Annotated in this window: 108 protein-coding genes and 1 riboswitch (2 of these 109 only partly in view); of the genes, 56 read left to right on the top strand and 52 right to left on the bottom strand. The window is 58.6% G+C overall.

Going from position 1 to position 113515, the window contains the following annotated elements; genetic code table 11:
- Together ACQQ2Q_RS10655 and ACQQ2Q_RS10650 are read left to right on the top strand one after the other, a co-directional pair.
- Positions 1-662: the final stretch of a class II 3-deoxy-7-phosphoheptulonate synthase gene (locus ACQQ2Q_RS10655; RefSeq protein ID WP_428187043.1), read on the top strand. 715 nt of this gene lie to the left of the window's left edge; only the last 662 of its 1377 coding nucleotides appear in the window; its start codon lies off the left edge, out of view; the stop codon is at positions 660-662.
- Positions 663-767: 105 nt separating this feature from the next.
- Positions 768-1169 carry a GFA family protein gene (locus tag ACQQ2Q_RS10650; RefSeq protein ID WP_428187042.1) on the top strand — a complete coding sequence of 134 codons (402 nt, stop codon included), beginning with the start codon at positions 768-770 and terminating at the stop codon, positions 1167-1169.
- Here the strand turns inward: ACQQ2Q_RS10650 and ACQQ2Q_RS10645 are convergent.
- Both ACQQ2Q_RS10645 and ACQQ2Q_RS10640 read right to left on the bottom strand, forming a co-directional pair.
- Positions 1166-1702: a DUF1003 domain-containing protein gene (locus tag ACQQ2Q_RS10645; protein WP_428187041.1), complete on the bottom strand. Its 537-nt coding sequence runs from the start codon at positions 1700-1702 to the stop codon at positions 1166-1168. The genes ACQQ2Q_RS10650 and ACQQ2Q_RS10645 overlap by 4 nt on opposite strands.
- Before the next feature lie 90 nt (positions 1703-1792).
- Positions 1793-3724 (bottom strand): LTA synthase family protein, encoded by a 1932-nt coding sequence (locus tag ACQQ2Q_RS10640; protein ID WP_428187040.1) that lies wholly within the window; start codon positions 3722-3724, stop codon positions 1793-1795.
- A 196-nt stretch (positions 3725-3920) separates the two neighbouring features.
- Between ACQQ2Q_RS10640 and ACQQ2Q_RS10635 the strand changes: the two genes are divergently transcribed.
- From ACQQ2Q_RS10635 to bluB, 4 genes are all read left to right on the top strand, one after another.
- Positions 3921-5603 (top strand): NAD+ synthase, encoded by a 1683-nt coding sequence (locus ACQQ2Q_RS10635; protein ID WP_428187039.1) that lies wholly within the window; start codon positions 3921-3923, stop codon positions 5601-5603.
- On the top strand, positions 5600-5938 hold the full coding sequence (locus tag ACQQ2Q_RS10630; RefSeq protein ID WP_428187038.1) for a hypothetical protein: 339 nt from the start codon (positions 5600-5602) through the stop codon (positions 5936-5938). The genes ACQQ2Q_RS10635 and ACQQ2Q_RS10630 overlap by 4 nt, the downstream gene beginning before the upstream one ends.
- A 25-nt stretch (positions 5939-5963) precedes the next feature.
- Positions 5964-6794 carry a TolB family protein gene (locus ACQQ2Q_RS10625; RefSeq protein ID WP_428187037.1) on the top strand — a complete coding sequence of 277 codons (831 nt, stop codon included), beginning with the start codon at positions 5964-5966 and terminating at the stop codon, positions 6792-6794.
- A gap of 45 nt (positions 6795-6839) precedes the next feature.
- Positions 6840-7036: riboswitch (cobalamin riboswitch) on the top strand.
- Between the two features lie 45 nt (positions 7037-7081).
- The gene (bluB, locus tag ACQQ2Q_RS10620) at positions 7082-7771 is read left to right on the top strand and encodes a 5,6-dimethylbenzimidazole synthase (RefSeq protein ID WP_428187036.1); all 690 of its coding nucleotides are present in this window, start codon (positions 7082-7084) and stop codon (positions 7769-7771) included.
- An 11-nt stretch (positions 7772-7782) separates the two neighbouring features.
- Here the strand turns inward: bluB and ACQQ2Q_RS10615 are convergent, their stop codons facing one another.
- Both ACQQ2Q_RS10615 and ACQQ2Q_RS10610 read right to left on the bottom strand, forming a co-directional pair.
- The gene (locus tag ACQQ2Q_RS10615) at positions 7783-8868 is read right to left on the bottom strand and encodes a DUF2865 domain-containing protein (RefSeq protein WP_428187035.1); all 1086 of its coding nucleotides are present in this window, start codon (positions 8866-8868) and stop codon (positions 7783-7785) included.
- 127 nt (positions 8869-8995) lie between these two features.
- Entirely contained in the window at positions 8996-11308 is a 2313-nt protein-coding gene (locus ACQQ2Q_RS10610) for an NADP-dependent malic enzyme (protein WP_428187034.1), read from the bottom strand.
- Positions 11309-11557: 249 nt separating this feature from the next.
- Here ACQQ2Q_RS10610 and ACQQ2Q_RS10605 point away from each other — a divergent pair, with 249 nt between their 5' ends.
- From ACQQ2Q_RS10605 to ACQQ2Q_RS10585, 5 genes are all read left to right on the top strand, one after another.
- Entirely contained in the window at positions 11558-12406 is an 849-nt protein-coding gene (locus tag ACQQ2Q_RS10605; protein ID WP_428187033.1) for a UDP-2,3-diacylglucosamine diphosphatase, read from the top strand.
- A 213-nt stretch (positions 12407-12619) separates the two neighbouring features.
- Positions 12620-13771, top strand: a complete 1152-nt coding sequence (locus ACQQ2Q_RS10600; RefSeq protein ID WP_428187032.1) for an MlaE family ABC transporter permease — start codon at positions 12620-12622, stop codon at positions 13769-13771.
- 8 nt (positions 13772-13779) lie between these two features.
- The gene (locus tag ACQQ2Q_RS10595; RefSeq protein ID WP_428187031.1) at positions 13780-14619 is read left to right on the top strand and encodes an ABC transporter ATP-binding protein; all 840 of its coding nucleotides are present in this window, start codon (positions 13780-13782) and stop codon (positions 14617-14619) included.
- Positions 14603-15973 (top strand): MlaD family protein, encoded by a 1371-nt coding sequence (locus ACQQ2Q_RS10590; protein ID WP_428187030.1) that lies wholly within the window; start codon positions 14603-14605, stop codon positions 15971-15973. The genes ACQQ2Q_RS10595 and ACQQ2Q_RS10590 overlap by 17 nt, the downstream gene beginning before the upstream one ends.
- Positions 15974-16057: 84 nt before the next feature.
- Entirely contained in the window at positions 16058-16621 is a 564-nt protein-coding gene (locus ACQQ2Q_RS10585) for an ABC-type transport auxiliary lipoprotein family protein (protein ID WP_428187494.1), read from the top strand.
- Positions 16622-16964: 343 nt separating this feature from the next.
- Here the strand turns inward: ACQQ2Q_RS10585 and ACQQ2Q_RS10580 are convergent, their stop codons facing one another.
- Positions 16965-23183 (bottom strand): hypothetical protein, encoded by a 6219-nt coding sequence (locus ACQQ2Q_RS10580; protein WP_428187029.1) that lies wholly within the window; start codon positions 23181-23183, stop codon positions 16965-16967.
- Positions 23184-23664: 481 nt separating this feature from the next.
- Here ACQQ2Q_RS10580 and ACQQ2Q_RS10575 point away from each other — a divergent pair, with 481 nt between their 5' ends.
- Positions 23665-24033, top strand: coding sequence for an Hpt domain-containing protein (locus ACQQ2Q_RS10575; RefSeq protein WP_428187028.1), 369 nt, complete (start codon positions 23665-23667; stop codon positions 24031-24033).
- Positions 24034-24210: 177 nt separating this feature from the next.
- Entirely contained in the window at positions 24211-24531 is a 321-nt protein-coding gene (locus tag ACQQ2Q_RS10570; protein ID WP_428187027.1) for a 2Fe-2S iron-sulfur cluster-binding protein, read from the top strand.
- Between the two features lie 286 nt (positions 24532-24817).
- Here the strand turns inward: ACQQ2Q_RS10570 and ACQQ2Q_RS10565 are convergent, their stop codons facing one another.
- The gene (locus ACQQ2Q_RS10565) at positions 24818-25438 is read right to left on the bottom strand and encodes a DUF922 domain-containing Zn-dependent protease (protein ID WP_428187026.1); all 621 of its coding nucleotides are present in this window, start codon (positions 25436-25438) and stop codon (positions 24818-24820) included.
- Between the two features lie 104 nt (positions 25439-25542).
- On the opposite strand from ACQQ2Q_RS10565, the gene folP reads away from it, so the two are divergent.
- Genes folP through folK form a run of 3 tightly spaced genes read left to right on the top strand, consistent with a single transcriptional unit; the run spans position 25543 to position 27291 of the window.
- The gene (gene folP / locus ACQQ2Q_RS10560; protein ID WP_428187025.1) at positions 25543-26394 is read left to right on the top strand and encodes a dihydropteroate synthase; all 852 of its coding nucleotides are present in this window, start codon (positions 25543-25545) and stop codon (positions 26392-26394) included.
- Positions 26395-26432: 38 nt separating this feature from the next.
- Entirely contained in the window at positions 26433-26777 is a 345-nt protein-coding gene (gene folB / locus ACQQ2Q_RS10555; RefSeq protein WP_428187493.1) for a dihydroneopterin aldolase, read from the top strand.
- Positions 26761-27291, top strand: a complete 531-nt coding sequence (gene folK / locus ACQQ2Q_RS10550) for a 2-amino-4-hydroxy-6-hydroxymethyldihydropteridine diphosphokinase (RefSeq protein ID WP_428187024.1) — start codon at positions 26761-26763, stop codon at positions 27289-27291. Before folB ends, folK begins: the two co-directional genes overlap by 17 nt.
- A 10-nt stretch (positions 27292-27301) precedes the next feature.
- On the opposite strand, the gene ACQQ2Q_RS10545 is transcribed toward folK, so the two are convergent.
- From ACQQ2Q_RS10545 to ACQQ2Q_RS10530, 4 genes are all read right to left on the bottom strand, one after another.
- Complete coding sequence (locus ACQQ2Q_RS10545) at positions 27302-27862, bottom strand: hypothetical protein (protein WP_428187023.1); 561 nt, start codon at positions 27860-27862, stop codon at positions 27302-27304.
- 105 nt (positions 27863-27967) lie between these two features.
- The gene (locus ACQQ2Q_RS10540; RefSeq protein WP_428187022.1) at positions 27968-29062 is read right to left on the bottom strand and encodes a YcjF family protein; all 1095 of its coding nucleotides are present in this window, start codon (positions 29060-29062) and stop codon (positions 27968-27970) included.
- Positions 29059-30534, bottom strand: a complete 1476-nt coding sequence (locus ACQQ2Q_RS10535; protein ID WP_428187021.1) for a YcjX family protein — start codon at positions 30532-30534, stop codon at positions 29059-29061. The genes ACQQ2Q_RS10540 and ACQQ2Q_RS10535 overlap by 4 nt, the downstream gene beginning before the upstream one ends.
- A gap of 112 nt (positions 30535-30646) precedes the next feature.
- The gene (locus tag ACQQ2Q_RS10530) at positions 30647-31156 is read right to left on the bottom strand and encodes a SixA phosphatase family protein (protein ID WP_428187020.1); all 510 of its coding nucleotides are present in this window, start codon (positions 31154-31156) and stop codon (positions 30647-30649) included.
- A gap of 407 nt (positions 31157-31563) precedes the next feature.
- Here ACQQ2Q_RS10530 and dksA point away from each other — a divergent pair, with 407 nt between their 5' ends.
- Positions 31564-31983 (top strand): RNA polymerase-binding protein DksA, encoded by a 420-nt coding sequence (gene dksA / locus ACQQ2Q_RS10525; RefSeq protein WP_428187019.1) that lies wholly within the window; start codon positions 31564-31566, stop codon positions 31981-31983.
- 122 nt (positions 31984-32105) lie between these two features.
- Here dksA and ACQQ2Q_RS10520 read toward each other — a convergent pair whose 3' ends face one another.
- Positions 32106-33359 carry a flagellar biosynthetic protein FliO gene (locus ACQQ2Q_RS10520; RefSeq protein ID WP_428187018.1) on the bottom strand — a complete coding sequence of 418 codons (1254 nt, stop codon included), beginning with the start codon at positions 33357-33359 and terminating at the stop codon, positions 32106-32108.
- Between the two features lie 282 nt (positions 33360-33641).
- Here ACQQ2Q_RS10520 and cckA point away from each other — a divergent pair, with 282 nt between their 5' ends.
- Both cckA and ACQQ2Q_RS10510 read left to right on the top strand, forming a co-directional pair.
- Complete coding sequence (cckA, locus tag ACQQ2Q_RS10515) at positions 33642-36251, top strand: cell cycle histidine kinase CckA (protein WP_428187017.1); 2610 nt, start codon at positions 33642-33644, stop codon at positions 36249-36251.
- Positions 36252-36460: 209 nt separating this feature from the next.
- On the top strand, positions 36461-37189 hold the full coding sequence (locus ACQQ2Q_RS10510) for an autoinducer binding domain-containing protein (RefSeq protein WP_428187016.1): 729 nt from the start codon (positions 36461-36463) through the stop codon (positions 37187-37189).
- Positions 37190-37225: 36 nt separating this feature from the next.
- Here the strand turns inward: ACQQ2Q_RS10510 and ACQQ2Q_RS10505 are convergent, their stop codons facing one another.
- Positions 37226-38152 (bottom strand): pseudouridine-5'-phosphate glycosidase, encoded by a 927-nt coding sequence (locus tag ACQQ2Q_RS10505; RefSeq protein ID WP_428187015.1) that lies wholly within the window; start codon positions 38150-38152, stop codon positions 37226-37228.
- A gap of 49 nt (positions 38153-38201) precedes the next feature.
- Positions 38202-39146, bottom strand: coding sequence for a carbohydrate kinase family protein (locus ACQQ2Q_RS10500; protein WP_428187014.1), 945 nt, complete (start codon positions 39144-39146; stop codon positions 38202-38204).
- 243 nt (positions 39147-39389) lie between these two features.
- Between ACQQ2Q_RS10500 and recA the strand changes: the two genes are divergently transcribed.
- From recA to ACQQ2Q_RS10485, 3 genes are all read left to right on the top strand, one after another.
- A complete protein-coding gene (gene recA / locus ACQQ2Q_RS10495) occupies positions 39390-40481 on the top strand; it encodes a recombinase RecA (RefSeq protein ID WP_428187013.1) in 1092 nt (363 codons plus the stop codon).
- 149 nt (positions 40482-40630) lie between these two features.
- Positions 40631-43291, top strand: coding sequence for an alanine--tRNA ligase (alaS, locus tag ACQQ2Q_RS10490; protein ID WP_428187012.1), 2661 nt, complete (start codon positions 40631-40633; stop codon positions 43289-43291).
- 149 nt (positions 43292-43440) lie between these two features.
- Positions 43441-44679, top strand: a complete 1239-nt coding sequence (locus ACQQ2Q_RS10485) for a GGDEF domain-containing protein (RefSeq protein WP_428187011.1) — start codon at positions 43441-43443, stop codon at positions 44677-44679.
- Here the strand turns inward: ACQQ2Q_RS10485 and ACQQ2Q_RS10480 are convergent.
- Both ACQQ2Q_RS10480 and ACQQ2Q_RS10475 read right to left on the bottom strand, forming a co-directional pair.
- Positions 44674-46314, bottom strand: coding sequence for a SulP family inorganic anion transporter (locus ACQQ2Q_RS10480; protein WP_428187010.1), 1641 nt, complete (start codon positions 46312-46314; stop codon positions 44674-44676). The genes ACQQ2Q_RS10485 and ACQQ2Q_RS10480 overlap by 6 nt on opposite strands.
- A 174-nt stretch (positions 46315-46488) precedes the next feature.
- The gene (locus ACQQ2Q_RS10475; protein WP_428187009.1) at positions 46489-47700 is read right to left on the bottom strand and encodes an NADP-dependent isocitrate dehydrogenase; all 1212 of its coding nucleotides are present in this window, start codon (positions 47698-47700) and stop codon (positions 46489-46491) included.
- 232 nt (positions 47701-47932) lie between these two features.
- Between ACQQ2Q_RS10475 and ACQQ2Q_RS10470 the strand changes: the two genes are divergently transcribed.
- From ACQQ2Q_RS10470 to ACQQ2Q_RS10450, 5 genes are all read left to right on the top strand, one after another.
- Positions 47933-48451 (top strand): hypothetical protein, encoded by a 519-nt coding sequence (locus ACQQ2Q_RS10470; protein ID WP_428187008.1) that lies wholly within the window; start codon positions 47933-47935, stop codon positions 48449-48451.
- Between the two features lie 128 nt (positions 48452-48579).
- Positions 48580-49404 carry an RNA methyltransferase gene (locus ACQQ2Q_RS10465; protein ID WP_428187007.1) on the top strand — a complete coding sequence of 275 codons (825 nt, stop codon included), beginning with the start codon at positions 48580-48582 and terminating at the stop codon, positions 49402-49404.
- A gap of 80 nt (positions 49405-49484) precedes the next feature.
- Positions 49485-51488, top strand: a complete 2004-nt coding sequence (locus ACQQ2Q_RS10460) for an FUSC family protein (protein ID WP_428187006.1) — start codon at positions 49485-49487, stop codon at positions 51486-51488.
- 31 nt (positions 51489-51519) lie between these two features.
- Positions 51520-52329, top strand: coding sequence for a glutamate racemase (gene murI, locus ACQQ2Q_RS10455; protein WP_428187005.1), 810 nt, complete (start codon positions 51520-51522; stop codon positions 52327-52329).
- Positions 52330-52723: 394 nt separating this feature from the next.
- Positions 52724-52957, top strand: a complete 234-nt coding sequence (locus ACQQ2Q_RS10450) for a hypothetical protein (protein ID WP_428187004.1) — start codon at positions 52724-52726, stop codon at positions 52955-52957.
- Positions 52958-52998: 41 nt separating this feature from the next.
- Here ACQQ2Q_RS10450 and ACQQ2Q_RS10445 read toward each other — a convergent pair whose 3' ends face one another.
- Entirely contained in the window at positions 52999-53712 is a 714-nt protein-coding gene (locus ACQQ2Q_RS10445; RefSeq protein WP_428187492.1) for an ArsR/SmtB family transcription factor, read from the bottom strand.
- A 131-nt stretch (positions 53713-53843) separates the two neighbouring features.
- Between ACQQ2Q_RS10445 and ACQQ2Q_RS10440 the strand changes: the two genes are divergently transcribed.
- Both ACQQ2Q_RS10440 and ACQQ2Q_RS10435 read left to right on the top strand, forming a co-directional pair.
- Positions 53844-54065 (top strand): DUF1127 domain-containing protein, encoded by a 222-nt coding sequence (locus ACQQ2Q_RS10440; protein ID WP_428187003.1) that lies wholly within the window; start codon positions 53844-53846, stop codon positions 54063-54065.
- Positions 54066-54208: 143 nt separating this feature from the next.
- Complete coding sequence (locus ACQQ2Q_RS10435) at positions 54209-55735, top strand: helicase HerA domain-containing protein (protein WP_428187491.1); 1527 nt, start codon at positions 54209-54211, stop codon at positions 55733-55735.
- A 4-nt stretch (positions 55736-55739) separates the two neighbouring features.
- On the opposite strand, the gene ACQQ2Q_RS10430 is transcribed toward ACQQ2Q_RS10435, so the two are convergent.
- The 4 genes from ACQQ2Q_RS10430 to ACQQ2Q_RS10415 all read right to left on the bottom strand — a co-directional run bounded on the left by ACQQ2Q_RS10430 (position 55740) and on the right by ACQQ2Q_RS10415 (position 59501).
- Positions 55740-56159, bottom strand: coding sequence for a DUF1810 domain-containing protein (locus tag ACQQ2Q_RS10430; RefSeq protein WP_428187002.1), 420 nt, complete (start codon positions 56157-56159; stop codon positions 55740-55742).
- 62 nt (positions 56160-56221) lie between these two features.
- Positions 56222-57457, bottom strand: a complete 1236-nt coding sequence (pepT, locus tag ACQQ2Q_RS10425; protein ID WP_428187001.1) for a peptidase T — start codon at positions 57455-57457, stop codon at positions 56222-56224.
- A gap of 37 nt (positions 57458-57494) precedes the next feature.
- A complete protein-coding gene (locus tag ACQQ2Q_RS10420; RefSeq protein ID WP_428187000.1) occupies positions 57495-58325 on the bottom strand; it encodes a D-alanyl-D-alanine carboxypeptidase family protein in 831 nt (276 codons plus the stop codon).
- Between the two features lie 135 nt (positions 58326-58460).
- On the bottom strand, positions 58461-59501 hold the full coding sequence (locus ACQQ2Q_RS10415; protein ID WP_428186999.1) for an endonuclease/exonuclease/phosphatase family protein: 1041 nt from the start codon (positions 59499-59501) through the stop codon (positions 58461-58463).
- A gap of 368 nt (positions 59502-59869) precedes the next feature.
- On the opposite strand from ACQQ2Q_RS10415, the gene rpsD reads away from it, so the two are divergent.
- From rpsD to ACQQ2Q_RS10390, 5 genes are all read left to right on the top strand, one after another.
- On the top strand, positions 59870-60487 hold the full coding sequence (gene rpsD / locus ACQQ2Q_RS10410) for a 30S ribosomal protein S4 (protein ID WP_428186998.1): 618 nt from the start codon (positions 59870-59872) through the stop codon (positions 60485-60487).
- Between the two features lie 111 nt (positions 60488-60598).
- Positions 60599-61525: a glutaminase gene (locus ACQQ2Q_RS10405; protein WP_428186997.1), complete on the top strand. Its 927-nt coding sequence runs from the start codon at positions 60599-60601 to the stop codon at positions 61523-61525.
- Positions 61526-61592: 67 nt separating this feature from the next.
- Positions 61593-62465 (top strand): tRNA 2-thiocytidine(32) synthetase TtcA, encoded by an 873-nt coding sequence (gene ttcA / locus ACQQ2Q_RS10400; protein WP_428186996.1) that lies wholly within the window; start codon positions 61593-61595, stop codon positions 62463-62465.
- Between the two features lie 45 nt (positions 62466-62510).
- Positions 62511-63338: an inositol monophosphatase family protein gene (locus ACQQ2Q_RS10395; RefSeq protein ID WP_428186995.1), complete on the top strand. Its 828-nt coding sequence runs from the start codon at positions 62511-62513 to the stop codon at positions 63336-63338.
- A 31-nt stretch (positions 63339-63369) separates the two neighbouring features.
- A complete protein-coding gene (locus tag ACQQ2Q_RS10390; RefSeq protein ID WP_428186994.1) occupies positions 63370-64191 on the top strand; it encodes an inositol monophosphatase family protein in 822 nt (273 codons plus the stop codon).
- An 84-nt stretch (positions 64192-64275) separates the two neighbouring features.
- On the opposite strand, the gene ACQQ2Q_RS10385 is transcribed toward ACQQ2Q_RS10390, so the two are convergent.
- From ACQQ2Q_RS10385 to ACQQ2Q_RS10350, 8 genes are all read right to left on the bottom strand, one after another.
- Positions 64276-65481 (bottom strand): multidrug effflux MFS transporter, encoded by a 1206-nt coding sequence (locus ACQQ2Q_RS10385; RefSeq protein ID WP_428187490.1) that lies wholly within the window; start codon positions 65479-65481, stop codon positions 64276-64278.
- A gap of 116 nt (positions 65482-65597) precedes the next feature.
- On the bottom strand, positions 65598-65930 hold the full coding sequence (grxD, locus tag ACQQ2Q_RS10380; RefSeq protein WP_428186993.1) for a Grx4 family monothiol glutaredoxin: 333 nt from the start codon (positions 65928-65930) through the stop codon (positions 65598-65600).
- A 140-nt stretch (positions 65931-66070) separates the two neighbouring features.
- Positions 66071-66301: a hypothetical protein gene (locus tag ACQQ2Q_RS10375; RefSeq protein WP_428186992.1), complete on the bottom strand. Its 231-nt coding sequence runs from the start codon at positions 66299-66301 to the stop codon at positions 66071-66073.
- Between the two features lie 12 nt (positions 66302-66313).
- Entirely contained in the window at positions 66314-66547 is a 234-nt protein-coding gene (locus ACQQ2Q_RS10370; protein WP_428186991.1) for a BolA/IbaG family iron-sulfur metabolism protein, read from the bottom strand.
- A 15-nt stretch (positions 66548-66562) separates the two neighbouring features.
- On the bottom strand, positions 66563-68794 hold the full coding sequence (gene purL, locus ACQQ2Q_RS10365; protein ID WP_428187489.1) for a phosphoribosylformylglycinamidine synthase subunit PurL: 2232 nt from the start codon (positions 68792-68794) through the stop codon (positions 66563-66565).
- 190 nt (positions 68795-68984) lie between these two features.
- On the bottom strand, positions 68985-69371 hold the full coding sequence (locus ACQQ2Q_RS10360; protein WP_428187488.1) for a DUF6636 domain-containing protein: 387 nt from the start codon (positions 69369-69371) through the stop codon (positions 68985-68987).
- A gap of 119 nt (positions 69372-69490) precedes the next feature.
- On the bottom strand, positions 69491-70090 hold the full coding sequence (locus ACQQ2Q_RS10355) for a GNAT family N-acetyltransferase (protein ID WP_428186990.1): 600 nt from the start codon (positions 70088-70090) through the stop codon (positions 69491-69493).
- A gap of 30 nt (positions 70091-70120) precedes the next feature.
- Complete coding sequence (locus ACQQ2Q_RS10350; protein WP_428186989.1) at positions 70121-71539, bottom strand: PLP-dependent aminotransferase family protein; 1419 nt, start codon at positions 71537-71539, stop codon at positions 70121-70123.
- A gap of 83 nt (positions 71540-71622) precedes the next feature.
- Here ACQQ2Q_RS10350 and ACQQ2Q_RS10345 point away from each other — a divergent pair, with 83 nt between their 5' ends.
- Positions 71623-71901 (top strand): DUF1127 domain-containing protein, encoded by a 279-nt coding sequence (locus ACQQ2Q_RS10345; RefSeq protein WP_428186988.1) that lies wholly within the window; start codon positions 71623-71625, stop codon positions 71899-71901.
- A 119-nt stretch (positions 71902-72020) separates the two neighbouring features.
- On the opposite strand, the gene ACQQ2Q_RS10340 is transcribed toward ACQQ2Q_RS10345, so the two are convergent.
- From ACQQ2Q_RS10340 to purC, 5 genes are all read right to left on the bottom strand, one after another.
- Positions 72021-72401: a hypothetical protein gene (locus ACQQ2Q_RS10340; RefSeq protein WP_428186987.1), complete on the bottom strand. Its 381-nt coding sequence runs from the start codon at positions 72399-72401 to the stop codon at positions 72021-72023.
- An 11-nt stretch (positions 72402-72412) separates the two neighbouring features.
- Positions 72413-73090 carry a phosphoribosylformylglycinamidine synthase subunit PurQ gene (gene purQ, locus ACQQ2Q_RS10335; protein WP_428186986.1) on the bottom strand — a complete coding sequence of 226 codons (678 nt, stop codon included), beginning with the start codon at positions 73088-73090 and terminating at the stop codon, positions 72413-72415.
- A 246-nt stretch (positions 73091-73336) separates the two neighbouring features.
- Positions 73337-73543 carry a hypothetical protein gene (locus ACQQ2Q_RS10330; RefSeq protein ID WP_428186985.1) on the bottom strand — a complete coding sequence of 69 codons (207 nt, stop codon included), beginning with the start codon at positions 73541-73543 and terminating at the stop codon, positions 73337-73339.
- Positions 73544-73562: 19 nt separating this feature from the next.
- Entirely contained in the window at positions 73563-73805 is a 243-nt protein-coding gene (gene purS, locus ACQQ2Q_RS10325) for a phosphoribosylformylglycinamidine synthase subunit PurS (RefSeq protein ID WP_428186984.1), read from the bottom strand.
- 16 nt (positions 73806-73821) lie between these two features.
- On the bottom strand, positions 73822-74586 hold the full coding sequence (gene purC, locus ACQQ2Q_RS10320) for a phosphoribosylaminoimidazolesuccinocarboxamide synthase (RefSeq protein ID WP_428186983.1): 765 nt from the start codon (positions 74584-74586) through the stop codon (positions 73822-73824).
- Positions 74587-74844: 258 nt separating this feature from the next.
- Between purC and ACQQ2Q_RS10315 the strand changes: the two genes are divergently transcribed.
- A complete protein-coding gene (locus ACQQ2Q_RS10315; protein ID WP_428186982.1) occupies positions 74845-75165 on the top strand; it encodes a DUF1476 domain-containing protein in 321 nt (106 codons plus the stop codon).
- Between the two features lie 26 nt (positions 75166-75191).
- Here the strand turns inward: ACQQ2Q_RS10315 and ACQQ2Q_RS10310 are convergent, their stop codons facing one another.
- Both ACQQ2Q_RS10310 and ACQQ2Q_RS10305 read right to left on the bottom strand, forming a co-directional pair.
- Positions 75192-77756 carry a sensor domain-containing protein gene (locus tag ACQQ2Q_RS10310; RefSeq protein WP_428186981.1) on the bottom strand — a complete coding sequence of 855 codons (2565 nt, stop codon included), beginning with the start codon at positions 77754-77756 and terminating at the stop codon, positions 75192-75194.
- An 84-nt stretch (positions 77757-77840) separates the two neighbouring features.
- A complete protein-coding gene (locus ACQQ2Q_RS10305; protein ID WP_428186980.1) occupies positions 77841-78389 on the bottom strand; it encodes an RBBP9/YdeN family alpha/beta hydrolase in 549 nt (182 codons plus the stop codon).
- A gap of 358 nt (positions 78390-78747) precedes the next feature.
- On the opposite strand from ACQQ2Q_RS10305, the gene ACQQ2Q_RS10300 reads away from it, so the two are divergent.
- Positions 78748-79629, top strand: coding sequence for a DUF2189 domain-containing protein (locus tag ACQQ2Q_RS10300; protein WP_428186979.1), 882 nt, complete (start codon positions 78748-78750; stop codon positions 79627-79629).
- A gap of 100 nt (positions 79630-79729) precedes the next feature.
- On the opposite strand, the gene purB is transcribed toward ACQQ2Q_RS10300, so the two are convergent.
- The 4 genes from purB to rpe all read right to left on the bottom strand — a co-directional run bounded on the left by purB (position 79730) and on the right by rpe (position 83046).
- Positions 79730-81031: an adenylosuccinate lyase gene (purB, locus tag ACQQ2Q_RS10295; protein WP_428186978.1), complete on the bottom strand. Its 1302-nt coding sequence runs from the start codon at positions 81029-81031 to the stop codon at positions 79730-79732.
- A gap of 86 nt (positions 81032-81117) precedes the next feature.
- Positions 81118-81639: a hypothetical protein gene (locus ACQQ2Q_RS10290; RefSeq protein ID WP_428186977.1), complete on the bottom strand. Its 522-nt coding sequence runs from the start codon at positions 81637-81639 to the stop codon at positions 81118-81120.
- A gap of 1 nt (position 81640) precedes the next feature.
- Positions 81641-82372: a DUF2259 domain-containing protein gene (locus tag ACQQ2Q_RS10285; protein ID WP_428186976.1), complete on the bottom strand. Its 732-nt coding sequence runs from the start codon at positions 82370-82372 to the stop codon at positions 81641-81643.
- Positions 82369-83046, bottom strand: a complete 678-nt coding sequence (gene rpe, locus ACQQ2Q_RS10280; protein WP_428186975.1) for a ribulose-phosphate 3-epimerase — start codon at positions 83044-83046, stop codon at positions 82369-82371. The genes ACQQ2Q_RS10285 and rpe overlap by 4 nt, the downstream gene beginning before the upstream one ends.
- Positions 83047-83244: 198 nt before the next feature.
- On the opposite strand from rpe, the gene ACQQ2Q_RS10275 reads away from it, so the two are divergent.
- Positions 83245-84009, top strand: coding sequence for an SDR family NAD(P)-dependent oxidoreductase (locus tag ACQQ2Q_RS10275; protein WP_428186974.1), 765 nt, complete (start codon positions 83245-83247; stop codon positions 84007-84009).
- Between the two features lie 90 nt (positions 84010-84099).
- Here ACQQ2Q_RS10275 and ACQQ2Q_RS10270 read toward each other — a convergent pair whose 3' ends face one another.
- Positions 84100-84738: a LysE family translocator gene (locus ACQQ2Q_RS10270; protein WP_428186973.1), complete on the bottom strand. Its 639-nt coding sequence runs from the start codon at positions 84736-84738 to the stop codon at positions 84100-84102.
- 28 nt (positions 84739-84766) lie between these two features.
- Positions 84767-85849 carry an ABC transporter substrate-binding protein gene (locus tag ACQQ2Q_RS10265; RefSeq protein WP_428186972.1) on the bottom strand — a complete coding sequence of 361 codons (1083 nt, stop codon included), beginning with the start codon at positions 85847-85849 and terminating at the stop codon, positions 84767-84769.
- Between the two features lie 234 nt (positions 85850-86083).
- On the opposite strand from ACQQ2Q_RS10265, the gene ACQQ2Q_RS10260 reads away from it, so the two are divergent.
- Genes ACQQ2Q_RS10260 through ACQQ2Q_RS10230 form a run of 7 tightly spaced genes read left to right on the top strand, consistent with a single transcriptional unit; the run spans position 86084 to position 91793 of the window.
- Positions 86084-86533: a flavin reductase gene (locus ACQQ2Q_RS10260; protein ID WP_428187487.1), complete on the top strand. Its 450-nt coding sequence runs from the start codon at positions 86084-86086 to the stop codon at positions 86531-86533.
- A gap of 28 nt (positions 86534-86561) precedes the next feature.
- Positions 86562-87491, top strand: coding sequence for an AAA family ATPase (locus ACQQ2Q_RS10255; RefSeq protein WP_428186971.1), 930 nt, complete (start codon positions 86562-86564; stop codon positions 87489-87491).
- 4 nt (positions 87492-87495) lie between these two features.
- Positions 87496-88743: a vWA domain-containing protein gene (locus ACQQ2Q_RS10250; RefSeq protein ID WP_428187486.1), complete on the top strand. Its 1248-nt coding sequence runs from the start codon at positions 87496-87498 to the stop codon at positions 88741-88743.
- 10 nt (positions 88744-88753) lie between these two features.
- Positions 88754-89080, top strand: coding sequence for an XdhC family protein (locus tag ACQQ2Q_RS10245; RefSeq protein WP_428186970.1), 327 nt, complete (start codon positions 88754-88756; stop codon positions 89078-89080).
- Positions 89080-89784, top strand: a complete 705-nt coding sequence (locus ACQQ2Q_RS10240) for an XdhC family protein (protein ID WP_428186969.1) — start codon at positions 89080-89082, stop codon at positions 89782-89784. Before ACQQ2Q_RS10245 ends, ACQQ2Q_RS10240 begins: the two co-directional genes overlap by 1 nt.
- The gene (locus ACQQ2Q_RS10235) at positions 89781-91409 is read left to right on the top strand and encodes an NTP transferase domain-containing protein (protein ID WP_428186968.1); all 1629 of its coding nucleotides are present in this window, start codon (positions 89781-89783) and stop codon (positions 91407-91409) included. The genes ACQQ2Q_RS10240 and ACQQ2Q_RS10235 overlap by 4 nt, the downstream gene beginning before the upstream one ends.
- A gap of 3 nt (positions 91410-91412) precedes the next feature.
- Complete coding sequence (locus ACQQ2Q_RS10230; RefSeq protein WP_428186967.1) at positions 91413-91793, top strand: TfoX/Sxy family protein; 381 nt, start codon at positions 91413-91415, stop codon at positions 91791-91793.
- Here ACQQ2Q_RS10230 and ACQQ2Q_RS10225 read toward each other — a convergent pair.
- The 6 genes from ACQQ2Q_RS10225 to bcp all read right to left on the bottom strand — a co-directional run bounded on the left by ACQQ2Q_RS10225 (position 91752) and on the right by bcp (position 97308).
- Positions 91752-92159 carry an NUDIX domain-containing protein gene (locus tag ACQQ2Q_RS10225; protein ID WP_428186966.1) on the bottom strand — a complete coding sequence of 136 codons (408 nt, stop codon included), beginning with the start codon at positions 92157-92159 and terminating at the stop codon, positions 91752-91754. The two genes, ACQQ2Q_RS10230 and ACQQ2Q_RS10225, sit on opposite strands and share 42 nt — an antisense overlap.
- The gene (locus tag ACQQ2Q_RS10220) at positions 92159-93640 is read right to left on the bottom strand and encodes a DEAD/DEAH box helicase (RefSeq protein WP_428186965.1); all 1482 of its coding nucleotides are present in this window, start codon (positions 93638-93640) and stop codon (positions 92159-92161) included. Before ACQQ2Q_RS10220 ends, ACQQ2Q_RS10225 begins: the two co-directional genes overlap by 1 nt.
- A gap of 144 nt (positions 93641-93784) precedes the next feature.
- On the bottom strand, positions 93785-94408 hold the full coding sequence (locus tag ACQQ2Q_RS10215; protein WP_428186964.1) for a LysE family translocator: 624 nt from the start codon (positions 94406-94408) through the stop codon (positions 93785-93787).
- 51 nt (positions 94409-94459) lie between these two features.
- A complete protein-coding gene (locus tag ACQQ2Q_RS10210; RefSeq protein ID WP_428186963.1) occupies positions 94460-95788 on the bottom strand; it encodes a M23 family metallopeptidase in 1329 nt (442 codons plus the stop codon).
- A 219-nt stretch (positions 95789-96007) separates the two neighbouring features.
- Positions 96008-96835, bottom strand: a complete 828-nt coding sequence (locus ACQQ2Q_RS10205) for a ferritin-like domain-containing protein (protein WP_428187485.1) — start codon at positions 96833-96835, stop codon at positions 96008-96010.
- Between the two features lie 5 nt (positions 96836-96840).
- Entirely contained in the window at positions 96841-97308 is a 468-nt protein-coding gene (gene bcp, locus ACQQ2Q_RS10200) for a thioredoxin-dependent thiol peroxidase (protein WP_428186962.1), read from the bottom strand.
- Positions 97309-97422: 114 nt separating this feature from the next.
- Here bcp and ACQQ2Q_RS10195 point away from each other — a divergent pair, with 114 nt between their 5' ends.
- Positions 97423-100833: a DUF3971 domain-containing protein gene (locus ACQQ2Q_RS10195; RefSeq protein WP_428186961.1), complete on the top strand. Its 3411-nt coding sequence runs from the start codon at positions 97423-97425 to the stop codon at positions 100831-100833.
- A gap of 55 nt (positions 100834-100888) precedes the next feature.
- Here the strand turns inward: ACQQ2Q_RS10195 and tyrS are convergent, their stop codons facing one another.
- Complete coding sequence (gene tyrS / locus ACQQ2Q_RS10190; RefSeq protein ID WP_428186960.1) at positions 100889-102145, bottom strand: tyrosine--tRNA ligase; 1257 nt, start codon at positions 102143-102145, stop codon at positions 100889-100891.
- Between the two features lie 159 nt (positions 102146-102304).
- Here tyrS and ACQQ2Q_RS10185 point away from each other — a divergent pair, with 159 nt between their 5' ends.
- Positions 102305-103432 (top strand): anhydro-N-acetylmuramic acid kinase, encoded by a 1128-nt coding sequence (locus ACQQ2Q_RS10185; RefSeq protein WP_428186959.1) that lies wholly within the window; start codon positions 102305-102307, stop codon positions 103430-103432.
- 2 nt (positions 103433-103434) lie between these two features.
- Here ACQQ2Q_RS10185 and ACQQ2Q_RS10180 read toward each other — a convergent pair whose 3' ends face one another.
- From ACQQ2Q_RS10180 to ACQQ2Q_RS10165, 4 genes are all read right to left on the bottom strand, one after another.
- Positions 103435-104364: a patatin-like phospholipase family protein gene (locus tag ACQQ2Q_RS10180; protein WP_428186958.1), complete on the bottom strand. Its 930-nt coding sequence runs from the start codon at positions 104362-104364 to the stop codon at positions 103435-103437.
- A complete protein-coding gene (locus tag ACQQ2Q_RS10175; RefSeq protein ID WP_428186957.1) occupies positions 104361-104567 on the bottom strand; it encodes a hypothetical protein in 207 nt (68 codons plus the stop codon). The genes ACQQ2Q_RS10180 and ACQQ2Q_RS10175 overlap by 4 nt, the downstream gene beginning before the upstream one ends.
- Positions 104564-104830, bottom strand: a complete 267-nt coding sequence (locus ACQQ2Q_RS10170; protein WP_428187484.1) for a PIN domain-containing protein — start codon at positions 104828-104830, stop codon at positions 104564-104566. Before ACQQ2Q_RS10170 ends, ACQQ2Q_RS10175 begins: the two co-directional genes overlap by 4 nt.
- 166 nt (positions 104831-104996) lie before the next feature.
- The gene (locus tag ACQQ2Q_RS10165) at positions 104997-105674 is read right to left on the bottom strand and encodes an alpha/beta hydrolase (protein ID WP_428186956.1); all 678 of its coding nucleotides are present in this window, start codon (positions 105672-105674) and stop codon (positions 104997-104999) included.
- Between the two features lie 209 nt (positions 105675-105883).
- On the opposite strand from ACQQ2Q_RS10165, the gene ACQQ2Q_RS10160 reads away from it, so the two are divergent.
- From ACQQ2Q_RS10160 to ACQQ2Q_RS10120, 9 genes are all read left to right on the top strand, one after another.
- Positions 105884-107050 carry a cysteine desulfurase family protein gene (locus tag ACQQ2Q_RS10160; RefSeq protein ID WP_428186955.1) on the top strand — a complete coding sequence of 389 codons (1167 nt, stop codon included), beginning with the start codon at positions 105884-105886 and terminating at the stop codon, positions 107048-107050.
- A gap of 143 nt (positions 107051-107193) precedes the next feature.
- Positions 107194-108663 carry a Fe-S cluster assembly protein SufB gene (sufB, locus tag ACQQ2Q_RS10155; protein WP_428186954.1) on the top strand — a complete coding sequence of 490 codons (1470 nt, stop codon included), beginning with the start codon at positions 107194-107196 and terminating at the stop codon, positions 108661-108663.
- Positions 108663-108818 (top strand): hypothetical protein, encoded by a 156-nt coding sequence (locus tag ACQQ2Q_RS10150; protein WP_428186953.1) that lies wholly within the window; start codon positions 108663-108665, stop codon positions 108816-108818. Before sufB ends, ACQQ2Q_RS10150 begins: the two co-directional genes overlap by 1 nt.
- A 53-nt stretch (positions 108819-108871) precedes the next feature.
- Positions 108872-109627, top strand: coding sequence for a Fe-S cluster assembly ATPase SufC (gene sufC, locus ACQQ2Q_RS10145; RefSeq protein WP_428186952.1), 756 nt, complete (start codon positions 108872-108874; stop codon positions 109625-109627).
- 22 nt (positions 109628-109649) lie between these two features.
- Entirely contained in the window at positions 109650-110927 is a 1278-nt protein-coding gene (gene sufD / locus ACQQ2Q_RS10140; RefSeq protein WP_428186951.1) for a Fe-S cluster assembly protein SufD, read from the top strand.
- A complete protein-coding gene (locus ACQQ2Q_RS10135) occupies positions 110920-112167 on the top strand; it encodes a cysteine desulfurase (protein ID WP_428186950.1) in 1248 nt (415 codons plus the stop codon). The genes sufD and ACQQ2Q_RS10135 overlap by 8 nt, the downstream gene beginning before the upstream one ends.
- Positions 112168-112179: 12 nt before the next feature.
- Positions 112180-112560, top strand: coding sequence for an SUF system Fe-S cluster assembly protein (locus tag ACQQ2Q_RS10130; protein ID WP_428186949.1), 381 nt, complete (start codon positions 112180-112182; stop codon positions 112558-112560).
- A 75-nt stretch (positions 112561-112635) separates the two neighbouring features.
- On the top strand, positions 112636-113022 hold the full coding sequence (sufA, locus tag ACQQ2Q_RS10125) for a Fe-S cluster assembly scaffold SufA (RefSeq protein WP_428186948.1): 387 nt from the start codon (positions 112636-112638) through the stop codon (positions 113020-113022).
- Between the two features lie 381 nt (positions 113023-113403).
- On the top strand, positions 113404-113515 hold the beginning of the coding sequence (locus tag ACQQ2Q_RS10120; protein WP_428186947.1) for a LysE family translocator. Its footprint extends 512 nt past the window's final position; the window shows 112 of its 624 coding nt (coding positions 1-112); its start codon is at positions 113404-113406; its stop codon lies off the right edge, out of view.

Raw genomic sequence — 113515 nt, 5'->3', positions numbered from 1 at the left:
TACTGGGCTATGAAGAGGCGATGACGCGTGTGGATTCCACGTCCGGCGACTGGTACGCCACATCTGGTCACATGATCTGGATCGGCGACCGGACTCGTCAGGTCGATCATGCCCATGTCGAGTTCTGCCGTGGCATCAAGAACCCGATCGGTCTGAAATGCGGTCCTTCTCTCGAAGCCGACGATCTCATCAATCTGATCGATGTGCTGAACCCGGCCAATGAGGCGGGACGTTTGACGCTGATCTGCCGCTTCGGTCACGACAAGGTTGCTGACCATCTGCCACGGCTCATCCGTGCGGTTGAGAAGGAAGGCCGCAAGGTTGTCTGGTCCTGCGATCCGATGCACGGCAATACGATCACGCTCAACAACTACAAGACACGCCCGTTCGAGCGCGTCCTGTCTGAGGTCGAGAGCTTCTTCCAGATTCACCGGGCTGAAGGTACCCATCCAGGTGGCGTTCACATCGAGATGACCGGCATGGATGTGACCGAATGCACCGGCGGTGCCCGTGCGCTTTCGGCGGAAGATCTGCAGGATCGTTACCACACCCATTGCGACCCGCGCCTCAATGCCGATCAGGCATTGGAGCTGGCCTTCCTTCTGGCGGAACGCATGAAGGATGGTCGCGACGAAAAGCGGGTCATGGCCGCCAACGGCTGACACTGGGCCGGTTCAACCCTGCTTAAGTGATGTTGCAGCTCTTTGAATTTGACCAACCGGGCCGGCTTCCCCAAGCTGGCCCGGTTTCATTTTGAAGGGGTGCGCATGCAAGACAATCATCACGGTTCGTGCCTTTGCGGCGCCGTTCGTTTTCAAACGTCAGGGCCGCTGCGGGAGGTGATCGCCTGCCATTGTTCGCAATGCCGAAAGCAGACGGGGCTATATTATGCGGCCACCGATGTGGATACAGATCGCCTGACCATCGAGGGTGAGGACTGTATCGGATGGTATCGTGCGAGCCCGGATGCGCGGCGCGGTTTTTGCAAGACCTGCGGTTCAGCGTTGTTCTGGGTCGCAGATGGAGCGCGGCGGATTTCGATCCTGGCGGGAGCCTTTGAACAACCCAGCGGCCTCACCTTCGGCTACCACATCTATTGCGCCGACAAGGGGGATTTTTACACGATTGACGACGCACAGGCCCAGTATCCGGCTGGGCGCCCGTCCTAGCCTTTGGCTTGGTCGAGCTTTTCGGTCAATCGGCCAACCTCTTCGCGAAGCGCTGCCAGTTCGGTCAGTACCTGCATGTCGATCTTCTGGTGAAGCGCCAGGACGCCGAGCTCTGCCTTGAGGTTGACTTCGTAGTCCTTGGTTGCCTCGAAACGGTCGCGCTCGGCCTGGCGGTTCTGGGACATCATGATGATGGGCGCCTGGATGGCGGCAAGCATGGAGAGGATCAGGTTCAGGAATACAAAGGGGTAGGGATCGAATGCGTCACGGGTGAGGATGACGACATTGATAATCGCCCAGCCGCTTAGGAACAGAAAGAAGAAGATGATGAAGCCCCAGGAACCGCCGATCTTGGCGATCTGGTCGGCCAGCCTGTCGCCGAAGCTGGAGCGCGCCGTCAACTCGGCATTGACGTCGGTCGCAACGACCAACCGGTTCTTCGTCCGCTCGACCACCAGTCGTTCTGCGGCACTGAGCTGCTCGGCGGCTTTGCCCAAGTGTTTCTGGAAGAATTCCGGTCCAAGCATGTTCATTGTCCATTAGCAGTTGAAGCGCCTGTTGACGGCATACGCCATGAATGAGCGTGCTGACAATCCGGTTTCACCTTGGCAGGCGATCTCTGCTCAGCTGGCTGGCAAAAGCTGTCCCTTTGGGAAAAATTTCCCCGTGCTGAAGCCCTCGCCGAAGATGGTGTCATATTGCACAAGGCGATAATCATTCAAAGCGGGATCAGCCACAGGAGCCATCAGCCAGTCGGGATGGCCTTCGCCTGTCTTGTCGACCAGCATATAGCGATCGACCACGTCGTAGCGTTCATGAACCCTGCCAAGCAAGCCCGTATAGAAGGGATGTTCGAAGCCTGCGAGCGCCAACAAATGCATAGGCAGCTGCGAGGGGCTGACAGCGCCGAGATCTTTCTTGGTGCCGGTTTTCGAAGACCAGATCACAAGCGGCGTTTCATGTTCGCGGGCCATCTGTTCGACATCGGCACGTCGGTCGGCGACCTGATCTTTCATGTAACCGCTTTCGGGGTAAACCGTTCTGAGCGGAGGAAGGTGGTCGCCGAAGATCATAATGATGGTTTCGCGGTCACGCTTTTTTGCCCATTGCATCAGGTGTTTCAGGCTATCGTCGGCCTCTCGCACGCCTTGCGAATAGGTTGCAAGGATTGCCTTGCTGCCGTCAGACAGATCCGGTCCGTTGATGGCGATGGTATTGTTCTTGTAGCGGCCTGCCTCATAGGGGCCGTGGCCCTGAAGCGTGACGGCGAAGAAGAAGAACGGCTTGTCGGTGCTGTCGGCGTTCTTGATCAATTCGGCAGTCAGTGCCTCGTCGGAGGCGAAGATGCCGCGCTTTTCCATCGGCGGCATGTTTTCTTCCGACAGGAAGTTGTCGAAGCCCAGCGCATCATAGACATTGCCACGGTTCCAGAACCAGCTCTGGAAAGGATGGAAGGCCTTGGCGGCATAGCCTTGCGACTTGAAGAAAGTGGCAAGCGACGGCAGCGGGCGACGGATATATTGCTGATAGGGAATGCTGCCGGTGGGCAGGAAGGCATTGGAAAAGCCGGTGAGTGCCTCGAATTCGACATTGGCGGTCATCCCGCCGAATTCCGGCGAGAACATTGTCCCGGACTGGTTGGCGCGGATGACCGGCATTGGATCAGGCGTCAGCCGCACCGAGGTAAGCCGCGTCGGATCCCAAAGCGACTCGCTCATGATCATGATGACGTCGGGCTTCTCCGAGGACGTCGAAACTGCCGCAGGAGAGGCTGGCGTGGAGGGGATCTGGTCGATTGCCGTGGCATCATAGCCTTGGGGCGGCGCGACATTGGCCATCGGGATATTGAAGGCAAAGGCGAACAGGAAGCCGTTCTGCCTGTAGTTGGCCTTCTGATCCCACATCATGGGAATGATGTTGAGTTGGTCCCGCAGCGGCGAATATTTGGCATAGTCGAGCAGTGGCACAAAGCCGGCGATCAGGGGAATGGCCAGGGCCAGGCGGGCCAGTTTTCCCTTGGTGGAAATCGGATTGAAGTTGCGTCGTGCGAAAACCCACAGATAGACGATCGAGGTCACAGCGAGCACGGTTGCCACGCCATAGCCGAACGCGGCCAGTGGACGATCCGCCACCATGGCCGGCATCAGTTCGAAAATCTGGCGGCCGAACAGCATGTCGCTCGGATAGAGCGGATCTGACAGAAACATTTGTTTCTGGCTCGATATGAAGGCTGGCAGGATGGCCAGCGGCATCAGGATAAGCGCGGCCTGATGGGCGCGGCCGAGCAGGGCATCAAGAGCAATATAGAAGACGAACAAGAGGCCGATTGCAGCAAGGCCCGGTCTGTCTGGTGAAAACAGATAGGTTCCCACGTCATCGAGCGTGCCGCGCGCGATCCATTCCATCAGGAAGACGGTGGTGAAGGACAATGCCAGCGAATTCAACAGACATAGGCTGCTGGCGAAAAAACCGGCGTGACTGTGCGTTGGTATCGCTGATTTCAGCGCTGGCTGTTTTACGAGTACGGGGGCGTTATCGGTGGCAAACTCGGCCAACGCAGTCTCCAGGTTCAGTCGGAATGAAAAATATGAGCGGTGTCATACAAGTGTCATATAACTGTCATGAACGCTAGATGAACGGAGGCTATGGGACGCCCGTTGGAGTAAATTATTTTGCGCTGCGTTAAAGGCTTTGCGGTCCGGGCAGTCCTTCGTCGTTGCGAAGCGACAGGACACGCGCTAGAGGATTGTCATGGCTGAGCAAAAGACTGTTACCGACACACTTCGTATCGCAATCGCGCAGGGCAATCCGACCGTTGGCGATGTCGCCGGAAACCTTGCCAAGGCGCGGGCTGCGCGGGTCGAGGCCAAGGCCAATGGCGCTGACCTCGTGGTATTGCCCGAGCTTTTCATCTCGGGCTATCCGCCAGAGGATCTGGTGCTGAAGCCGTCATTCCTGGCGGCCTGTCAGTCAGCCGTCGATGAACTGGCTGCCGATACAGCCGATGGCGGTCCGGGCGTGATCATCGGCTTTCCCCGTCAGGGTGAGACAGGCCGACACAATTCCGTGGCGCTGATCGATGGCGGCAAGATCCTGGCATTGCGCGACAAGGTCGATCTGCCCAATTATGGCGAATTCGACGAGAAGCGGGTTTTCGAGGAAGGCTCGATTTCGGGTCCCTTCAATTTCCGCGGTGTTCGGCTCGGTATCCCGATCTGTGAGGAAATCTGGAACGATCTGGGTATCTGCGAGACGCTGGCTGAAGCCGGCGCCGAGATCCTGATCGTGCCGAATGGCTCGCCTTATTATCGCGGCAAGCTCGATGTGCGTCATCAGGTGGTGTTGCGACAGGTCATCGAGAGCGGACTGCCGCTTCTGTTCGTCAATCAGCTTTGCGGCCAGGACGAACTGGTCTTCGATGGCGCAAGCTTTGCCTTCAACTCAGACAAGACGCTGGCATTCCAGATGAGCCAGTTCGAGGAGACCTTCTATGTCTCCACATGGCGTCGCGAGGAGGACGGCTGGTGCTGTGACAAAGGCCCGATGTCACAGATTCCAGAAGCGGAGGAAGCGGACTACCGCGCCTGCATGCTGGGTTTTCGTGACTATGTGAACAAGAATGGTTTCCGCAGCGTCGTGCTGGGACTGTCCGGTGGCATCGACTCGGCCATTTGCGCGGCCATTGCGGTCGATGCACTGGGTGAGGAGCGCGTGCGCACGGTCATGCTGCCCTATCATTATACCTCCGAGGATTCGCTTAAAGATGCGGCCGATTGCGCCAAGGCTCTTGGTTGCCATTACGACATCGTGCCGATTGCGGAACCTGTAGAAGGCTTCCTGACCGCACTTGGCGAAATGTTCGAGGGCACGGAAAGTGGCGTGACGGAGGAAAACCTGCAAAGCCGCACGCGTGGCACGATCCTGATGGCGATCTCCAACAAGTTCGGTTCGATGGTCGTGACCACCGGCAACAAGTCGGAAATGTCGGTCGGTTATGCGACGCTTTACGGCGACATGAATGGTGGCTTCAATCCCATCAAGGACCTCTACAAGATGCAGGTCTATGCCATTTCTGCCTGGCGCAACGCGCATGTGCCGCCGGGAGCGCTTGGGCCGTCTGGGGAGGTTATCCCAGCCAATATCCTGACCAAGGCACCTTCTGCGGAACTGCGTCCCGATCAGACGGACCAGGATTCCCTGCCACCTTATCCGGTTCTGGATGACATTCTGGAATGCCTGGTGGAAAAGGAGATGTCGGTTGAAGACATCATTGCGCGGGGGCACGACGTCGCGACGGTCCACCGCATCGAGCACCTGCTTTATCTGGCGGAATACAAGCGTCGTCAGTCGGCGCCGGGCGTGAAGATCACCAAGAAGAATTTCGGCCGTGATCGGCGCTATCCGATTACGAACCGGTTCCGGGATCGTGCATGAGCGATCGTACCGAGGATCCGGGCGTTCGGACCGCGATGCCTGAATTCTCGCAGGCTGAGCGAGACTATATCTTTTCCGTCTCGGCGAGCGAAGAGCGGCGCAGCTCGCTCTTCGGTGTGGTGTCGGCCTTTGCCTATTATGCGCCGGCAATCGCCATCGGCGCCTATGGCTTATGGGACGGCGACTTCAAGGTGCTTGGCATCGGTTTCCTGACATTGGTCGCCAGTCTCGTATGGGGCTTTGCGGGCGAGTGGGGTCGCCGCAACGCGTTGCAGACGGGCGTGGCGATTGTCGTCAAGCTGCGGCGTGCGCTGGAACAGCCAACCAGTTTGTAGGCGAATTTGTTATTGGGGAGGGATTATGCGCAGTTCGGTTGAGATCTACGACATGGAGACGCGCGAGTGCGAGGTGGTCTGGCAGACAGACGATCTTGTCGAAGCGCCGAACTGGTCCCGCGACGGCGAATTCCTGATCGTCAATGGAAATGGGCTGCTCTACGCGCTGCCGCTCGGCGATGATGACGCCGAGCCCGAGCTGATCGATACCGGTCTCGCGGTCCGGCTCAATAACGACCATGGACTGTCACCCGACGGCGCATCCATTGCCTTTTCGGATGAGACGCTGTTTGGCAAGTCCTGCATCTATATTCTTGGTGATGGAGATGAGGAGCCGCGTCAGATCACTGCCAATATGCCATCCTATTGGCATGGCTGGTCACCGGACGGACGGGAACTCGCCTATTGCGGTGCGCGCGATGGTGCCTTCGACATCTATACGATTTCGGTCCGTGGTGGCACCGAACGGCGACTGACTTTCGGTGAAGGCCATAATGACGGCCCGGACTATTCGCCGGATGGCGGCTGGATCTATTTCAATTCCAGCCGTACCGGTCTGATGCAGATCTGGCGTATGCGATGCGATGGATCCGGACTGGAACAGCTGACATCGGACGGACAAGGCGATTGGTTCCCGCATCCTTCGCCCAATGGCGAGAAGGTTCTCTTTCTATCCTACGATCCGGATGTCTCCGGCCATCCTCGCGACAAGACTGTACGGCTTCGATTGATGGATGCAGATGGCGGCAATGTCGAGACGCTGTTCGAATTCTTTGGCGGGCAGGGCAGCATCAACGTGCCCAACTGGTCTCCCGACGGAACAGCATTCGCCTTTGTCCGCTATTTCCCCGAATAGACAGGCCGGTGTCGTTGCCGGCGCTTTGCGTTTGCCGTGCTTCGCGCTAAACCAACGTTGTCTGGTGCCCGCGCGAGCGGGAGAATCGGGAAGCCGGTGGAAATCCGGCGCGTGCCCAACGCTGTGAGGCTGATGCACGATCGGGAGTTTCCTGGAAACTCAGGCCACTGGTCTTGCGACCGGGAAGGCGATCGGAGCAGATGATGCCGAGCCAGAAGACCGGCCGGACACGATAGGCTTTGCCTGTGCGGACAGCAGGCGGTCGCAGCATTGTTGGGGATTTGACGATGCACGACGAACCACACGATCATTTCGTGCGGGCAGGGGCTTTTTGCGTTGAAGAACGCAACGCCGTCTACCGCGCCATCCATACCCGCCGTGATGTGCGGGATCAGTTTCTATCCGATCCATTGCCCGATGCATTGATCACTCGACTGCTGGAGGCGGCCCATGCCGCACCGTCCGTCGGGTTCATGCAGCCGTGGAATTTCCTGGTCGTGCGCGATGCTCGGATGCGGGAGGCGGTCTGGCATGCCTTCAGCCGTGCCAATGATGAAGCGGCAGAGATGTTCTCTGGAAGCCAGCGTGACAGCTATATGCAGTTGAAGCTCGAAGGCATCCGCAAGGCGCCGGTGGGAATCTGCATTACTTGCGATCCGACGCGCGGCGGTCCAGTTGTGCTCGGTCGCACGCATAATCCACGCATGGACAGCTATTCCACCGTTTGCGCCGTGCAGAACCTGTGGCTTGCGGCGCGTGCGGAAGGAGTGGGGGTCGGTTGGGTCAGTATCTTTCGCGATGCGGATTTGCGCGCGATCTTCGGCATTCCGGAACATGTCGAGATCATCGGCTGGTTCTGCCTTGGCTATGTCGACAAGCTCTATGATCAGCCGGAACTGGCGCTCAAGGGCTGGCGGCAGCGCTTGCCGCTTGAGGACCTGGTGTTCGAAGAGCGATGGCCCGATGGAGACGGCTGAGCGAATTCGCCTTATTGTACGGGTTGCGCGCCTGACAGTGCCGGGTGCTTCAGGTCGATGCTGCTTGTTTCCTTGGGAAGGAAAACCGGGCCGACCTGCCTTACGGTGCTGGTGCTCGGATCATAGGGGCGCTCCATCGGATCGATGGTGATTTTCTCAGGCGCGATTTTGTCAGGCATGGTCTTGATCGGGGTAATGGCGGAATAAGCCGCAGCGGTGCTCTGCTGACGGTTGGCGTAGCTCAGCGCCTTTTGATGGAAGGCTGTCAGGTTGCAGCCGCAGGCCTTGTCGTCACCGGTCTTGCGGTGGAGATAGGCAAAGGCGCTCGGAAGGTCGCGATAGGGCCGCCCGGTGGACGCTGAGACCATATCCGCGCTCTCCTGGCTCAGCAGGGAGTGATAGTAGAGCTCAGTCTGGGTGCCGGGGCACATATTATCGCAAAGTCCGGCATCGCGTCCGAACATGGCCGGCGTCGCGTTGGACGATATCGGAAAAAAGGCACCGTCGCAGGTGCGCACGCACATGGTTCTAAGTGTTCCGCCCTGACCCTGCAGGCTGGCACGCCACCCGTCGATTGCGTAAGAGTTGCGCATGGCGTCGTCCGGTATCCGCAACGTTCCTGCCGGCGACGAGGCCTGCTCGTCCGCCAAAGGCTGTTCTATCTCATGTCCGGGGAGCGCGTTGCAGCCGTTCTCATCCAAGGCCTTCAGCAGGCGGGCACGCAGGGAGTTGGGAATGGCGCGTCCCTCCTTCAGGCTGTCGCGCTTTTCCTCCAGAATCTGTCGGTTCTGCTGCATGCGTTCCAGTGAGGACGTCAACGTATCGCAAGAGGAATTGCCGTTTGGGCCGAAGGTGACAATGCTGGAGTTGTCGCAATGCAGGCGGCGAATATCCTGCTTTGTCTTGCGGATTTCGAATTTCTGCCGGGCAATTGCGCTGGAATAGCTTCGGATCTCGGCATTGTCGGCGCTTACTGTCTGTGGTGCCGATACCAGTCGATCCCGCAGCCTGTCACAGACCACTGTCGCGTTGGCGGCAGCAGGCAGCGCCACCAATGTGGCAATCATCAACAGCAGGGTGTCACGACCTACAATCACGTGGCTTTCCCGTTTGGCCCTATGCGTCATGCATTGTTGCAGACATCATAAGACTTTGCCGTGTTCTCGCCAACCGCCCAGCGCATTTTACGTTAACGACGGTTGGTCAGAGCGTGAAGGACGATCCTCAGTCGGGCTGAGAGGCTTCGACCACGGCAAGTGCTGCCATATTGACCACGCCGCGCGATGTGACTGATGGCGACAGGATGTGGGCCGGCATTGCAGCACCCAGCAGGATTGGGCCGACATGCAGGCCTTCCATCATGGTCTTCATCAGGCCGAGCGCGATATTGGCGGCATCCAGGTTCGGGAAAACCAGCAGATTGGCCTCGTCGGTCAGTGAACTGTTTGGCATGACGCGGCTGCGCAGAAGCTCGGAGATCGCCGAGTCGCCATGCATTTCACCGTCTGCTTCCAGTTCGGGTGCGACGTTGCGGATAATGCCCAGGGCTGCGCGCATCTTGCGGGCGCTTTCGGAATCGCGCGAGCCGAAGTTGGAATGCGAGAGAAGCGCGGCGCGCGGCGTGATGCCGAAGCGACGGATTTCGTTGGCGGCCATCACCGTCATCTCCGCCACTTCCTCCGCACTCGGATTGTATGTGACATAGGTGTCCGTGAAGAAGGTCGCGCCGCGTGAGGAGATCAGCAGGCTGAGGCCGGAGAAATCTATAATGCCGGGCTTCTTGCCGATGATCTGACGCACATCGCGCAGATGGCGATCGTAGCGACCTTCTACGCCGCAGATCATCGCATCTGCTTCGCCACGCTTGACCGACAATGCGCCAATGACCGTCGAATTGGTACGCACGATTGTGCGGGCTGCCTCAGGCGTTACACCCTGACGGCCGACCAGTGCGAAATAATCGTCGACATATTCGCGGAAACGCGGATCGCCTTCCGGGTTGACGACCGGGAAATCGACATCCGGGCGGATGCGCAGGCCGAAACGCTTGAGGCGCGTTTCGATGATCTGCGGACGCCCGATCAGGATCGGTTGAGCTGTGTTTTCTTCCAGCAGAACCTGCGCGGCGCGCAGCACGCGCTCGTCTTCACCTTCGGCAAAGATCACGCGCTTGCGGGTGGCAACCTTGGCGCTGGCAAAGATCGGCTTCATGATGAAGCCGGAGCGGAAGACAAAGCGGTTCAGCTGATCGAGATAGCTGTCGTAATCTTCGATCGGCCGCAGTGCCACGCCGGAATCGGCTGCGGCCTTGGCGACAGCCGGCGAAATGCGCAGGATCAGGCGCGGGTCAAAGGGCGAGGGGATCAGGTAGTTGGGACCAAACACCGGTGTCTCGCCGGTATAGGCGCGGGCGGCAACTTCGGAGACTTCCTCGCGGGCAAGGGCTGCGATGGCACGTACGGCGGCCATCTTCATCTCTTCGTTGATCGTGGTCGCGCCGCAATCGAGTGCACCCCTGAAAATATAGGGGAAGCACAGAACGTTGTTGACCTGATTGGGGAAGTCGGAACGCCCTGTGCAGATCATGGCATCGGGTCGTGCCTCGCGCGCCAGATCCGGCATGATTTCCGGGTTAGGGTTGGCAAGCGCCATGATCAGCGGTTTGTCTGCCATGCGGGCCAGCAGTTCGGGCTTCAAGACACCGGCTGCAGACAGGCCAAGAAAGACGTCGGCGCCGTCGATGGTCTCGGAGAGCTGGCGCTTGTCGCTTTCCTGCGCATAGACAGACTTCCATGGATCCATCAGCACTTCGCGGCCAACATAGACAAGGCCTTCGATATCATGGACCCAGATATTTTCGCGCCTGACGCCCAGCAGCACCAGCAGGTTGAGGCAGGCAAGGGCCGCGGCGCCGGCGCCAGAGGCGACGATCTTGGCGTCCTCGATATTCTTGCCGGCCAGTTCCAGCGCATTCAACACGCCGGCAGCGACGATGATTGCGGTGCCGTGCTGGTCGTCGTGGAAGACCGGGATATTCATCTTGGCGCGCAATTGCTGCTCGACCTCGAAACATTCAGGTGCCTTGATGTCCTCAAGGTTGATGCCGCCGAAAGTGGGCTCGAGCGCGGCCACGGTGTTGACCATTTCGTCGACCTGGACGGCGTCGATCTCGATATCGAAAACGTCGATGCCGGCAAATTTCTTGAACAGGACGGCCTTGCCTTCCATCACCGGCTTTGATGCCAGCGGGCCGATATTGCCAAGGCCCAGAACGGCCGAGCCGTTCGAAATGACGGCGACGAGATTGCCGCGCGCGGTGTAGTCGGCCGCGGTTTCAGGGTTGTCGCGGATTGCAAGGCACGGGGCCGCGACACCGGGTGAATAGGCAAGAGCCAGATCGCGCTGGTTTCCGAGCGGCTTTGACGCCTGGATCTCAAGCTTACCAGGGCGCGGATAGCGGTGATAGAAGAGTGCCTGCGCGTCCAGATCACCCGTTTCGGGACCGGATTGCTGCTTGGATGTGTCTTTCGAGGTCATTCTGTCACCGAGATCTTGTCTATTGCCTTGTCACTGTCACTCCATACACCAATTGGGCGGAATGGCGAGTATTGGATTACAGCCAAGTGTGTTGCCGAAACGTGTATTCGTTCGGTTTCAGGGCTGTTTTCCACCGGAATCGGCTCACTGGAGCCTGCAACCGCCCTTCAACTGCCGCTTGTCATCTTCCTGATACACGAGTCTGGTTTTCAAAACGCGACATGGACCATCGTTGAGAGGATGACGCCCGTGAGCGCAAACATCGAAACCCGGCACTTCAGAACATTGTTCATATCGGACGTTCATCTTGGCTCCAAAGCCGCCAAAGCCGATTTCCTGTTGGACTTTCTGAGAACCCATGAAGCTGACACGATCATCCTGGTTGGGGACATCATCGATGGCTGGCGCCTGAAGCGCAGCTGGTACTGGCCGCAGAGCTGCAATGATGTGGTGCAGAAGCTGCTGCGCAAGGCCCGAAAAGGTACGCGCATCGTCTATATTCCGGGCAATCACGACGAATTTTTGCGGGCCTTTCCGGGCACCCATTTTGGCGGCATCGAAGTGGCGCACCGGATGATTCACGAGACGGCAGACGGAAAGAAGTATCTGGTCCTGCATGGCGACGAGTTCGACATGGTGGTTCGCAATGCCCGACTGCTCGCTTATCTTGGTGACTGGGCCTACGATATGGCAATTGCGATCAATGTGGTGGTCGCGGCCGTTCGTCGTTATCTGGGCATGCCTTACTGGTCCTTTTCGGCCTGGGCCAAGCAGCAGGTGAAACAGGCGGTGAATTTCATCGGTGAGTTTCAGCGCGTTGTCGCGGAAGAAGCGCGAAAAAATGACGTGGATGGCGTGATCTGCGGCCATATTCACCACGCGGTGATGGAGGATATTGACGGTATCCACTACATCAATACCGGGGATTGGGTTGAAAGTTGCACTGCCGTTGCCGAAAACCAGGACGGCACATTCGAGATGATCAATTGGGGCCATCTGATCGGCGCGGCAAAGCCGATCGCGGCTTTGCCGGCACCGCAATCACAGATGCCGGTCCAGGTCGAGGCCGCCAAAGTGTCCGATATACAGGCCGCCTGATTCCCGTCACCGTCTCGCGGGCACGCGTTACCGGGGCTCTGCGTCAGGTGGCGAGGCGCTATCTGTTGCCGCAGGGTGACTATGGCCTGTGTAAAGACGTTATGCGGATGGAAATGCCGGCGCGGCGAGCTATATTAACGTTTCTGAACTGTATTTCCGATGGCCGATATGTGATGTGTGCGGCCACCATTCATACCGAAGAGACATGTAAGCTTGAAGCCGGTCAATCAGGATAGCGCGAAGATCGAGTGGGCCGGCTCTTCCGAAGGCTCGGCGCGCACGCTCATGTTCAGCGGACCGTGGACCAATGCGTCCCTCGGGCCTGTGATATCCCAGCTAGACAGTGTCACCGGGGAGAATGCCCAAGGTGATGTCGCGCTCGACATTTCCGGTATTTCGACGATGGATATGGCGGGTGCCTGGTTGGTGCGGCGCATCTCCATCGGCTTTGCTCAGCGCGGCCAAAAGGCATCTTTGGCAGGCGGTTCGGACACCATGATCGAGCTGATCGAGGAGTTGCCCGACGAGGTCCCCAAACCCGCGCCAGCGGCTCCGAAGCTGCCGATTTTCGAACGCCTCTTCAGTCCACTCGGCAGGATGACTGTTGATCTCTGGGATGACGTTCTGGCGATGCTCTATGTCATAGGCTCGGCGGTACGTGGAGCCCAGACGAAGATCAATCGCGGCAGCGGCATATCTCCGGCAGCCGTGGTCAACCAGCTTGACCATATGGGCGTCCGCGCTGTTCCCATCATCACGCTGATGTCGTTTCTGATCGGAGCCATCATTGCCCAGCAGGGCGCGTTCCAGCTTCGCTATTTCGGTGCCGAGATCTTCGTGGTCGATCTCGTCGGCATTTTGCAATTGCGCGAAATCGGCGTGTTGCTGACTGCGATCATGATTGCCGGACGGTCCGGTAGCGCCATCACGGCGGAAATCGGCTCGATGAAGATGCGCGAGGAAATCGATGCGCTGAAGGTGATCGGGCTCAATCCGATCGGCGTTCTGGTCTTTCCCCGTCTCGTTGCGCTGACCATTGCGCTGCCGCTGCTGACGATCATTGCCAACTTTGCCGCGCTTTGCGGTGCAGCGGTGGTCTCGAATATCTATTCCGGCATCACCTATTCCGTCTTCCTGTCCCGGCTGCACGAGGCGATCGATTATTCGACGCTGGCATCCGGTATGATCAAGGCGCCCTTCATGGCCCTGATTATCGGCGTGGTTGCAGCAGTTGAGGGAATGAAAGTCGGTGGTAGTGCGGAATCGCTCGGTTTCCACGTCACGTCGTCGGTGGTGAAGTCGATCTTCGTCGTCATTCTTGTGGATGCGCTGTTTGCCATCTTCTATTCGGCTATCGATTTTTGAGGGGCCAGATGGAAGAGCGTGAAAACAGGGCTGAAAAGCGTGACGTGATCTTGTCGGTCAAGGATCTGACAGTCGGTTTCGGCTCCAAGATTGTGCTCGACAATCTCAATCTCGATATCTATCGCGGTGAAATCCTTGGCTTTGTGGGGGCGTCCGGTGCCGGCAAATCTGTTCTGATGCGCACTGTGCTCAGACTGTTGCCGCGGCGATCCGGAACCATCAATATTCTGGGTGCGGATTTCGACACGGTGGACGAGGCGGAGCGTATCCTGCTCGATACGCGTCTCGGTGTGCTCTTCCAGCAGGGCGCATTGTTCTCGTCACTGACCGTGAAGGAAAACATCCAGGTTCCCATGCGCGAATATCGCGATATGCCGAAGTGGTTGATGGATGAGCTGGCCTATCTGAAGCTGGAAATGGTCGGCCTTCATCCCGATGCTGCCGATAAATATCCATCCGAGCTTTCCGGTGGCATGATCAAACGTGCCGCGCTGGCCCGGGCGCTTGCCCTCGATCCCGACCTCGTCTTTCTCGACGAGCCCACCTCTGGCCTCGACCCTATCGGGGCCGCCGAATTTGATGAACTGATCGCGCATTTGCGCGACACGCTGGGACTGACTGTCTATATGGTGACCCACGATCTCGATAGCCTCTTTTCCGTCTGTGACCGCATTGCGGTTCTGGGGGAAAAGCGGGTCTTGGTCGAGGGGACCCTGGACGATATGCTTGCCTGTAAAGATCCGTGGGTCCAATCCTACTTCCGTGGGAAACGGGCACGCACCATCGACAGGAATGAGACCCCGGCGGAAACCGATAAAGTGATGGATGCCCATGGAAACCAAGGCTAACTACGCAATTGTCGGATTTTTCGCGGTCCTTGTGATCGCGGCCGCCTTTGGCTTCGTCTACTGGATGTCCGAATTCGGACGCGGTGGCCCGACGGCGCAGCTTGTCATTCGCATTCCGGGTTCGGCCAACGGCTTGAGCGTTGGCTCGCCGGTGCGTTTTAACGGCATTGCCGTCGGCTCGGTCAAAAGCCTTTACATCGACAAGGACGATCCGAAGTTCACGATTGCCTTCAGTGAGGTTCGTGCCGATGCGCCGGTGACGAAGTCGACCACTGCAGTTCTGGAAATTCAGGGTTTGACCGGCGCTGCCTATGTCGAGTTGTCCGGTGGCAGCGCATCAGAGCCGTCCATCCTTGAAGAGGCAATCCGCAAAGAACAGCCCGCCCAGATTCTTGCCGATCAATCGAGCGTGACCAATCTTCTGGCCACAGCGGACAAGATCCTGAAGCGTGCGGATGATGCGATTGGCAATCTTCAGGGCTTCATCGAGGATTCACGCGGGCCCCTGACAAATACGGTGAAGAATGCCGAGACCTTTTCCAAGGCGCTGGCAGACAATGCCGATGGCATCGACACCTTCCTGAAAAGTGTGAGTGCACTCTCTGATACGGTGACGGGGCTTTCGGGCCGTCTCGATTCAACGCTGACTGCCGTCGAAAATCTCGTTCGCGCGGTCGATGCGGACAAGATCAACAAGGTGATTGCCAATGCGGAGACCGTCAGCCAGCAGGTTGCTGATGCGTCCAAAAAGGTCGGTCCGACGCTGGATGACCTGAAGGACACCATCAATACCTACAAGACCTTCGGCGCCGATGCGACCAAGACGCTCGACAAGTTCGACAAGCTGATGGCCGCAGTCGACAGCCAGAAGATCGGCACGGCCATCGACAATATCACCGTCGCAACCGGCGATGCGCGCGAAGCGCTGTCATCATTCCGCAAGATCGGCGATGACGTCGGTGCGCGCAAGGACGATATCGATCAGGCGATCACCGATTTCACGCAACTGGCCAACAAGCTGAACAACTCGTCGGACAAGGTCGACAGTATCTTGCGCAAGGTGGACGAGTTGCTGGGAACGGATGACACCAAGTCGCTGTCTGCCGAGGCACGCAAGACGCTGGAATCGATCCGCGCGGTGGCCGAGAACATCAATTCCAAGGTCGGGCCGATTGCCGATAATCTCAGCCGCTTCTCCAGCGGCGGGCTTCGCGATATCGAAACTCTGGTCAATGACACGCGCAACACAGTGCGCAACCTCAATGATGCGATCAGCAACTTCGACAATGATCCGCAACGGTTGCTTTTTGGCGGTGATACAGTCAAGCAATATGACGGGCGTACGCGCCGGTAAGGAATGGACATGCGGGACAGCGGACGGATGAACACCATGCGATGCACGGCGCACTTCAAATCGACAGCGAAGACCTTTGCTGCGATGTCTCTGGTGGCTGTGGCGCTTGCCGGCTGCCTGGGCGGCGGGGCGAAGAATGATACTTTCGATCTGTCGGCTGTTTCGAAAGTCGATGTCGCCCGGACTGCGCGCAATCGTCAGCTGCTGATCGCCGATCCGGCAGCACTGAAGGCGCTCGACAGTGAGAATGTTCTGGTGCGGGTCTCGTCTTCCGAAATCCGCTATCTGTCCAATTCGCAATGGAGTGACAAGCTGCCGCGCATGGTTCAGGCAAAGCTCGCCGAAGCCTTTGAGGACACCGGTCGTCTGGGGGGCGTTGGCCGTCCGGGCCAGGGACTTGCCATCGACTATCAACTTGTGACCGAGATCCGCTCGTTCGAGATCGATACCAGTGGCGCCGACCGGGCCAATGTGGAGATCTCCGTGAAACTCCTCAACGACCGCAATGGTTCGGTGAAGGCGCAGGATACCTTCATTGCGACGGTCAATGCCAGGGGCACGCAGAACAGTGCCTATATCCAGGCGCTCGATCAGGCATTCGGCGCTGTAACCGCCGATATCGTTCGCTGGACCCTGACCAAGATCTGACCTCCACTGGCAGCGCTTGGTGCGCCCGCCTGCATGACGCTCGTTCATAGTCGGTGACGATTGTTGGACGTGACCCACCATGTATTTGGTGGAGGTGCGCTATGGCGCGCAATAGTTCCGTCTTCTCGCTATGAAACCGTATCTCAATCCCGATCGCATCGGCTCGGTCTTTTCAAGCACTGCCCACATCACATCCGGATCGAGAAGCATGCGCGGATGGCGGCATCAGGCCATTTTGTCCGGCGATGCGAGCATTCGCAGTCTCAAGTCGTATGTCCGCTGAAACGAAAAAATCCGCCGGAATGACCGGCGGATTTTTTGTTTTCGGTTTGTTGCGTCCGCTTTAGCTGAACCGGCCTGCCGCATGGGCCAGCATGGTGTAGACCTTGCCGGTGTCTGTGGTCAGATAGGCCTGCGTCGCAGTCTTGTCGCGGTCTGTGCGCGCGACGTCGGCGAGCAGCTTTTCGAAGTCGGCGATATAGCGGTCGACAGCGGTGCGGAATTCCGGCTCGCGGTCATACTTGCGCTTGATCTCGTCAAAGGTCTGCTGGCCCTTGAGCGTGTAGAGGCGACGGGTAAAGACGTCGCGCTCACCGCGCTGATAACGGCGCCACAGATCGACCGAGGCATCGTGATCGATGGCGCGGGCGATATCGACGGACAGCGAGTTCAGCGATTCCACAACATGGCGAGGGTTGCGGGTGTCCTGCGGGCGCTGAGCGGCTGGCGCTGCTGCCGGGCGACTTGCGCTGCGGGCAGGGGCTGCCTGCGAGGCACCGTTGTCTTCTTCACGCGAGGCGCCACGCAGCAGGTCGCTGATCCAGCCGCCGCCTTCCTGCCCACCAGATGACGGGGCAGACTGACGTGCGGACTGCTGATCGGCGCCGATGCTGCCACGCATGGCGAAGGGATCGGCTGGCTGGGCCGCACGCTGCGGTGTGGGCTGGGCCTGGGACACCTGAGCCTGCGGTGCCTGACGCGGTGCGGGAGCCGTCGGTTGTGGTGCGGCCGGTGCGGCTGCAGCACGCGGTGCCGACACTTCCATGGGCTGGACCGACCGGCCAACGAGCTGGGAAATGTCCTGCAGGGCGCGGATCTGTTCAGATACGGCGCGACGCATTGCGGCAGCGCTTTCCTTGGCTTCTTCCGGAAGATCGAAGGCACCGCGCTTCAACTCGTCGCGGGTCATGTCGAGTTCCTTGCGGATATCGGCAGCCGAGCGGCGGATTTCTTCCGTGGCACCGCCAAAGCGGCCAAGGGCGTCTTCGACCGCCGAGCGCAGAACTTCGCGCAAGTGAGCGGCAGCGCTGTCGGATTTGCGACCGGCTTCGCCCAGAATGCCATCCACCTCACTGAGAGAGGAGGAGAGGCCGGAGCGTAGACGATCTGCAAGCTCGCCAGAGCGACGTTCTGCTTCGCTGAGTGTCTGCTCGATGGACTTGTTGGCCTCTTGCCCAGCGGACAGAAGCGCATTGCGCATCCCGTCTGCTGTTGCGTTGGCCTTGGTTTCCGTGTCGCTGAGGATACGACCGATATCGGCAAACGACGTCTGCACGCTCTGGCGCAGATTGCCGGCAACCTGACCCGAACGCTGTTCGGCGCGGTCAAAGGCAGCCTCGACCATGTTGCCGAGCATGCGCATGGTGGTTTCGATTTCCTCCGAGCGTGTCACCAGACCAACCGACAGGTCGCGAAGGGTCTGCTGACGCTCGTCGAGGGTGCCTGCAAGGTTCGATTGGGCCGCGCCCAGAAGATCCGATGCCTGGCTCAGCATCTTGGTATGATCGCCAAAGCGGGTGACGATGCCGCCAACCTGCGACAGCGTCTCGTTGGAGATTGCAATCAGCTTGCCGACCTTGTCGTCGACCAGGCGGCTCGACGTCGACAGAACTTCCGACGCACGGGCTGTCGATTCCTCAAACCGGTCTGTGGTGGCGATCAGCTTGCTGTCGACCTGTTCGAGGTTTTCGGCAGCCTTGGCGACAACATCGGAAATCGCGCTGTTGCTGTTGGCCAGGCGCTCGATCAACTGACCGGCGGTGGCAGCAAGGCTGCTTTCGCTGGCGCTGAGCGTGCGCGTTGCAAGCTCGGTGCGCTCCGCGATGGCATCGACGATAGCCGTGCTGTCGGAACGGATACGCTCGGCACCTTCCTGCACGGAGGCAGCGACCCGACCGGCGAAGGTCTCGCTGGCCTTCGTGTAATTCTCCAGAGCAGGCAGAGCCTTCTCGTCGAGAACGCGGTTGAACTCTGCAGAACGGCTCGACAGCATGGAATTGAGTTCGCGGGTGCGCTCGTCGAGCACCGCGCGAATGGACTCGCCACGCGCGGCTAGCGCCTTGTCGATCCCGTCCATCGACGTGCTCATCTCGGCAGCTGTGTTGCTGATGGCCGAGCGGATGGCATTGCCCCGTTCTTCCATCGTCGCACCGGCCTTGGCGAGACTTGCGTCGAGAGCGGCCAGACGCTGGCCGAGCAGGGTGTCGGCTTCCGCGACCTTGGCAATGATCGACTCGCTGGTCTCGGAGAAGCTCTGCGAGACGGCAGCAGCGCGCACGGTAAGGCGTTCCTGGGTCTCGGAAATACGGCTTTCCAGTTCCTGCGAACGTTCGTCGACGGCGCGCGTAAACTCGGCGCTGCGCTCACCGAGCCGGGAGGCAAACTGGTCCCCGGTTTCAGCCAGGTGGCTTGCAGAGCGCGCCGCTTCGTTGTCGATCTGCTGGGCGGCGTCCGATACAGCGGAACGCAGGGCAGCGGCAAGACCCGTGGCCTTTGTTTCGATCGTCTTGTTGACGTTTTCGAGGCCGACATTGAGGGCCCGGTCCATCGTCGACAGACGCTCGTCGATCTGTGCCGTGCGGCCATCGAAGGTCTCGACAACGCGGCCAGCACCGTCATCGATGACCTGGGCCACGCGCGCCGATGCCTCGCCGGTGACGCGCTCAAGATGCGACACCTTCTCGCCAAGCTTGGAGGCAAACTGCTCGCCTGCATCGCCCACCAGACCGGATACACCATCCAGGCCATTCTTGATGCGGTCTTCCAGAGTGTCGAGGCTGGTTTCGATGCGGCTGCCCGTTTCATCGAGGCGCTGCGTCATGCCGCCGATGGACTGTTCGATACGCAGTGAGAAGTCTTCTGCCGAACGGGTCACATTGTCGGCAGCGCCGCTGAGTTCGCCGGAGATCGCACCTGCGGTGCCGCGAAGGCGCTCGTCGAGATTGCGTCCGCTTTCTTCGATTGCCTTGCGCAGTTCTTCTTCGTGACCTTCGAAGGTCAGTTCCAGCATGCCGGCGCTTGCCGCAAGGGTCGCACCCATGGAGGTGCTCTGCTCGTGGAGCGTTGTTTCCAGCTGTTCTGCGGCCTGACGCAGGGATGCGGCAATCGCATCGCCATTGTCCGTCAGGGTGTTGCGAAGGCGATCATGGTTCTCACCGAGCGTTTCGGCAATGCGCGTGTGACCTTCGCCGAGCGTTTCAGTGATGCGCGCGTGACCGTCGCCAAGTGTGCCGGCGATCCGGTCATGCTTTTCATTCAGGGTCTCGGCAATGCGAGAATGGGTGTCGCCAAAGGTCTCTTCCATGCGCGAAAGGCTGGAGGAAAGGGTGGAATCAATCCGCTGTGAACCCTCGCCAAACACGGATTCAACCCGCTCGGCGTTGCTGTTCAAGGTATTGCCCAGGCTGTCGGTGTGTCGCGTCAGACTATCGTCGAGACGCCGCTGATTGTCTTCGAATGCCGCCTGCATCATTTCGGCGCGCAGGTTGAAGGCCGTTTCGATTTGAAGATCGGCATCGGACACAGCGTCCAGCAAAGCAGATGATTTCTTGTCGATGGCTTCCGAGAGATAAAGCTCGGAGGCGGCAATGGAGTCGGTGATCGTCGATGTCCGGGTCGCCAGGCTGTCGTCGATCTTCTGATGACCATCCTCGAAGGCACGGGTGATGGCTTCAGCGCGGCCGTTCAGCGTTTCTGCAATGCGGTTTTCTGCATTTTCAAAGCTGCCCTCGAATGCCGCGACATGGCCGCCAAGGCTGCCGTCGATCTTCTCATGACCTTCTTCGAAGACGCGGTTTATGGCCTGCGTGCGGCTATCGAGCGTTTCGGCAATGCGCTGCTGGGCATTGTCGAATGTGCCAGAGAATTCTGCGGCACGTGAGGCGAGCGTCTCTCCGAGCTTCAGGTGGCCTTCCTCGATTGCCTTGGTGATCGCGTCCGAGCTGGATTCAAGCGTGGAGGAAATCAACATCTCGGCGCCTGCAAGCGAGCCGGCAAGATCGGCTGCACGGGAATCCAGGCTTTCGTCGAGGTTGATCTGACCCTTTTCGAGGGCCTCGGTAATCGCCTGCGTCTTGTTTTCCAGTGTTTCGGTAATCAGGAGTTCGGCGCCTGCAAGCGAACCGGCAAGATCGGCTGCGCGGGAATCGAGGCTTTCGCTCAGGTTGTTTTGACCGAGTTCGAGCGCCTGAGTGATAGCCTTGGTGTTGTTTTCGAGTGTCTCCGAAATCAACATCTCGGCACCGGCAAGCGAACCGGCAAGATCGGCCGCGCGGGAATCGAGGCTTTCGTTGAGGTTGTTATGCCCCTGTTCGAACGCCTGAGTAATCGCCTTGGTCTTGTTTTCGAGTGTTTCGGAAATCAGAAGCTCGGCTCCTGCAATCGAGCCTGCAAGGTCTGCGGCATGATTGTCGAGGCTTTCGTCGAAATGCGTCTGGCTTGCCGCCAGCGCCTCGGTAATTTCGCGGGTGCGGCTGGCAACCGTTTCACCCAGCTGTGAGCCGCGCTCATCGAGCGTGCCGTCGAGGCGCGCGCGCGCTGCTTCCAGCGTTTCGTCGATCTGCTGGACCTTGGCGGCCATGGCGTCAGCGATTTCACGTGCCCGATCGGCCAATGCGCTGTCCACCAGGTCGTGGCTGGTCGCCAAGGTGGTGGCCAGAGCAAACGACTGGTCGTTCAAGGTCGAGCCCAGACGTTCGATGCTGGATGTCAGAATGCCGTCGATTGCATCGGTGCCGCCACCGAGGGATTCGTTGATACGGCTGAGGCTTTCGCTGAGTTTGGCATCGAGTGAACCGGACCGCTGGTCGAAGGCGGAGGCAAATTCGGAGACCCGCTCGTCGAAGACCGTGTTGATCTGGCCGACGGTCGTTTGCATGCGATCTTCGAACAGACCTGTGCGCAGGTCCAGATCGACGATGGCGTCATCCGCGGTCGTCTTCAGGGCATGACGGAAGCTTGCGCCCTTTTCATCGAGGGCGGAGTTCAGGCGGGCCAGAACGTTATCGAGCGAGCCGGTGATCTCTTCTTCACCGGAGGTCAGGCTGTCGGCGATGGCGCGGGTGCGTTCGACCAGCGTATCGTTGAGCTGCTTGGCACGCTCGCTGAGCGCCTCATTCAGTTTTTCAGTATTGGCTTCCAGTGTCGATGCGCGTGTCTCGAATTCGCCAAGCAGTTCCTGGCCACGCTCGGACAGCGTTGAGGACAGGGTCTGAAGCCGGGTGTCGAATTCGCTGGCAAGGGATATGCCCGATGCCGTCAGAGCCTGCACGAGGTTTTCCGTCTTGGACGACAGAAGGCTGCCAAGCGCTGCTGTTGCACTGTTGGACTTGTCCGTGAGGATGGCCGCGCGCGTGTCGATCATCGACGCAAAGGCTTCACCCGATGTTGCAAGCCGCACGGCAACTTCTTCTGTGGCCAGCGACAGGTCTTCCTTGAGTTGTTCGTGCACGCCCACGATGGAAGACCGGATGCGTTCAGCGTGATTGACGATGGCGTCGCGCTCGGAGCCCAGTTCCTGGACCAGGCTGCGCACGCGCAATTCATTGTCGGTATAGCTGCGTTCCAGTGCCGTCACTTCGGAATGGACCAGAGTCTCAAGCTCGGTTGCGCGTGCAATCGTGCGCTCGATGCCTTCGTTCATGGCAGAGACTTCGCGGCGAACCGCCTGACCCACCGTCATGATGCGTTCGGAGGCAACGGTTTCGGGTTCGGCAAGACGAAGCGCGACTTCCGCCATCGAACGCGCAGCACTGCGCAGCTCGTGAGCGCGCGCCATCATGATGGAGAAAGCAAAGAACAGCATGACCGGAATGATCGTGCCGACCAGAATGGCCACGAGACCAGGCATGTCGGCAATATCGGCCACGGAGGAAGCATTCCAGATCGCATTGCCGTAAAGAAGCTGTGCCAGGCCGAAAGCGCCCAAGACCCAGACGAGCGATACGATACCGGCAGTGCGAAGCGCCGAACGCATCGAGCCGTTCTCAAGGGATTTCATGATGGCGGAACTGCTGCGGCGGGAGCGATCATTCGCCGGCTGGAAAGCAGGGGATTTGGGGGCAGGTTCCGACGCGCCGTCTGCGCTGCGACCGGACTTGGTTTGTCGCGCGGCGTTCTGCCTCTGATTATTCGTATCGGACACATTGGCCTCCAGTGCGTCGACTCCGTTACCATTCGAACGCAGTGCAGGCTCTTCGCTTTCCGCGAAGTTACTCCGCAAGGCTTCCTCAAGGGCCTGATAGGCGTTGTCGTCTATCGTTTCGCCTGATTTCTTACTCGCCATCGGATTACGCCTCGATACTGCCTGGACCGCTGGATCCGCACTAGAGCTCAACCGCCGGTGAAAAATATGCCTGCGGGCAAGCCGTCATTGGTATTTCAATTCCGCCGCCGCGCGGAAAAATCTATCCCGTTTTCATACAGCGGCGACATGGCTCCTTTACAGCGTCCGATGCCACTCTCATAACATCTTGGCGCCTCTGGCTCCAAAGTCGTGCGCCAATTTGCCCACGAAACCGTCTCGTAGTGACACATTCAGCCTGTTGTGACAATTAAATGCAATTGGCGCGCATGGTCTAAGTCGGTGCTTGTTAACAGTTTTTAGGCTTTCTTAATGGCGGAAAGCCCTGCTTTGTTAGATGTTTAGTGAATATTAACCATATCTGAAGCTTTTTGGCACACCAGGTCTCGCTATTAACGTGAAAACCATTGCTCGGCCCGCATCGTCGTCATGCCAAATAAGAACGACAGGGGAAACTTGCATCATGGCAGCACTGAATATCGCATTTGAAGCGCCGGACAATTCGGTCGGCTACCGTCACGGGCAACCGCGCCCGATCAATCTCGTCCAGTTGGCAATTTACGCCAAGGGCGACAAGCAGCGCGAGCTTGAAGTCTTGCAGGCCTTTGCCCGGCAGGCTCGGCATTGTCTCACGCATTTCATCAGCGACGATCACGAGCAGGTGCTGGCTGCTGCCGAAAAACTCAAGAAAGCGGCCTTGTCCGTCGGGGCGGATCGTGTGGCCGATGCCGCACAGGCGCTCGAGAGCCAAGGCATCGACCCGGCATCGATTGCGGTTGCTGGTGCAGCGATCGTCGAGGCGGAGAACTTCATTCAAAAACTGAACCGCTGAATGCATCGGTGCAATCGCATCGTGGGGAGTGGGGACAGGACCGGTCGTAATGGCCGGTTTTCCCGTTTTTGACCGGGTAACGGGCAAATTGCTTTTTGCCGTGCGAATATTGACTGCCCCTATGATTTGCTGGAATAAAGCGCGACCTGTTCTCGGTAAAATCTGGATCCCAATTTCATGACAAAGCTCACAATCGTCGCCTTCGACGGAACCCGCCATGACCTCGATGTGCAGGATGGCTCGACCGTTATGGAAAATGCGGTGCGCAATTCCATTCCCGGCATCGAGGCAGAGTGCGGTGGCGCCTGTGCCTGTGCGACCTGTCATGTCTATGTCGACGAGGCCTGGACGGAGGCTGTCGGCGCGCCTGAGCCCATGGAAGAGGACATGCTGGATTTCGCCGCCGATGTGCAGCCGAATTCGCGTCTTTCCTGTCAGATCAAGATGGGGCCCGATTTTGACGGCCTCGTCGTGCGCGTGCCTGAACGGCAGGGCTGAGCCTGCAAAAAAGCCCCGCTACACCGGCTTGCGGTGAGCGAGGCAATGGGGCGCATCACCGGGGGAAGAGGGAGGAGCTACCCGCGGTAGTTGAGGACGCGCCAGGAGAACCTGGGAAACTCTGTAACTGTACGCTTGCTGTTGATGACAGTTATATTTGTGTTTGTTAGCAAGTGCTACACTGACAAATGCCCAGTTATTCACAGGGGCGTGCACAAGGTTCGCGCAAGTTCAGTGCTCAAAAAGCACAGAAAGCGACGTATCCAGTAGAAAAGCTGGGGTTTTCTTAGCGTCCGGCCTGCTCGGCGCGGTAATCGATAATCCGAGTGATTCGTTTTTCGAAGTTGATCGACTCGACTCGGTCGAAGCGTCGTTGATCCTTGTCGTGGCGCGACAGTTCCTTATCGCTCAGTTCCGCGACCTTGGCCTCAAGCAAATCGCAGTCGCGCATCGGGCGCAGGCGCTTCAGGCTTTTTTCAAGCCGACGGGCGTGCTGACGGGCAATTTCCGCGTGGCGTTCTTCGTGGCGCTTGATGTCGCTCGACAAAGCGTCCCAGACCAGCGCGATATCCGGTCCGGCCTTCCGGCGGTTTTTCCAGCGGGGCAGGATGATGCGGGTGGTCAGGGTGACCTTTACATCGCCAATTTCGCAGCGCTTCGGTTTTTCGACATAGGTCAGTTCGCCCCCGAATTTGATTTCGGTTGCGCCGGGATGACGCGATCCGGTGCCTTCGGTATAGGGGCCACGACGGGAAAGCTCGCGGTCGAGATCGTCCGCCGTCTTTCCGCCGATCTGGTAGTAGCTGATAGAATTGTGAAAAACGGTCTCGGCTGCCACGCCCTGGCTGGCAAATGCGGTGATAGCCGCTGCGCAGACAAGTCTGGTGAGGGCGCGGGAAATTATCATGGAGCGAGTCCGTCGTGTTGTGTTCGGAGTGAGCTTGGGGCATAGCCTTGGCGAGCGCAATATCGGCGTCAGTAAAATTTAATAACGTCGGGAGTAGGGCAGTTATGGAAGCCGCGCCGCAAAAGTTGTGGAGACTTGCGCACGGACGCAGCCTTGCCCTTGGAGGCAGGGCTGTGGTGATGGCGATCGTCAATGTCACCCCGGATTCCTTCTCCGATGGCGGTCGCCACAATGGTGTAGATGACGCCGTTCGCCATTCCCTGGCATGCGTCGCAGAGGGTGCCGAGATCGTCGACATCGGCGGTGAATCGACACGCCCGGGGGCCGCGCCCGTTTCTCCGGCGGAAGAGCAGGACCGGGTCTTGCCGGTGATCGAAAAGCTGACGCGCGAAAGCGAATGTCTGATCTCGATCGACACTTACCGTGCGGAGACAGCACGTCTGGCACATATGGCAGGTGCTCATATTATCAACGACGTTCACGGGCTACAGCGCGAGCCGGAGATTGCAACAGTTGCCGCCAAGGGACAGGCGGGGCTGTGCATCATGCATTCAGGCCGCGGACGTGACAGGTTGGCAGATGTTGTCGACGACCAGTTCGACTACCTTGAACGCTCGCTGGAAATCGCCGAGCGGGCAGGGGTTGCGCGATCATCGATCGTGCTCGATCCCGGCTTCGGCTTTGCCAAGGAGAGCGAACGCGAGAATGTTGAACTGATGGCGCGCTTTGAGGAGTTGCACCGTTTCGACCTGCCATTTCTGATCGGAACGTCGCGCAAGCGGTTTCTCGGTTCCATCACCGGGCGCGAGGCTGCTGATCGCGATGCGGCGACGGCTGCGACCAGCGTGATCCTTCGGCTGAAAGGTGCGCAGATCTTCAGGGTTCACAACGTGGCCCTCAACCTCGACGCGCTAAAGGTAGCTGACGCTGTGTTGGCGCTGCAAAGACAGAATTGACGAGGACAGAGATTTTGAACGGGCTTTATACGATCGAGATGCGAAATTGTGCCTTCTTCGCCAGGCATGGCCTTTATGAAGAGGAGGCCAATCTGGGGCAGAGGTTCTTCGTGGATGTGGAACTGGATGTCGAGGCTGGCAATGCTCTCGAGGACGACACGATCGACAACACCGTCGATTACGGCGTCGCGTTCAAGGTGGTCGAGGAGATTGTCACGAAGACGCGCCGTCACTTGATCGAGGCGCTTGCCAATGACATCGTCAAAGCGCTTTTGGCGCGCTTTGAAACCATCACCCGCGCGCGGATTACCGTTCGCAAACCCAGCGCTCCGATCCAGGGTGTTCTCGATTATGTGCAGGTGAGTGTTGAACAGGTCCGCTGATCTTCGTCCGCACCGCGCCACCCTCGGCCTTGGTGGAAATATCGGCGATCCGGTGGATGCCATGGCCAAAGCGTTGCGCGAACTCGATGCGCGTTCGGACTGTCGCGTCAAGGCTGTGTCGGCTGTTTACCGCACCCCGCCGTGGGGCATGACGGATCAGGCCGATTTCTTCAACTGTTGCGCATTGGTGGAGACCAGTCTGGAGCCGCAGCCGCTGCTCGAGCTTTGTCTGGATATCGAGCGCACCATGAAGCGGGTGCGAAAGCAACGTTGGGGACCCCGGACCATCGATATCGATATTCTGACTTATGATGAGCAGGACGTCTCGACGGAGACGCTGGCGATCCCGCATCCGCGCATCACGGAGCGCGCGTTCGTTCTGGTGCCTCTGGCCGATATCGCGCCGGACCTTGCCATTGCTGGTCGCTCTGTCAGCTCTTGGCTGGCGGATATCGATACAGATGGCATCGAAACAGCGGACGCAAGCCGTGACTGGTGGCAGCGAACAAGCTGACGGTTGCGACTTACTTGCCGACAGACCCAACGGCGAGGGCATCAACCTGACGGTTGAGCTTGAGGCCGATCACCGGGACCATCTGTTCTGCAACCTTCACCGAGATGGTGATGTGCATCGCGGTGTCTTTGTCCATGCGCGCAACGATTGCGCCGTCGAGCTTGGCCCGGTTGATGTTGACGACCACCTTGTCACCGGCAACCACGCCGGACACGATGTCGAGACCCTTGCCCTTGGCACCGTCCAGGAACTTGCCCTGATAGCGATTGTTGTCCCAGGCGATGACGGCCGACATCGGCTGCGAGAACACGCCGACGCGGCAGGTGCCGTCGAGCTTCATGCCTGTCGCGCCATTGGGCGACGATTCACCGGTCAGGTTGCAGGTAAACTTGGTGCCCTTGTATTTGCCGGCGACGATTTCGCCGGGACCCTTCCAATAACCGGCGACGGTATCGAAAAAGCGCTTGTCGCGGTTGGAGCCCGCGTCAGCGGACGACAGGGGTGCAAACGCCATGAAGACAGAGAGCGCGGCCACAAGGCCGGAATGGATAACGGTATGGCGAGACATCATGCACCCATGGGTACGAGCAACGAAAAACTTGCCCGACAATAGCGTTCAAATGGTTAATGCTTTATTTCCGTTAACTTTAATTCAACGCCGCGGCAATGGGAAACTTCAGTCGTCGCGACTGGTTTTTGCCGTCGAATTGCCTGTCATACTGGGTGTCAGGTCGGATATGAAGTCGCCGATGCCCGGGCGCTTCAGGGCCGCAAAGGGTAGCGGCCTGCACAGATCCATGGCGGCAATGCCGATGCGGGCGGTCATTAGTCCGTTGATCACGCCTTCGCCGAGTCGGGCCGATAGCCGCGATGCGAGGCCATGGCCCAGCACCTGCTGCACCAGACTGTCGCCGACCGCAATCGATCCCGTGACGGCAAGATGGGCAACGACGTCGCGCAGCAGCCTTAGCATGCCGAAGGTGCCGGGATGTCCGCCATAGAGTTCGGCCATTGCCCGGACAAGACGCACGACTTCATAAAGAACATAAGCGAGATCGACGATGGCGCGGGGGCTGACGGCGGTGACGACTGAGACGCGCTTGGCCGAATTGAGGATCAGCGCGCGGGCCTTGCGGTCGAGCGGAGACAGCAGTTCGCGCTCTGCAAGGGCTAGAAGTTCGGGGGGATCGATAATGTCGTCGCGCACGTCTTCCATGGCTGCGCGGCCCTTTGCCGTTTCGGGTCGCTCGGCCAGAAGGCCGGTGAGCCGTGATACAACCGAGCGCGCCTCGGATGATCGGTTGAGAGCAAGTGCTTCTGCAGCAGACGTCTTCAGCTTTTGCGCGGCCTCAAGCCGCATGATCCCCCTGATCTCGCGCAGGATCGCGATCAAAAGGGCAAGCAGGCCGATCGTCACCAGCCCGATCGCTGTATAGCCAAGCCAGTCGGCGCGGGTGAACAGGTCGCGGATGAGGGCGTCTGTCCAAAGGCCCAAGGCCAGGGAAAACAGAATGCCGAAGGCGCTTGCGGCGAGCTTCAGGAACGAGAAGCGGCGCTTGCGCGGCACGGCGAGGGGCGGGACATCGGCATCGACGGCCTGTTCGGCCAGAAATGCATCCTCTTCATCGGGAATGACGTCGACTTGATAGTCAAAGCTGCGTGGCTGCCGTTTTGCTCTGTCGGGTTGCCTTGGTGTGTCTTGCGGCGGATCGACGGAAAACGCTGCGGGACGTCGTGTTTTATTGCCGGGGGTGACGGGTGGCTTGCTCATGCCAGTCGGTCTCCGATCAGAAACTGCAATGCGCGATCCAGCCGGATATGCGGTACCGACAAGGTCAGGCCGTCGCCGGTCTCTTCCAGCTTCGGGGGGCGAAAGCGCAGGATGTTGAGGTGCGGGAGATGGGCATGGAGCGACGGATCGTCCAGTTCACGGAAGAACCCGCTCGGGTCCTCCGGCAAGTCTCCGGGAAAGACGGCAGTGCTGCGATTGCCATCGAAGCGCTCACCGCCGATGGTTTCGCCTGCCATGGGTGTGCCGACGATGACGGGCAGATCCTCACCGTTCTCCTTGACGTTGGCCTCCCGGGTTGCCCGAACGGAGGCCAGTGCCATTACTTCAATACCGGCGCCCGAACGGCCGATCGTTTCAATGGCCCGATCCACGAGGCGGCGTGTGACCGCCTGAAGGCGGTCATGGCTTTCGTGATGCAAATGGTCGGCCTTGGTGGCTGCCACCAGGACCTTGTCGATACGGCGACGAAGGAGGGCGCTTAGAAAATTATTGGTGCCAGGGCGGAAACAGCCGAGCACGTCGGCCAGTGCCCGTTCCAGATCCTGGACGGCTTCGGGGCCGCGATTGATGGCCTGCAAAGCATCGACTAGCACGATCTGGCGGTCGAGGCGGGCGAAATGCTCGCGGAAGAAGGGTTTGACGACCACGGATTTATAGGCCTCGAAGCGACGCTCCATCATGGCGCGCAGCGAGCCCGAGGGCGGGCGCTCATCGGGCATATCGGGCAGGGGTGCGAAGGTGAGTGCCGGTGACCCTTCCAGATCGCCGGGCATCAGGAAGCGACCTGGCGGAAGCGTTGACAACGAGCGTTCATCAGCCTTGCAGGCGCGCAGATATTCGGAAAAGAGCGTTGACAGCTTTCGGGCCGTCATCTCGTCAGCCGGCGCATCCATATCGATTTTTGCGCTTTCCTCCAGCCAGGCTGTGGACAGTTCAGAGCGGATCCCCGTTCGGGCCAGTTCCACCGTATTGGCGCTGAAGGTTCGATAATCCTGTTGGAGCAGAGGCAGGTCGAGCAGCCATTCGCCGGGATAATCGACAATATCGATGGAGAGCTTTCCGGACGAAAACATGCGGCTCCAGCCGCTTGCGCTTTCATACTGGATCGTCAGACGCAGCTCGGAAATCGCTCTCGTCGAATCGGGCCATATCCGATCGCGCACCAGCGCGCGGATATGATCTTCATACTGAAAGCGCGGAACGGCATCGTCGGGCTGCTCCTCCAGCGTCACGCCGCTTACCCGACCTGATCGCATGGCCTCAAAAAGCGGCAGGCGACCGCCATGCAGCAAATTGTGAACCAGTGACGAGATGAAAACAGTCTTTCCGGCGCGCGATAGTCCCGTGACACCCAGACGCAATGTCGGATGAACGAGATTGGATGCCCTGTCGGATAAGTTGTCGAAGGCAATCGCCGCTTCATCGGCAATGGACGTGATCAGTGGCGGCAAAGCTGGCTCCCGGTTGCTGTCTCCCGGTCAATATAGGTCCCCGGTAGCGGCTAAAAAAGGCAAGGAGACGTGGCATTTGCAGTTCGGTGCCGCACTTGTCCCCGCAGGCTACCTATTCCTGAAGGAAATCCACCAGAACCCAGGCATAGGGTGCCTTGGCCTTCGGCTCTGTGCGGTCCAGGACTGCGAGGCCGGCAGTTGGATATCCAAAGGGTATGGCGCGATGGAAGACGTCTTCACCGACCAGCTCGACAAGTGCCTCTTCCATGGCGGGATTATGTCCAACGATCATCAGGGACGTGGAGCTGGTCTGCGCCGCAATGATTTCCAGAAGGGTATCGGCGGGTGCATTGTAGAGCGTGTCAATGAAATTGCAGTCGAGCTCCTCATCCATGCTTCGGCGAATGGCCTCTGATGTCTGACGGCAGCGTTTTGCGGTGGAACTGAGCAACCGGGCCGGAACGTAGTTTTTCCCGGCAGCCTTGTCGGCCACAATTTCGGCTTCGGCGTAGCCGTCGTCTGTCAGTTCGCGGTCGAAGTCGCTTGTGCCGGGCTGTGCCCATGCCGCATTGGCGTGGCGCATAAGATAAAGACGGCTAAGGGGCGATTTGGTAAACGTCATCCGGTCCGTCATCGTGATGGGTGGAGCCAGCCAGCGGCATGGCTCTAGCCTTACCTTTTGTCGTCCTTAAATGGAATTCATCCCTGGTGGATAATTCGCCTGCTGCCCCATTAAAGTTTGAAACTGTCGGTTTCGTGCCGTTCAAGAAAATTCAATTTTGAGGAGAGTTGGTCGGTCGAGAACTTTTCATGCCTAGATATTGACATGTATTAAATCGGGAATCCTGCGTGTTGCGCTGCACATGCTGTAGAATTAGGCGTGTTTTGGCAATTTCCGATTAAAAATGAGGCGTTTATGAGGGGTTTATGACGTGTTGAGAATTAACCGAAACCTTTCATTCAGGCTTGAATCAGTCGTTTCGAAAAGGTATACAGCCGCCCATTGAGATGTTCTTCAGGAGAATCGCGTTGAGTGAGAAGATCAATCTTGGCAATCATGTACTCTCTGAGAACGAGGAGTTCATGAGTGCAAACCAGAAGGCATACTTTCGCGCCAAATTGATTGCGTGGAAGAATGATATCCTTCGGGAGGCGCGCGAAACGCTTGGCCATCTGGCCGAGGAAAGCGCAAATCATCCTGACCTGGCTGACAGGGCATCATCCGAAACAGACAGGGCCATTGAGCTTCGCGCACGCGATCGCCAGCGCAAGCTTATTTCCAAGATCGACGCTGCCTTGCAGCGTATCGATGAGGGAACATATGGCTACTGCGAGGAAACAGGTGAGCCTATCGGTTTGAAGCGGCTGGACGCACGTCCGATCGCCACACTGTCGATCGAGGCGCAAGAGCGGCACGAGCGGCGGGAAAAGGTCTACCGCGACGAATAATTGCGTCGCCGCAGTCGTGACAGGTGCGGGGCGTTCGTTTCGCACCCGGATGGCGATGGCTCGCAGATACGGACATTTTTCTTACGGCGCCTTCGGGCGCCGTTTTTCATGTCGAGGGGCTTTCAGTCGCTGCGTTTGACTGACATCTCACCGAAAATACGGGCAATTTCGGTCTGCAAGCTTGGTTCCTGCTGATTGGCGGCTTGCGGGGTTGTCGTCTTCGTTGCGGGTTGGGATGCGGCCGAGCCAGCGGAGGAGGCGACCGGACGCAATGGCGGATCGACCATGACCATAGGCGCAGCTGTGGGCCTGGGGGGCATGACAGTGGGGGCCAGCGGGCGCTGCGGCGCAGCGGGCATGTTGTCTGCGAGGCGCAGATTCATCTCATCCTCCAGGATGCGCTCAAAGTCGCTTGACGGTTTGCCCGGTGCCTTGGGCTGCGGGACCGGTTGGCCGGCAGGTGGCATTGATGCCGCAGGCGAGGGTATTGCCGCTGGCATCCTCGCCGGGTCTGTTTGCGGTGTCAGAACACGGCCGCGCGCCGCCTCGAGGATATCGTCGACACTGTTTTCGTCAGTTATCTGCGGCGGTTCAGGTTTCTGCCGGCTTGCGGGTGGATTATCGGGCGGCGTGGGCGCCGAGACCGATATGGCTTGGGCAGGCGAAGCGGAAGGTTCGACAGCCGTGTTCTGCTGCTCGCCTTCTTCGGTGGCGGTCAGCGAAGTCGGCGTCACCGGTTGCACTTTGGCGGAATAAGTATCGTCGTCTGCTTCCGGTTCGAAAGGGTTGTCGACGATCGGTGTCTGCCTGCTGCGCGGTGGCTCGGGCTCTGCTGCCATTGTCGGTGCTGATGTTACAGTCGCCGGATCTGGTGCAGCAGCAGGAGGTGGCGTTGGGACCGCTTTTGGGGCGGCGGCAACAGGTGCTGCCTCGGCGCGTCGCTCCCCGACCGGTGGCTGAGGCATGGGACGCCGAGTGTCTACGGCCAGAGGGCGGGCCGGAGGCTCCGATTCTGTGATGGCCTGCGGTTTCTCCGGCTGGGCGGGGATCGGAGTGGCTGCTGCCTCTGGAACGGAAATATAAGTTCGTTCGTCGCCGATGCCGCTCTCGATGACGATATCGGTCGGTCCACCGATCATGACAAGGTGTTCGACATTGTCGCGCCGGATCAGGACAATGCGTCTGCGCGCGTCCACTGCCGCCGCATCCAGCACCTGCAGCCTTGGCTGGCGGTTGCGGCCGCCCCTGACAAAGGGGGACGGCGCCTTATGGCGCAGAAGCCAAAGAACTGCAAAAAGGCAGAGTATCGCGAGACTTACGCCGACGGCGGCGACAAGGAAGCGGTTTCCATAGGCCGTAATCAGATCATCAAGCATAGCAATACCTCTCTCTGGCACATTTGACAGAAGACGTCTTTTTTCGCAGCGAAGCAAGGCATGGGCAAGGCCTGCATCGTAGCAAGTTTCAACATCTCCGACAGTTGGCGCTGTTTCCCGCGCGCAACATGCGTTAAGAGGCTTTGAATTCCCTGTGAATTGGCGGGATGAAACTGACCCGGCGGTCCTTTTTGTAGCAGCCGCAAATTGCTAAGAGAGAATCGCCGGTAGAATTGTGGGGTCTGTCAGGGATCGTCGCAGAACATCAATCATGAGGAATGGATGAACAGTTTGCAGCAGGCCGGTCAGACGGAAGCGCCGCTGGTGGACCGTGCAAAACGATCCGGCACAGCCTTGCGCGTCATTTTACTGGCCTTCGTCCTCATTGCCGCGGCCGTCGCCTTCGTGGTGTTCAAGGACAAGCTCGACAACGAGATCGTGCTTGGCATGCTTGGCGTGCTGGCCATGGTCGGCATCTTCTTCCTGGTGTCCGCTGTGATCGGCTTCGTCGAGGTCACGCCCAATGCTGCGCATGATTCGTTGGGCCGTGATTTTCTGGCGAGCCAGCCCGAAGGTACGCTGATTACGGATCTGAAAGGTCGCATCGTCTATGCCAATGCTGCCTATGGCCGCATGACAGGGGCAACCAAGGCGACAGACGTGCAGACGCTCGAAATGTTGTTGTCGAAACAGCGGGAATCGAGCGAGGCGCTTTACCGGCTGACCAATGGTCTGCGCGAAGGCAATGAGGGTTACGAGGATTTTCGCCTCATCAAGCCGCTTGGCACGCAGCAGCCGAACGGGACTGGCGCACATTGGTACCGGCTGACTGCCCGTCTTCTCGAGCAGGAAGACAGGGGTGAGAAACTTCATGTCTGGCGGATTGCCGATATCAGCGCCGAGCGCGACGAGCAGGAGCGGTTCTTCCGCGAATTGCAGAATGCCATCGATTATCTCGACCATGCGCCGGCCGGTTTCTTTTCTGCCGGACGCAAGGGCGAAATCTACTATCTGAACGCCACGCTTGCCGAATGGCTGGGGATCGATCTCACGCAGTTTTCGCCGGGCTCGATCTATCTGTCCGATCTGGTGGCGGGTGAGGGCATGGCGCTGGTGCAGTCGGTGCATGCCGAGCCGGGTCTGTCCAAAACCGAGGCGCTTGATCTGGACCTCAGACGCAGCAACGGCCAGAGCCTGCCGGTGCGGCTCGTGCACCGTGTTCGCACCGCGCGCGACGGTGCGCCGGGCGAAAGCCGCACCATTGTGCTGACGCGCCAGGATTCGGGCAGCGATACGTCCGATTCCAGCGCCTCGATGCGGTTCACGCGCTTCTTCAATAATACGCCGATGGCAATTGCCTCGGTGGACGGCAATGGTCGAATTCTCAGGACCAATGCGCCCTTCCTTCGCCTGTTCTCCGATATCGTGCCTCGCGATGAAGTGGGCAATCAGGCTCTCATGGAAGCGGTGATCCATGAGAGTGATCGGGCGGTCTTTGCCGAGGCGCTGGCTGCCGCCAAGGACAGGCAGGTCGATATTGCGCCGATCGATTCGCGTCATCCGCTCAACGATACGCGCTACTTCCGCTTTTACGTGAATGCCGTGATCGACCAGAGCGACGAGGCGCCGGAAGAGGCGGCGATTGTCTATGCGGTCGATGTGACCGATCAAAAGGCGCTGGAAGCGCAGATGGCGCAGACGCAGAAGATGAATGCGGTGGGAACGCTTGCCGGTGGTATTGCGCATGACTTCAACAATGTCCTGACGGCAATCCTTCTCTCCTCCGATCACCTGCTTTTGCAGGCAAGGCCGGCGGATGCGAGCTTTGCCGATCTGATGGAAATCAAGCGCAATGCCAACCGCGCTGCCGTGCTGGTGCGTCAGTTGCTGGCGTTCTCACGCAAGCAGACCATGCGTCCGACCGTACTCAACCTGACCGATGTCATCGGCGACCTGCGCATGCTGGTGGACCGGTTGATTTCCGGCACGAATGTCAAGCTCAAGGTGGAATTCGGCCGCGACCTCTGGCCGGTCAAGACCGATCTGTCCCAGTTCGAGCAGGTGCTGATCAACCTTTGCGTCAATGCGCGCGACGCCATGCCGGATGGCGGCGCGATTACCGTCAAGACCAGCAATGTCACGGCCGCTCAGGCCGCAGCCTTCGATTATCGCGGGCTGGCTGCTGAAGATTTCGTCATGGTCGAGGTCTCGGATAACGGCACAGGTATCGCACCTGAGATCATGGACAAGATCTTCGAGCCGTTCTTTACCACCAAGGATGTTGGCAAGGGCACCGGACTCGGGCTTGCCATGGTGTATGGCATCGTCAAGCAGTCGGGCGGTTATATCTATCCGGAATCGGAAGTGGGCAAGGGTACGACTTTCCGCATTCTGCTGCCACGCTACGAGCAGGAAGCGGTGCTTGCCGAGCAGGCCGATGTCGAAAAGGCGGAAGGTGCCGCTGCCTCTTCGCAGGCAAAGCTGTCAAATGGCGAAGGCACCGACCAGCAGGATCTCACCGGACAGTCGGCTGTCGTGCTTCTGGTCGAGGATGAAGAGGCCGTCCGTCGCGGCGGCAAACGCATGCTGGAGACGCGCGGCTATACCGTTCACGAGGCGGGCTCCGGGATCGAGGCGCTCGACATCATCGAGGAGCTCAATGGCGCAATCGACATTGTGGTATCCGATGTGGTGATGCCGGAGATGGACGGACCGAGCCTGTTGAAGGAAATCCGCAAGGTTTATCCGGACCTCAAGTTCATTTTCGTGTCCGGTTATGCCGAGGATGCCTTTGCCCGTAACCTGCCTGCTGACGCCAAATTTGGCTTCCTGCCGAAGCCGTTTTCCCTCAAGCAGCTGGCTGTGGCCGTGCGTGAAATGCTCGACAGTTGATGGGATCTATTGGCATTTGCGGGTGCTGGCCGCTGTCAGGGCGGATTGCGAAATCTGCTAAAATTATAATCAATAGATACACATAAGCATTGCCGCCTGAACGGGTTTCACTTAAGCTTCAGCGTCTGCGGTTGTGACATGCGCGACATGGGGGTGCGTAGACTGAAAGGTTTGCGTCGGTTGTCTTGAACATACGCGGTGGAAAAACTGTGACTGGCGATGACAGTTCGGGCCGGAACGAGATTGTTGCCGGGGTACAGGCGGCCGAGACGCTGAAGGATATTGGTGAGCTAATCGTCACTATCCGCGATCGCTTCGGCTTTTCCTATTACAAGGTCTATTGCTCTTATCCGGTCGAGCATATGCCTTTGCGCGAACAACTCCTGATCTATAGCTTCCCGGAATCTTTCATGGATCACTTCGAGGCCATCGGTCGGCGAATTTGCCTACCATCTGCCGCTTTCGATCTGTCCAAGTCTCTGTCTTATCAGTGGGGCGTTGCGGAATTTGCCGAAGGCCTCGATCCGTCGCAGCACGCGATCATGAGCGATCTGCTCGTCCGGTTCAAAATCAATCGTGGCGCGTATCTGGCGATGAACGGTTTGAAAGGAACAGAACGCATCATCGGATTTTACGGCGATCGTGAAAGGCTGTCTGAGGAGGAGATGGAGGAACTCAGTTTCCTCTCGATCCAGGTCATTCATCGCCTGAGAGAGTTCGACAAGCGCGCTGGACTGGCCGGTTCCGGATTGTCTGATCTGGAGATACGCTGTCTGGAACTTGCGTCTGCGGGTGGGGATTCCGAGCTGCTGGCCCGAGAGCTTTCCCTATCCATCCGCACCATCCGCTATCTCGTCAGCGGGCTATGTGGAAAGCTCGGTGTGGAGCGGCTGGAACAGGCCGTGGCGGAAGCGCTCCGCCGCGGCTATATTTCCTGAGAGGTCTTCATCGAATTCAGATCGGCTGATTGCCGATCAAAACGTCATTGCGACAGCTATTTCGGCTGCAAGGCGCGCGTTGTTTTCCACCAATGCAATATTGGTCTTGAGGCTGCGCCCCTCGGTCAGTGTGAAGATTGCGTCCAGCAGGAAGGGGGTCACGTCCTTGCCGGCAATCGCTTCGCGTTCAGCACTGGCAAGAGCGCGACCGATATAGATTTCCATTTCCTCGCGGGGGATTTCATCGGCTTCGGGAACGGGATTTGCAATCAGCATGCCGCCTTCCAGGCCAAGTTGAGCGCGGGTTTTCTGGAAATTGGCAATCGCTGCCGGGCTTGGCAGGTTGAGCGCGCTTTTCAGACCGGAGGTGCGCGACCAGAAGGCCGGAAATTCCTCGCTGTCGAAGGTGACGACCGGCACGCCGCGCGTTTCCAGCACTTCCATGGTCTTGGGGATATCGAGAATGGCCTTGGGGCCAGCAGACACGACGATCACCGCTGTCTTGGCCAGCTCTTCCAGATCTGCAGAAATGTCGAAGCTTTCTTCGGCTCGGCGATGCACGCCGCCGATGCCGCCGGTGGCGAAAACCGAGATGCCGGCACGGGCCGCAGCGATCATGGTGGCGGCAACCGTGGTGGCGCCATTGCGGCGTTCGGCGATGGCAAACCCCAGGTCGGCGCGCGACAGCTTCATCACATCCTTCATCTGCGCCAGTGCTTCCAGCTGATCCGGCTCCAGACCGATATGCAGCACGCCATGGAGAACGGCGATGGTTGCCGGGACGGCACCTTCCTTGCGGATGATCTCTTCCACGCTGCGGGCCATGTCGAGATTGCCGGGATAGGGCATGCCATGGGTGATGATCGTCGATTCCAGGGCGACCAGAGGCGCGCCGCGGTCTTTGGCTGCTGCGACTTCGCGCGAATAGACGATAGGCAGGGGGGACGACATGGCTTGGGTCATTGCTCTCATTCCGTTTCGTATGCGCGCCGTCAGGCGCGACTTTTGGGCTTCATGACAGGTTTTCAGCTGGTGGCACAAGCTTCATATGCTGTTCGAGAACCGCTCGCGACAAATTTGCCGCCGTGGCATTGGTCGCCTGAAGGGTGATTGCGGCGCACGCGACGGCCTGGCGCAGCGCTTCGGCCAGCGGCTGGTGCGCAATGACCGCATCCAGAAAACCGGCTGTTGCAGCATCACCAGCGCCGGTGACATCGGCAACATGATCCAGCGGAGGTGGTGCAAGAAGGGCCGATTCATCGCCATTGAACGCGACAACCGGATCGCCACCATTTGTCACGATACCGGCTTTCAGGCCTTTGGCGCGCAAGAGTGCCGGCCATTCGGCCGTCGTGTCTGCGCGCCAGCCAGTCAGGGCGGTGGCCTCTGCCGTGTTCATGAACAGAAAGTCGAGTTGAGGTAGTATCGCGCTAAAGCGGACCACCTTGGCTGGAGAGATGGCGATTGCCGCCACGGGAATATTGCGATCGTTTGCTGCTTTGCAAATGGCAGCGAGCGTCTCCGCCGGGAGATTGGCGTCCGTCAGAATCAGATCTGTTTCATCAAGCGCATTTCTGACGGAGCTGACGCGCAGGCGGCGAGGCGTAAAAAGGCGGTAGAGGTCCATATCGGCCAGCGCTATCACCAGATTGCCATCGCGTTCGAGGATCGCGGTATAGCTCGGCGTGGCACGGTCTAGAAAGACAAAGGGGCGGTCGTCTATGCCGGCATCTATCGCTGCCTGAGCGACACTTTCGCCCGCAGCATCGCCACCCCTGGGCGTGATCAGGCGAACGGAATGGCCCAGTCTTGAGAGTGCACGCGCGGCATTGAAGGCGCCGCCGCCGGGCTCCGCCATCCAGCTGCCCGGATTGCTGGCGCCTGGGGTGGTCGCACCTGAAATGCGCCCCCGGCGGTCGATATGGGCACCACCCAGAACCAGTATCCGCGCTGTCATTTCAGTCTCCTCTCAGACCCGGTTCCGGGCGAATCGTATAGGTGCAGCTGCCTGGGTGACTAGTCTTCTTCGCCATGGTTTTCCCCATCCGATCTCGTTGAAAACATATATAGAACATGAGGTTAAAACATTCATGAAATCAATCTGTTGGCGAGGGCTTGTATTTGTGGAACAAAAAGAGTACAAACTCAGTCAGGACAGCTTCATTGCCTATGCGGCTTCAATAACCTAAAGGTGGATCTAATGGCACAAAATAGTTTGCGGCTCGTAGAGGACAAAACGGTGGATAAAAGCAAGGCATTGGAAGCGGCTCTTTCTCAGATTGAGCGTTCCTTCGGCAAGGGCTCGATCATGAAGCTCGGCTCGAACGAGAACGTGGTGGAGATCGAAACGATTTCGACTGGCTCGCTCGGCCTTGATATTGCTCTTGGCGTGGGTGGCCTGCCCAAGGGACGTATTATTGAAATTTACGGTCCGGAAAGCTCCGGTAAAACCACGCTGGCGCTGCAGACCATCGCTGAAGCGCAGAAGAAGGGCGGCATTTGCGCTTTCGTCGACGCCGAACATGCGCTTGATCCGGTCTATGCCCGCAAGCTTGGTGTCGATCTGCAGAACCTTCTGATTTCGCAGCCCGATACCGGTGAGCAGGCGCTTGAAATTACCGACACCCTTGTCCGCTCCGGCGCGATTGACGTTCTGGTCATCGACTCCGTTGCAGCGTTGACACCGAGAGCCGAAATCGAAGGCGAGATGGGCGACAGCCTTCCGGGCCTGCAGGCACGTCTGATGAGCCAGGCGCTGCGTAAGCTGACTGCCTCGATTTCCCGTTCGAATTGCATGGTGGTCTTTATCAACCAGATCCGTATGAAGATCGGTGTGATGTTTGGTTCGCCCGAGACCACGACGGGTGGTAATGCGCTCAAATTCTATGCCTCCGTGCGTCTCGATATTCGTCGTATTGGCGCAGTCAAGGATCGCGAAGAGGTTGTCGGCAACCAGACCCGCGTCAAGGTCGTCAAGAACAAGATGGCACCTCCCTTCAAACAGGTCGAATTCGACATCATGTATGGTGAGGGCGTATCCAAGACCGGCGAGTTGGTGGATCTGGGCGTGAAGGCAGGTATCGTCGAAAAGGCCGGTGCGTGGTTCTCCTATAACAGTCAGCGGCTGGGGCAGGGGCGTGAGAACGCCAAGAACTTCCTGCGCGACAATCCGGAGGTGGCACAGGAGATCGAGCTGTCGCTTCGCCAGAATGCAGGCCTGATCGCCGAGCGTTTTCTGGATAATGGCGGCCCCGGCAATGATGACGATGCCGAGGCCGTCAACGACGACTGATCCATCGCTAAATCATGTTATGACCGGTCATATATCGCAAGATGTATGGCCGGTTTTGCTTTGTCGGCTGGACAGTCTCGGTGGTGGGCGATAAAAGCCTTTGGTTTTCAGAGTATGAGCCAGCATATGGCAGCAGTGAAGGGCATGAAATGAGCGGCGTGAACGATATCCGGTCGACATTCCTCGACTATTTCAAGACGAACGGTCACGAGGTCGTGTCGTCTTCTCCGCTTGTGCCGCAAAATGACCCGACATTGATGTTTACCAATGCCGGCATGGTGCAGTTCAAGAACGTCTTCACCGGGCTTGAGCAGCGTCCCTATTCGACAGCGACCACGGCCCAGAAGGTGGTTCGCGCGGGTGGCAAGCATAACGATCTGGACAATGTCGGCTATACGGCACGTCACCACACCTTCTTCGAAATGCTCGGCAACTTTTCCTTTGGCGATTATTTCAAGGAGCGGGCGATCGAACTTGCCTGGAACCTGATCACCAAGGAATACGACCTGCCCAAGCATCGGCTGCTGGTGACCGTCTATTCGGAAGATGATGAAGCGGCGCTGCTGTGGAAGAAGATCGGCGGTTTTTCTGACGACAAGATCATTCGCATTCCGACCTCCGACAATTTCTGGACCATGGGCGATACCGGACCTTGCGGACCGTGTTCGGAAATCTTCTTCGATCAGGGCGAGAGCGTATTCGGCGGACCTCCGGGCAGTGCAGATGAAGATGGTGACCGGTTCCTGGAATTCTGGAACCTGGTGTTCATGCAGTTCGACCAGATCGATGCCCAGACGCGTCTGGATCTGCCCCGTCCTTCGATCGATACCGGCATGGGCCTGGAGCGCATGGCCGCGATCATGCAAGGGGTCACGTCGAACTACGAGACCGACCTGTTCCGCCGCCTGATCGGTGCCGTCGAAGAGGCCATCGGATCGCGCGCCGAAGGTCCGGCTGCGGCGAGCCATCGTGTCATCGCCGACCATATCCGCGCCACCGCATTCCTCATTGCCGATGGTGTTTTGCCGTCCAATGAAGGCCGTGGTTACGTTCTGCGCCGCATCATGCGCCGGGCGATGCGCCACGCCAAGTTGCTGGGTGCCCGCGAGCCGGTGCTCTACAAGCTCTTGCCGGTTCTGGTGTCCGAGATGGGCCGCGCCTATCCCGAACTGACACGCGCAGAGGCTTTGATTACCGAGACGCTGAAGCTTGAGGAGAAGCGTTTCATGTTGACGCTCGAGCGCGGTTTGTCTCTGTTGTCGGATGCCACGGGCGAGATGTCCGAGGGCGACACGCTCGATGGGGAAACGGCCTTCAAGCTTTACGACACTTATGGCTTTCCACTCGATTTGACCCAGGATGCGCTGCGTAACCGGGGTATCGGTGTTGATATCACCAGCTTCAACGATGCCATGCAGCGGCAAAAAGCAGAGGCGCGGGCCAGTTGGTCCGGTTCCGGCGACAAGGCCGCAGAAGCGATCTGGTTCGAGCTCAAGGATCGCTTCGGTGCGACGGAATTCCTCGGCTATAGTTCGGAAACGGCCGAAGGTGAAATTCAGGCGCTGGTTCGCGATGGCGCCAGCATCCCTTCAGCATCGGCTGGCGACGCCGTTCAGGTCGTTGCCAACCAGACACCCTTCTACGGTGAATCCGGTGGTCAGATGGGCGATGCCGGTGTCATTTCCGGCGAGGGATTCGTGCTCGATGTGACCGACACGCTGAAACGCGGCGAAGGTGTTTTCGTGCATATCGCCACGGTTCGCGAAGGTACAGTGAAGCCCGGTGTTGCGGCCGTTCTGGCTGTCGATCATGCGCGCCGTGGTCGGTTGCGTTCAAACCATTCGGCGACGCACCTCATTCATGAGGCTCTGCGCGAGATCCTGGGCACCCATGTTGCCCAGAAGGGCTCCCTTGTGGCGCCCGAGCGGCTTCGCTTTGACGTATCGCATCCCAAGCCGATGTCTGCCGACGAGTTGCGGCAGGTGGAGGAAATGGCAAACGAGATCGTGTTGCAGAACGCGCCAGTCTCCACACGTCTGATGAGCGTCGACGACGCTATAGCCGAAGGCGCCATGGCGCTGTTTGGTGAAAAATACGGTGACGAGGTGCGTGTCGTATCAATGGGTACAGGCCTGCATGGAGCAAAGGCCGGAAAGCCCTATTCGGTCGAACTGTGCGGCGGCACCCATGTCGGTGCAACGGGGGAGATCGGCATTGTCCGTATTCTCAGCGACAGTGCAGTCGGTGCTGGCGTGCGCCGTATCGAAGCGCTGACAGGCGAGGCCGCGCGCGCCTATCTGGCCGAACAGGACGAGCGGGTAAAATCACTGGCGTCGACGCTGAAGGTGCAGCCGGTTGACGTATTGTCGCGCGTCGAGGCTCTGGTTGACGAGCGCCGCAAGCTGGAGCGCGAACTGGCCGATGCCAAACGCAAACTTGCCATGGGGGGCGGTTCATCTGCCGGTGGTGACGAAAGCGTCGATATTGGCGGTGTGAAATATCTGGGCAAGGTTCTGACGGGCGTCGATCCCAAGGATCTGAAGACGCTGGCAGATGACGGCAAGCAGGGCCTCGGCTCTGGCGTGGTGGCACTCATCGGAGTTTCCGAAGATGGCAAGGCAAGCGCCGTCGTCGGTGTGACCGCTGATCTGACCGAACGTTTCAGTGCGGTCGATCTGGTGCGCATTGCCTCCGCTGCACTTGGCGGCAAGGGCGGTGGCGGACGTGCGGATATGGCGCAGGCCGGTGGACCCGATGGCGCGAATGCGCAGCAGGCCGTTGATGCGGTTTCGGCAGCGCTCGCGGGTTGAAGCCTCAAGTGTTGAACGGCCTCATCGTCGAGGCGGGATGTAACTGTCCCGCCTCGGCGATGAACGCCATGCTTTGGCCTTCCCTATTCTCCGTTTATTCATTCTTTTTCATGTAGTCTCGGCTCTCTACGAATTGGTGAGATGGCCTGGTGACTCTTCTCTTTCATATCCCGACGATGTGGCTCTGTGTTGGTGCCACGACTGCCATCATCGGCTGCTTTTTGACCTTTTCCTGGTGGGATAGCCGCGGCGATGCCGGGTTGAAATATTGGTCGATCGGCTATTGGTGCCTATCGATCGGCTCGATCCTGCTCGGACTGTCGTCGCTTTTGCCGCCCTGGCTGGCGCTTGGTATCGGCAATTTTCTGATCTTTGTGTGCCTTGTGTTATACGGCGTTGGTTTTCAGGCCTATGACGGCAAGCCAATTTCGATCACAGAATCTGCACTTAGTCCGTTGATATGGTCGGGGCTTTATGCGTTCTGGCCCGATTTTCAACATAACGAGTTGTCGCGGGTCATCGTCGCATCGGTGTTGGTGGCGTACCAGTCCATAATCGTTTCGCGGATCGCCTGGGGTGGACGGGTACCCGGTCAGCACTCGGTGCGGTCGGCCGTTTCGTATGTCTTCGGTGCGATCGCTGCAGCTTATCTGTTGCGCGTCGCCATGGTCACTGCTTTGCTGGATCCAGTCGATGCGGGCGTGTCCATCTGGCCCCCGCTCTTCATGTTTATCTCGTTTCTGCAGATGATGTTTTCTGCCGTTGCGATTTTCGTGCTGGTTCGCGAGCGTGCAGAATTGCGCTATCGCGTCGCCTCGGAAGTGGATGAGTTGACGGGCATCTTTAATCGGCGGGCGTTTATCTCTTATGTCTCGGCCGCGCGTGCCGACGGGACCAATCGAGGTGCGCTTGCACTGCTCGATATCGACCATTTCAAGCGTATCAACGATACCTATGGTCATGGTGCGGGCGACGAGGCGCTGAACATGTTTTGTGCCATCGTGGAAAAGACGCTGGCGCCCAACATGATTTTCGGCCGGATCGGTGGCGAGGAGTTCGCCATCTATTTTCCGGGTATGGGAATTGAAGAGGCCAAGATCCACTGCGAACGTATTCGCAAAGAGGTGGAGAGCTGCCCGATCCGGGTCGGCGCCGAGCAACTCCACATGACCGTCAGCCAGGGCCTTTGCGCCGATGTCGTCGGCCATGCAGAGGTGACCTTCCTGTTCGGTCTTGCCGACCGGGCGCTTTACATTGCCAAACGCGGCGGTCGTAACCGTGTCTCGGCTCTGAACCCGAGTTCGGGACTGAAGCTGATTGCAGCTAAAATGGCGGAGAAGAGTGTCGATAGACGCGGTGGGAGCCGGCCTGTGCGTCAGCCTTCATGACCGTCCCGTATTGCCGATCAATTCGCAGGCCTCTTCGATAGTCTTGGTAAAGACCACCCTTGCTGGCGCAACGTCGTGGGTCTGCAACAGTCTGCGAAACTCGTCATTCGTGCCGCTGATATAGATCCTGACGCCGGCCTTTTCCGCCTTTCGGACCGTGCCTTCAATGACATTGGCCGCGGTGGAGTCCATGAAGGACAGATCCGAGCAGTCGAGGACAAAATTGCTGTAGCTGTCTGCAATGCGATCCAACACCGTGCCCACGGTTGCCGCTGCTCCAAAGAAGAAGGCGCCGCCCAGTCGGTAAATCACCGTATCGCTGTCCGTGTTGTCTATTGGATGCTCGGTCTTGTCGTCGCGGCCTATGTGCGGCCGGATTGTGACGTTGCGGCTCATGCGATCGATGAAAAGCATGGCTCCGATTGCAAAGCCGACGACGATGCCTTCTGTCAGGTCCCGGAAGACGACGAGAAGGAATGTGGCAAACAGAACGACGGTATCCCCGCGCGACGAGCGCATGAGGGCTGCAAAGGCGTGGCGCTCAACCATGTTTGCGGCGACGACGGCGAGCACGCCGGCCAGCGCGGCAAGCGGAATATAGCTTGCAAGCGGTGCGGCCACGAGCATGAAGATCAGAAGAAAGACCGAATGCAGCATGCCGGAAAACGGGCTGGTGGCGCCGGCGCGTACATTGGTCGCCGTCCGCGCGATCGTGCCGGTAACGCAGATGCCACCGAAAAGGGCGGAGCCGACATTGGCGAACCCCTGGGCGACGAGTTCCATGTTCGAGCGATGACGCCGGCCCGTCATGCCATCCGCAACGACGGCCGATAGCAGCGATTCAATGGCCCCCAACAAGGTGAAAGACAGGGCACTTGGCAGGACATCGAGTGCCAGGTCCAGCGATATGGCTGGGAATGACGGCAAGGGGAGCGATCGGGGAATTCCGCCGAAGCGGGTGCCGATGGTTTCGACAGGCAGGCCGAACAGCGTAGCCACGATAGAGGCCAGAACCACTGCGATCAGCAGGCCCGGCCAATGGGGCTTGAGGCGGCGCAGAAGGAGAATGACCGCAATTGTCAGGCCTGCAATCGTGGTTGCAGACGGGCTGATCGTCGATGCGGCTGCGACCAGTGCCTCAATCTTTGCCACGAAGGCGCCGGGCTCCGGACCCGATAGGGTGAGGCCAAGCAGTTCCCGGACCTGGCTCGCGAAGATGATGACGGCGATGCCGGCGGTGAAGCCGACCGTCACGGGATAGGGAATGAACTTGATATAGGTGCCAATCCTGAGAAAGCCTGCCGCCATCAAAAACAGGCCCGACATGGCCGTGGCGAGAAGCAAACCCTCAATGCCGTGACGTGCCATGGTTGCCGCGACCAGCACGATAAAGGCTCCGGCCGGACCGCCGATCTGATGGCGGCTGCCTCCCAGCATGGAAACGAGGAAGCCACCGACAATCGCGGTATAGAGCCCGCGATCCGGTGTTACGCCTGAGGCAATGGCGATGGCCATCGAAAGGGGCAGCGCGACAATGGCAACCGTCAGGCCGGATATTGCGTCCTTTTTCAGGCGCGCGCGGTTATAGCCTTCAACAAGGACGCTGATCAGTTTCGGGGTGAGGTCCTGGTTCATGAAGGGTTGTCGACAGCTCGAAGGAGGATGACACGGTTGCGATCATCGGATGCTACGCTGAGTCTCATGCCAATCCAAATCGGCTGACTTTGCCGATCCGACCTTCCCTCGAGGCAATAAAAAAAGCGGCCCCGAGGGACCGCTTTTCGTTCTTCCGTCAATAGCGGGCAGCAATCAAGCCATTGCCTTCTGCAGGTTCTCGTCGATCTTGTCGAGGAAGGCTGTTGTCGAGAGCCACGGCTGGTCGGGGCCGATCAGCAGCGCCAGATCCTTGGTCATGAAGCCGGACTCGACGGTTTCGATGCAGACCCGCTCCAGGGTTTCAGCGAAGGTCTTCAGCTCGTCATTGCTGTCCAGCTTGGCACGGTGGGCAAGGCCGCGTGTCCAGGCGAAGATCGAGGCGATCGAGTTGGTCGAGGTTTCCTGACCCTTCTGATGCTGACGGTAGTGACGTGTCACCGTGCCGTGGGCAGCTTCGGCTTCAACCGTCTGGCCATCCGGGGTCATCAGAACCGAGGTCATCAGGCCGAGCGAGCCGAAGCCCTGAGCCACGATGTCGGACTGGACGTCGCCATCGTAGTTCTTGCAGGCCCAGACGTAACCGCCGGACCACTTCAGCGCCGAAGCGACCATGTCGTCGATCAGGCGGTGCTCGTACCAGATCTTCGCTTCCTCGAATTTTTCCTTGAACTCGGCGTCGAAGATTTCCTGGAACAGGTCCTTGAAGCGGCCGTCATAGGCCTTGAGGATGGTGTTCTTGGTCGACAGGTAGCAGGGGACGCCGCGCTGCAGGGAGTAGTTGAAGGAGGCGCGGGCGAAATCGATGATCGATTCGTCGAGGTTGTACATGGCCATCGCAACACCGGCTGCCGGCGCGTCATACACGTCATGCTCGATGGTCTGACCATCGTCACCGACGAACTTGATCGACAGCTTGCCCTTGCCCGGGAACTTGAAATCGGTGGCGCGGTACTGATCGCCGAAGGCGTGACGGCCAACGATGATCGGCTTGGTCCAGCCAGGAACGAGGCGCGGCACGTTCTTCATGATGATCGGCTCGCGGAAGATCACACCACCAAGGATGTTGCGGATCGTGCCGTTGGGCGAACGCCACATCTTCTTCAGGCCAAATTCCTCGACGCGACCTTCATCTGGCGTGATCGTCGCGCACTTGATGCCAACGCCGTGCTTCTTGATGGCGTTTGCTGCATCGATGGTGATCTGGTCATCGGTCTCGTCGCGCTTTTGCACGGAGAGGTCGTAATATTCGATGTCGAGATCAAGATAGGGCAGGATCAGCTTGTCCTTGATGAACTGCCAGATAATGCGGGTCATCTCGTCGCCGTCGAGATCGACGACCGGGTTTGCAACCTTGATCTTTTTCATGAATTGCCTCTTGTGTTGGTAGGGATGTCATCCCGCCGGGATTGAATGCGAAATCGGCTGGGCTATAGCATCGTGTGCGTCTGAGGCAAAGGCGCGCGGTACCAATATTGGCCCTTTTTTATTCTGGGGAATGGCGTAAAGGCTGGTTATTGCTTTCCTGTGCCCGCCTTGCGGTCGTTGTCGACAAGGTCCAGCATGGGCGGCGCCATCGATAGACAGCCCGGACAGTTCCATGACCCTTCGTTTCTTGCTTCCCCTTTCACTGTTATTCCCAATTGCGGCCTTTGCCGGCGATATGACACCTCCGGTCAAGACGGTCATGGACATCACGGCCGATAACTGGAGCGAGGATGGCGGCGAGGGGCGCGATATTTTTGCCGACGACCTGCTCAACTCGATCTACAGCAAGGCCTTCGTCGCCGAATACCGGGCCGCGGCAAAGTATCCCGTGTTCGACGACAGCACGACACCCTTCGACTATGACGTTATCCTGAACGCACAGGACGGCTGCGCGCTGGAAGACCTGTCCATTTCGCAAGGGCAAACGTCCGATGGTGTGACCGATGTGGTCGCGCGGTTCAACAACACCAAGTGCTTTGGCGATGCGCCGGAGAACCTGCGTGTGGAAGAGGTACACTTCGACGTCATCGACGAAGATGGACATGCGGTCATCGATGATATCCACCCGCCATCGGACGGCAATCTGCAGGGATCGGTCAGAGCAGACATGCAACTGATTGCCGCGCAGTAAGCGAGCCGCAATCGCATCCGTATCAGGGTCCGGCCGCCGAAGGTCTCGGCCATTCGCCGCGATGTTTTGCTTTTTGCCTGACTTTGTGCGAGTGAACCGCCGTTTTTAACATGCAAAAAGAGCAGGCCATGGCAGGGACCAATAGCGAGCGCGAACTTCTGGCCGAGGGACCGGCGATCATTCTGGTTGAGCCGCAACTTGGCGAGAATATCGGTATGGTCGCACGCGCCATGGCCAATTTCGGCCTGGCCGAACTGCGACTGGTGAAGCCTCGGGATGGCTGGCCGAGTGAGAAAGCGCGTTCGGCGGCCTCCAAGGCTGATCACGTGATCGATGGGACGCGGGTATTCGACACGCTGGAAGAGGCCGTCGCCGATCTCAATTTCGTCTATGCGACGACGGCGCGAGAGCGCGATGGTTTCAAACCTGTGCGATCTCCCGTTGTGGCGGCGCAGACGCTGCGTGGCCGGTTCCGTGTTGGCGAAAAGACAGGCATCCTGTTTGGCCGCGAGCGTTGGGGGTTGAGCAATGAGGAAGTGGCACTGGCCGACGAGATCGTGACCTTTCCCGTCAATCCAGCCTTTGCCTCGCTCAATATTGCCCAGGCCGTTCTGCTGATGTCCTATGAGTGGATGAATTCGGGCATGGATGACCTGACACAAACCCGCTTCGATGCGGTGGAGCAAACGCCAGCGACAAAGGATCAGCTTTTCGGCCTGTTCGAGCAGGTGGAAGAGGCGCTTGATGCGCGTGGTTATTTCCGTCCGGAGGGAAAGAAGCAACGCATGATCGAAAATCTGCGTGCCGTTCTGTCTCGCCGCGCCTTTACATCGCCGGAAATCAACGTCTTGCGCGGGGTGTTCAGAACCTTCGATCGTTATAGCCGGCAGAACCCGAAGCGGAACATGAAAGACGGTATCGAGGCAGACGGCGACAGTGACGATCAAGTGTGACGCTGGCCGCACCCCGTGTTAGCGTCCGGTAATCTGCATGTCGCGATTCCGGAGAGCGGGTAAAGGTGATCAGGTTAGGGTTGAGAGACACGCTTCTCGCGATTGATCCGGCATTGGTGCGCACCAAGCTTGCCAGCCGTGTGACGATTGGCATTGTGCTGGCGCTGGCAGTGATCACCGCCTTTTCTCATCTGGTTCATCCGATGCCCGTTGCTGCCTATGGTCTTGGCATGATCTTGTCGGTGCAGGGTGTGCTGGTCGTGCGCGATAGCGGCGCGCTCAACCAATCCGTGACGCGCGGTCTGGGCGTTGTTGCCGCATCCCTCTCGGTGCTGACCGCTTCGATGCTGGAGGCGCACCGGTTCTACAGCGACCTGGCGTTTTTGGCGGTCATCTTTCTCGCCGCGTTCGGCCGGGCCTATGGTCCCCGCTGGATGGCCGTGGGCATGTATGCCTTCATGGCCTATTTCATGGCTGCCTATTTCCATCCTCAATTCTCCGAGATCCCTTGGGCGGTTGCCGGTATCGTGATGTCTGCGCTGGTGGCGCAAACGGTTCGGTTCGTGCTGTTGCCCGACAATCGGCTGAAGAGCCTGAAGGGCGCGACAACGGCTGCCTTGCAGCGTGCGGAGCAGGTCGTTGAAGCGTTGATTGCCATCGCGGGCGATGGGGAATTGAACGAAGCCCATATGGAACGGCTTCGCATGCGCTCACACCGGCTCAAAGAGGCTGTTCTGGTGGCCAATGGCCTGTTGTCCGGCCATGATTCAGGCAAGCTCGACGAGGCGATGATTGCGTTGCAGACCAGCCTGATCGAATTGCAGCTCGCCGCAGAAAGCGTGATCGTGGCCAGTGCCGGTTCATTGCCGCCGGTCGAGCTGCTGCGCAAGTCGATCGAAGCCGGAGCGAATACGAAGGATTTCGTGGCCAGTGAAAGCGAAAGCGCGCATGCGCTTGGCTGGTTTGTACAGGCACGGCGGGAGGTGATTGCAAGGTCGAAGGCGCTGACGCGCCTGCCGCCGGCAAAGCCTCAAGCAACTGCCAAGCCGGTGAAAATCAGCCTGCGTGACCGTGCTGTGTTGACAGCGGTGCAGATTACGCTCGCATCTGCACTTGCCATGAGTGCCGGCCTTGCCTTGTCGCGTGACCGCTGGTTCTGGGCGGTTCTCAGTGCCTTTCTGGTGTTCACCAATACCCGCTCTCGCGGCGATACCATGGTCAAGGGCACCGAAAGGGCGCTTGGCACGCTTTTGGGCATCATTACCGGACTGCTTCTGGCGCTGGCTATTGGCGACCGGCCAGTGATTGCCGGCGGCTTGGCTGGCATTGCCCTGTTTCTCGCCTTTTTCAACCTGCCGGTCTCCTATGCCCGCATGACGTTTTTCGTCTCGATTGTGATTGCGCTCGCCTATTCACTGCTCGGGGTTCTGACCTTCGATCTGATGGTGCTGCGCGTGGAGGAGACCGTCATCGGTGCGGTCGCGGGTGTGCTCGTATCCGCCACCGTTTTTCCGGCCCATACACGCGGTCCATTGGAGACTGCCGTGGAGGCCTGGTATTCGGCGCTTGAGGACCTGCTCGGTGCTTTGCGCCTCAAACAGGTAGACCCTGGCGCGTTGCAGCGCCTGTCCCGGACGCTGGATGAGAGCTACAGCGCCTTGGTCGAGGCGGCTCGTCCGCTTGGCACTTCCTGGCAGGTCATTACCCGACCGGGCAGGGTGCGCCAGACGCTGGCACTGTTTCTGGCAGCCACCTATTGGGCGAGGTTGTCTGCCCGCAAACGCGCCGAGACGGAAACAACAGACAGCAAGGGGGAAGATGATATGATCATGTCTCTGATGGACCTTCTGGCGCAATTGAAGTCGAAGAAGGCCGCGTGTTTTTACGTGGCACGCGACAGCATTCGGCGTCCGCCGTCCAGCATGCCGATGCCGCAGCGCCCGATGACGGACAGTCTCGACACACTGGGTGCCACCCTTGACCGGCTTTACCCACATAGACCTTGGCGCAGCAGCCTGAAAATTATCCGGTGTGCCGCAATGACGCCGCAACAGGCGGTCAGGGAATGTGTAGATGTCAGATAGCCGATGGGTTGACGGGAACCGGGGAAATGCGATGGCAGATGTTTTTAAGCCGATTCTGATTTTCGATAGCGGTATTGGCGGATTGACGGTGTTGCGCGAGGCGCGGGTGCTAATGCCGGAACGCGGCTTCATCTACATTGCCGACGATGCCGGCTTTCCCTATGGCGGCTGGGAAGAGGAACCGCTCAAGGCCCACATACTCGCACTTTTCGAGCGCTTGCTGGCAACCTATGATCCTGAGGCCGTGGTCATTGCCTGCAGCACCGCCTTCACTCTGGCGGGAGCCGATCTGCGCGCCCGGTTTCCGGATATATGTTTCATCGGCACTGTGCCGGCGATCAAGCCTGCTGCGGAGCGCACGCGTTCCGGCCTCGTTTCTGTTCTGGCGACCCCTGGGACCGTCAAGCGCGCCTATACGCGCGACCTGATCCAGTCCTTTGCGGCGCGCTGTCATGTGCGCCTGGTCGGGTCCGAGAACCTTGCGCGCATGGCTGAAAGCTATGTGCGTGGCGAAACCGTTGCCGACGATGCTGTGCTTCACGAGGTGATGCCCTGTTTCATCGAGCAGGATGGCCGCCGCACAGATATCGTGGTGCTTGCCTGTACGCATTACCCCTTCATGGCCAATGTCTTTCGCCGTCTGGCACCGTGGCCTGTCGACTGGATCGATCCGGCAGAAGCGATCGCCCGGCAGGCGCGGCGGCAGGTGCCTTTGGTCGATTGCGCATTGCATCCCGACCAGCACGACTTCGCCGTGTTCACCTCCGGCAAGCCGGATTTTTCCGCCCGACGCCTGTTGCAGGGATTTGGGCTGCAGATCGCGGATGCTGTAACCGGCTGATCTCGGTTTGTGGCTTTTCTGCCACTGTCATGCAGGAGTGGGCGCAATCGCCAATTGCGGTCTTGTCGTGGGCCGCGACGCGTGGCATAGAATTTTCCATCCGCAACTCAATTCAGAGGAGACGTTATATGATGCATTTTTACGTAGTTCGACGTCGCTCTGGCGGACTGGCTCGTTCCACTTCGTCCCGCGTTGGCGGGATGCAGTGCGCAATGATGCTCTCTCGACCCTAAGGTCGATATTTCAGCGCTTTAGCGTCAAGCCCTTATCTCCGATGTGAGCGATTCCTGCTGTAGGCGTACTGCGTCTTCACGCGGATATTCGTCGCATCGTTCATGATGACACATTTACCCGTAAAGGATCCGGCGACCGTTTGGCGCCGGGATGAGAACCTATGCGTGAATTTCAATCAAAAGTTGTTTCCGTCGATGCCGAAATCGAGAAACTGTGCGCCGAATTCGGCGTCTTGCGTGTCTTGCGCGCGGTCGCTGCGGCGTTCGGCGCAAAACGCCAGTGGCGTCAAAATCGCATCGAAGATCTGAACGCACACATGCTGCACGACATCGGGTATGAGCGTCGTGCGGAAAAGCCCAGGGACGAAATCTGGTTCAGACGTGGCCCATTCTGATAGTTGACCGCTGAAGGACTGTTGAGCATTGGGTTATGCCGTCAAAGCGGGTCGGGGAGCATCAGGTCTTCCGGCCCGATCTGCATGGTCTCGCGAAAGCCGCGTTCGCCCGGTCGGGTGATCGCAAGGGTTCGGCTGTCAGGTCCATTGCGCAGCCAGCCGAGCTCTATGCAGCGCTGGAGAAGCGCGGCTCCGAGCCTTCCGCCGATATGCATGCGACGCTCGCTCCAGTCGAGGCAGCAGCGACAGAGAGGGCGTGTGCTCTTGCGATCCGGTTCGAGGTCGATGCCGAAATCGCAGAAGAACCGTTTGCCTTCGTCTGTCACGATGCCGGCGCCATCGCCAAGGTGTAGATAGCCGTCCTGTTCAAAGCGTTCGGCAAGGGCGACCGCGAGTCTGCCAGCCATGTGGTCGTAACAGGTTCGGGCGTGGCGCATCGCCGCGTCTTTCGGGCCGGTCGGTCGATGGCGTTTTGGTCCGTCCATGCTCAGGTTGGCCACACTTTCCAGCGTCTGGGCCACAGCTGCCGAGGCGAGGCGATAGTAGCGGTGACGCCCCTGTTTCTCCACCGCGACCAGATGTCCGTCCAGCAGTTTGGCCAAATGGCCGCTGGCCGTTTGCGGCGTGACACCCGCTGACCAGGCAAGCTCGCTCGCCGTCAGCGCCTTGCCGCCCAACAGGGCGGACAGGATATTGGCGCGCGCCACATCGCCGATCAGGGCCGCGACTTCCGCGAGATTGATGCCGGATATCATCGTGTTCATGGACCAATGATAGCGGCAGCGCAGCGCAACGTCATCAGCCGATACTACGGTAAGCGCCGAAGCATCGTCTCGCTGCAATCCGATAGGCAAGTCGGGTCATGATCCAACAGGAGCCGAAGCGCATGTCCGATTCTCTTGAAACGACCGCCATCGAGGCCGATGTTGTCCCCCAGACTGCATTTCGAGACCGGCTGAAACACGGGGTTCGGCTCTTACTGGTTTTCTGGCCGCGAAAGGCACGTAGTCGGTTGGCGCTTCGGGAACTGGACGACCATTTGTTGAGGGACATCGGCCTCAGCCGAACGCAGGCAAAGCGTGAGGCGGAAAAGCCGTTCTGGCGCTGATGTATTTTTGCGTCATGGGCCGAATTCCCTGTGAATTGCCCGCATTGGATGCGTCTCATCCATCGCAATTCTGTTAAGAGATCGGATTGCCGATTGGCGGAATCGGCCATGTTCACGCATTCGCATTCACGAGGACTGTCACGTTGAAGGTCGGGATCGACATGGGAACCCTATCGGGCGGCCAACCGGCTTCGCTCGATATCGAGGAATTGCTTGCCACGCGTCTGCTGGTGCAGGGCAATTCCGGTTCCGGGAAGTCGCATCTTCTGCGCCGCTTGCTCGAACAGTCGGCACAATGGGTGCAGCAGGTCATTATCGACCCCGAAGGCGACTTCGTCACATTGTCCGAAAAATACGGCCATATCGTCGTGGATGGCGAGCGCAGCGAGGCCGAGCTGATCGGTATTGCCGATCGTATTCGCCGTCACCGCGTGTCATGCGTGTTGACGCTGGAGGGACTGGAAGTCGACCAGCAGATGCGGGCAGCCGCCGCCTTCCTCAACGGGCTTTTCGATTCCGACCGTGAATTCTGGTATCCGGTCCTGGTGGTGGTGGACGAAGCGCAGATGTTTGCGCCGGCTGTTGCCGGTGAGGTGTCCGAAGACGCGCGCAAATCCTCGCTCAGTGCCATGACCAATCTGATGTGCCGTGGCCGTAAACGCGGACTTGCGGGTGTCATTGCCACCCAGCGTCTGGCAAAGCTTGCCAAGAACGTGGCGGCGGAAGCCTCGAACTTCCTGATGGGGCGAACCTTTCTCGATATCGACATGGCACGCGCTGCCGATCTGCTGGGCATGGATCGCCGCCAGGCGGAAATGTTCAGGGATCTTCAGCGCGGTAATTTCGTGGCGCTGGGGCCGGCCTTGTCGCGGCGTCCTTTGCCGATCGTCATTGGTGCCGTTGAAACCTCCGCCCGTTCATCATCACCGAAGTTGATGCCTTTGCCGGACGCACCGCAGGATGTCGAGGATCTGATCTTCACGCCCGATCCCGAAGAGTTCAATCGGCCAATGGCGCCGCGCCGGGCGACGCCTGCGCCGCGACCGACGACCGATATTCTGGCCGAGTTGTCGAAGGCGCCGGTTGCCGGCGAGGATATCATTCCCGCTGCGCCATCACGGCCTTCCGCGCCGGCGCTTTCGCAAGAAGAGCGCGACGAACGGCTGTCTGGCGTACTCGACGAGATCCTGGGCGATCCGCAATCGGCCTACCGCACCGATTCCGTGCTCTATCAGGAATTTCTGGTGCGTTCCCGCATGCGGCGTGTCGGTGGTTCGCCCATGGCGATGGGCGAGTTTCGTCGCCGGGTGGCGATAGCCCGTTCGGGCGTGGATGCGGAGATGGCTGCATCCGAGGCCTGGGCAACCGTCTTGTCGTTGTCCGATCAGGTGGCGGATGATCTGAAGGGTGTTTTCCTGCTGGTTGCCAAGGCTGCCCTTGCCAGTGAAGCCTGTCCATCGGACCAGCGCATTGCCAAGGCCTATGGCACGCATTCGGCCCGTCGGGCCAGACGTCTGCTTGGCTATTTCGAAGAACAGGGGCTGATCGTCGTCCACACAGACCTGTCCGGGAAGCGCATTGTTGCTTTCCCGGAACTCGAAGTGGAGACCGCGCCCGGAGCTGCCGACGCGCCGGACGACGTGGCCGGTGGCCAAGAGGCCGCCGAGTGAGGCGCTAGAGCCTTTCTATGGTCTGCGGATCGGACGCGCCGCCATAGAATTTGTCGAGCACGTCTTCAAAGATATTGCCGTCGAGGCTGACACAGGCAAACAGCGTCATCGATGATTTCAGTTTCAAATCGTCAGGCGAGCCGAAAATCGTGCGCGCATCGTTGTTCTCCAAGTGGACAAGAATATCGCAGCATTCGACAAGGCGCTGGCCGAGTACGTGGTGCGCCAGATAGGCGCGGGCCTCGTTGAGCGACGAGATGGCAAAGCGTTCGGCCATCGGGCTGGAGCCCAGCCCCCGGACCTGCGGGAAGATGAACCACATCCAGTGGCTGGTCTTTCGACCGGCACGTAGTTCGCGCAAGATGTCGGCATAAACCGCGTCTTGCGCCGTGACGAAGCGCTCAAGGTTGAAAGGGGCGCTCATATTTGTCTCCTGCCATTGCATTCAGATATCTGACGCACATCTCAACTGGAGGTAAGTGCCGGTCAGGCGGCGCGTTCTTCCCAGACCTTCACCAGTGCCACGATCGTTTCCACGGCCTTTTCCATGTCTTGAACGCTCACCCATTCCAATGGTGAGTGGTAGGCATGGCCGCCGGTGTAGATGTTGGGGCAGGGAAGGCCCATGAAGGAGAGGCGCGAACCGTCGGTGCCGCCGCGAATGCTGTGCAGAACCGGCTCCAGGCCGACGCGACGGACGGCTTCTTCCAGATTTGCGATGACTTCCGGATGCTGGTCCAGAACTTCCTTCATGTTGCGATATTGCTGGCGCACCTTGAAGGTCATGGAGGAGCCCGGATAGGCTTTGAGTACGTCTTCGGCGATCTGCTTTAGAAGGTCTTCCTTCTCGTGAAGGCCCTGTTCGGCAAAATCGCGGATGATGAACTGCAGATGGGCGCTGTCCATCGAACCGGAGATGTCGGTCGGGTGGATAAAGCCATCACGGCCGCCTGTGGTTTCCGGTGCCTTGTCCTTGGGGAGACGGGCAACGATGTCGGCGGCGATCTTGATGGCATTTTCCATGACACCCCTTGCCGTGCCGGGGTGCATGGAAACGCCGGTTATCTCGATGTCGACGCCATCGGCGGAGAAGGTCTCATTCTCGATCTCACCGATGGTGCTGCCGTCCATGGTGTAGCCGAATGTGGCGCCCAGCTTCTTCAGGTCGACCTTGTCGGCACCGCGTCCGATCTCTTCATCGGTGGTGAAGAGGATCTTCACGTCACCATGCGGGATTTCGGGGTGGTCGATCAAGAACTGCGCTGCCGTCATGATCTCCGCCACGCCGGCCTTGTCATCGGCGCCCAACAGCGTGGTGCCATCGGTGGTGACGATGTCATTGCCGATCTGGTTCTTCAGTTCGGCATGGTCCGCCATGCGGATTACCTGGCTGGAATCGCCGACCAGTTGGATGTCGCCGCCCGCATAGGCCTTGACCACCTGCGGTTTGACGCCGGTGCCGGTGAAGTCGGGTGCGGTGTCGACATGCGAGCAGAAGCAGATAGCCGGGACAGCCTTGTCGACATTGGACGGGATCGTGGCGTAGACATTGCCATGCTCATCCATGTGGGCGTCTTTCAGGCCCATGGCCTGCAATTCCGCGGCCAGCAGGCGGCTCAGGTCTTTCTGCTTTTCCGTCGAGGGCTGAGCATCGGATTCCGGGTCCGACTGCGTGTCGATGACGACATAACGCAGCAAGCGGCTCAAAACAGTATCGGTCATTGTCTGAAATTCCTTATCCGGTCGGGGGCCGGGAAAACTATTGCGATTGTGTCGGTGCGGCAGGCGTTGCCGGCCCGAGATAGCGTTCCAGAAGTGCAATCATTTCCGCATCGCGTTCTTCTGCGGTCTTGCCGCCAAGCACGACGCCGACCACCCGTTTGCCGTTTCGGACAGCGGAGGTGACTAGATTGTATCCGGAGGCTTCGGTGTATCCGGTCTTGATGCCATCGGCGCCCTGAAAGGCGGAGAGAACGCCGTTGTGCCCGCGAAACTTCATGCTGCGGAACTGAAGCGTCTTCGATGCAAACATCGGGTACTCTTCCGGAAAATCTCGGATGAGCGCCATGCCGAGGCGCGCCATGTCGGTCGCAGTGGTCACCTGGGCCGGGTCGGGCAGACCAGCCGGATTGGTGAACACGGTGTCGCGCATGCCCAGTTCATGGGCCTTGGCGGTCATGACCTTGCCGAAGGCTGCCTCGGAGCCCGCCAGTTTTTCGGCCACGGCGACAGCGGAATCGTTGGTCGAGAGCACGATCATGCCCATTACCGCTTCGCGCACGCTGATGGTGTTGCCAACGCCGACCGCATATTTATAGGGGTCCTTGCTTTCGGCATTTTCCGACATGACCAGCCGCTCATCCCAGGTCAGGGTGCCGTTGTGGATGGCTTCGAAGGTCAGGTAGAGCGTCATCATCTTGGTGAGCGAGGCAGGATAATTCAGCTCATTGGCATTCGCAGCCTCGAGGATCATTCCGCTGGAGGCGTCGACGACGATATGGGCCTGGCCTGCTTGTGCCATGCCGGCGTGAAGGCCGAGCGCCACGGTGAAGGCTGCGCCAAGAAGGATACGCTGGATGCGTTGAAGCATGTAAGGCCCTGACTGGAACTGGTGTAGGTTTTCGATAGGTCGAATAAACCAGTTTGACGCCCCTGTCAGCCTTTGCGTTATCAAACTCATGACCTTTGATGGTTCAGAGTTTGGACCTCACGCCAGCTTGTTCGCCTATTTGGGCTTCATCTGCACGATGTCCTGGAGATAGGCATTGGAATAGTCGGTCTGGATTTCGATCCAGACGGGCAGGTGATCCGAGATTTCATGGGTGCGCCAGCTGGAGAAGGCCCGATCGGTTTTCGGGTAGACCTTTCCGCCGTCTTCGGGCTTTGGCTCTTGTGCTGCCATGGCAACGTAAGCGGCTGCCTCTTCCCTGGAGTAGACCACGTCATGCCAGGGAATGATGCCGGCATTCAGCATATGCTTGACGTCGGCGGGGCCGGTGAAGGCTATCTGGTCATAGGCTTTCTTGCCATCGAGCGACGAGGCGGGCAGGGGCGTGACGAGAAAGCCGTTATCGGTCAGTGCCTTCATGCTGGCATCCTGAGGACTGTCGATATTCATGTCGCCCAGCATGATATGGACTTCGTCGCTTTCCCGGGCGCGCTGGCGCAGCACGGTTGCGACGGCGCGGATTTCATCCTCGCGCATGGGACGGCCTTCCTGTTCTGTGAAGACAATGTGCGTCGAGCACAGCACAAAGCGGAACCAGCCGGACTGGAAAGCGGCAAAGAATGGTGTGCGGCCGATCTGTTCATTGCCGGCAAAGGTGTCCTTTTCCAGAACCAGTTCGCCGATCAGATTGCGGAAGAACACCTTGTTCTTGTTGTAGGCAAAGGCCATGCGCTCATGATTGCCGCGTCCGCCGCCAGAGCTGTCATTGACGAAATAGTCCCAATTGGGGCCCAAAAGACGCATGAGGCGTTCCATTGCCTCGATGGTCTTCACTTCCTGGATGGCGCAGATATCGAAGTGATCGATGATCTCGGCAATATAATGCATGCTTTCATCAAGGCGCAGCCGGCCGCCATCGAAGTGGCGGATGTTCCAGGACCCGATGATCAGCGAGTTCGGTTGGCGAATGGCCGTGATCTTGCCGTTCAGCATGGCACGCAGTCGCAAGAGCCGCTCGGATATCCAACCGGCCTGACCGGGCTTGTCCTTGCCACGCGGATAGCGCGTTTCATTCCTGAGGCTCTTGTAGTAGGCCATTGTCTTTCCTCTCTTTGAAACAGCCAGGCAGGACGCGCAGTCCCGGCGAGATTTAAGGTTGGGCGGTGGAGTGCAGTTTACGCCTTCTATTCCAGATTGTATTCAGCTTGATGACAGCGGTTGCGTGACAACTTCGGGGTATTCCGCCACCTATTGCGCAAAACCGGTTGACTTTACGGTGATCCCTGCCTAAAGACCCCATCAACACCGGGCCGCAATGTCCGGTGTTTCAACGACATGTCCCGTGGTTTCACCGTTCGCGAACGAGAGAAACCTGTCAGAACTTCCAAAATGAGGTTCAGAGGAGGGCGTGTTTCCTTGATCCGGTTTGGCAACAAACCGGTGTAATTGTTTGAGAAGGAAATGCGATGAGCAAGCGCGCTGCATCCAAGTACAAAATCGACCGCCGTATGGGCGAAAACATCTGGGGTCGTCCCAAGTCCCCGGTCAACCGCCGCGAATACGGCCCAGGTCAGCACGGCCAGCGCCGCAAGGGCAAGCTGTCTGACTTCGGTGTTCAGCTTCGCGCCAAGCAGAAGCTCAAGGGCTACTACGGCGATATCCGCGAGAAGCAGTTCCGCGCGACTTACGAAGAAGCCAACCGCCGCAAGGGCGACACAGGTGAAAACCTGATCGGTCTGCTCGAGTCGCGTCTGGACGCCATCGTCTACCGCGCCAAGTTCGTACCGACCGTTTTCGCGTCGCGTCAGTTCATCAACCACGGCCACGTCAAGGTCAACGGCATCAAGGTGAACATCGGTTCTTACCGCTGCAAGCCAGGTGACGTGATCGAAGTGCGCGAAAAGTCCAAGCAGATGGTGACCGTGCTTGAGTCGGTTCAGCTCGCTGAGCGCGACGTTCCGGATTACGTTGAAGTCGATCACAACAAGATGGTTGCGACCTTCGTTCGTATTCCTACACTGTCGGACGTTCCTTACGCCGTCATCATGGAACCGCAGCTCGTCGTCGAATTCTATTCGCGTTAATCCGTGCGGGATGGATTTTGGAAAAGCCGCCCTTCGGGGCGGCTTTTTCGTTTGCGCCGCGAAAATCAGCGGTCATGATGAGCATTGCCAGGTTCCAACACGAGGCATGACATGGATCTGCAGGTAGTTGTTGACGAGATCGTCGAAGAGCTCGCTCCAAGGCTGGGCGAGGGGCAGGTTGCCGACTATATTCCAGAGCTGGCGCGGATCGATCCCCGCCAATTCGGCATTGCGATCACCACCGTCGACGGCGACACATTTACCGCAGGCGATGCCGCGACCTCCTTTTCCATCCAGAGCGTATCGAAGGTCTTCATGCTGACGCTGGCACTGGGGCAGGTCGGCGAAACGATCTGGAACAGGGTGGGCCGCGAACCGTCCGGTTCCGCTTTCAACTCCATCGTCCAGCTTGAGCAGGAACACGGGATACCCCGCAATCCCTTCATCAATGCCGGGGCCATCGTGGTTTCGGATGTCGTGCTGGGAGGTCACCAGCCGCGCGAGGCGATTGGCGAATATCTGCGCTTCATGCGCTACCTGGCCGATGATGACAGCCTGTCGATCGACGAGAAGGTGGCTCACTCAGAGGAGCGTACCGGGTTCCGCAATTTTGCACTCGCCAATTTCATGCATGGCTTCGGCAATCTGCATCATCCGGTCGAACATGTGCTGGGCGTCTATTTCCATCAATGCGCGCTCGCCATGAATTGCGTACAGCTTTCCCATGCAGGCCTGTTTCTGGCCAATCGCGGCACCAATCCGATTACTGGCTTTTCCGTTGTGTCGCCCAAGCGGGCCAAGCGTATCAATGCGCTGATGCTGACCTGTGGGCATTATGACGGGTCGGGAGATTTTGCCTTCCATGTCGGGCTTCCGGGCAAGAGCGGCGTCGGCGGCGGGATCCTGGCGATCGCGCCGGGCAAGGCCTCTATTGCAGTCTGGTCTCCGGGTCTGAACAAGGTCGGAAATTCGGCTTTGGGGTCGGTTGCGCTGGAAATGCTGACAAACCGCACAGGCTGGTCCGTCTTCGGGACTTGATCTTGGCCGCGTAAGGGGGCATTCCCCTCAAAACCGCTCTGACGAACCGAGCAGGAAGGTTCAGACTGTGACCATCGTTTCTCCAATCGACGTTGCCGACGATACCGTCGAGGACACCGGTGCACATCCGCTGTTTTCCGGTGCGCCGAAAAGCGTGTCCTTCAACAAGCTGCGCAAGCGGTTGCTGCGCCAGACCCGGCAGGCGATCGAAGACTTCGCCATGCTGAAGGGACAGACGCGCTGGCTGGTCGGCATGTCCGGCGGCAAGGACAGTTATGGTCTCTTGTCGATCCTGCTCGATCTGAAATGGCGCGGATTGTTGCCGGTGGAATTGATCGCCTGCAATCTCGACCAGGGGCAGCCCAATTTTCCCAAGCACATTCTGCCCGAGTATCTGACATCGATTGGCGTTCAACATCGCATCGAATATCGCGATACCTATTCGGTGGTGAAGGAGAAGGTACCGCAAGGGGCCACCTATTGCTCGCTCTGCTCAAGGCTCAGGCGCGGCAATCTCTACCGTATCGCCCGCGAAGAAGGGTGTGACGCGCTGGTGCTGGGACATCATCGCGACGACATCCTCGAAACATTCTTCATGAACTTCTTCCATGGCGGGCGTCTCGCTGCCATGCCGCCGAAGCTGTTGAACGATGAGGGCGATCTGATGGTGCTCAGACCGCTGGCCTATGCGGCTGAAGAGGATCTCGCCAAGTTTGCCGTGGCCATGGAGTTTCCGATCATTCCTTGCGATCTCTGCGGCTCGCAGGATGGCCTTCAGCGCAATGCAATGAAGGAAATGCTGTCCGGCATCGAGGCCAAAATGCCGGGACGCAAGGACACCATGTTGCGGGCGCTTTCCCACACCAATCCATCCCATCTGCTCGATCCCAAACTGTTCGACTTTTCCAGTCTCGCTGTCACGCCGGCGTCACATGACTAGTGCAGGCGGGGCTTTCCTTTTTACCCCACTAGGGAAAGTCTGAAAATGTTTGATGACAGCCAGCTTGATCTGTTGCTTGAGATTGTCCGGGAGGCTGCGTCCGAAGAGATTCTGCCCCGCTTTCGAAAGCTCGCTGCTGGCGATATCGCCGAAAAGAAGTCTTCCATCGATCTGGTCACAGATGCAGACCTGATGTCGGAAAAGCGGATCACGCGGCGGCTGTTGGAGCATTTTCCGGCAGCTCATATTGTCGCTGAAGAAGCCTATGAGAACGATCGAAGCGTGATTAAAGGCCTGCGCGACGCCGATCTCGCCTTTGTCATCGATCCCGTCGACGGGACATTCAATTTTCAGGCCGGATTGCCAATGTTCGGCACTAATCTCGCGGTTGTCAGCAAGGGTGCGACGGTCGCTGCCATCATTCATGAAGCCGTGATGGGCGACAGCCTCGTTGCCATCAAGAATGGCGGTGCGCGCTTTATCGGTCACGATGGCACCGAGATGACGATTGCGGTTGCGCCATCGGTGCCGCTCTCGACGATGGTCGGGACAATTTCGATGAACGATATCGCCTATGAGGAACGTCGTCGCATTGCCGGCAATCTCGCCAAGACGAAGATGGCATTCGGCTATAATTGCTCGGCCTATGAATACTGGATGGCGGCGACTGGCAAGGTTCATTTCATCGGGCATCACAGCTTGATGCCCTGGGATCATCTGGCCGGTGTTCTGATCCACACAGAGGCGGGCGGATATACGGCGCGGTTTGACGGCAGTCCTTATCTGCCGGGCGATACCAGCGGTGGCATCCTTTCGGCGCCGGACCGCGATTGCTGGGAAATGATCCTGGCCGAGATCGTACAGGCGATCTGATTTTCAAAGACGGATAATTGAAGGAGACAGCATGGAAAACCTCGACATCGCAACGCTTGCCAATCTTTTGCAGGAGGCCGCGGTAAAGGAAATCCTGCCGCGCTTTCGCAATCTGGAAGAGGGCGACGTCAGGATGAAGACCGAGGCCATCGATCTGGTGACCGAAGGCGACGAGGCCGCCGAGCGTCTGATCGGTGCGCGCATTGCCGAGATCATGCCAGATGCGCTCTTCATCGGTGAAGAGGCGGTGGCAAGCGACCCGGCGCTGCTCGACAAGATCCAGGGCGCGGATCTGGCCGTCATCGTCGATCCGATTGATGGCACATTCAATTTTGCCGCGGGTCTGCCACTGTTCGGGGTGATGCTAAGCGTCGTCTCCAAGGGCGAGACGGTTGCCGGCATCATCTATGACCCTATCGGTAACGACTGGGTGATCGCGGAGAAAGGGTCAGGCGCCTGGTCCGTTCGTCCGGATGGCATGCAGACCCAGTTGGAGGTCGTCCCCGGTGTTCCGCTGGAACAGATGGTCGGCATTGCCAATACCAGCTATGTCGCCCTGGAGGAACGACGCCAGTTGCTGGCGCGCCTGGCGGATGTCCGTCTGTTCACCAGCTATCGCTGTGCCGCCCATGAATATCGCACCTTTGTCGGCGGCCATTTCCACTTCCTGATGTATCGCAAGCTGATGCCGTGGGATCATCTGGCGGGCGTGCTGATCGCGCAGGAAGCGGGCGCCCATGCCGCGCGGCTCGACGGTTCGCCCTATCTGCCGCATCACACCGATGGCGGCCTGCTGGTGGCCTGCGATCAAGATGCCTGGGATGAGCTTGCCGAGAAGGTTTTCAACGGCTGACAGGCCGGCCAATGCGCAACAAGAAAAGCCCGCGAAGTAAGCTTCGCGGGCTTTTTCGTTCAACCGTTCATTTCTGTTTCGAAATCAGACGGCTGGATTATGCGGCTGGAAGAGTTTTCCTTTTTCGGCGATCAACACGAAGACAAGGCCCAAGACCGAAACGCCGAAGAAGCCGGCAACCATCGGGATCGCCGTTCCGTTGAAGGACTGGCCGATTACCGCGCCGATCAATGCGCCGCCGATGGTGCTGAGGAAGCCCAGCACCGATGAAGCCGTGCCGGCAACGCGTCCCAGAGGCTCCATGGCGAGCGAGTTGAAGTTCGAGCCGATCCAGCCGAACTGGAACATTGCCAGCGCAAACAGCGTCAGGAACAGCGGGAAGGGCATGGGCGAGGGGCCGACAAGATGGCCAATCAGCCAGATGAGATTGATCAGCATAAAGCCGATCAGCGCCCCATGCGACAGACGCCGCATGCCGAAACGCCCGACGAGCTTGGCATTGATGAAGGACGACAGCGCCATGAAGATTGCCACGGCGGCAAAGGCCACCGCGAACCATTCGCCGAGCTGGTAGATATCGATATAGATCTGCTGGGCGGAATTGATAAAGGCAAACAGCGCACCGAAGATGAAGGTGCTGGCCAGAGTGTAGCACAGTGCGATCCGGTTGGTGATCACGATCTTGAAACCTTCGATGATGACCTTCGGTGTGAAGGGACGTCGCTCATCGAGCGGCAAGGTTTCTGGCAAGCGAATATAGGTCCACAGGCCGACCACGGCCGCACCCAACGCCATGAAGACGAAGATGAAGTGCCAATCGGCAAACAGCATGATCACCTGACCGGTACCAGGTGCGATAACGGGCACGATCATGAAGACCATCAGGATGAGGGACATGGCCTCAGCCATGCGGCGACCGCCATAGACGTCGCGCACGATCGAGACGGTGATGACGCGCAGCGATGCGGCGCCAATGCCCTGGATTACGCGCAGGGTGAGCATGGTCTCGAAGTTTGGCGCAATGGTCGCGCCGAGAGCGGCGACGATATAAAGGCCAAGGCCGAACAGGACGGGAATGCGCCGTCCCAGCCGGTCGGAGGCCGGTCCATAGACCAGCTGCGCCATGCCGAAGCCCAGCAGAAATGATGAGACGATATATTGATTGTGGTTCGGATCGATCACGCCCAGATCGCTGCCGATCAGCGCAAGGCCGGGCAACATGCTGTCGATGGCAAGGGCGGTCAGCGACATCAGCGCTGCCATGAGCGCGATGAATTCAACCCGGTGCATCGCGCCAAGCGCGGCTGGATTTTCAGACGTACTGGACATAGAGACTTTCCAAACAGAGAGAAAGGCGCTGCTGGGCAGCGCCTTCAATATAGATAGGTAATGCGGTTTGTCGGGTTTTATGCAGCGCCGCGTACGGCGATGCCCTGCTGTTCGAAGTGGCCCTGCAATTCGCCGGCCTGGAACATTTCGCGGATGATGTCGCAACCGCCGATAAACTCACCCTTGACATAAAGCTGCGGGATCGTCGGCCAGTTGGAAAACTCCTTGATGCCCTGACGGATCTCGTCATCGGCGAGTACGTTCACGCCCTTGTAATCAACGCCGAGGTAATCGAGAATCTGGACCACCTGACCGGAGAAGCCACATTGCGGAAACTGCGGTGTGCCCTTCATGAATACGACGACGTCGTTGGACTTCACTTCATTGGCGATGAATTCGGTGACACTCATGGATCTTCCTTTCACATACGGGTTCAAGGTCCGCTGCTTGCTTTGCCTCTAGATAGCATGGACGGCCGCGAATTCCAGCAGGGGGAGGGAAAAATAAGGCATCTCCTGCCCGAACGGGCTCTCCCACCCAAACCTACTGGTCACCGGCTACGCTGTTTGCTGCGCTTGGCGGCCGTGCGGCGTTTGCTGACCTGTTTGCGGGCTGGCTTCCTGGCCGCGGTGGTCTTCTTGCGGACGAACCGTCCGGTGGTGGCCGAGCGGGCCTGACGCTTGCGGCGGCGTGTCGTCGTGCGCCCGGTGGTCTTTTTCAGGACTTCTCTGAGGGCACCCTCTACCAGCTTTTCTACGAATTCACCGACGAGACTGGCCATGGCGTTTCAGTCCTATTCCGGAATGGAGGTCTGCAACGCCAATGCGTGCAGAACGCCGCCCATATTGCCCTTGAGCGCATCGTAGACCATCTGGTGCTGTTGAACGCGCGTCTTGCCACGGAACGCCTCTGCGACGACTTCGGCTGCATAGTGATCGCCATCGCCGGCCAGATCTCGGATCACCACCTTTGCTCCGGGGATGCCCGCCTTGATCATGTCTTCGATGTCGCCTGGTTTCATTGCCATTTTGATGTTTCCTCGTTATTCCGCCGCAACCTTGGCCGCGTCGTCCATATAGGCAGGAAACCATGATTCATGGGCCTGGCGCAATTGTTCAGCGCTGAGCGACAAGACGCCATCGATGGTCAATGTGTCACCGCCCACTGTGCCGAGCTTGCGGAACGGCACGCCGGCACCTTCTGCGCTGGCGCAGACGAAATTGGCGAGATCGTCTGGAACTGCAATCACATAGCGTGCCTGATCCTCACCAAACAGCAGTGCATGCATCGGGCCGCGGCTGTCATCAAGGCTGATCTTCATGCCCTTGCCGGAGCTGATGACCATCTCGGCCAAAGCCAGAGCGAGTCCGCCTGAGGACAGGTCGTGGCAGGCAGTGATCTGACCGTTGCGAATGGCAGAGCGCACCAGTTCGCCATTGCGACGCTCGGCGTAGAGATCGACCTCGGGTGGGGGGCCATCGGTGCGGTCGAGAAGATCGCGCAGATAGATCGAGCTGCCGAGATGGGTGCCGTCGCCGCCGATCACGATGAGAGCATCGCCGTCGTTGGCGCTGCCGATGCGGGCCATGCGCGACCAGTCGGGCATGAGGCCGACGCCGGCAATGGTCGGAGTGGGCAGGATCGCCACCCCGTTGGTCTCGTTATAGAGCGAGACATTGCCCGAGACGATGGGGAAGTCGAGCGCGCTGCAGGCTTCACCGATACCCTTGATGGCTTCCACCAGCTGGCCCATGATTTCGGGTTTTTCCGGGTTGCCGAAGTTCAGGTTGTCAGTGGAGGCCAGTGGCTCGGCGCCGGTGGCATTGATATTGCGCCAGCATTCGGCGACGGCCTGCTTGCCACCTTCATAGGGGTCGGCCTCGACATAGCGCGGCGTGACGTCAGACGAGAAGGCCAGCGCCTTGGTCGGATGGGTTTCGACGCGCACCACGCCGGCATCGCCACCGGGAAGCTGCAGGGAGTTGCCCTGGATCAGCGTGTCATACTGTTCGTAGACCCAGCGCCGGCTCGACTGGTTGGGCGAACCGACCAGTTGCAGAAGCGCTGCGCCATAATCTTCCATTTCAGGAACCAGACTGGCTGGCAGCGGGCTGCGCTTGTCGGATTCGCGCCAGGGGCGATCATATTCGGGAGCCTGGTCACCCAGATCCTTGATCGGCAGGTTGGCCACTTCTTCGCCCTGATGCAGGACGCGGAAGCGCAGGTCGTCGGTGGTCTTGCCGACAATGGCAAAGTCGAGGCCCCATTTGACGAAGATCGCCTTGGCTTCTTCTTCCTTGGAGGGTTCCAGCACCATGAGCATGCGCTCCTGGCTTTCCGACAGCATCATTTCATAGGCTGACATCTGCTCTTCGCGAACAGGCACCGTGTCGAGGTTCAATTCGATGCCGAGGTCGCCCTTGGCGCCCATTTCGACGGCCGAACAGGTGAGGCCGGCGGCCCCCATATCCTGAATGGCGATGACGGCGCCCGTCTTCATCAGTTCAAGGCAGGCTTCCAGCAGGCATTTTTCGGTGAAGGGGTCGCCAACCTGAACGGTCGGGCGCTTTTCCTCGATCGATTCGTCAAATTCTGCCGAGGCCATGGTCGCGCCACCAACGCCATCGCGACCGGTCTTTGCTCCGAGATAGACGACTGGCAGGCCGACGCCCTTGGCTTCGGACAGGAAAATGCCGTCGGTCTTTGCAAGCCCTGCTGCAAATGCATTGACGAGGATGTTGCCGTTGTAGCGTTCGTCGAACTCGACTTCGCCGCCGACTGTCGGTACGCCGAAGGAATTGCCGTAGCCGCCAACGCCTGCAACCACGCCAGAGACGAGGTGGCGGGTCTTGGGGTGATCAGGTGATCCGAAGCGCAGTGCGTTCATGGCGGCGACAGGGCGCGCACCCATGGTGAAGACATCGCGCAGAATGCCGCCAACGCCGGTGGCTGCACCCTGATAGGGTTCGATGTAAGACGGGTGGTTGTGGCTCTCCATCTTGAAGACCACGCAGTCGCCGTCATCGATGTCGACCACCCCGGCATTCTCACCCGGACCCTGGATGACACGGGCGCCGGTGGTCGGCAGCGTGCGCAGCCAGCGCTTGGAAGACTTGTACGAGCAGTGCTCGTTCCACATGGCGGAAAAGATGCCGAGTTCGGTGAAGCTCGGCTCGCGGCCGATCAGTTCCAGGATCCGATCATATTCGTCCGGCTTCAGGCCGTGTGCGGCAATGAGTTCGGGGGTGATCGCAACAGTATTGGAAATTGTCATCGTTGTCCTGGGCTCTTCCTTGGAAGGCTTGCGCATGGGTAGAGGTTTGCCGGTTGTTTAACGCATGTGGCCGGGCGGTGCGACAGGAAATTTGCTCTTTTGATGTCAGAAGAGTGAATCCACAGGAATAGAAGAGGGAAATTTCGCTCGTCGAATGCTGCTTTGCATCGATGCCCTGCGGTCGCGTTTCTCAAAACACCGATTGCACGGCACGAGAGAGGAAAAATCCGTGTCCATCGCGGTTCGTGCATCTTAGGCCCTTGCGGGACGAAGAGCATATGATGCCACCAAGATCGGCAGTGACGCCGTATTCCGCTGTGTCAAAGCCGCCCTTGCTGCGATTAAGAGGCCTGCAGAGCATTTTTGCTGGCCCATATTCGCGCAGGGTAAAGTCATGTCCCCAGTCCGCCTTGCAGCTGGCCGGGCGCGGGATTGCTGGTGGATCCCTTCGTTGGATAATGGTGCAGAAGATATCTGTTTCGGTGTCGAAGTCCTCGCCGACCGAGCACTGAATATTTTGCGATGGTGTCTCGAATGTCCAGACATCGGCCATGGCCGGTGCCGTTGAAAATACCATCATTGCGACCGAAAGGCCTGAAAATCTCTGCATGCTCGCCCCCGCACATGTTTGATCCGAGGCCGATGATAGTCTGCGAGGCGGGCTTTGACCATGGCGACAAAAAGCGTAACCTTGGGCTATGATCTGGGCTTTTCCAACTGCCAATTCAGATTTGCTTTTACGGCTGGCCATTCGGACGCGATGATGGAATAGGCTGCGGTGTCGCGGACGGTTCCATTGGCCATGATCGAATGGGAGCGGAGTACACCGTCCAGTTTGGCGCCAAGGCGCTCGATTGCCCGGCGGCTCTGGACGTTCAGGGCATGCGTTCTGAGCTCCACGCAGATGCAGTCGAGCTTTTCAAAAGCGTGCTCCAGCAGCAGCAATTTGCATTCGGTATTGAGCGGCGTCTTCTGCACGGACTGTCTGTACCATGTGGATCCGATTTCAACTTTTCGGCTCACGGCGTCGATATTCATATAGGTCGTCATGCCGACAGCCCGACCGCTTGCCTGATCAATTACTGCAAACGGCAGCATGGAGCCAGCCTTGCGCAGCCCCAGGCGCCGGTCGATCTCCGTGCCCATGTCTTCTGGCTTGGGGATCACCGTGTACCAGAGGCGATGCAGTTCTCCGTCGGCGACCGCCGCGACCAGATCGTCACGGTGATCCATGGAGAGGGGAACAACGGATACATATTTGCCTTCAACCGAAAAGAGATCTGGCCAGACTGTCATTTGAAACTCCGGGATGTTTTACCAAGCTCACTACGCGACACTGTCGTATCCCGCTGATGCATTATCCAGCAGGCCGCGGATGACCTTGAGGCCGTTGGTGACTTCGTTGAGTGACTCCGGTGAGGAGAAGCCTATGCGGACGCGGTGACTGGTCTTCTCGGAGCGGCCGGCCTTGAACTCATCCTCGTCGTCGATCAGCACGCCTTCGTTGAGGGCGGCATTCTTGAATGTCGCAGAGAGCCAGGGCTCCGGCAGCTTCAACCACAGGAAGGGGATATCGGTGTTCGACCTGAAGTCATGGCCCGCCAGAATCTTGCGTGCTTCGGCCTCGCGTGCATTGATTTCGCGGCGGCAGGCCTGCCAGATTTCATCCGCTGCGCCGGACATCACGAGCCGGGCGCAAATCTCGGCCAAAAGGAAGGGCAGACCGCCCGTCATCATCTTATGGGCCACACGGACACGCTGGGCAAAATGCGGCGGGCAGGCGACCCAGCCGCCGCGCACGCCCGCTGCCACGGCCTTCGACAAGCCATCGACGACGAAGGTGCGGTCGGGGGCAAGTTCAGCGATGAGCGGAATTTCCTTCTTGTCCATCGCGCCATAGAGATTGTCTTCAATCAGCCACACGCTGTGTTTGTGGGCAATGTCTGCGATGGCTTTGCGTCGATCGAAGGGAAGCGTCGCCAGGGTCGGGTTTTGTGCCGACGACATGATAAAGGCGACCTTCGGATGCTGCTGCACGCAAACGCGCTCGAAATCTTCAGGAATGATCCCGTCCCCATCGGATTCCACCAATGCTGTGCGGCGTCCAACGAGGCCTACGGCGCGGCTGACCTGCGAATAGGTCATGTGTTCAAAGATGATGCGATCACCGGGATTGGTTATGGCGGTAAGGATTGCCATGATGCCGGCATGGGCTCCCAATGTGGGGACGATGACCTCCGGCGAGGGTCTCCAGTTGCCGTAGCTGAGCCAGCGAGCGCCTGCCTCATACCAATGATCGGGGAAGCTGCGGGTGTAGCTTGCAATTTCTGACGAGCATTCAGTTCCGATCTCTGCCATCAGCCGGGCCAGTTGTGCACTTTGGCCAATATCGGGTGCGGCCGTACTGTCGAACCTGATCTTGCCCGGTGGGGCCGTGAAGGGCCTGCTGCCGGATAGGCCGATCGTGACCGGATCATTGGCCGCCTGTGCGGTGATGTCCTTGCGCGACAGGACATAGGTGCCCCGTCCCACTTCGCCGCTGACCAGGCCGCGCTCGTGGAGAAGAGCATAGGCGCGAGAAATTGTACCGATTGTCACCCCTATGTCGAATGCGAGATTTCTCTGCGGAGGCAGTTTTGCCCCGTCGACCAGATGTCCAACCATAATGGCCTCCTCCATCTGGTCCGCAAGGCGAACATAGAGAGGGCCATTTCCTTTTTTGATGTCTGGGAGCCAAGTTGTCATAGTGACAATTATCTACATTGAACCCTTGAAGGTGTCAATATATCTAAATTGCACCGATTAAACCATGCGGATGTAGGTGCAATATGCGCAAGTACGATGAATATCTCGTGACAATAGATACAATTTATCCCGATGGTTACCAGCGAGAGAGCCTGTTTCGGTCCACGGGTGACATGTTGGCGCCCGCGCCGATGCCCGTCACGCGTCGTGGAGCGGCGGGGTTGTGGCAGATGTTGGTCAATTGGAGTGCGCGACGTCGCAGCCGTCTGGCGCTGCGCGAGCTTGACGACACAATGTTGCGCGACATCGGTATCAGCCGGCAGCAGGTGCGCGAGGAAGTGCGCAGGTCTCTGTTTCTATGAGTGGAGAGGCGACGGTTTATCGCTGTTGATAGCTCAGCCGACATGATCAGCTCGAGGCTGCATCACTGCAGTCTTATAGACGGTCCGAACGTTCCCAACCACGTTCGGGCCGTCTTTTATCAGCAGCCCTTATCGCCACCGGCCCAGCGCGTGACATCTGTTCCGATACGCGACGCGATGGGCTCGTTCATTATGGGGCCGAACGCGCTCAGTTTTGCCGGTCGACCTTCCGCGAGCACGACCAGGACCGGGCGAATGTCGCTGTGGCCCTTGCGTACCAGCAGAATGCGTGGCTTGCCGGAGAATGAGTTGAGTTCAGGCGCCATTTCATAAGCGGTGAAGGCGGAATCACCAGATTTGAACCAGCAGCGGTTTGCACCCACCGCAACCCGTTCCATCACATCAAGCGCCGATTGGGTCGGCTTGTTGTCCGATTTTGACTGGCAGGCCGAAAGGCCTGCGAGACCGATGAAAAGTGCCGCAGTGAGGGCAGGGCGCATTTTGTTCTTTCTCAGGCAGACGCTGCGACGACGTCGAGCGCAGATGCAAAGATGCCGCGTCCGTCGCTGCCCCCATGGGCGGCTTCAATGAGGTTTTCCGGATGGGGCATCATGCCGAGCACGTTGCCCTTCTCGTTCATGACACCTGCGATGTCGTCCACAGAACCGTTGGGGTTTGTGCCGTCGGCATATTTAAATACGACCTGTCCCTTATCATACATAGCCGAAAGCGTTTCGGCATCGGCAAAATAGTTGCCGTCGTGATGGGCAACAGGGGTGCGGATGATCTGGCCCTTTTCGTAAGCGCGCGAGAAGTCGGTGTCGGGGTTTACGACCTCAAGCTTGACTTCGCGGCAGACGAATTTGAGCGAGGCATTGCGCATCAGCGCGCCGGGCAGCATGCCAGCTTCAACCAGAATCTGGAAGCCGTTGCAGACCCCGAGCACTTTGACGCCCTGCTCGGCCTTTGACTTGATCGCCTGCATCACCGGCATGCGGGCAGCGATTGCGCCACAGCGCAGATAGTCACCATAGGAGAAGCCGCCCGGGATGACGATCAGGTCGACATCGGGGATTTCCGTCTCCGTCTGCCAGACGGTAACCGGCGCATGGCCGGAAATCTTGGTGAGGGCTGCGATCATGTCGCGGTCGCGGTTGAGGCCTGGGAGCTGAACGACTGCAGATTTCATGGGCTTGGTTCAAACCTTGATTGTGCTTCCTGAAGCTCGCGGAGCTCCAGACGGTTTTCGATCCTCTCAAGCCGCTCATCCAATTGCGGATGCAGGGCGTAGAGGTTGTTTATGTCGCTTTGATGCGCATGCGATGTCAGGCGCATGGCATTTAACTCATTTCGCAGGTCGCGGGCAGTTGTCTCTGGTCGGTCCGCTCGCTGGTGGATACGGCGCAAAGGCTCCTGGACCAATTCGGGAGACATGTCAGCCAATCAGTGCACCCTCAGCTTCAACACGGTTCTTGAAGATCTTTCTCTTCAGCTCTTCCGTTTTGACCTGACCATCCGTGAGTTCCTTGTTCATGTCTTTCATGGAACTCACCAGATCGTTCAATGCAGCTTCCGCTTGAGCTGCTCTCGCATCCAGCTTGAGCAGATCTTCGTAGAGCATTTCACTGGTCACTTCGGCCATGGCCGCGCCCCTTCAACCCTCAGTCGATGGCGATAGTATAGTTCTCGATGACGGTGTTTGCGAGCAGCTTTTCACACATGGCTTTGAGGTCCTGCTCGGCCTTTGCCTTGTCGGCTGTATCGAGTTCGAGGTCAAAGACCTTGCCCTGACGGACATGGCTGACGCCGTCGAAACCCAAGGTCGACAATGCACCTTCGATCGCCTTGCCCTGGGGATCGAGAACGCCGTTTTTCAATGTGACGGTGACGCGGGCCTTGATCACTGGATAGCTCCCTTGATTACTTCACGAGAACCGGACCGGTGCCCCGGAGCGGTTCATTTTCATTGATGATGCCGAGACGGCGTGCAACTTCCTGATAGGCTTCGAGCAGGCCACCGAGATCCTCGCGGAAACGGTCCTTGTCGAGCTTTTCCCGGGTTTCGATATCCCACAGGCGGCAGCTGTCCGGCGAGATCTCGTCGGCGAGGATGATCCGCATCATTTCGCCTTCAAAAAGGCGACCGCATTCTATCTTGAAGTCGATGAGCTGGATGCCGATGCCGAGAAACAGCCCGGAGAGGAAGTCGTTGACGCGGATGGCCAGCGCCATGATATCGTCGAGTTCGGCGGGATTTGCCCAACCGAAGGCCGTGATATGCTCTTCGGAGACCATCGGGTCTTCGAGCGCATCCGACTTGTAGTAGAATTCGATGATCGAGCGGGGCAAAACGACGCCCTCGTCAATTCCGAGCCGCTTGGCGAGCGATCCGGCAGCGACGTTGCGCACCACGATCTCAAGCGGAATGATCTCCACTTCCTTGATCAGCTGCTCGCGCATGTTGAGCCGGCGGATGAAGTGGGTGGGAATGCCGATCTTGTTCAGGTGGGTGAAGAGGTACTCGGAAATGCGATTGTTGAGTACGCCCTTGCCGTCGATGACATCGTGCTTCTTCTTGTTGAAAGCGGTCGCATCGTCCTTGAAAAACTGGACCAGTGTGCCCGGCTCTGGACCTTCATAGAGGATCTTGGCCTTGCCCTCGTAAATACGGCGGCGACGGTTCATGGATGATGTTCTCTGCTGTTGGCGTTCTCAGCGAAACGCAGTGGAGTTATGATTTAAAGCGGTCCCATAAAGGATAACGGCGATTTCCACAATGCGACTGTTGTTCCTTCCTCTGTTTTGCTGGTGATGGCCATGGAGGGGTGACAGGAGCTTTCGAAGCGTGAGAGAATCGACAAAGGGACGCATTGCTCTTTGTACAGGGTTTTGATTAATGGGGAAACGAAGCGCGCCCGGCGGCGTGCAAATTGGGAGATGCAGATGAGCGGTATCAATGATCGTCAAAAAGCGTTTGAAAACAAGTTCGCGCATGATCAGGATCTGAAGTTCCGGGCAGAAGCACGGCGCAACAAGTTGCTTGGCCTTTGGGTTGCCTCGCAACTCGGCAAGGATGGCGAAGCTGCGGACGCCTACGCCAAGGAGGTGGTTGCATCCGATTTCGAGGAAGCCGGCGATGAAGATGTTTTTCGCAAGGTCCGCGGCGATCTGACGGCTGGCGGTGTCACGATCAGCGATGAGGCCATCCGGACCAAAATGGTCGATCTGCTCGGTGAAGCGATCGAGCAAGTACAAACCAAGTGAATTTCTGCGCGGGGGCGGGAGCTCGTCTACTCGCCCTTGCGCCCTTTGGCATGGTTCTGCACCCGCCAGGATTCGTTTTCAAGAAACTTTGCCGTCTCCTCAAAGGGGATGGGTTTCGACAAGCCGTAACCCTGCAGAACATCGCAGCCAAGCTCACTCAGCACGCGCACATGATCGGCTGTCTCCACGCCCTCTGCGATGACACGGATGTCCAGAGAGTGGCCGAGTTCGATGATGGAGCGCACCATCTGCCTCTGTTCCTTTGAATCCGGGACTTTGCTGATCAGCTCTCGATCAATCTTGAAGGTGTGCGGGCTGAGGCGAAGAAGACTGACGATTGAGGCGTGACCCGTTCCAAAGTCATCCACCTCGATATCGATCCCGAGCTTGCGCAGATGCGCCAGATTGGTACTGACCTGCTCGTTAAAGTCATCGAGGAATGTCGATTCCAGCAGTTCGAACGAGACTGTGCCCGGCTTGATGTCGAGTGTTGACAGCTTCTTCTTCAGCGCAGGGTCGTGAAGGCGGCGCGAGGATACATTGACCGAGAGTTTGGGCACGACAAGCCCCTGTGCGCGCCAGCGCTTGAAGTCGATCAGTGCCTTTTCAAGGATCAGGCCATCAATGGTGGCAACGACGTCCAGATCGTCGGCGACCGTCAGGAAGCTGTCTGGCATCAGCAGCCCCTTTTCCGGGTGCCTCCAGCGGGCCAGCGTTTCAACGCCTGTTACGTCCAGTGTGCGGGCACAGAACTGGAACTGGTAGAAGGGCACGAACTCATCCATCTCCAGTCCGCGCAGAATGTCATCCGACAGTTTCTTGACGCTGATCATCTGGCTGTGGGTGTCGGGCGAGAAGAACTCGCAGCGATTACGGCCACTGTTCTTTGCGTGGTAGAGGGCAATGTCGGCGTTGAGCAGCAGCTGGCGGGCATCGAGCCCAGGGCCTCTGGCGACGGCGACGCCGATGCTGCTGCCGAAACGGCATTCGTGACCATCGACGGCGACCGGTTTGCGCATTTCGCTGATGATGCGATCGGCAAGCCGTGCCAGCTTGCGTTGCGAGCCGTCGGAGCGAACGAGCACCACAAATTCGTCGCCGCCAATGCGGGCTGCGAAATCGTCGTCTCTGATATTGTCGGTGAGGATACGGGATGCATGCCTGAGCATGGTGTCCCCGGCGTCGTGGCCAAGCGTATCGTTGATCTGCTTGAAGCGGTCCAGATCGATATGCAGCACGGCAAGTGATTGACCGGATTGTTCGCAGTCAGCGCCGAACGCGGTCAACGTCTCGTCCAGATAGCGTCGGTTGGGCAGGCCGGTCAGATAATCGTGCATCGCAATGTGTTCGATATGCGCCTTGGCTTTTTCGAGTTCACCGTTGCGGGCTTCAGCCAGCGTTTTGGAGCGTTCCAGCTCGCTTCTGAGCGCCCTGTCTGCTGTGACGTCCCAATTGGCGCCCACCATCCTGCGGTGACCGTCGGCGCTTATATAGGGCAGGGTGCGCGAGCGGATGTAGCGCTGGGAGCCATTGGGCAAGACCACGCGGTATTCATCCGAAAACGGCTGCAAATTCTTGACGTTCATATCGACATTTTCAAGCACACGGTCACGATCATCCGGGTGCACGAGCTGTTCCCAGATGCCGCCAATATTGACTTCGCTATTCTCGTCGATGCCGAAGACCTTGCGCATGCTTTGGTCCCAGTCGCTCCGGCCTGTATCGAAGTCCGCTTCGAAAACGCCGATATTTGAGACTTCCAGTGCCAGCTTGAGGCGACGCGATAGTTCCTTCAGCATTTCTTCGGAGCGCTTGCGTTCAGTAATGTCGGTGTCGATGCCGATGATACGCAGGGGCGTGCCCATGCTGTCCCAGGCGACACATGCGCCGCGGCATTCTATCCAGACCCAGTGTCCGTCTCTGTGACGCTCCCGATATTCGAAGCAGGCAAACAGGGGGTCGCCCGCGTTCTGCCGCTCCAGGGCGTGCATGGTCCGGTCCCGATCGTCGGGATGGATGAGTGCCAGCCAATCTTGGTCCGTTTCCGGGATCGGATCGTTCTTCGCGAGCCCGCGCATCTTGCGCCATTCGGAGGAGTAGAACATTTCTCCGGTCGCGAAATTATGGTCCCAAACACCTGTTGCGGAACTGGTGAGTGCCTGCCGCCAACGCGCTTCCTTAAGCGATAGCTCCGATTCCTTGGCCTTTAGGGCCGAAATGTTGGCGAACTGGACCACCAGAGCCTGCCTTGGATTGTCAATCGCCAGCGGAGCGAGGCTCGCCAATACCCAGATTGCTGTTCCGTCAGCGGCGAGGAGCCGCACTTGTGTAGGGCGTCGCTCCTCGGTCGACAGTTGGCCGGCAACCAGAAAGGCGCTGAAAGGTGCGCAGTCGTCATCGTAGACAAAGTCTGCGCAAGACCCCGACTGGGCATGCGTCTTAAGCAGTGTCTGGAATGCCTTGTTGATAAGGCTGAAGTCGCCGTTTCGATCCACAATTGCTGTGGCTTCCGGCAAGGCGTCGAACAGCCCGGATGGCAGATCCGTCAGATTGGCCTGTTTGAAAAGCCGTTTGGTGGCGCTACGCTGCAACTTGCCCCCTCATACTCGGCACGGCGGGAACGTTGCAGGAAAGTTATGGATATTGCATTAAGATCGGCTTAATCGCCGACCTTGTCAGAGCCGGCCCAGAAACTGCGCGAATACCATCGTGCCTTCTGGCCAGGGTCCGTGACCCGATTCTGCATTGATATGGCCGGCCTCGCCTGCGTCTATCAGCAGCGAGCCCCAGGCATTGGCGACGTCGTCGGCGTGATCATACGAGCCGAATGGATCGTTGCGACTGGCGATGGTGAGCGTCGGAAACGGCAACGGCGCTCTTGGATAGGGGCCGAAGGTCATCAGGTGCTTCGGACGGATTTTCGGATTATCCACCTCAGGCGGCGCAACGAAGAAGGCGCCGGCAACCTTCTTCTCGAATTTCGGGATGGCATGGATCGCCGTCGGGATGCCAAGCGAGTGGGCAACCAAAACGACGGGCTTTTCGCTTGCATTGACCTCTGCGGCCACGCGTTCGACCCAGTCTTCCAGCACGGGCTTCGACCATTCGGCCTGCTCGACCCTGCGCGCCGAGGAGAGTTTCTGCTCCCAGCGGCTTTGCCAATGGTCGGGGCCCGAATTGGTGTATCCGGGAATGATGAGAATTTCTGCTTCTGACGCCTTCATGGCCCTTATCTGCTGTCACGGGCTTCATTCGTCAAGCATGGAGGCGAAAGGAATTTTCCGTCACGCGATCCGCAACGGATCTTGATGGTCGTTGAAGCCCGATTGGATATCGGCTTCCTTCATATTTTCGCGAGTGTGGCGACATCACGTGCAGGCTGTGATAAGCTTCAACGCATGGCTGAATATGCGTCGTTGTTGTGCTGCTCTTGAGACGCTTGCGGCCTACTCCATGGTCTTGCTGCCGATTGGCGGTAGGGAGGCAAAACCATTGAGCAGGCAATGCCGGAGCTACCGGCGGTCCTATTTGACTAGAGGACCGTTCGGTCATCGCCGGCCTAACCGGGAGTGGAGCAGCAGCATGGCCAGTATACAAGGAATGGCGGCAGCGCACGGGGCGCTTGAGCAGCCAATAATACGCCAGATTACAACGCAAGACATCAGCGATGCCTTGCATGCCGGGCTGGAGGACTTCAAGGCGAAGCCCTCTCATTATGTATTCATGGGTTTGATTTATCCGGTCGCGGGGATCGTCCTGATCGCCTGGAGCATCGGCGTGGCACTCTTGCCGATGATTTATCCTCTGATGAGCGGTTTTGCTCTGGTCGGCCCCATTCTGGCGCTGGGTCTTTATGAGATCAGCCGCCGGCGAGAGATGGGGGAGGATACAAGCTGGCACCATGCCTTTGAAGTACGACACTCGCCAGCGCTGCCGTCGATCATTGCCATGAGTGCCTTTCTGGTCGGGCTGTTCGTCGCCTGGCTGGTCGCCGCCCAGTGGCTCTATTTCCTGTCCTTCGGTGATCTTGCTCCGGCGTCGTTCTTGCGTTTTGCCGCCGATGTGATGGAGGCTCCGGGGGGATGGGCGCTGATCATCTGGGGCAATCTCATCGGTTTCGTCTTTGCACTCGTAGCCCTTGCCACCAGTATCGTTGCCTTTCCGCTGATGTTGGATCGCAAGGTCAGCGTGGCGGTCGCCATCGAGACGTCGCTTCGTGTGACCATCGCCAATCCGGTGCCGGTGTTGCTCTGGGGGCTGGTGGTGGCGATTGCGCTGCTGGTTGGCATGGCGACACTTCTGGTCGGCCTGGCTGTGATCGTACCGATCCTCGGCCATGCGACGTGGCATCTTTATCGCAAGCTGATCGAACCGCTGCCGGTGCCGGCCCAACTGCGGACGCTGAAGCCCAGAAGCAGCCGTATAGCAAAGACCGCCTCGGGGAAGGGGCAGTCAGCCGCCTGATGACAGTCTTTTCGCTTTAACCAATGCGATTGAAAAAGGGTGACGGCCTGATTGGCCGCCACCCTCAACATCTCAATCGTTATGGCGTCTTTCGGCCGGATCAACCAAAAACGCGTTTGAAGATCGTGTCGACATGCTTGGTATGATAGCCAAGGTCGAACTTTTCGCGGATTTCCTCTTCCGACAGCGCCTTGCGCACTTCTTCGTCGGCCAGGAGCTCTTCCAGGAAGTCCTTGCCCTGTTCCCAGACCTTCATGGCGTTGCGCTGTACCAGACGGTAGGAGTCTTCGCGTGATACGCCGGCCTGGGTGAGTGCCAGGAGAACGCGCTGGCTCATCACCAGTCCCTTGAACTTGTTCATGTTTTTCAACATGTTGTCCGGATAGATCACCAGCTTCTCGATGACGCCTGACAGGCGGTTGAGGGCGAAATCGAGTGTGATTGTGGTGTCGGGCCCGATGGCGCGCTCAACCGAGGAGTGCGAGATATCGCGCTCGTGCCACAGTGCCACGTTTTCCATGGACGGGATGACCGACATGCGCACGAGGCGGGCAAGGCCGGTGAGATTTTCCGTCAGAACCGGGTTGCGCTTGTGCGGCATGGCCGACGAGCCCTTCTGGCCCGGCGAGAAGAATTCTTCCGCTTCCAGCACTTCGGTGCGCTGCATGTGGCGGATTTCGATGGCGACATTCTCGACCGAAGACGCAATCACGCCGAGGGTGGCGAAGAACATGGCGTGGCGGTCCCGCGGGATGACCTGGGTGGAAACAGGCTCCGGTACGAGGCCGAGCTTTGCGCAGACATGTTCTTCGACCTGCGGGTCGATATTGGCGAATGTGCCGACGGCGCCGGAGATCGCACCGGTTGCCACTTCAGCGCGGGCGGTGACCAGCCGGTCGCGGTTGCGCTTCATTTCAGCATAGAAGCGGGCGAGTGTGAGACCCATCGTGGTCGGCTCGGCATGGATGCCGTGGCTGCGACCGATGCGGACCGTATCCTTGTGTTCGAAGGCACGCTTTTTCAGCGCTTCCAGAAGACGATCCATGTCCGCGAGCAGAATGTCGGCGGCGCGCACAAGCTGGATATTGAAGGTGGTGTCGAGTACATCCGACGAGGTCATGCCCTGATGGATGAAGCGTGAATCCGGGCCAACGAATTCAGCGAGATGGGTGAGGAAAGCGATGACGTCGTGCTTGGTGACGGCCTCGATTTCATCGATGCGGGCAACGTCGAATTCGGCATTTCCGCCCTTTTCCCAGATGGTCTCGGCGGCTGATTTCGGGATGACACCGAGTTCGGCCAGCGCGTCGCAGGCATGGGCCTCGATCTCGAACCAGATGCGGAACTTGGTTTCAGGCGACCAGATGGCGACCATTTCGGGCCGGGAATAGCGAGGGATCATCGGCGTTGCGTCCTGTCTTTGGCAATTCGTGCTGGGAAATTCTGCCGCCGCTTTAGCAAAGTGCCGTGATAATCACAACAATCCGCTCAGGCTCTTTGACGGGCAAGATAGAGGCTGGCGGCCAGGAGAAGGGCAGGCGCCCACGGAAAGACCAGCCTGACACCGATGACGCAGAATTCATAAGCGGCACCGGCAGAGGTGTAGACGAATTGATACATCCAGATGAATGAGCCCGCTGGGGCATGCCAGCGGGAATAAAACAGACGGTACTGCATGGCGAACAGAAAAGCGGTCATCGCGACTGTTCCCAAGCCTAAAAACAGGAAGCCGGCGGCAAAACGGGTTTCGACCCGGCGCCTGTAACTGGCAAAGCGGATCAGCGGCAGGGCGATCAGCCAGGCAAGGGCGCCACCACAGAAATAGATGCTGACGAGAGCCGTCAGATGAAATTCGCCCAGACGCTCCAGAATGGCGAGCGTGACTAGCAGCGCCCCGGTCAAGGCAGCGCCCCAGACAAGAGCGCCGACGATCCAGATAAGAGCCGGAGGGCGCGATGCTGAGAGGCGAGTTCTGACGGAGGGCGCGCCGGTCTTGCCCGATTCTGGCATATCAGGGGTGAACCGGCACAGCAATCCAGCGACCGTCGTGTCCCTCGAAGCCGTGGCTCAAAACGTTGATCAGGACGACATGAACGGTGGCGCCATCCATTGCCGTATAAGTCACGACACCGCCAATACGATAGCCCGTTGGGCAATTTCGGCTCTTCGGCACGGTGGTGTCTTCGTGGACGATCGTGTTGGTGTCCTTGCCGTCTTTTTGCTTGAGGATCAGGCGAAAGCCCTTCACTTCATCCAGTATGCCCTCGCACTGATCTGCCGGGAGGTGCGAGCTTTCCTCGAGCGAAAAGGCGTATGGATTTCCAAAGGCAGGATCGGCCGGATAGGGCAGATACCGGATAAAATAAGCGTCGGTATCCAGTTCGCTGACCGGATTGAAGGCGACCAGCTTTCCGGGATGATCCTCGATGTCGTAATCTTTGAGGATTTCGCTTGCCTGCGCCATGGCTTTTGCGCGCGCCTGGCCAAGCCCGACTGTTTCGTCGTCGATCCTCACCCGTATGGGAGAGCCCGTTAGAAACGTGTCCTTGTCCGTATCGATAACGAAGATATCGGAATAGGGAAAGCCGGACCCGTCCTGGACGCCATATTGCTCGAAGGCGAAGACCGAGCCGTCTTCGGAGAAGCCGAGCGGCTGGACGCTGGCAATATCGCCGGAGTGGGCCGGTCCGCAAAGGGCAAGCGAGATGCCCGCTGCTGCCAGTGCCGTGCTGAAACGTATCAAGCTCGTCCGTCCTCTGCTGCCTTTTTCAGAGTGTCGACCGTTTTGCGGTAGTCGTCAACGCCGTCGCCCTTGAAGATGGCAGAGCCGGCCACCAGAGCATTGGCGCCGGCCGCCGTTACCAATGGCGCAGTCTCTGGGGTAATGCCGCCATCGACTTCCAGATCGATCGGCCGGTTGGCAATCATCAGGTTGGTTTTGGCAATCTTCTCGACCATGGCCGGGATGAACTTCTGACCGCCGAAGCCGGGGTTGACGCTCATGATCAGGATCAGGTCGAGATCGTCCAGCACATGTTCGATGTGCGAAAGTGGCGTTGCGGGATTGAGCGAAACGCCGGCCTTCTTGCCAAGGGCGCGGATGGTCTGCAGCGAGCGGTGGAGATGAGGGCCAGCCTCGGCATGGACCGTGATGATATCGCAGCCGGCATCCGCAAAAGCTTCAAGATAGGGATCTGCCGGCGCAATCATCAGGTGGCAATCGAAGACTGCCTGGGTGTGCGGACGCAGCGATTTGATAACCGCCGGACCGAAGGAAATATTGGGCACGAAATGACCGTCCATGACATCAAGATGGATCCAGTCCGCGCCGGCCTCGGTCACATCGGCCACTTCCTGGCCGAGCTTGGCAAAGTTGGAGGCAAGGATCGACGGGGCGATCTTGAGCGGACGGGACATGGCAGCTTCTCCGGTTAAACGCCTGGCGCGCCCTATTTGACGCGCAATATGGGCTTCGCAATAGCACCGGCAAAACCTGCTCACAACCTGTCGGGCGGGCTAATCTCAACGATGTTTCAGGCTAGTATCCGTCGCGCAATCGAGATTCGCGGGGACGTCAGGCAGCTTACATGCCACGATCTCGCTCAGGAGGACTGTATGGGACAATTTGCAATCATCACCGGCGGCACCAGCGGTATTGGCCGGCATTTGGTCGATGCCTTCGTCAAGGACGGCTACAAGGTTGCGCTGTCGCATTACGGTTCTGCGGAGGAGGGCGCTGCCGTCGTGGCGGATGTCGAGGCCGGTGGCGGACAGGCATTTGCCGCAAAGGCCGATGTGGGGCAGGGGGGCGATGTCGAGGCTTTCTTTGACGCCGCATGCGCATGGGCCGGATCTGCACCCGATGTGCTCGTCAACAATGCCGGCATTCAGACATGGTCCTCGCTTCTCGATCTGACCGAAGAGCAATGGAGCGGGGTGCTCCGGACCAATCTCACCGGCGCCTTTCTCAACACCAAGGAGGCCGCACGGCGCATGATTGCGGATGGCAAGGGTGGGGCGATCATCAATATCGGCTCCGGCTGCAACAAGCTCGCCTTTCCAAAACTGGTCGATTACACCGCATCAAAGGGAGGTGTCGAGCAGTTCACCAAGGTCGCCGCCGTGGAGCTTGGTCCGCACGGCATCCGTGTCAATTGCGTGGCACCGGGCGCCATCATCACCGAGCGCACGCTGGTGGAGGCCCCGGATTACGAGGAGACCTGGGCCAAGGTTACGCCTCTTAGGCGTGCAGGCCATCCGCAAGATATCGCAGGGCCGGTCTTGTTTCTGGTGAGCGAGGCTGCCGGTTTCGTCACCGGGCAGACATTGACGGTGGATGGCGGCGTGTTCTCGCAGGCGACCTGGCCTTACGGGCTGTGACGGTCAAGCTCGGTCTGTCCTGATATTTCCAGACAACAAGGTCGGATTGTCAGGTTTTCGGTTTGCAATACTGTCATGCGTGATTCTCGGCTATCCAACAGCCTTAAAGGTCGCGAGCTTCACTCCAAAACCGATAAAAACCGCACCCGTGACACCTTTCAACCAGCGTTGAAAACGTTCGCCGCGCGTCGCTTGCGTGACCTTTGAAAAGAGCAGGATGAGGGCGGAGAACCAGATCACGTTGATCGTCGAGTGAATGACGACCAGCAGGAATGCGGTCGCGGCGGGGTGACCGTTGACGGGGACGAATTGCGGGAAGACGGCGAGATAGAAGAGTGAGACCTTCGGGTTGAGCCCATTGGTCAACAGGCCTTCGACATAGGCCCATGCCAGCGTCCGCCGACGGCGGGCGGGCGCAATGGTTGGCGCTTGCGGTTTTTCTCTCATCGCGGCGCGCAGCGATTTGATGCCCACCCAGCAAAGATAGGCGGCACCCAGATATTTGACGATCATGAAGGCTGTGGCGGACTTCGTCAGTATGATCGATATGCCGAGGATCGACAGGGTGCCGTGAATATAAAAGGCGGTGAAGAAGCCTGCGACATTGGCAAAGCCGGCAGCCTTGCCGGAGGTTGGCACGGTGCGCGCGATCAAGACGCCATTGGGCCCGGGCGAGGTCACCAGAAGGGTGGTCGCCAGGATGAATGCAAGAAGTTCCGACCAGTTCATTCCATGCCCCTTTGGCTGCGTCGTCCGATCACTGCGTATCTGCGGGCGGCCTGACAAAGCGTCCGTCCTGCCAGACCTGCAAGACATAGGGGTTGTCGGCGAGTTCGTGTTCGGATGTGAAACCGATGGGACCGATGGCCGTGGCGAAACGGTTGGAAAGAAGCTCGGCGGCGACCGTGCTTTTGTCCTGTTTGGCTTTTTCAGCCGCTGCCGCGGCAATCTGCACGGCGGCATAGGCCGGCAGGACATAGCCTTCAGGTTCGATCCCTTTTTCGCGCATGCTGGTGGCGATCTCGTTTGCATCTGCCTTTGCGCCATAGTCCGGCAGTGCAACGGCATAAACACCGTCTTGCAGCGCAACGGGGGCGTCGGCTGCACGCATGGCGTCACCGCTGACGATGGTCAGTTTGATCTTTTCGGCGGAGGCATCACGGGCAATGATGGAGACATCGCTGCGGTCGCCGCCGATAAACACATGGGTGACACCTGTGGATTGCAGCCGGCGCACGAGGCCGATCTGCTGTTCCTGACCGGGTCGGAAGGTGTCGGTGAAGACCGGCTTCATGCCGCGTTCTTCCAGTTTGGACCGCACGGCTTCGGAGAGATCGCGCCCGCTGATGGTGCCGTCGTCGATCAGGGCAAGCGCCACGCCCGGCCAACGGGTGAGGATGACGTCGGCGAGTTTGTCGCTTTCCGCCCTTGTGGCCGGTGCCATGCGAAAGAGCGGCCAGTCGCGTTTCAGCGCATCTTCCATGATGCCCTGCCAGCGCACCGAAAGTGTGATTGCCGGAATGCCGGCGCTCTGCAAGGGCGGCATTGCGCCGTCGAGCGATTCCGAGCAGAGGAAACCGATGGCAGCATCGACCTTCAATTCGACCAGGCGGCGGGCGACGGCTTCGCCGCTACCGTCTTCACAGCTTTCCGGGACCATCTTGAGGGTGACGTCGTTGGAAATACCGGCAAATGCCGCGCCGCCGCGGATCTGCCGACCGAGCAATTCGAAAGATCCGTTCTGCGGTGAGACAACACCTATCACCTGTGCATCGGCTGCTGTGGATGCGAGAAACGCTGTTGCGGCAAGGAGTAGGGAAACGGTTGGTCTTGCTGTCATCAATGAATATCCCGGTCAATATGACAATCATCGTAGCGCATAAGGGGTGGCGGCGGAAAGCAGTTTGGATATCTGCTCCGGCGCTCTTACCTTAAAACTCCAGGCACTTTATGGAAAAGGTAATCCCTGCACGCCATATTGAGTTCGAAATGGTTGAAACGGGTCCTTGAAGCCCGGGAGAGTTTTTTGTTGAATAAACAGACGCAGGCAGATTCCAGCCTCTATCGCGACGCCATGGCGCGCTATGCGGGCCATGTGCAAATCGTTACCACCGAATATGAGGGTGTGAAACGGGGCGTGACCATTACGGCTGCCTGCTCGGTTTCCGACAATCCGCCCATGGTGCTGGTCTGCCTCAACAACAGCAATGACAAGAATGCCGTGTTTTTTGAAAGCGGCTATTTCGCGCTCAATTCGCTGACGCCGGCGCATGAGGCATTGGCAGGCGCGTTTGCCGGGTTCGGCAAGCTTTCCGCGGAAGAACGTTTTGCGCTTGGTCAATGGCAGACGCTTGCCACAGGTGCGCCTGTGCTTACCGATGCCTCTGCCGTGTTCGACTGCCGCGTGGTCGACAGCAAGATCACCGGCACCCATACAGTGCTGTTTGGTGAAGTTGCAGCGCTTCATTTCGGCGCTGATGACAATGCGCTCATCTATCTGGACCGGGGTTTCCGCAGCCTGTAAGCTTGCCCTGAAATAACGGGGAGCAGACATGGCCGAGCGTGAGGACACAAGGGTTCCCGCATCAATCGACGAGATGATGCGGCTTTTATCGGACCATGACTATCTTGCAGGCAAGGCGCTGGCGACGGTGCTGTTTCTGTCGCTTCGTATGGGACGTCCGCTGTTTCTCGAAGGCGAGGCCGGTGTCGGCAAGACCGAAGTCGCCAAGGTGCTGGCCAAGGCGCTCGACCGCCCGCTGATCCGCCTTCAGTGCTATGAGGGGCTGGATATTGCCTCTGCCGTTTATGAATGGAACTATCCAGCCCAGATGCTGGAAATTCGTATGGCTGAGGCTGCCGGCATATCTAACCGTGACCGGTTGGAGCAGGATATCTTTTCCGAGCGTTATCTGATCCGTCGTCCGGTCTTGCAGGCGCTCGAAAGCGCAGGCGGGAAGGCGCCCGTGTTCCTGATCGACGAGCTCGACCGTACGGATGAGGCCTTCGAGGCATTTCTGCTGGAAGTGCTATCCGATTTTCAGGTGACGATCCCGGAACTTGGCACGGTGAAGGCGGAGCATCCGCCCATTGTGATCGTGACATCCAACCGCACCCGCGAGGTGCATGACGCGTTGAAGCGACGATGCCTTTATCACTGGGTGGATTATCCTCAGGCGCGCGAAGAACTGGAAATCATTCGGCGCAAGGTGCCGGGATGCCATGCAGACCTGTCCGGCGAGATCGTGGCCTATGTGCAAAAGCTGCGCACGCTGGATCTGTTCAAGAACCCGGGCGTTGCCGAGACGATCGATTGGGCGACGGCCCTGACCGAACTCGACCGTCTTGCGCTCGATCCCGAAACGATTTCCGACACACTGGGAACACTGCTGAAATATCAGGAGGATATCGCCCGCATCCAGGGCGGCGAGGGGGCAAAGCTGCTGTCGGATGTAAAGGCCGATCTTCAGGCGGCGAGCTGAGATGATGGAGCGGGCAGGCGAACGCGATGGTCTCGTCCTTCCACCGGTCCAACCCGGTGCCGGACGGTTTGCCGACAATATCGTCTATTTCGCCCGGGTGCTGCGCAAGGCCGGCTTAAAGCCCGGTCCGGGCGCCGTTGCTGATGCCATCGAGGCCGTCAAGGCAATCGGCATGGGTAATCGGGTAGAGTTCCATGCAGCACTGTCTTGTGTCTTCGTCAAGCGTCACGAGGATCAGATGGTGTTTGATGAGGCGTTTCGCATTTTCTGGCGCTCGCGCGATCTGGTCGGCAAGATGATCGCCATGATGTCGCCGGTCGCCCCTGATGCTGCTGAAAAGGAAAAGGCGAAACCCGGCTCGGCCCGTGTCAACGATGCGTTGTTTGCCGATCGGCAACGACCGCCGCGCGAGGCCGAAGATCCTGACGTCGAGATCGATGCCCGTTTCACAGTCTCCGGCAATGAATTGCTGCGGTCGATGGACTTTGCCCAGATGTCGGCGGCAGAGCTTGCGGCTGCGCGGCGCGAGATGGAACGGCTGGTGATGCCGGCCGACCGGGTGGAAATTCGCAGATACAGACCTGCAGGCAGGCCCGGTCGCATTGATCCGCGGGCGACCATGCGAAGTTCCATGCGCCATGGGGGCGATCTGATCCTGCCACGCTTTCGCAAGCGTCGAGAGGTTCATCCGCCGCTGGTGGTTCTGGCCGATATCTCAGGCTCCATGAGCCAGTATACACGGGTCTTCCTGCACTTTCTTCACGTGCTGACCGAGAAGCGCGGCCGGGTCCATACATTTCTGTTCGGAACGAGATTGTCCAATGTGAGCCGGCAAATGAAGCATCGCGATCCGGATGCCGCGATTGCCGGCTGCAATGCCGTGGTGCAGGACTGGTCCGGTGGAACGCGTATCGGCGAGACATTGAAGGAGTTCAACCGCATCTGGGCGCGGCGCGTTCTGGGGCAGGGTGCGGTGGTACTCTTGATCACGGACGGACTGGAGCGCGACGGTGTGGAGCTGTTGTCGACGGAGATCGACAGGCTGCATCGATCTTGCCGGCGGCTGATCTGGCTCAACCCGCTTTTGCGTTTCAACGGGTTCGAAGCAAAGGCATCGGGCATTCGCGCAATGCTGCCGCATATTGACGAATTGCGTTCCGTGCACAATCTAAACTCTTTGGCGGATCTCGCAGCCGCCCTTTCCGGTTTAAGGTCGCGAGAAGCCGATCCCCGCCGTTTCGTCAACGCATGAGGTAATTTCCATGACTGAGGCTGCAGCAATGGACCCGCTGACGATAGCGGAAGACTGGAAGAATCTGGGTCGGCAGGTGGCGGTGGCGACGGTCATCGAGACCTGGGGTTCGGCACCGCGTCCCATCGGCAGTCATCTGGTGATTGATCAGGACGGGCACTTTGAGGGCTCCGTCTCCGGTGGATGCGTGGAGGGTGAAGTCATCAGCGAAGCCATGGATGTTTTGCAATCGGGTTCGGCAAAGATGCTGGAATTCGGTGTCGCAGACGAGACCGCCTGGCGTGTCGGCCTGTCCTGCGGCGGGCGGATCCGTGTTTATGTCGAGAGGCTAGCCTGATGGAGCTTCAACATCTAAAGGCGCTCAATGCAGCAAGGCGTGAGCGCAAGGCCTGTGTGATGGTGACGGATATAGCCAATGGTTCAAGCCGGTTGATCCTCGAAGGCGCAGATGTGGGCGGTGCGTTGGGTGACGAGGTCGCTTCCCGCTTTCGCTCGGCAAAGTCGGGCATGGTCGAGATCGACGGCAGCTCGCTGTTTCTCAATGTCCATCTACCGTCGCCCCGTATCGTGGTGATTGGCGCTGTCCATATCAGTCAGGCACTTTGTCCGATGGCGCAGATTGCCGGATTTGATGTCAGTGTCATCGACCCGCGTACGGCCTTTGCCACTGCAGAGCGTTTCGTTGGCGTCGATCTGTTGGCGGACTGGCCGGAGGATATCCTCAAATCGCGTCCTCTGGATGCCTATACCGCGCTGGTCGCAGTCACCCATGATCCGAAGATCGATGATTTCCCGCTCGCTTCGGCACTGAAGGCAGGTTGCTTCTACGTCGGCGCTCTGGGAAGCAGGAAAACCCATGGCAAGCGTGTGGAGCGGCTTCTGGCGGAGGGTGTCAATGATGCCGATATTGCTCGCATCTCGGCACCGATTGGGATCGATATAGGTGCATCGAGCCCGGCTGAAATAGCCGTTGCGGTTCTGGCTGACATCATCCAATCGCTCAGGCGCAGAGAGCCCTCGGCATTGAAGGTGGTTGCATGATTTTTGGCGAGATCGCCACAAATGCCGCGGAAGGAGCGATCCTGGCGCACAGCGTGACGCTGAAGGACGGCAAGCTCAAAAAGGGTCACCGTCTGGAGTACCGTGATATCGAACGGCTGCTGTCCGAAAGGGTGGCGTCCGTCATCGTCAGCCGGTTGGAAGATGGTGACCTGAGCGAAGATCTGGCAGCAGATATACTGGCCTCGGCACTGGTGCGTCCGGGTGTTCGCGCGGCACCGCCGGCAACGGGGCGTGTCAATTTTCACGCAACCGAAAATGGATTGTTCGTGGCAAACAAGGCGCTGATCGACCGGTTCAACGCCGTCGATCCGGCCATCACGCTAGCCTGCCTTGCCGATCATTCCAATGTTCGGCAGGGCGATATGATCGCCACCATCAAGATCATACCGCTTGCCGTGCCGGCGACCGCGGTCGAAGCGGCACTGGCTGTGCTGACCGAAGGCTCCGTCATCCAGGTGAAGCTCTTCATCCAGCATCATGTGTCTCTGATTGCGACCGAACTGCCTTCGCTAAAATCCTCCGTCATGGACAAGACGACCCGTCTTCTCGAACAGCGTCTCGCCGGTTTCGGTAGCCGGCTTACCGATGAGATCCGCGTTGCGCATCGAGCCCAAGCGGTGGCTGATGCAATCGGAGACGCATTGGCAGATCGATCCAGACACAAGCGTATGGTGGTGGTTTTCGGCGCGTCCGCCGTTTCAGACGATGGCGATGTTATTCCACAGGCTATCAGGCTTGCGGGTGGCAAGGTTGAGCGCGTGGGCCTGCCCATTGATCCCGGCAATCTGCTGGTTCTGGGCTTTGTTGGAGATGTGCCTGTCGTTGGCGCGCCGGGCTGTGCCCGATCGCCAAAGGAAAACGGGTTTGACTGGGTTCTGGCAAGACTGTTGGCCGGTGAACACCCGACGTCTGCTGAACTGGCGACACTTGGTGTCGGAGGATTGCTCATGGAAATTGCCAGTCGTCCGCAGCCACGGGAAGTGGCGACCGATGCCCGCAGCGCAATCAGTATCACAGCAGTCTTGCTGGCTGCCGGCAAATCCAGCCGCATGGGCGGGCCGCACAAGCTGCTGGCCGAGTTCGATGACATGCCTCTGGTTCGCCGTGTCGCACAGGCTGCCCTTTCAAGCGGCCTGGAGAGCGTTGTGGTGGTCACCGGTCATCGCGCTGACGAGATCGATGCAGCGCTCGAAGGATTGCCGCTGACGCTTGTCCATAATCTCGACTACGAAAGTGGGATGGCCGGATCGTTGCGCGCCGGGTTCACGCTGCCCGAATCGGCCGATGCAGATGGCGTGCTTGTTCTCCTTGGCGATATGCCGGGTGTGGATGCCGAGGCTATCCGTGCTTTGGTCTTTGCGTTTCGAAACTCTGGCGGTCGGGCAATTGTGCGCGCGGTTGCCGGCGGAAAACGTGGCAATCCAGTAATCCTTCCGAAATCGACTTTTGGAGCAGTTACAAAGCTGGAGGGGGATATTGGAGCGCGTGCTATCATCGAATCGTCGGGTCTGGAGATCATTGACGTCGAGATTGGTCTGAATGCACGTCTCGACGTCGATACTCAGGATGCCGTGATCGCGGCTGGCGGTGTGCTCAAGGGGTGATCCATGGACAATGCCGATATTGAAGAGATGTTTTCCAGCCTGGGGCAAATCACCATCAAGCGCATGTTTGGAGGCAAGGGCATGTATCGAGATGGCGTGATCATTGCCGTCGACCTCTTCGACGAGGTCATGCTGAAAGCGGACGAGCAAACTGCGCCGGAATTCGAACGGGCCGGAGCCCGGCAGTGGGTCTATCAGCGAGAGGGCAAGTCGCCGGTTGCGATGCCCTACTGGAGCATACCCGAAGATGCGTATGACGATCCCGACCTGATGGAAAAATGGGTGCGTCTTGCCTATGAGGCCGGCATGCGTGCTGGACCGACAAAGCCGAAAAAGAAGCGTTCAGACAAGATGGGGAACGATCGCGCGGGTAAAGGCCGATAAGGGCTCGGGCAGATTGTCGAGTTCGAACCAGCCAAAGTCAGACAGCTTGTCCGGCTCCGTCAGTGACGGTTCGCCGGAGAAGTCCTCGGTCTTGTAAAGCAGAGATATCCAGTGCTGATGGTCGGCGTCGATAATCTGTTCGCTCGTCTTCACGAATTCGATTTCGCCGATCGAGAGGCCTGTCTCTTCTTCGGCCTCGCGCTTGGCAGCCTGCACAGAAGGCTCAAGATGATCGACCTTGCCACCCACGATGTTCCAGTGGCCGGCTTCCGGCGCATTCATCCGCTTATAGAGAAGGAGCTTGCCGTCGCGCAGGATGGCAAGCCCGACACCGACGCCTGGAAAATGGACGCCGGGCACAGTCATCAGATCTTTGCGTTGGACGCAATCAGCATGAAGGCCGGGATATCGTCACCGAAGCCTACAGGCGTCGGGCCGTCATCGCGATCGCGCTCACGGCGGCGGCGATCACGATGATCGTCATTGGCCGGGTTCTGGCGGTTGCCATTGCCACGTGCCACCGGTGGTGCGCTTTTCTTCTGTCTGGTCTGTTCTGCAATCACGCTTGGTGCCTCTTCTGGAACAACGTCCTGTTCGACGGGCGCAGTATGCGCGCTGCGCGTTTCGGTTTTGTGACCCTTGCCCTTGCTGCGACGGTCACCACGGCCACGCTTTTCGCGGCCCTCGTCCGAGCCTTCGGTGGCAGAGGGAAGCGACGCGACATCACCGTTCAGCCATTCGATCTTCTGGTCGATGAGCTTTTCGATGGAGTCGAGATATTTGGCATCGCTCTTGGTCACGAGTGTGAAGGCAGCGCCCGCACGACCGGCACGACCGGTACGACCGATGCGGTGGACATAGTCTTCCGCATGGATCGGAACATCAAAGTTGAAGACATGGCTCACATCGGGGATGTCGAGGCCGCGCGCGGCAACGTCGGAGGCAACCAGCAGAGTGATGGCATTTTCCTTGAACCCTGCCAGCATCTTGGTGCGTGACGTCTGGTCCATATCACCATGCAGTGCGCCGACGGAGAAGCCATGACGCTCAAGCGAGCGGAACAGGTCTGCCACATCCTTTTTGCGGTTGCAGAAGATGATGGCGTTCTTCAGTTCCGACTGTTCGCGGATAAGATCGCGAAGAACTGCGCGCTTGTCGTAGTCCTTGCTCTGCGACGCCACGAGGCGCTGGGTAATGGTCTTGGAGGTCGAAGATGGCGGAGCCACCTCGATCCGCTCCGGGTTTTGCAGGAACCGGTCGGCCAGCTTCTGGATCTCAGGCGGCATGGTGGCCGAGAAGAACAGGGTCTGGCGGGTGAACGGTATCATCTTGGCGATACGTTCGATATCGGGAATGAAGCCCATGTCGAGCATGCGATCGGCTTCATCGATGACAAGAATTTCAACGCCGGTCATCAAAAGTTTGCCGCGCTCGCAATGGTCAAGCAGGCGGCCTGGTGTGCAGATCAGCACATCGGCGCCGCGCTCAAGCTTGCGGTTCTGTTCTTCAAACGAAACGCCACCGATGAGGAGGGCGACATTGAGCTTGTGATTCTTGCCGTATTTCTCGAAGTTCTCGGCGACCTGGGCCGCGAGTTCGCGTGTCGGCTCCAGGATCAGCGTGCGCGGCATACGGGCGCGGGCCCGACCCTTTTCCAGAAGCGTCAGCATGGGCAGCACGAAGGAGGCGGTCTTGCCGGTTCCTGTCTGCGCAATGCCGCAGATATCGCGACGCTGTAGGGCGTGAGGGATTGCACCGGCCTGGATCGGTGTGGGGATCGTGTAGCCGGCGTCTTCGACGGCGGACATGACTTTTTGGCTCAGGCCAAGATCAGCAAATGTGGTCAAAGGGAAATCTGTTTCCGTTTCGGTTCGTGCTAACGCTGACAGAAAAATCGGTTGCGCGGTGTCATCCGCAAGCGCCGAATAGTGAAAAAACACCGGAAAGTCAAGGAATACGGCGCGTTCCTGTCCGTCAGCGTTAACGTAACGTCAGGTCGCGCGTCCGGTGGCAATGGTTGCCACTCCTGCGCCTGCGAGAAACAGACCCGTTACGCGATTGGTTTTGCGGACGACGGAAGGGCGGCGCAAGAGGGATTTCGCTCTCTGTGCCATCCATACATGGGTGCCAATCACCACGATTTCAACGGCCACGATCGTCATGGCGAGCGCGATGTATTCCGGCATGCCAAAATCGGCGGTAACGAAGTTCGGAAGCAGAGCCAGATAGAAGAGTGGCATTTTGGGGTTGCCGAGGTTGAGTGCGAAACCTGTGGCAAACAGCTGAATGACATCGTTCTTCTGAGGCTCGGTCTGCATTTCAGCGGTTGCAGGCTTCTGCGTCCACAGTTTTATTCCCATCCAGATCAGGTAGGCACCGCCCAGATAGCGTAGCCCGGTCATCAAGAGAGACATTTCAGAGGCAATCAGTGACAGACCAAATGCGGCGAGGCCAAGATAGACCAGAATGCCGGCAACCGTACCCAGTCCATATGCAATGCCGGAGCGTGGGCCGTTAGCGACGGTCTTTGCCACGATCGTCACATTGTCCGGGCCGGGGCTTGCTGCAAAAACGAAAAATGTCGCCGCGAAGGCGATCAATAAATGCGCGTCCATACGAGTTTCCTCATGCCGATAGAGGAAGATTGCGGTTGGTGGCGCAAAGTGTCAATCGACAAGGCCCTGAAGCTTCATTCCGGCATTCAGAAATCGTATCGGGTCGACGGCAACGCCGTTGCGGCGCACTTCGTAGTGCAGGTGTGTTCCGGTTGAGCGACCGGTGCTGCCGGCAAGGCCGATCAGGTCCCCAGCGTCCACATGCTCGCCTTTCTTGACGAGAACCCGGCTCAAATGGCCGAAACGCGTCGAGATGCCGAAGCCGTGATCGATTTCGACCATGTTGCCATAGCCGCCTGCTCTGCCGGCGGTGACGACTGTGCCGGCGCCGGTGCTGCGAATTTCGCCGCCAGTGCGCTCACGGAAGTCGATACCGGCATGCATGGCCATTTTGCCGAAGAAGGGATCGACGCGATTGCCGAATCGACTTGTGATCGCCTTGCCCGGAGCGGGATTTCCAAAGGGAAGGCGCTTGGCCGTGTCGCGCATTGCTTCAAGCCGGCTCAGTGCCGAGTCGAGATCGTCGAGCGATGCGTCGAAGACCTCGAGATTCTCAGGCGCCAGATAAGGACCGCCGATAGCTGTGCCGCTGTCGTCGTCATTCTCGTCGGCCAAGGATGCCTTCTGTAGCGGTTCGACCTGATCGAGCGGGATGCCGTTGCCCTTCAGGATGGTTTCAATGGCGCTTGCGGTCTGGGTGGCACCGACTGTCAGCTTTTGCACCCGTTGCAGCTGCTCGTTTTCAATGTTCTTCAGGGACAGCGTGACGTTGGAGAAAACGCGGTCTGCCTTGTCGGCTACGCTTTCACGGAGCGGGGCATAGGCGAGCACCTCGGCGGCGGCATCGGCTTTTGCGCTTTGCTTGCCGCCCATCAGACTGTCGATTGCGTTCAAACCACTGTTGGAAAGGCTTGCGCGGTCAGCACTTGTATCCGGGCGAAAGGCCGGTACCGGCACATCGGCAGATGTCGGCTCGGCACCCTCTGCACGATCAAGCAGCGAATCGAGACGGCCGTGGCGCGAGGTCAGCGCCATCTGCTGCTCGAGAAGTTTTTCAACCTTCTGTTCGACAACCTGCTGATCGAGAAGCTGGCGCGAGGTGACGCGATCAACCTGGGCACGCAGAGCGGCGATACGGTCTTCGTAGTCATGCTGCATGCGTGCCTGACGCGCCATGGTGGCGCCGATCAGGTTGTCGCGCAAGACGAGGTAGGAGGTCGCACCGAGATAACCGACAGCCATCATGCCGACAACGCTGAAGGCGATTGCCGTCATCCAGGGGCGGATTGTCATATGGCGAATTCGATCGCCGCTTGCCAGAATGATGATGTGTTGCTGGCGGCGTTTTCCGAAGCTCGGGCTTTTTGCCGTGTTGGCCACAGATGCTCTCCTACTCGGCGCACATTAAAATTCGGCGCGTCGGCCGCTGCCCCGGCCGTCATGTTCCCATGTTATCCGCGCCATTTTTACAAACAATGCAGATCGCTCTCGGGGCGCTTTGAGTCGCCCTTTTCGCTGGGGTCATTACAGGTCAATATGGTTAATAATTACTTGATGGCGGCTTGCCGCATGCCTGTTTTGCAACACAGTTCAGGTGACTTAGCCGCGATTGCTGGCGGTCAAAGAGCGGTAGAATGACGGCGTCAATCCGGCTTCTGCGCGGGCGATGTCGTTAAAGGGCGCCTTCAGCGCGCCGCGGAAGTTTTCCCTCACCAGTTCCTTGAAGCGTGTGGCGGCATCGACGCGTTCCCGTGCGCAAAAAAAGCGGAACCATTTTGCACCGATCGCTACGTGGCCTTTTTCATCTTCGTAGATGATATTGAGGACATCTGCGCTTTCGATGTCGCCCGTTTCACGCATTTTGGCCTGCAGGGACGGGGTGACGTCGAGCCCTCGTGCCTCGAGTATCAGTGGAACGACGGCCAGACGTGCCGTCAGATCGTTGCGGGTTGCGTGCGCTGCCTGCCACAGGCCGTCATGGGCCGGCATATCGCCATAGTCTGCACCGAGCGCGCGCAGCCGGTCTCGCACCAGGCCGAAATGCTTGGCCTCTTCATCTGCTACCCGCATCCAGCCGTCGAAGAAGGAATTGGGCACCGGCTCCGTTGCGAAGCGTGCGACGATATCAAGGGCAAGGTCGACGGCGTTGAGCTCGATATGCGCCAGCGAATGGAGCATGGCGATGCGACCGGGCAGGGTATGCAAAGACCGTTTGCCGACAGCTTTCGGCGGCACCAGTTCCGGCTTTTCCGGCCGGCCGGGTCTGTCGGGCACCAAGGGATCGGCGGGGTGACGCAATGACAGCCGGCGCGCTTTCCAGCGCACCGCCGTTTCGCGTGTCAGGTTGATCTTGCGGTCAAGATCGGTTGCAGCGATGGCTTTGGTAGCGCCCGCCCGCAGCGAGGCAATAGCCTCATCGGTATAGATCTGGTTCAAGGGGCTGCCGCTCTATCCAGCACTGCTTGCGCGTGGCCCTTGACCTTCACCTTGCTCCAGATTTCGGCAATCTTGCCATCGGTGTCGATCAGGAAGGTCGAGCGCTCTATGCCCATGTATTTGCGTCCGTACATGCTCTTTTCGACCCATACTCCATAGGCCTCGGCGACCGCGTGATCCTCGTCGGCTGCCAGAATGACGCTGAGTTCATGCTTGGACACGAATCGATCATGGCTTTTGACCGAGTCGGGCGAGATGCCGATCACGACCACATCCTGATCGGCGAAGCTCTTCGCCAACGCGGTAAAGTCGACGGCTTCGACGGTGCAGCCCGACGTGTTGTCCTTCGGGTAGAAGTAGACCACAACCTTTTTTCCTTCGAAATCTGAAGGGCTTACCGTTGTCCCGCCATCGCGAGGCAGGGTGAAGGTCGGTGCTTTGTCGCCAATTGCCAAATCGCTCACTGTGCAAACCTTTCTTTCGCCGTCATTATCGACGTATACGGATACATACGGATATATCGTCGTATCGGCGGACGTCCACCCGTTTGCGGCAATCAGTGGAGACCAACCCGGCACATGGGAGAAATCCGGGGCGAAAAGCTTCGTTTTCGCAAGAGAGATATCACACCCCTGCACCAACTTCCGTCGGCGCAGGCGGAGGAGCCGATTATTGTGCATTGTCCGCGCGGCCGCGGCTTTGCCAGACGGTTTGCGCGTGTCTGCGTGCTTTCCATCATCGCCATTCTTTTGTTTGTCTCGCTCGTGGTTGCCAGCATCCAGACTGGTGGCCTCGATCGGCTGCTGGCTGATGGTGCGCGCAAAGCGCTGGACGCCGGTCTCAGTCCTCAATTCAGCGCCAGCATTGGCACAACATCCATCCGTTTCTCCAAGGATCTCAGGCTGTTGATCGAGGCGAGCGACGTGGTTGCGCGCCACAATGACAGCGATCTGGTGCTGGCCCAGGCAAAATCCGTCAAGTTCGTCCTCAAGACCACCGCGCTTTTTGTGGGCAAGGTTGAGGTGGATGAGATCGCTGCCGACGACATGGTGATCGATGCCGCGGTCATGCCATCAGGCCCGCCAGTGGATTTTTCCAAGTTCAGGGTCGATGCCACACCGACTGTGGTCGAACATGCATTCGCAGAACTGGACAATGCCAAATCCTTCATCGCCAATGCCGGTCTGGATCGCGTGCGGATGTCCAACGTGCGTATCAAGGTGCCCGGTAGCGGTCAGAACCCGCTCGATGTTGGCATTGTCGATCTTGTTTTGCAGCGTAATGCCGATTCGGCGTTACTCGCAGATGGCATTCTGACGGTTAAGGGCCAGCCGGCCACTTTTCACGTGGAAAGTTCAGTGAAGGGCGATGTCACGTCGGCGATGAAGGTCCGGGTGGCCGATCTGGATGTGGCGCCTATCCTTCTGCGGCGAGATGACAGTGGTGCGATCCGCCAGGGGTTTGGCGGGGTGACAGGGGTTTCCATCGACGCTGAACGTGCAGGCGCCGGGCGCACGCCGCTTCTGACTGCATCCGTCAAGTCTGCCAATGGGATCTTCTACATCGATGGCAAGTCGCAGGAGGTGACGTCTGCGGATATCCGGCTTGGCTATGATTTCACAAAGAATACGCTTGAGGTTCGCCGTTCCAATGTCGTCTTCGGAGCGACGACCATGCCTTTCAGCGGGGCGCTGATCGATCTCGACAGGTTGGATACGACCTATAAGCCCGGGAGTGGCATTGGCATCGATCTGCTGGTCAAGGATGGCGTGGCGTCAGCAGAAAACTCGGGTGAGGCTCCGGTTCCCTTCGACCTGAAGCTCTTTGGCCGTTATCTCTATGACAGCCGCGAGTTCCAAGCTGACAAACTGGCTGTTTCAACCCGTGGGGGGGCGATGACGGGGTCGCTGCGCGCGCAGTTCGGCGATCAGTCGCCAGAGCTGAGTTTCAGTGCGCAGTTCAGTCAGATCCACACGTCGGTCGTCAAGCAGTTATGGCCCTACTGGATCGCCGACAAACCGCGCGACTGGGTGATGTCGAACCTGTTCGGTGGAACGATCACAAATGCGTCCGTGGATGTATTCATCCCCGCGGGCCGCATGAAGCTGGAGCCGTCGCCTCTTCATCTCGGGGAAAACGAACTGCGTCTTTCCTTCGATATCGAGAATACCCGAGCCAACGTGACCGGCGATATTCCGCCGGTGCGCGATACCGACGCACATGTGGAGATGGTTGGCGGTCATCTGACCGTGACCTTCAAGGAAGGCGTTTCCTATTTTCCGTCCGGCCGAACGGTCAGTTTGAGTGGAGGCTCGCTGACCATAGAGGATGCCTATAGCAAACCGCTGATGGCCGATATTGACATATCCGTTGCGGGCGCCGCCGAAGCGGTGGCAGAACTGGTGAGCTACAAGCCGATCGGGGCACTGGAAAAAGCGGGCTTTTCGATCAGCGATTTTACCGGTGCCGTCAAAGCGCATGCCAGGGTCCGGGCCGGTCTTGTGCGCAGTCAGGATCCGCCTGCGCCAGAATGGGAGGCCAAGCTGGACCTGAACAAGGTCAATGTCGCGAAGGATTTCTCCGGACGAAAACTCAGCGAGCTTGACGCAACACTGGAAATCGACCCATCAGCGGCCCGTCTGAAAGGCAAGGGATTGCTGGATGGTGTGCCGATGGAAATTCACATGGTTGAGCCTGTGGACAAGGCGCTTGGGGCCAAACGTGAACGTGTCGTTACACTCACTCTGGACAATGACGGTCGCAAACGTCTGACGCCGGGGCTCGATGATATCCTGCAAGGCAGCATGAAAGCTGAATTGACCTATGTCAGCGACACCGAGTGGCGGGTGCGCGCCGATCTGGGATCCGCCGTTCTAAGCCTTCCCTGGGCGGGTTGGTCCAAGGGGCGCGGAATTGCCGCCAAGGCGGATTTCGATCTGCTGCAACGCGATGGAAGCACCCATGTGGACAACCTCACGCTGACAGGCGACGGTTTCGGCGCAGCGGGTAACCTTGTGGTGGGCACGTCCGGTCTGACCTCGGCAGATATCGACAGCATGAAGCTTTCAGCCAGTGACAGTTTTTCTGTTCGCGTCCGAAAAAGTGGCGGTGGCTACCAGGTTAAGGTGAATGGCAAGTCTGTCGATGTGCGGTCGGTGATTGCTGAGATCAAGGCGCCCGGTGACGGCCAGGGTGACGGAACCTCGGCCAAGAGCGTACCGATCAGTGTCGAGGCCAAGCTGGATCGTGTGACAGGGTTTGCCGGAGAAACCCTGTCGAGCGTCAATTTTGTCTACGGCAATGGCGGCGGTCGAGTGACGGCACTCAACTTGAGCGCGGTAACCGACAGTGGGCAGGCTGTCATTGCCAAGCTCGCGGCCGGACAAAATGGCGACGAGTTGAGCCTGACCAGCAGCGATGCGGGGTCCATCCTGCGTTTCATCAATCTATATACAAGGATGCGCGGCGGGCTGCTCAATCTGAAGCTCATGTCGCCAGACAACAAGAATTGGAACGGTTCGGTCGATATCCGCAGTTTCCGGGTCGAAAACGAAGAGCGGCTGCAATCGATTGTGTCATCGCCAGCGGGTGCAGACGGACAGAGCCTGAACAATGCGGTGAAGCGGGATATCGATATCAGTTCCGAAAAATTCCAGCGCGGGTTTGCGCTGATCGCACTCAACAATGGCAGCGTCAGCCTGGATAATGGTGTTGTTCGAGGCGAGCAGATCGGCGCGACCTTTCAAGGGACAATCCGTGATGCCGCCGGCAACATGGACATGACCGGCACTTTCATGCCGGCCTACGGGCTCAACCGGTTGTTTGGCGAATTGCCGGTGATCGGTCTGCTGCTTGGCAATGGGCGGGATCGCGGTCTGCTTGGGATTACCTTCAAGCTGACCGGCCCGACCAGTGCGCCGCGGCTGACGATCAATCCGCTTTCCATCATCGCGCCTGGCGTGTTCCGCTCGATCTTCGAGTTCCGTTGAGCCACAAAAAAGCCGGCGCGAGGCCGGCTTTTCATCCAATATTCTGGCTGCTGTTTCAGGCAGGCTTTATCAGCATATGCTTCTTCTTGCCAAGCGACAGCTTGATGACGCCGTCGCCGGTCAGTTCACCGCTGCCGATCGACATGCGCTCATCGGAAACCTGATTGTCGTTGATCCGTACCGCGCCACCCTGCACATGGCGTCTGGCTTCACCGTTCGATGAGGCGAGACCCGCTTTCACGATCAGCGACAACAGGCCGATGCCGGACTCGAGTTCCGCCGACGCGATTTCGATTGTCGGCAGGTTGTCGGATACCGCACCTTCCTCGAAGGTTTTGCGTGCCGTTTCAGCAGCCTGTTCGGCTGCATCGCGGCCATGAAGGATTGCAGTGATTTCGGTCGCGAGGATCTTCTTGACCTCATTGATTTCCGAACCGCCCAATGCGGACAGCCGTGCGATCTCATCCATGGGAAGCGTGGTGTAAAGCTTCAGGAAGCGGGAAACGTCGGCATCTTCCGTATTGCGCCAGTATTGCCAGAAGTCATAGGCCGAGAGCATGTCGGTATTGAGCCAGACGGCTCCATTGGCCGACTTGCCCATCTTTGCGCCGGAAGAGGTGGTGAGTAAAGGCGATGTCAGCGCGTAGAGCTGCGGGCAACCCATGCGATGGCCAAGGTCGATGCCGTTGATGATATTGCCCCACTGGTCGGAGCCGCCCATCTGCAATCGGCAGTCGTAGCGCTTGTTCAGCTCCACATAGTCATAGGCCTGGAGGATCATGTAATTGAACTCGAGGAAAGACAGCGACTGCTCGCGGTCCAGACGGGTCTTCACGCTGTCGAAGGACAACATGCGGTTGACCGAGAAATGGCGACCGACATCGCGCAAGAATTCGAGATAGTTCAGGCCTCGCAGCCATTCGCCATTGTTGATCATCAGGCCGCCGTCCTTGGGACCCTTCTCATAGTCAATGTAACTGGCAAAGACGCGCTTGATGGAGGCAATATTGTCCTCGATCTTGTCGACGGTCATCAGCTGACGCGCTTCTTCCTTGAAGGAGGGGTCGCCGACCATGCCGGTGCCGCCACCCATCAAGGAGATCGGCTGGTGGCCCGTTGCCTGGAACCAGTGCAGCAACATGATCTGGATCAGCGAGCCGGCATGCAGCGAGGGAGCAGTCGGATCGAAGCCGATATAAGCCGTGACTGTTTCCTTGGCGAGCAGGTCGTCGAGGCCGGCTTCATCGGACATCTGATGGATGAAGCCGCGCTCGTGCATGGTGCGCAGGAAATCGGATTTGTACTTGGTCATGGCCTCTGACTCTCTGAACGACGCTTTGAGTGCCACGTAGTCGGCACGCTCGCTAAAACGGTGAAATCGCCGGCGCTTTAGCATTGTTTTTTGAAATGTGCACCCGTTTCGGCCATGAATGTTGCTCAAGTCATTCAATCGAGTCGGTGGAGTTGTCATTTGGCAGAAATCAAGCGAGCCATTGGGTTGATGAGCGGAACGTCCATGGACGGGATCGATGTGGCAATGGTTGCGAGCGATGGCGAAGGCTTTGTGGAGCGCGGTCCATCTCTGTCTGTCGCCTATGAGCCGACCTTTCGCGCACAATTGAAGCTCGCGCTGGATGAGGCGAAGGCCATTACCGAACGCAGCCAACGTCCCGGCATGCTGAATGCTCTGGAGCGTGATCTTACCTTACGCCATGCCGCAGCCGTTCAGCAGTTCCTGACTGCAAATCGCCTGTTGGCCGCAGATATTGCTGTCATTGGTTTTCACGGCCAGACAGTGCTGCATCGACCGGACGAGGCGTTGACTGTCCAGATTGGCGACGGTCCTCTGTTGGCGAGGGAAACCGGCGTTCCTGTGGTCTACGACATGCGCGCCAATGATATGGTGCATGGCGGGCAGGGCGCACCGCTGGTGCCAGCCTATCATGCCGCTTTGGCAGCCGGTCTGCCAAAAGACGATATGCCTGTCTGTTTCGTCAATATTGGCGGGATTTCCAACCTGACCTTTGTCGGACGGGATGGCACAATCATGGCCTTTGACAGCGGGCCGGGAAATACGCTGATCGACCAGTGGGTTGAGGCCCATGCGGGCATTCCGTTTGATCAGGGCGGTATGATTGCGTCCGAAGGCGGCGTGGTAAATGCGCTCGCCGAGCGTTATCTGTCGCATTCGTTTTTCACCAATCCCAAGCGCCGCTCATTGGATCGCAACGACTTTCTGCCGCCCGAGCCGCAAGAGGCTGGCCTGCACGATGGCGCCCGCACGCTGGCTTATGTGACTGCTGCGGCTGTGCTGACGTCGGCCTCCCATCTGCCCGAGCCGCCGAAGTGCTACGTCATTTGTGGTGGCGGCCGGTTGAACAAGATCATCATGGCCGATTTGATCGCCCTGGCAGGCGCGACGGGTGCCCGTGTCATGACAGGTGAGGATGCCGGTTTTGACGGCGATGCGATGGAAGCGGAGGCCTGGGGGTATCTGGCCGTGCGCTCGCTGATGGGTCTGCCGCTTACTTTTCCGGCCACAACCGGCGTGATGAAGCCGGTCACCGGCGGATTGCTTGCACGGCCTTTGAAGCGATAGTGCTATTTCAGCAGCAGTTGCGGCAGTTGTGTTGCAAAGGCCTCGCCGTCACGCAGGCCGATCTCGAAGGCTTTTCGTAAGCCCGCCTCGTCACCGATGGCGAATTTCTTTACCGTGATGTCTTGGCTCGGCGAGACGATGATCCGACGGTCTGCCTTCGGCGGTGAGCGGCCATGACGGGTTGTCAGCAAAAGCGTTCTTCCGCCCTTGCCCTCGGTTTCCTTCAGTTTCCCGATCGGCGGGTTGTCAGTCAGTCCACCGTCCAGTGCCGGTCGGCCATTCACGGTTCCAACGGGCATGAAGGGCGGGACGGATGAGGATGCCATGATCGCATCGACCAACTGTTCCGGCGCGTCAAGGTCATGGGTCGAAATCCACGATGTTGTGAGGCCGAGATAACGCCCGGCTCGGGAATAGGCGCCGCCGGTGAGGAGCTTTTCGAGCTGATAGGCCGTGATGGAGCCGAGCGCGGCGAGCGAAGCCGGCATGAATGGTGGCGGATGGGAGACCTGGATCAGGATAGGCGGAGCGGCTTTCAGGGCTGCAAGCTCGAGACGTCCGAACTGCTCAGTGAGAAATTCGCGGAAAAGCGTGCCGACAACGAAGGGGGAGTGGCCGGCATTCAGGCGCGACCAGTCTCGCTCCGGTCGTTTTTCTCCAGCATAGTCAAAGGCTGCGGTGCGCACGCGTTCACCAATCCCGATCGCGTTCATGGCGCAGTGATAGGCGCCCGCAGACACGGCAACATAGTGGTCAGGCGTTTGCGGGTAACGCGCGTTCAAGCCCTCGAAGAAGCCGCTTTGCCAGTAACAGCGATTGCCGCCGCCCGCAAAACCGATGGTATCGAAAGAGAATCCGGAGGGCTTGCCGCCGCCGGAGGGCTTTGGGTCACGCGTCTCTTGTCTCAAATGTTCGGTCGTCGTTTGCTTCATCGCTGCAGAAGTTCAAGTGCCTCGTCGATCCGACCACGACTGCGTTCGGCCATCTCTTCATCGAGTTTGACGGCATCCTGATGCTCAACCAGTTCTTTAGCCAAGTTCTCCAGCAATGCTTTGCGTAACACACCGCGTTGCAGGGCAATCGCTTCAATTTTGTCGCCGATATCTTTCGGAAGATTACGTGTGATCGCGTTCATCCCATGAGCCTTATGACAAAATCTTCTGGCGTCTGTGCTGAAATGCCGGGGAATTTCAGGTCGTGTCTTTGAAAGTCTCTGATATTGGATGTGACGATATTAGGCGCGTTAGCTGCGATTGCCAACTCCATCAGGTGACTGTCACCTTCGTCGCGCAGATTTGGCCGCCATTTGAAATGAATGGTCTGCATCAGGCATTTCGACACGAATGCCTCGAGCAACAATATTCTTTCGGGCGCATTCAGTCGCGCTGACTGGAAAATCGATTCACACGCAAGGACGTCGCGATAGTCAAACAGGAGAGATGCAGAAAGAAAGACAGGGTTTGCAGAGGTCTGAGAGGCACGCCGCGATTACTATTGAGGCGGCACCGCGGTCGATACAAGCGCTGACGAGAACGTTTGTATCGACCACGACTTTGAGCATCGGTTAGCGGATGCGCTTGGCCGGAGGTTCCGGCACCAGTTCGCCATCGAGGCGACGGTCAAGGTAATCCTCGCATTCGGCCATCAGTGCGTCGACCTGGCCGTTATAGAAGTGGTTGGCGCCGGGCATGACCTTGTGCGTGATCAGGATGCCCTTCTGGGTCTTCAGCTTCTCCACCAGAACCTGAACGTCCTTTTCCGGCGCGACCTTGTCGGCATCACCGTTGATGATGAGGCCGGACGAGGGGCAGGGTGCCAGGAAGGAGAAGTCATAGGTGTTGGGCTGAGGCGAAATCGACATGAAACCTTCGATTTCCGGACGGCGCATCAAAAGCTGCATGCCGATCCAGGAGCCGAAGGAATAGCCGGCGACCCAACAGCTCTTCGAATCGGGATGCAGGCTCTGCACCCAGTCGAGCGCCGATGCAGCATCCGACAATTCGCCAGCGCCGTGGTCGAACTCGCCCTGGCTGCGGCCAATGCTGCGGAAATTGAAACGCAATGTCGTGAACCCGCGCTTCTGGAACATGTAGAAGAGCTGGTAGACGATCTGGTTGTTCATGGTCCCGCCGAATTGCGGGTGCGGGTGCAGGATAATGGCGATCGGTGCGCTTTTTTCCTTGGAAGGCTGGTAGCGGCCTTCCAGGCGGCCAGCCGGGCCATTGAAAATGACTTCGGGCATCTAAACTCCGGACTCGTTGTTTTTTATGTTCCAACAGCTCATTTCAGAAAGCTGACTTGACGTATTCACTCAGCTTTTCTAGAACGCAGTTTAGAACAATTCGAAACTGTGATGGCTGTCCATCTTTCGGTGGTTGGTGTCATAGGACATGCGCGGCGCGAATATCAAGGAAAATGCGTGCTGCGAGGAGTGGGATAGTCAGGTTTTCGATGGCCAAGACGCGCATCTATCTCGATTGGAACGCAACGGCGCCGCTTCATCCGGCGGCGCGTGCGGCTGTCGTTGACGCGCTCGACCTTGGCGGGAACCCGTCTTCCGTTCACGGCGAAGGGCGGGCGGCGCGTATGCTGGTCGAGAAGGCCAGACGTCAGATTGCAACCCTGGTCGGTGGAACGGCAGCCAATGTCATCTTGACCAGCGGTGCGACGGAAGCCGCCAATATGGTGCTGACGCCCGATTTCCGGATGGGCAAGTCGCCGCTGAATGTGGGGCATCTGTATGTCTCGGCCATCGAGCATCCGGCTGTTCGCGAGGGCGGACGTTTTGCAGCCGATCGCAAGTCCGAGATCGCCGTTCTCAGTTCCGGTCAGGTGGATCTGGCCGCTTTGAAGACACAGCTCGTGTCGCATTCGTCTGAACTTGGACTGCCGCTGGTGGCGGTGATGCTCGTCAATAACGAGACTGGTGTCGTTCAGCCGGTCGCGGAGGTTGCGGCTCTGGTGCATGCCCATGGTGGGTTGCTCGTGGTCGACGCGGTCCAGGCCGTGGGGCGCATGCCAGTGGATATCGCTGCACTTGACGCCGATTTCCTGATCGTTTCCAGCCACAAGATTGGCGGCCCTAAGGGTGCCGGCGCGCTTGTTGCTCGCGGCGAGACCTTGATGCCGACGCCTCTGATTCGCGGGGGTGGCCAGGAAAAAGGACATCGCTGCGGAACGGAGAATGTGTCTGCTATCGCCGGATTTGGTGCCGCCGCAGAGGCGATGCTGGTCGAGCTTGAGGATCGCAATTCCGGCATTCGCGCCTTGCGGGATGAGCTGGAAACACGCATGCGACAAGCGGCCCCGGACGTGGTGATCTACGGTGCCGATAGTCCGCGGGTGGCCAATACCACGTTTTTTGGCCTGCCGGACATGAAGGCAGAGACCGGACAGATCGCTTTCGATCTGGAAGGTATAGCGCTTTCGGCCGGTTCTGCCTGTTCGTCGGGCAAGGTTGGGAAGAGCCATGTGCTCACCGCCATGGGATTTGACGACAAGGCCGGTGGGTTGCGTATTTCGCTTGGGCCATCCACTACGCCTGAGGAGATTGATCTGGCTGTTTCTGTTTTTCAACGTATTGCCGGACGACGGCGCGTTGGGGGGCAGGCGGCCTGAGCTTTGGAAAAATTGCTCAAACGCAATTTTAAACTTGCAACACGGGCTTAAAATGAGCCCTTGGACAACTACATAGAAGCGCATCACCGCTTCTGACGTTGACAAGCCGCCGGACTTTGAACCGGCGAGATTGGAGAACGAATATGGCTGCTGTGCAGGAAACGATCGATCAGGTCCGCCAGATCGATGTCGACCAGTACAAATATGGCTTTGAAACCATGATTGAAGTCGACAAGGCCCCAAAGGGTCTGTCGGAGGATATCATCCGTTTCATTTCAGCAAAGAAAGAAGAGCCTGAATGGATGCTCGAATGGCGTCTTCAGGCCTATCAGCGCTGGCTGACGATGGAAGAGCCGACATGGGCGCGCGTCGATTATCCGAAGATCGATTTCAACGACTACTATTATTATGCCGCGCCGAAGACGACGTCCGGCCCGAAGACACTCGACGAGGTCGATCCGGAGCTGCTGGCGGTCTACGAAAAGCTTGGTATTCCGCTGCGTGAGCAGGAAATGCTCGCCGGTGTCCAGACCTCCAAGATTGCCGTCGATGCCGTGTTCGACAGCGTCTCGGTTGTTACAACCTTCAAGGAAGAGCTGAAGAAGGCCGGCGTGATCTTCATGTCGATCTCGGAGGCCGTCCGCGAGCATCCGGATCTGGTGAAGAAGTATCTGGGCACAGTCGTTCCAGCCACTGACAATTATTACGCCACGCTCAATTCTGCGGTCTTTACCGACGGATCATTCGTGTTCGTGCCGAAGGGCGTTCGTTGCCCGATGGAGTTGTCCACCTATTTCCGCATCAACGAGAAGAACACGGGCCAGTTCGAGCGCACGCTGATCATCGCCGAAGACGGTGCCTACGTGTCCTATCTCGAGGGTTGCACGGCACCCCAGCGCGACGAAAACCAGCTGCATGCAGCCGTGGTCGAACTGGTTGCGCTCGATGATGCCGAGATCAAGTATTCGACCGTCCAGAACTGGTATCCCGGCGACAAGGACGGTAAGGGCGGCATCTACAACTTCGTTACCAAGCGTGGTGATTGCCGAGGCAAGAATTCCAAGATCTCCTGGACTCAGGTGGAAACAGGGTCTGCGATCACGTGGAAATATCCGTCCTGCATCCTGCGTGGCGATGGTTCGCGCGGCGAGTTCTATTCGATTGCAGTGTCCAATGGTCACCAGCAGATCGACAGCGGTACCAAAATGATCCATCTCGGCAAGAACACGTCGAGCCGCATCATCTCCAAGGGCATTTCCGCCGGCGTGTCGCAAAACACCTATCGCGGTCAGGTGTCTGCCCACCGCAAGGCGTCCAATGCCCGTAACTTCACCCAGTGCGACTCGCTTTTGATTGGCGACAAGTGCGGCGCGCATACGGTTCCTTATATCGAGGCGAAGAATTCGACGGCCCAGTTCGAGCATGAAGCGACAACGTCGAAGATCTCCGAGGACCAGCTGTTCTACTGCCTGCAGCGCGGCATTCCGGAAGAAGCGGCGATCGCACTGATCGTCAATGGCTTCGTTCGTGAGGTAATCCAGGAATTGCCGATGGAATTCGCAGTCGAGGCACAAAAGCTGATTGGCATCAGCCTTGAGGGAAGCGTGGGATAATGGATGCGCTCAGCCTGATCTACTATGCGCTGGTTTGCGGCGGTCTGGCATTTCTTGTGCCGGGCATAAGCAGCAAGCCTCTGCGTATCGGGATCGGGCTGGTGACCGGAGCCGTATCGGCTCTCATCCTGCCCTTTATCAAAAGCCTTATTTGAGATTGAACTGAAGAACGCGCTGAGCTTGCTCGCGCATGACAACGGAAAACAACATGCTTGAAATCAAGAACCTGCACGCCCGCATCGCCGAAGACGGCACCGAGATCATCAAGGGTCTGAACCTGACCGTTAAAGCCGGCGAAGTGGCCGCCGTCATGGGCCCGAACGGCTCTGGCAAATCGACGCTCTCCTACATCCTGTCGGGGCGCGAAGACTACGAAGTCACCGAAGGTGAGATTCTTTACAACGGTGAGAGCATTCTCGATCTCGATCCTGCCGAACGTGCTTCTAAGGGCATTTTCCTGGCTTTCCAGTATCCGGTCGAAATTCCAGGCGTTGCCACCATGCAGTTCCTGAAAGTGGCCATGAACGAGCAGCGCAAGGCGCGTGGTGAAGAGGAGCTCAAGACCCCTGACTTCATCAAGCTGGTCAAAGAATCGGCCGCCAAGTTGCAGATCGACATGGATATGCTCAAGCGTCCCCTCAATGTCGGCTTCTCCGGCGGAGAGAAGAAACGTGCGGAAATCCTGCAAATGGCACTGCTTGCACCGCAGCTTTGCATTCTCGACGAGACCGATTCCGGCCTCGATATCGATGCGCTCAAGATCGTGGCAGATGGCGTCAATGCGCTGAAGTCGCCCGATCGCGCGACCATCGTCATCACCCATTACCAGCGCCTTCTCGATTACATTGTGCCGGATACGGTTCATGTCCTCTACAAGGGGCAGATCATCAAGTCTGGCACCAAGGATCTGGCGCTCGAACTCGAAGCCAACGGCTATAACGACATCATCGGTCAGGCCGCCTGAGCGTTCGAAAAGGAGCAAGCCTATGGCATTGCAAGCAGCTAACAGGCCGACCGCCGCGGAAGACGCGCTGAATGAGGCCTATTCCAACCAGATCGGCTATATGCCGGGCGACGGCCGTGTCATGGCCGCGCGCGACAAGCTCTTCGACGAATTGAAGCGCGGCGGATTGCCGACACGGCGCATCGAAGCCTGGCACTACACGGATCTGAAAACGCTTTTGCGCACGGTCCCGACCGTTGATCCTGCATCGAGCGCTCGAGCCGTTGCCGCCTATGTGGCGCAGTCGACGCGGCTTGCCATCGAGCATGGACGGGCCAATGTGATCGACAGCCTGCCGGAAGGCCTGACCGTATCGCGCCTCAGCGAAGGATTGTCCGACGGCGTTGCCGCCGACGGTCTGGTTGCGTTCGACGCGAGCGATGCGATCGGTCGCCTGAATGGCAGTTTCGTGACCGATGGCTTCATGCTGTCGCTTGCCGCCGATACTGCCCTTGAGGCTCCGGTGGAGTTGCAATGCGTGCATGGCGGCGGACAGGTTCACAGCCGTTTCCCGGTCGAGATCGGGGCAGGCTCGAAGGCTCTCATCATCGAACGTCATCTATCGACGGGCGAGGGCGCTGCTCTCGTATCGGCCGTCAGTGACATGACTGTCGGTGATGGCGCGGAGCTCACCTGGGTCATCGTTCAGACGCAGGGTGCGGACGACACGCATCTTGGCCAGTTCAAGCTTGCCATCGGTGCCGACGCCAATGTGCGCCTCGTCATCGTCAATGCCGGCGGGAAACTGGTGCGTCAGGAAATTCACGCTGCCACCAAGGGCGAAGGTTCGGATTTCAAACTTCGGGCGGTCAATCTGCTCGGCGGTGAAACCCATACCGACATCACCATGACGCTTGGCCACGATCTGCCCAATACGACCTCGACGGAAGTGATCCGCAGCGTGGTGTTCGATCGCGCCCATGGCGTTTTCCAGGGCCAGATCCGGGTCGCGCCGGATGCGCAGAAGACCGACGCCCGCATGGCCTGCAACACATTGCTGTTGTCGGATGACGGAGAGTTTTCCGTCAAGCCCGAGCTTGAGATCTTTGCCGATGACGTTCAATGCGCACACGGGGCAACGGTTGCCGATATCGATCATAACCATCTCTATTACATGATGGCGCGCGGCATCCCCGAGAAGAAGGCGCGTGCCCTTCTGATCAATGCCTATGTGGCGGAAGTTGTCGAGGAGCTGGACGACGAGGCGCTGGTTGAGGCGCTGGAAGGCACGATTTCCGATTGGCTGGAAAATTATGGCTGATACGCTACCGACATCGAAAGGCTACGACATCGACGCCATCCGCAAGGATTTTCCGATCCTGTCGCGCACGGTTCACGATGGCAAACCGCTGGTCTATCTCGACAGTGCGGCCTCGGCACAGAAGCCCCAGGTGGTGATCGATGCGATTTCGAAGGCCTATTCGAACGAATATGCCAATGTGCATCGAGGCCTGCATTTTCTATCCAATGCGGCCACCGATGCCTATGAGGCAGCTCGCGAGAAAGTGCGGCGTTTTCTGAACGCGCCGTCGGTGGATGATCTCGTCTTCACCAAATCCTCCACCGAGTCGATCAATACGGTCGCCTATGGCTGGGGCATGCAGAATATCGGCGAGGGTGACGAGATCGTCATCTCGATCATGGAGCACCACTCCAACATCGTGCCATGGCATTTCATTCGGGAACGTCAGGGGGCCAAGCTCGTCTGGGCGCCGGTGACGGATGAGGGTGCATTCGATCTGGAAGCCTTCGAAAACTGCCTGACCGAGCGTACCAAGCTGGTGGCCCTGACCCATATGTCGAATGCACTCGGCACGGTGGTGCCGATCAAGGAGGTCTGCCGGATCGCCCATGCACGCGGCATTCCGGTTCTGGTCGACGGCTCGCAAGGCGCTGTTCATATGCCGGTCGACGTGCAGGACCTGGATTGCGACTGGTATGCGGTGACAGGCCACAAGCTTTATGGTCCCTCCGGCATTGGCGTTCTCTATGGCAAGGCCGAGCGCTTGCGAGAAATGCAGCCCTTCATGGGTGGCGGTGAGATGATCGTCGATGTGACCGAGGAGACGGTGACCTACAACGATCCGCCGCACCGTTTCGAGGCCGGTACACCGCCGATCGTGCAGGCCATCGGACTTGGGTATGCGCTGGATTACATGGATGGCATCGGTCGAGAGGCCATCGGCGCCCATGAAGCAGATCTGCGCGATTATGCCCATGAGCGCTTGTCGGCGATCAATTCCCTGAAGATCTATGGCAATGCGCCGGGCAAGGGGGCAATCTTCTCGTTTGAACTTGCCGGCATTCACGCCCATGATGTGTCGATGTTGATTGACCGCAAGGGGGTGGCCGTTCGTGCCGGTACCCATTGCGCGCAGCCACTGCTTCAGCGTTTTGGTGTGACCTCGACATGTCGTGCCTCATTCGCCATGTATAACACCAGAGCCGATGTCGACGCGCTTGCCGATGCGCTCGATTATGCCCGTACGTTTTTTGCTTGAGGACTGAAGACCATGAGTGTCGACGACAGTGAAGCCAAGATCGATGTTCGCGAGGGCATTGTAACGTCCAGCATTCCGACGCAGGAACTGGCGCGTCTGTCCGATGACGTCGTCTCTGCGTTGAAGTCGGTTTATGACCCGGAAATTCCGGCGGATATCTTCGAGCTCGGTCTGATCTACAAGATCGACATCGAGGACGACCGTATGGTCAAGATCATGATGACGCTTACCGCCCCGGGTTGCCCGGTCGCCGGCGAAATGCCGGGCTGGGTGGAAAACGCCGTTGGTGCCGTCGAAGGTGTATCCGGTGTGGAGGTCGAAATGACCTTCGATCCGCCATGGACGCCCGATCGCATGTCGGAAGAGGCACAGGTTGCCGTCGGCTGGTATTGATCCGTTAAGGTCGCGATACTAGATTCAGAACCAGGTCTTCCGGGCCTTGAACCCGGTGAGGTTAGGAGAATTCATATGGCATTCCAGATCATGACGATGACTGACGCGGCAGCAGACCGCGTCAAGGCCATTGTCGAGAATTCCGGACCGGACGCCAAGGGCGTGCGGGTCGGCATCAAGAAGGGTGGTTGTGCGGGGATGGAATATACCGTCGACCTCGTCAAGGAACCCGATGCCCGCGACGACATGGTAACCCATGGCGGCGCCAGCGTGTGGATCGATCCGGCCGCCACGCTGTATCTGCTCGGCACCCAGATGGATTTCGAAGTGACCAAGTTCCGCTCCGGCTTTGTCTTCAGCAACCCCAACCAGACGTCTGCTTGCGGCTGCGGCGAATCGGTCGAACTCCAGGCAGCCGATCTGGCAGAACTGGCCCGACAGAAGCAGGCTGCGGAAGCATAGGCCTTCGGTCTACGTCATTACGTGTTTGTGCGCCCGGCCATTGTGCCGGGCTTTTTGCTGGCTGGAAGACATCTGACAGGCCGTGATGTTGCCTGGCGGGGCGATAACGGAGGACTCGTCTTCATTCCTGTGCTTGTCACAGGAATCCAGCCCCGCGTCTGCGCGAAGAGATGACAGCTTGCCGTTTGCTCTTAGTCCGCGAAGGCTTCGCTTGCGCGATCGACATCGTGTCGCCGGACCCCGGGACAGGTCCAGGGTGAGGGATATTGGAACTTCGCTGGCGTGAAATCGTCATCATTGGCGGCGCGGTAAAAAATTCGGCTCCGCGATCATAAAATAAGGCATGATGACTTTGTCATTCCATAGAGGCGTGCCGCTGACATGCTGTTTATTCTTGCCAAGGGGTTTGTGCTCGGCCTTGCCATTGCGGCCCCGTTGGGGCCCATTGGAACGCTCTGCATTTCGCGGACACTTGAGCGTGGATTCTTAGTCG

The organism is Agrobacterium sp. ES01 (assembly GCF_050320885.1).
GTDB lineage: Bacteria > Pseudomonadota > Alphaproteobacteria > Rhizobiales > Rhizobiaceae > Allorhizobium.
The sequence above is the reverse complement of the archived record's forward strand: the minus strand, read 5'-3'. Positions and strand labels throughout refer to the sequence as shown.

What these genes read in the sequence shown, in the direction of transcription:
- ACQQ2Q_RS10650 (WP_428187042.1), top strand. Translation starts at nt 768, where the DNA reads ATGCAAGACAATCATCACGGTTCGTGCCTTTGCGGCGCCGTTCGTTTT.
- ACQQ2Q_RS10645 (WP_428187041.1), bottom strand. Translation starts at nt 1,702, where the DNA reads ATGAACATGCTTGGACCGGAATTCTTCCAGAAACACTTGGGCAAAGCC.
- ACQQ2Q_RS10635 (WP_428187039.1), top strand. Translation starts at nt 3,921, where the DNA reads ATGGCTGAGCAAAAGACTGTTACCGACACACTTCGTATCGCAATCGCG.
- ACQQ2Q_RS10630 (WP_428187038.1), top strand. Translation starts at nt 5,600, where the DNA reads ATGAGCGATCGTACCGAGGATCCGGGCGTTCGGACCGCGATGCCTGAA.
- ACQQ2Q_RS10625 (WP_428187037.1), top strand. Translation starts at nt 5,964, where the DNA reads ATGCGCAGTTCGGTTGAGATCTACGACATGGAGACGCGCGAGTGCGAG.
- bluB (WP_428187036.1), top strand. Translation starts at nt 7,082, where the DNA reads ATGCACGACGAACCACACGATCATTTCGTGCGGGCAGGGGCTTTTTGC.
- ACQQ2Q_RS10610 (WP_428187034.1), bottom strand. Translation starts at nt 11,308, where the DNA reads ATGACCTCGAAAGACACATCCAAGCAGCAATCCGGTCCCGAAACGGGT.
- ACQQ2Q_RS10595 (WP_428187031.1), top strand. Translation starts at nt 13,780, where the DNA reads ATGGAAGAGCGTGAAAACAGGGCTGAAAAGCGTGACGTGATCTTGTCG.
- ACQQ2Q_RS10590 (WP_428187030.1), top strand. Translation starts at nt 14,603, where the DNA reads ATGGAAACCAAGGCTAACTACGCAATTGTCGGATTTTTCGCGGTCCTT.
- ACQQ2Q_RS10585 (WP_428187494.1), top strand. Translation starts at nt 16,058, where the DNA reads ATGTCTCTGGTGGCTGTGGCGCTTGCCGGCTGCCTGGGCGGCGGGGCG.
- ACQQ2Q_RS10580 (WP_428187029.1), bottom strand. Translation starts at nt 23,183, where the DNA reads ATGGCGAGTAAGAAATCAGGCGAAACGATAGACGACAACGCCTATCAG.
- ACQQ2Q_RS10575 (WP_428187028.1), top strand. Translation starts at nt 23,665, where the DNA reads ATGGCAGCACTGAATATCGCATTTGAAGCGCCGGACAATTCGGTCGGC.
- ACQQ2Q_RS10570 (WP_428187027.1), top strand. Translation starts at nt 24,211, where the DNA reads ATGACAAAGCTCACAATCGTCGCCTTCGACGGAACCCGCCATGACCTC.
- ACQQ2Q_RS10565 (WP_428187026.1), bottom strand. Translation starts at nt 25,438, where the DNA reads ATGATAATTTCCCGCGCCCTCACCAGACTTGTCTGCGCAGCGGCTATC.
- folP (WP_428187025.1), top strand. Translation starts at nt 25,543, where the DNA reads ATGGAAGCCGCGCCGCAAAAGTTGTGGAGACTTGCGCACGGACGCAGC.
- folB (WP_428187493.1), top strand. Translation starts at nt 26,433, where the DNA reads ATGCGAAATTGTGCCTTCTTCGCCAGGCATGGCCTTTATGAAGAGGAG.
- ACQQ2Q_RS10545 (WP_428187023.1), bottom strand. Translation starts at nt 27,862, where the DNA reads ATGATGTCTCGCCATACCGTTATCCATTCCGGCCTTGTGGCCGCGCTC.
- ACQQ2Q_RS10540 (WP_428187022.1), bottom strand. Translation starts at nt 29,062, where the DNA reads ATGAGCAAGCCACCCGTCACCCCCGGCAATAAAACACGACGTCCCGCA.
- ACQQ2Q_RS10530 (WP_428187020.1), bottom strand. Translation starts at nt 31,156, where the DNA reads ATGACGTTTACCAAATCGCCCCTTAGCCGTCTTTATCTTATGCGCCAC.
- ACQQ2Q_RS10520 (WP_428187018.1), bottom strand. Translation starts at nt 33,359, where the DNA reads ATGCTTGATGATCTGATTACGGCCTATGGAAACCGCTTCCTTGTCGCC.
- cckA (WP_428187017.1), top strand. Translation starts at nt 33,642, where the DNA reads ATGAACAGTTTGCAGCAGGCCGGTCAGACGGAAGCGCCGCTGGTGGAC.
- ACQQ2Q_RS10505 (WP_428187015.1), bottom strand. Translation starts at nt 38,152, where the DNA reads ATGACCCAAGCCATGTCGTCCCCCCTGCCTATCGTCTATTCGCGCGAA.
- ACQQ2Q_RS10500 (WP_428187014.1), bottom strand. Translation starts at nt 39,146, where the DNA reads ATGACAGCGCGGATACTGGTTCTGGGTGGTGCCCATATCGACCGCCGG.
- recA (WP_428187013.1), top strand. Translation starts at nt 39,390, where the DNA reads ATGGCACAAAATAGTTTGCGGCTCGTAGAGGACAAAACGGTGGATAAA.
- alaS (WP_428187012.1), top strand. Translation starts at nt 40,631, where the DNA reads ATGAGCGGCGTGAACGATATCCGGTCGACATTCCTCGACTATTTCAAG.
- ACQQ2Q_RS10480 (WP_428187010.1), bottom strand. Translation starts at nt 46,314, where the DNA reads ATGAACCAGGACCTCACCCCGAAACTGATCAGCGTCCTTGTTGAAGGC.
- ACQQ2Q_RS10475 (WP_428187009.1), bottom strand. Translation starts at nt 47,700, where the DNA reads ATGAAAAAGATCAAGGTTGCAAACCCGGTCGTCGATCTCGACGGCGAC.
- ACQQ2Q_RS10470 (WP_428187008.1), top strand. Translation starts at nt 47,933, where the DNA reads ATGACCCTTCGTTTCTTGCTTCCCCTTTCACTGTTATTCCCAATTGCG.
- ACQQ2Q_RS10465 (WP_428187007.1), top strand. Translation starts at nt 48,580, where the DNA reads ATGGCAGGGACCAATAGCGAGCGCGAACTTCTGGCCGAGGGACCGGCG.
- murI (WP_428187005.1), top strand. Translation starts at nt 51,520, where the DNA reads ATGGCAGATGTTTTTAAGCCGATTCTGATTTTCGATAGCGGTATTGGC.
- ACQQ2Q_RS10450 (WP_428187004.1), top strand. Translation starts at nt 52,724, where the DNA reads ATGCGTGAATTTCAATCAAAAGTTGTTTCCGTCGATGCCGAAATCGAG.
- ACQQ2Q_RS10445 (WP_428187492.1), bottom strand. Translation starts at nt 53,712, where the DNA reads ATGATATCCGGCATCAATCTCGCGGAAGTCGCGGCCCTGATCGGCGAT.
- ACQQ2Q_RS10440 (WP_428187003.1), top strand. Translation starts at nt 53,844, where the DNA reads ATGTCCGATTCTCTTGAAACGACCGCCATCGAGGCCGATGTTGTCCCC.
- ACQQ2Q_RS10430 (WP_428187002.1), bottom strand. Translation starts at nt 56,159, where the DNA reads ATGAGCGCCCCTTTCAACCTTGAGCGCTTCGTCACGGCGCAAGACGCG.
- pepT (WP_428187001.1), bottom strand. Translation starts at nt 57,457, where the DNA reads ATGACCGATACTGTTTTGAGCCGCTTGCTGCGTTATGTCGTCATCGAC.
- ACQQ2Q_RS10420 (WP_428187000.1), bottom strand. Translation starts at nt 58,325, where the DNA reads ATGCTTCAACGCATCCAGCGTATCCTTCTTGGCGCAGCCTTCACCGTG.
- ACQQ2Q_RS10415 (WP_428186999.1), bottom strand. Translation starts at nt 59,501, where the DNA reads ATGGCCTACTACAAGAGCCTCAGGAATGAAACGCGCTATCCGCGTGGC.
- rpsD (WP_428186998.1), top strand. Translation starts at nt 59,870, where the DNA reads ATGAGCAAGCGCGCTGCATCCAAGTACAAAATCGACCGCCGTATGGGC.
- ACQQ2Q_RS10405 (WP_428186997.1), top strand. Translation starts at nt 60,599, where the DNA reads ATGGATCTGCAGGTAGTTGTTGACGAGATCGTCGAAGAGCTCGCTCCA.
- ACQQ2Q_RS10395 (WP_428186995.1), top strand. Translation starts at nt 62,511, where the DNA reads ATGTTTGATGACAGCCAGCTTGATCTGTTGCTTGAGATTGTCCGGGAG.
- ACQQ2Q_RS10390 (WP_428186994.1), top strand. Translation starts at nt 63,370, where the DNA reads ATGGAAAACCTCGACATCGCAACGCTTGCCAATCTTTTGCAGGAGGCC.
- ACQQ2Q_RS10385 (WP_428187490.1), bottom strand. Translation starts at nt 65,481, where the DNA reads ATGCACCGGGTTGAATTCATCGCGCTCATGGCAGCGCTGATGTCGCTG.
- grxD (WP_428186993.1), bottom strand. Translation starts at nt 65,930, where the DNA reads ATGAGTGTCACCGAATTCATCGCCAATGAAGTGAAGTCCAACGACGTC.
- ACQQ2Q_RS10375 (WP_428186992.1), bottom strand. Translation starts at nt 66,301, where the DNA reads ATGGCCAGTCTCGTCGGTGAATTCGTAGAAAAGCTGGTAGAGGGTGCC.
- ACQQ2Q_RS10370 (WP_428186991.1), bottom strand. Translation starts at nt 66,547, where the DNA reads ATGGCAATGAAACCAGGCGACATCGAAGACATGATCAAGGCGGGCATC.
- purL (WP_428187489.1), bottom strand. Translation starts at nt 68,794, where the DNA reads ATGACAATTTCCAATACTGTTGCGATCACCCCCGAACTCATTGCCGCA.
- ACQQ2Q_RS10360 (WP_428187488.1), bottom strand. Translation starts at nt 69,371, where the DNA reads ATGGTATTTTCAACGGCACCGGCCATGGCCGATGTCTGGACATTCGAG.
- ACQQ2Q_RS10355 (WP_428186990.1), bottom strand. Translation starts at nt 70,090, where the DNA reads ATGACAGTCTGGCCAGATCTCTTTTCGGTTGAAGGCAAATATGTATCC.
- ACQQ2Q_RS10350 (WP_428186989.1), bottom strand. Translation starts at nt 71,539, where the DNA reads ATGACAACTTGGCTCCCAGACATCAAAAAAGGAAATGGCCCTCTCTAT.
- ACQQ2Q_RS10345 (WP_428186988.1), top strand. Translation starts at nt 71,623, where the DNA reads ATGCGCAAGTACGATGAATATCTCGTGACAATAGATACAATTTATCCC.
- ACQQ2Q_RS10340 (WP_428186987.1), bottom strand. Translation starts at nt 72,401, where the DNA reads ATGCGCCCTGCCCTCACTGCGGCACTTTTCATCGGTCTCGCAGGCCTT.
- purQ (WP_428186986.1), bottom strand. Translation starts at nt 73,090, where the DNA reads ATGAAATCTGCAGTCGTTCAGCTCCCAGGCCTCAACCGCGACCGCGAC.
- ACQQ2Q_RS10330 (WP_428186985.1), bottom strand. Translation starts at nt 73,543, where the DNA reads ATGGCCGAAGTGACCAGTGAAATGCTCTACGAAGATCTGCTCAAGCTG.
- purC (WP_428186983.1), bottom strand. Translation starts at nt 74,586, where the DNA reads ATGAACCGTCGCCGCCGTATTTACGAGGGCAAGGCCAAGATCCTCTAT.
- ACQQ2Q_RS10315 (WP_428186982.1), top strand. Translation starts at nt 74,845, where the DNA reads ATGAGCGGTATCAATGATCGTCAAAAAGCGTTTGAAAACAAGTTCGCG.
- ACQQ2Q_RS10305 (WP_428186980.1), bottom strand. Translation starts at nt 78,389, where the DNA reads ATGAAGGCGTCAGAAGCAGAAATTCTCATCATTCCCGGATACACCAAT.
- ACQQ2Q_RS10300 (WP_428186979.1), top strand. Translation starts at nt 78,748, where the DNA reads ATGGCCAGTATACAAGGAATGGCGGCAGCGCACGGGGCGCTTGAGCAG.
- purB (WP_428186978.1), bottom strand. Translation starts at nt 81,031, where the DNA reads ATGATCCCTCGCTATTCCCGGCCCGAAATGGTCGCCATCTGGTCGCCT.
- ACQQ2Q_RS10290 (WP_428186977.1), bottom strand. Translation starts at nt 81,639, where the DNA reads ATGCCAGAATCGGGCAAGACCGGCGCGCCCTCCGTCAGAACTCGCCTC.
- rpe (WP_428186975.1), bottom strand. Translation starts at nt 83,046, where the DNA reads ATGTCCCGTCCGCTCAAGATCGCCCCGTCGATCCTTGCCTCCAACTTT.
- ACQQ2Q_RS10275 (WP_428186974.1), top strand. Translation starts at nt 83,245, where the DNA reads ATGGGACAATTTGCAATCATCACCGGCGGCACCAGCGGTATTGGCCGG.
- ACQQ2Q_RS10270 (WP_428186973.1), bottom strand. Translation starts at nt 84,738, where the DNA reads ATGAACTGGTCGGAACTTCTTGCATTCATCCTGGCGACCACCCTTCTG.
- ACQQ2Q_RS10265 (WP_428186972.1), bottom strand. Translation starts at nt 85,849, where the DNA reads ATGACAGCAAGACCAACCGTTTCCCTACTCCTTGCCGCAACAGCGTTT.
- ACQQ2Q_RS10260 (WP_428187487.1), top strand. Translation starts at nt 86,084, where the DNA reads ATGGCGCGCTATGCGGGCCATGTGCAAATCGTTACCACCGAATATGAG.
- ACQQ2Q_RS10255 (WP_428186971.1), top strand. Translation starts at nt 86,562, where the DNA reads ATGGCCGAGCGTGAGGACACAAGGGTTCCCGCATCAATCGACGAGATG.
- ACQQ2Q_RS10250 (WP_428187486.1), top strand. Translation starts at nt 87,496, where the DNA reads ATGGAGCGGGCAGGCGAACGCGATGGTCTCGTCCTTCCACCGGTCCAA.
- ACQQ2Q_RS10245 (WP_428186970.1), top strand. Translation starts at nt 88,754, where the DNA reads ATGACTGAGGCTGCAGCAATGGACCCGCTGACGATAGCGGAAGACTGG.
- ACQQ2Q_RS10240 (WP_428186969.1), top strand. Translation starts at nt 89,080, where the DNA reads ATGGAGCTTCAACATCTAAAGGCGCTCAATGCAGCAAGGCGTGAGCGC.
- ACQQ2Q_RS10235 (WP_428186968.1), top strand. Translation starts at nt 89,781, where the DNA reads ATGATTTTTGGCGAGATCGCCACAAATGCCGCGGAAGGAGCGATCCTG.
- ACQQ2Q_RS10230 (WP_428186967.1), top strand. Translation starts at nt 91,413, where the DNA reads ATGGACAATGCCGATATTGAAGAGATGTTTTCCAGCCTGGGGCAAATC.
- ACQQ2Q_RS10225 (WP_428186966.1), bottom strand. Translation starts at nt 92,159, where the DNA reads ATGACTGTGCCCGGCGTCCATTTTCCAGGCGTCGGTGTCGGGCTTGCC.
- ACQQ2Q_RS10215 (WP_428186964.1), bottom strand. Translation starts at nt 94,408, where the DNA reads ATGGACGCGCATTTATTGATCGCCTTCGCGGCGACATTTTTCGTTTTT.
- ACQQ2Q_RS10195 (WP_428186961.1), top strand. Translation starts at nt 97,423, where the DNA reads ATGGGAGAAATCCGGGGCGAAAAGCTTCGTTTTCGCAAGAGAGATATC.
- tyrS (WP_428186960.1), bottom strand. Translation starts at nt 102,145, where the DNA reads ATGACCAAGTACAAATCCGATTTCCTGCGCACCATGCACGAGCGCGGC.
- ACQQ2Q_RS10180 (WP_428186958.1), bottom strand. Translation starts at nt 104,364, where the DNA reads ATGAAGCAAACGACGACCGAACATTTGAGACAAGAGACGCGTGACCCA.
- ACQQ2Q_RS10175 (WP_428186957.1), bottom strand. Translation starts at nt 104,567, where the DNA reads ATGAACGCGATCACACGTAATCTTCCGAAAGATATCGGCGACAAAATT.
- ACQQ2Q_RS10165 (WP_428186956.1), bottom strand. Translation starts at nt 105,674, where the DNA reads ATGCCCGAAGTCATTTTCAATGGCCCGGCTGGCCGCCTGGAAGGCCGC.
- ACQQ2Q_RS10160 (WP_428186955.1), top strand. Translation starts at nt 105,884, where the DNA reads ATGGCCAAGACGCGCATCTATCTCGATTGGAACGCAACGGCGCCGCTT.
- sufB (WP_428186954.1), top strand. Translation starts at nt 107,194, where the DNA reads ATGGCTGCTGTGCAGGAAACGATCGATCAGGTCCGCCAGATCGATGTC.
- ACQQ2Q_RS10150 (WP_428186953.1), top strand. Translation starts at nt 108,663, where the DNA reads ATGGATGCGCTCAGCCTGATCTACTATGCGCTGGTTTGCGGCGGTCTG.
- sufC (WP_428186952.1), top strand. Translation starts at nt 108,872, where the DNA reads ATGCTTGAAATCAAGAACCTGCACGCCCGCATCGCCGAAGACGGCACC.
- sufD (WP_428186951.1), top strand. Translation starts at nt 109,650, where the DNA reads ATGGCATTGCAAGCAGCTAACAGGCCGACCGCCGCGGAAGACGCGCTG.
- ACQQ2Q_RS10135 (WP_428186950.1), top strand. Translation starts at nt 110,920, where the DNA reads ATGGCTGATACGCTACCGACATCGAAAGGCTACGACATCGACGCCATC.
- ACQQ2Q_RS10130 (WP_428186949.1), top strand. Translation starts at nt 112,180, where the DNA reads ATGAGTGTCGACGACAGTGAAGCCAAGATCGATGTTCGCGAGGGCATT.
- sufA (WP_428186948.1), top strand. Translation starts at nt 112,636, where the DNA reads ATGGCATTCCAGATCATGACGATGACTGACGCGGCAGCAGACCGCGTC.